The organism is Stenotrophomonas sp. HMSC10F06, from assembly GCF_001807865.1.
GTDB classification, from domain to species: Bacteria; Pseudomonadota; Gammaproteobacteria; order Xanthomonadales; family Xanthomonadaceae; genus Stenotrophomonas; species Stenotrophomonas bentonitica_A.
This window is the reverse complement of record NZ_KV791285.1, coordinates 52,695-167,163: the sequence shown is the minus strand read 5'-3', so window position 1 is coordinate 167,163 and position 114,469 is coordinate 52,695. Positions and strand designations below refer to the sequence as shown.

Genomic DNA, 114,469 nt, shown 5'->3' with positions numbered 1-114,469 from the left:
GGCCATCATGCCGCCGATCAGCAGGCCGGCGACGATGTTCAGGTACTGCACGCCCATGGTCAGCAGGAAGGTGATCGACACCGCGAGGGTCACCACGAACTCGGCGGCATTGACCGTGCCGATAGTGGTGCGGGCCTTTCCGCCGCGGGCGAGCAGGGTGGAGGTGGCCACCGGGCCCCAGCCACCGCCGCCGCTGGCATCCAGCAGGCCGGCCACGAAGCCCAGCAGCGGGACACGCTTCACTTCCTGCGCCGGCAGCATCCGGCCGGCCGCGCGCAGCAGGATGAAGATGGCCAGCACCAGCAGATACATGTAGATGAAGGGGCGAATCACGTCACCGGGCAGCTGGGTCAGCACGTAGGCCCCCACCACACCACCGACCGCGCCGGGAAGGGCCAGGCGCAGGAACAGCCGGCGATCCACGTTGCCGGCGACCAGGTGCGACACCCCGGAGGCGCCGGTGGTGAAGACTTCAGCGGTGTGCACGCTGGCGCTCACGGCTGCCGGCGGCACGCCCATGCTCAGCATCACCGAGGAGGACACCAGCCCGAAGGCCATGCCCAATGCGCCATCGACAAGCTGTGCGCCCAGGCCGATCAGGATGAACCAATAGAATTCGCTGCCAAGTTCCATGCGAACAGCCTAGCGGCAAATGGGCAGGTAGTGCCGGCCGCCGGCCGGCAACCTCGTCCAGGTCGACGGGCAGGGGGGGATCTGCGTGGTTGCCGGCCAGCGGCCGGCACTACGCGGGCAGGATCAACGGGTGCCGTACAGAACGACGGTCTTGCCGCGGGCATGCAGCAGCCCGTCGGTCTGCAGCTTCTTCAACACGCGGCCGGCCATCTCACGCGAGCAGCCGACCAGGCGCGCCAGCTCCTGGCGCGAGACGCGCAGCTGGGTGCCCTGCGGGTGGCTCATGGCCTCCGGCTCGCGGGACAGGTCGTGCAGGGTCCGCACGATGCGGTCGGTCACGTCCAGGAAGGCCAGGCGGCTGGCTTTCCTGCTGGTGTCGAGCAGGCGCTTGGAGAGCTGCTGGCCGATCGAGTAGAGCAGCCGCGGGGCATCGGCGGAGAGCGGGCCGAGGAACAGCTGATGCAGGCGTTCGTAGCTGATCTCGGCCAGTTCGCACGGGGTGCGGGTGCGCAGGATCACCTCGCGGCGGTCCGATTCCACGAACAGCCCCATCTCGCCGACGAACTCTCCCGAGCCGAAGTAGCCCAGCACCAGCTCACGATCGTCATCTTCCTCAGCCATTATTGAGACGGAGCCGCTGATGACGTAGTACAGGGTGCCTGCCGGATCCCCCGGACGGAACACGTCGGTACGGGCGGGATAACGGCGGCGGTGGCTGTGGGCCAGGAAGCGATCGATTGTTGCGATATCCAGGGCCAATGGACTTGTGGCAAGGCGCACAGTTGACACGTTGAGGCGCTCCGATTGCTCATGAAGAATTCACGGCTATGTGCCGGGAGCTTAACGATCCGAATTGTTAAGGGCAAACCGAGCACAGCTACTCGTTTCAATGCAAGTTTCGCCCCCGATCACTTTGCCCCATAATTACTTCTTTCCCACCACACACAGGATCGACCGCCGTGGTCAAGCCGTTGCCTCGCCTGAGGTTGCAGGGTTTCAACAACCTCACCAAGGCGCTGAGCTTCAACATCTATGACGTCTGTTACGCCCGCACCGAAGAGGAGCGTCAGCGTTACATCGAATATATTGATGAAGAGTACAACGCCGATAGGCTGACTCAGATCCTGACCGACGTTGCCGAGATCATCGGCGCGAACATCCTGAACGTGGCCCGCCAGGACTACGACCCCCAGGGTGCCTCGGTGACGATCCTGATCTCGGAAGAGCCGGTGATCGACAAGAAGCAGGCCGGCAAGGAGCTGATCTCCGACGCCGTGGTCGCCCACATGGACAAGAGCCACATCACTGTCCATACCTACCCGGAAACCCACCCGCAGGAGGGCATCGCCACGTTCCGCGCGGACATCGATGTGGCCACCTGTGGCGTGATTTCCCCGCTGAAAGCGCTGAACTACCTGATCGAGAGTCTGGAATCGGACATCGTGATCATGGACTACCGCGTGCGTGGCTTCACCCGTGACGTGAAGGGCAAGAAGCACTACATCGATCACAAGATCAACTCGATCCAGAACTTCCTGGCCAAGAACATCAAGTCGCGCTACGAGATGTTCGACGTCAATGTCTATCAGGAAAACATCTTCCACACGAAGATGCACCTGAAGGACTTCGACCTGGACCAGTACCTGTTCGAAGAGAAGGCCAAGAACCTGTCGTTCAAGGAACGCATGAAGATCGAGGCGCTGCTGCGTCGTGAGATCGAAGAGCTGTTCCACGGGCGCAACCTGGCCGAGTAAGGCACACCCTGCGATGTCGTCCGGGCCTGGCCCCGGCCGGCGTCGTCCAGGCGGGACGGCCCGCCCTGTGGAACCGGTGTTTGCGCAAAATCGGGTTCCACGGCAGCTACCGACGACGGTCCGGTGTGAAAACACCGGGCCGTTTTGTTTTTGTTAACCCAAGGAATCCCCCATGCCCTGGATCTATCTTCTTGTGGCCGGTCTGTTCGAGATCGGCTTCGCCATCGGAATGAAGTACTCCGAAGGCTTCAGCAAGCCCCTTCCCACGCTGGCCACCGTCGCCGCCGCCCTGGTCAGCCTGTACCTGATGAGCCAGGCCATGAAATCCATTCCGGTCGGCACCGCCTATGCGATCTGGACCGGGATCGGCGCACTGGGCGTGGCGATGCTGGGCATCTTCCTGTTCGGCGACAGCGCTTCGCCGTCGCGGCTGGCCTGCATCGCGTTGATCGTGGCCGGGGTGATCGGGCTGAAGCTGGTCTCGGGGTAACGCCCTCGCATTCGCGCTGGCGCTCCCACGGTTCGCTGTGCGAACCGTGGGCCCCCGGCTCACTGAACACCCATACCCCCGCCGCTTCGCGGCGCCCCCCTGACTCAGGGGGGCTTTTCACCCGATGCACGCGGCGCGGTGGAGGCTTAAAGGCGGTACGCGATGGTCTTCATGACCTTGGAGGCCAGCGCCATCACCGATGGGATCGGGGCGGGCAGCCTGCGCGCGCCGGCATGCTCGGCGTGGTCGGCATGGCGGGCCTCGTCGATCTTCATCACCTTGATCACCTTGCGGCTGCGCAGGTCGGCCGGCGGCAGGGTGTCCAGGTGTTCGTCCAGATGGGCTTCCACCTGGCGCTCGGTTTCGACCACGAAGCCCAGGTTCCAGCCGTCCCCGCGCAGGCCGGCCAGGGTGCCGATGGTGTAGCTGCCGGCATACCAGATCGGGTTGAACAGGCTGGGACGGCTGTCCAGTTCGCGCAGGCGCTGGGCGCACCAGGCCAGATGGTCGGTCTCTTCCTGGGCCGCATCGAGCAGGTGGGCGCGGGTTTCCGGCTCGCGGGCGACCGCGGCCTGGCCGAAGTACAGGCCCTGGGCGCAGACCTCGCCGACGTGGTTGATGCGCATCAGGCCGGCGGCGTGGCGGCGCTCGGGTGCGGCCATCTGCACGTCCGGGGTGCCCTCGGCGGGGTAGGGGCGGCTGGCCGGCGGATTGCCGAACACCGTATCCAGGGCCCGCTGGGCTTCGGTCAGCAGGTGGTCGAGCGGGGTGATCTGGCGGAGCGCGGTCATGGCAGGCGGTGTCGCGGCGGGGGACCGTCGATTCTCGCCCCATGGGGCCGGTGTGCCAAGCCGGGATCGGGGTCAACTTGCATTTGGTGGGGATGGCCAGTACAATCCCGCCTCTTCACAACGCGTGGCAGAGTTCCGGCCGTACTGCGCCGTAATGAGCCCGACCTACTTGAGTTCTTTCATGAGCACTTTCACTGCAAAGTCCGAGACCGTCCAGCGCGACTGGTATCTCGTCGACGCTTCCGGCAAGACGCTGGGCCGTCTGTCCACCGAGCTGGCCCGCCGTCTGCGCGGCAAGCACAAGCCGGTCTACACCCCCCACGTTGATACCGGTGATTACCTGGTTGTCATCAATGCAGAAAAGATTGCCGTCACCGGCAACAAGCTGCAGGACAAGCTGTACCACCGCTTCACTGGCTACATCGGCAACCTGAAGACCGAAACTCTGGCCCAGGCGCTTGAGCGCCACCCGGAGCGCGTCATCGAGACCGCCGTCAAGGGCATGCTGCCGAAGGGCCCGCTGGGCCGCGCCATGTACCGCAAGCTCAAGGTGTACTCGGGTTCCGAGCACCCGCACGCCGCTCAGCAGCCCCAGGTTCTGGATATCTAATCATGGCTATCACGCAAAACTACGGCACCGGCCGCCGCAAGTCCTCCACCGCCCGCGTGTTCCTGCGCAAGGGCGCCGGCAACATCACCGTCAATGGCCGTCCGCTGGACGAGTTCTTTGGCCGTGAGACTGCACGCATGATCGTGCGTCAGCCGCTGGAACTGACCAAGAACACCGAAACCTTCGACATCATGGTCACCGCTGCTGGCGGTGGTACCACCGGTCAGGCCGGTGCGATCCGTCTGGGCATCGCCCGCGCGCTGATCGAGTACGACGAAACCCTGAAGTCCGAGCTGCGCAAGGCTGGCTTCATGACCCGTGACGCCCGTGAAGTCGAGCGTAAGAAGGTCGGCCTGCACAAGGCACGTCGCGCCACCCAGTTCTCCAAGCGCTGATCCATCGCGCCTGGCGTGGGATCCTTCGGGATCCCCCTGGGAGGTACGCAAAAGCCCGGCTTCGGCCGGGCTTTTGTCGTTTTCGGGGGTGGGTTTCGTCCCTGCAGATCGCTTGGTCGTCAGGTGGATGCAGCGAGGGATGGCGACGCTTCCGGCGGCACTGCTGCGCTCGCCGCTGTTTCATAGGGGCGGCGGTGGCGGTAGTGCCGACCGCTGGTCGGCTGCTTTCGCGGCCCGGCATGGGCAGGGTGTCGGCCGTCCACCCTCTTTCTGGTGAAACAGCCCCCTTGGAGTGCAAGGGGGCGCGCCGCCAGGCGCGGGGATGTGGAGGCAAAGAAGGCTGGCCCCAACCTTGCTCCGCAAGGTTGGGGCACTGGGCGCCATGCGCCCAGTCAGCCGCCCAAACAAAATAAAAGGCCTGATCTTTCGATCAGGCCTTTTGTTTTGTTTGGCTGCCCCGGATGGATTCGAACCACCGAATGCCTGAGTCAGAGTCAGGTGCCTTACCGCTTGGCGACGGGGCAAAATGTGCGTGCAATTATTGCACTTTCTCCCTGAAAAACCAAGCGAACTTGGTGGCTATGGGTGGACTCGAACCACCGACCCCAGCATTATGAGTGCTGTGCTCTAACCGGCTGAGCTACATAGCCTCAGGGAGCCGGTAATTCTGGAGATGTATTTGGAATCTGTCAACACTTTTTCACCGCGCTTGTGAGTGGGCAGCGGGCGTGGCACAGTCCCGATCAGTAGATTTTTCTAGGAGTCCGCATCGTGATCGATCCGGACGGCTATCGACCGAACGTCGGTATTGTGCTGATGCGGCAGGATGGGCAGGTTTTCTGGGCACGACGCGTGCGCCGGGATGGCTGGCAGTTCCCGCAGGGCGGCATGAACACCGACGAGACGCCTGTCGAAGCCATGTATCGCGAGTTGCAGGAAGAGACCGGGCTGTTGCCGGAGCACGTTGAAGTGCTCGGGGCGACGCCGGGTTGGCTTCGCTATCGGCTGCCGGCACGGGCCATCCGCCGCAATGAACGGCAGGTCTGCATCGGCCAGAAGCAGGTGTGGTTCCTGCTGCGGCTGGCCGGGGACGAATCCCACGTCACCCTGGACCATACCGACAGCCCCGAATTCGACCAGTGGCGTTGGGTCGACTTCTGGTACCCGGTGGAGCACGTGGTGATGTTCAAGCGGGGCGTCTACGCACGCGCCCTGCGCCATCTGGCGCCGCTGGCCCGGGGAGTGGCCGGGACGGGGGTGGAATCGATGCCGAAATCCGCCCAGGAAGCCTGGATGCCCGGCAATGCGGCCGGCCACGACCGGCCACGCAAGCGCACCACGCCCAAGCGGGGCGGCGGCTACTGGCCGCGCAAGACCAAGGGCGAGCCGGGCGCGGTCTGAGTGATCCCGGCGGCCGTGAACCGTATCGAGAATGATTCAGGTTCGAAATTGACAACCATTCTCGTTTCGATTGGAATAGCAGCAGGCCGATCCGGGCCTGCCTGCCGAGTCCGCACGTGTACGTCTGCATCTGCAACGGGGTTACCGACCATCAGATCCGTGAAGCCGCCCAGAGCGGTGTCGCGAGCGTGTCCGAGTTGACGATGCGCACCGGCTGCGGCGCCACCTGCGGGTCCTGCCTGGACATGGCGGCGGACCTGCTGGCCAAGTTCAGCGCCACCCACGATCTGCCCCTGCCGGTATTGGGCCTCCAGGCCGCCTGACCGGGCGGTGCGCCCGCGAGCCGCCGGCCGCCCAGGGTGGGCTTGCCAGCCTTCTGCCGGGTCGCAACTGAGCACGATTCGCGTTCCTTCATGCTCCCGCGCGACGCGCTACAGTGCCCGCGATTCCACGCAGCAGGAGCACGCTCATGAAGGGCGACGCGAAAGTCATCGAATTCCTCAACAAGGTCCTCTACAACGAGCTGACCGCCATCAACCAGTACTTCCTGCACGCCAAGATGCTGAAGAACTGGGGCCTGAAGGAGCTCGCCGATCACGAGTACAAGGAATCGATCGAAGAGATGAAGCATGCGGACATCCTGTCCGACCGCATCCTCTTCCTCGAAGGCCTGCCGAACTTCCAGGCACTGGGCAAGCTGCGCATCGGCGAGAACCCGGCCGAGATCCTGCAGTGCGACCTCAGCCTGGAACGCGATGGCGTGGTGACCCTGCGCGAAGCGGTGGCCTATGCCGATTCGATCGGTGACTACGTCAGCCGCCAGCTGTTCGTGAAGATCCTCGAGTCCGAGGAAGAGCATATCGACTGGCTGGAAACCCAGCTGGATCTGATCGAGCGCATCGGCGAACCGAACTACCTGCTGACCAAGATCGAAGACTGAGTCAGCCCTGCAACGGGGCGCGCAGGCGGGCGTGATAGCCGCCCAGCGCGATCCGTGTACGCGCGAACTCGGCGATCAACAGCGCCACCGCGACCGCGGGGCGCTCCAGCGTGCCGGCGCGGGCATCGTGCTCGATCCGCCAGGCCGCTGCCGACAAGGCCATCGCACCCACATTCGCACTGGCGGATTTGAGGCTGTGCGCCAACGCGCGCAGCTGGTCCAGATCCGCGGCGACCGAGGCGTCCTGCAGCTGCCGGATCAACGGTGGCGTGTCATCCAGGAACACGCCGATGATGCGCGCGGTGTCGGCGCCGATCACCTCCAGCAGTTCATCCAGCACCTCCTGATCGAGCACCGGGGCCGGTGACTCGTCGCGGGTTGGCGAAGCGGCGGGCGGAGCCGGCGCGTGCTGAGGCAGGGACGGTGGCTGCACTGCCGGGTCATCGGCCATCGCACTGCCCCAGCGCGCCAGTACGGCCTGCAGCGTTTCGCGGTTGATCGGCTTAGACAGGTAGTCATCCATGCCGGCCTGCAGGCAGCGCTCGCGGTCGCCGGCCATCGCGTTGGCGGTCATCGCCACGATCGGCAGGCGCGCCGTGCCCAGTGCAGCCTCGTGCGCGCGCCAGCGGCGGGTGGTGTCGTAGCCATCCAGCACCGGCATCTGGCAATCCATCAACACCACATCGAATGGTCGCGCGTGCAGCGCCGCGAGCGCCTGCTCGCCCTGCGTGGCGGGCTCCACCTCGCAGCCCAATACCTGCAGCAGGCGTTGGGCGACCAGCAGGTTCACGCTGTTGTCCTCCACCAGCAGCACGCGCAATGGGAACTGCGGCAGGGCCATGGGCGAGCCGGCGTACTCCACCTCGGCCAGCAGCGCGGCCGGCCGGGCGCTGGCGACCACCGGCCTCAGCAGTGCATGCAGCTCGCTGTCTGCAACCTGCCGCGGCAGCGCCGGTCCCGGGCCGAGGGCCTCCGGCGCGGGTGCCTCCTCGCCGTACAGCCACAACAGCTGCGCTCCGGCATGCCGCTCGTTGCCGACCAGCGCCTTCTGCAGCGCCTGGGTGCCGTGACGCAGGCCGTCAGTGTCGGCGATGACCCAGGCCAGCACCGGGTCGATGCCGGGGCGCTGCGGCGCGCGCAGGGCGTCGATCGCTTCGGCGGCGGTCTCCACCGTGTGCAGGCGCAGGTCATGGTGCTGGGCCACGCGCTCGATGCGCTGGGCCAGCAACGCATCGCGCGTGATCAGCAGGGCGCGGCGCACGGTGCCGATGGCGGGCAGGTCGCCGATCACCTTGAGCAGCGGGATCTCGAACCAGAACGTGGCGCCCCGCCCGGGCGTGGAATGCACGCCGATGCGGCCGTGCATGAGATCGATGATGCGCTTGCAGATCGCCAGCCCCAGGCCGGTGCCGCCATACAGGCGCGTGGTCGAGGCATCGGCCTGGCTGAAGGACTGGAACAGGCGCGCCTGCAGGGCGTCATCGATGCCGATGCCGCTGTCGGCGATCTCGAACCGCAGCTGGTGCTGTGCGTTGGTCTCGCCCTGGCGCTGCACGCGCAGCCGGATCTGGCCGCGCTCGGTGAACTTGATCGCGTTGACCAGCAGGTTGCTGAGCACCTGGCGCAGCCGCACCGGATCGCCGCGAACCGACAGCCGCACCGCCGGGTCCAGCTCGAGCGACAGCTGCAGGCCCTTGGGATCGGCGGCACGCTGCATGAGCTGCACCAGTCCTTCCAGCAGCTCGCGCAGGTTGAACGTGGTGATCTCCAGGTTCAGGCCCCTGGCTTCGAGCCGCGAGTAATCGAGGATGTCATCGACGATGCGAAGCAGCTGCTGCGAGCTGGTTGCGGCGGTCTGCAGCATCTGCCGCTGGTCGCTGCCGAGCTGGCCGCGCGCGATCAGGTCCAGCATCGGCAGGATGCCGTTGAGCGGCGTGCGGATCTCATGGCTCATCGTGGCCAGGAACTCACCCTTGGCCAGCGCCGCGGCTTCGGCGGCCTGCTTGGCGCTGAGCAGTTCCTGTTCGAGCTGGTTCTGCTGCTGCCGGCGTTGTTGAAGGTGATCGCGCTCCAGCAGCAGCGACTCGCTGCGCTGCTGCAGGGTGTGGAGCTGATCCTGCGTCTCCCGCCAGCGGCGCACCACCTGCAGCGCAGCCAGCAGCGCCAGCACGGCGGTGCCCGCGGCGATGTCGATCCAGGGGCCATTGGCGCCGATCCGTGCCATCACGCCGGCGGTCGCGCAGGCCGCGGCCGACCCGGCGGCGATCCACAGCGAGGCCGGGGTGGGCGAGGGGGCTGGCCGTCCGTGGCGTCCCATGCTCAGAGCACCGAGTTCTGGAAGTCGAAGTTCAGTTCGCTGCCGGCGGACTGGACCATGTTGCCCTGGATGAAATCAACGCCGCTGATCCACATCGCGGCCGCGGCCTGCGGATCTTCGATCTGCTGGCCGATGATGCGCAGCCCGGCGCGGTGCGCCCGGTCGATCGCTGCGCGCAGTTCGTCGCGGGTCTGCTGGTTGGCATGGCTGTTGGAGAAGCGCGCGGCCATGCGCACATACGCCAGCGGCAGCTGCGCCATCAAGGCGTTGGCCTCATCGCCCGGCTCGAACTGGCTCAGGCAGAAGCGCACGCCGGCTGCATGCATGCGCGTGCAGAACTGCTGCAGGGTGACGGTGTGGATCAGGGCATCAGGCAGGCGCACGTCGATGACCAGCGCGCTGCCGTCGATCTGGCGGCTGGCCAGCGACTCCAGCAGCCAATCGCCGAACGCATCGCGGGCCAGCGTGCGCAGCGACTGCGAGACGAACAGGTGCAGCGGTTGTGCGGCGTGGCGATACAGATCCAGCAGGCCCAGTGCGTGGTCGAGCACCTGCTGGTCAAGATCGGCGATGCGCCCGGCCGCTTCGGCCGCCGGAATCACCTGGCCGGCGGCCAGCACGCTGCCATCGGCCTGGCGCAGCCGCAGCAGCACCTGGTACTGCGCGGTGTTGCCGCCGGCGACGGCGACGATGGGTTGATAGGCCAGTTCCAGTTGCCCTTCCAGCAACGCAAGATGTTCCTGTGCGGCCACATCTTCGCGACGCACATAGGCGGCCACGCCGGCGGTCAGCAGGCGCGCCTGCAGCGTCGTGCGTTCGACCGCTTCCAGCGCGCTGCCCGCATCGGAGAAGCCCGGGGAGAGCTGGGCATGGCCGACCACGCCGCGCAGGTGCACCGATTCGTCATCGCGGATCACGAACGCGCGCGTGGACAACTGTTCGCGTAGCGCGTGCGCCATCGTATCCAGCGTGTCCTCGTCGGCATCGCGGGCCAGGACCAGGAAGCTGTTGTCGTTCAAGCGCGCCAGCAGGTGCGGTTGCGCTGCATCGGCCAGGCGTTGGCCGGCCTGGGTCATCAGCCGTTCGAAGGCGGCATAGCCATAGCGTTCGCGCAGGCCGAGCGCACTGGCGATCTCGATGAAGAACAGGCCGCCGCGATCGCGGTGCGCGAGCGAGGTGCCCAGCTCCTGCATCACGTGATGGCGGGTGGGCAGGCCGGTCTCGGGATTGTTCATCGCCGGCGCACCCGCGTTGCCCGCCTGCGAGGCGGCCTGCGCACGGGCGCGGCGGATCCGGTTGGAGACGGCCGCGATCAGGTGGCGTGGGCGGATCGGCTTGCTGAGGAAATCATCGGCACCGCTGTCGAGTACCTCGAACTGGCGCTCCGGATCCGGGTCGCCACTGAGGAACACGATCGGCAGCAGCTGCTGGCCAGGCTGCTGGCGGATCAACGCGGTCAGGCGCATGCCGTCCAGGCCGGGCAGGTGCAGGTCCATCAGGATCAGGTCGGGGCGATGCTCGGCGATGGCCTGCTGCACGCCTTCGGCATCGCCGTGCACCAGCGCCTGCATGCCGGCGCCGTGCAGCACGCTCTGTGCGAACAGCGCCTGCGAGCGGTCGTCTTCGACGATCAGGACGCGGTACGGCGAATCGATGCCTGGCGGCACCAGGTCGCTGGCATCGGTGGTCATTGGCGGCAGCAACGGCGGCGGGCTGGCCGGCACGGGATTGAGCGCGACGACATTGCTGTGCGGCAACGCGGCGGGCGTGGCCTGGCGTTGCCAGCGCTGCCAGTGCTCGGCCGGCGGCGTTTCAGCGCGCACGGCGCGGGCGGGTGCAACAACGTTGTCGTGAACGGCCATCCGTACTCCCAGTCTGCGCCGCAATTATGCGATGAACGCCCGGAGGCAGGGCGCGCCTTACCGGGGCAGGGTGCCCGGTTTCACCTGCGTCTGCCCACTGTCGGCCTGGCGCATCAGCCAGCGCATCCCCTTCCACAGCGTCCGCCAGATCATCCACACGATCAACGCGCCGATCAGGCTGCACGCCACCACCAGGATCAGCGCCAGCCACGGGTGCGCCAGTGCGAGCGCCAGCCCGCCGACCACCACGGTGTCTTCGGCCGCCGAGGCGACCCAGTTGCTGGCCGGTTCGGGCGAGGTGTTGAGCAGGGCACGGGTGCCGGACTTCAGCCCGTGGCTGGCCAGCGCCACGCCGGCCCCGGCCACCAGGGCGGTACCGCTGAGTTCACCGCTGGGCGAGAGCGTGGCCGCGGCCAGGAACGCACCCGCCGGTACCCGGGCGAGGGTCTGGATCAGGTCCCAGACCGAATCGACCCCGGGGATCTTGTCGGCGAAGAACTCGGCGATGGCCAGCGCGGCCGAGGTGCCCAGCACCCACCACGATTCGGTGGCCTGCAGCGCGGGCGGCAGGTCGACCCAGCCGAGCAGGCCGGCCAGCCCCACGCCGAACACGGTCAGGTACACGCGGATACCGGCCAGCCAGGCCAGCAGGATGCCGATCACGAACAGGTGGGCTTCGGTCATGGCACGCGCTCCGGTGGCAGAATGTGCACAGGCGCACACTATCGTGGATGACGTCCATGAACGCTACTGCCCGGATCCCGAGCCTGCGCGGACAAGGCCTTTTCCCTGACTTACACTAGCCCGTCGTTCCAGACAGGGGCCGTTGCGACAGCGCCGGCAGGCGCGGTCGCCCAGGACTGCCATGAATAAGCCCACACCTTCCCGCATCCAGATCCGTCGGCCGGGCACGCCGCCCGTGCAGGACCGCAAGCGCCTGCTGGTGCTGGGCGGTGCCTGGCTGCTGTCGCTGATCCTGGCCGCGCTGCTCGGCGCCTGGCTGGGCTCACCCGGCGGCGACGTCGGCACCCAGCTCAAGGCCGCCGAGACCCGCAACGAGCGCCTCCAGCAGCAGCTCATCGAACTGCAGCAGCGCCAAGCGACCCTGCAGGCCTCCGACCGCATCAGCCGTGCTGCCAATACCGAGGTCCAGGCCTCGCTGGGTGAGCGCGATGAAGAGATCGCCGGCCTGCGCGCCGACGTGGCCTTCTACGAGCGCCTGGTCGGGGCGACCAGCCAGCGCAAGGGCCTGAACACCCATTCGGTGGAGTTTTCGCCGGAAACCGGCGGCACCTGGCAATACGCCGTGGTGCTGACCCAGAACCTGAACCGGGGGGCGATCAGCCAGGGGCAGATGCGCTTCACCGTGGAAGGCGTCAAGGACGGCAAGCTGACCTCGGTCAGCTGGGACGAGCTGCACCAGCGCACCAAGGTACCGGGCCAGGACTATTCCTTCCGGTACTTCCAGCAGCTCACCGGCAGCGTGATGCTGCCCCAAGGCTTCACCCCGCAACGTGTGCGGGTCACGCTGGGATCGGGCGCGGGGGGCGCCACCCAGGTATTCGATTGGAAACAGGCCGGGGCACCGGCGGCATCGGCAAAAGAAGGGGAGTAAGCCCATGTTTGGCAGCAACAAGTCCAACCGCGACGGACATCTGGTCGTGGACGCGCTGATCGGCGCGCAGGTGGTGATCCGCGGGGACGTGGAATTCAGCGGTGGCCTGTATGTGGAAGGCACCATCCTGGGCAAGGTGATTGCCCAGGACGGCGCCAGCAACGCCACCCTGACGGTGGCCGAGCACGGCGCCATCGAGGGCGAGATCCGCGCCCAGGTGGTGGTCATCAGCGGCCGCCTGGATGGGGATGTACATGCCACCGAGCGGGTCGAACTGACCCCCAGCGCCCGGGTCACCGGCAACATCCACTACCAGGTGGTGGAAATGCACGCCGGTGCCCAGCTGACCGGCCGCCTGATCCACACCTCGGCGCAGATGGCCCTGCCGCCGCCGTCCGGGGATGCGGACGAGGGCAAGGGCAAGGACACCGCCGCCCGCAGGAAGCTGGCCGAGGCGATGGCCTGAATCGCGCCGGCGCCACACCTTGAAACCGTGCTCATGCAGCCCCATGCTGGGGGCATGAGCACGCTTGTTTCCCTGCCCGGCGCACCCGCCGCCGCGCCGAACTACCAGTCCCTGGACCGTCCGCTGAACTTCACCGAGGCCGCTGCGGCCAAGGTCAAGGAGCTGATCCAGGATGAGGGCAACGCTGCCCTCGCCCTGCGCGTCTACATCGAAGGCGGTGGCTGTTCCGGCTTCCAGTACGGGTTCGAGTTCGATGAGAACCGGGCCGAGGACGATCTGGCGGTGGATACCGCCGGCGTCACCCTGCTGGTGGATCCGCTGAGCCTGCAGTACCTGATGGGCGCCGAGGTGGATTACACCGAGAGCCTGACCGGCGCGCAGTTCGTGATCCGCAATCCGAACGCGAAGACCACCTGCGGCTGCGGCAGCAGTTTCAGCATGTGATGCGCGCGCAACCGGCCTGAGGGTCGGTTGCCGCTTGCCAGTCCCGCCGAATGTGGGCAGGCTCTTGCGATGTCCAAATTCTCTTCGCAGCTTTCCGGTTTCGCCTTCGTCAGCGAGCCGTTGGAGCGCGCCGATACCCTGCGCGATGACGCCGATGCGTTGTTGCGGCTGTGGCCGGACGCGCGCGTATTGGTGCTCGACCAGGACGGTACCGCACTGGCGGGCAACGACGGCCAGCCCCTGCCACTGACCGGCGCCGAGCTGGGCGGTGGCCCGGGTACCGCGATCTTCCTCGGCCTGCGCGGCGAGCAGGCGTGGTTCTCGATGGAGGCCGCCGGCCTGTCGGTGACGGCCCCGCAGCGGGTCGACCTGCGGCAGTCCGCCGCGACCTGGTCCATCGCCGATTCCACCGCCTTCTGTTACGCACGCGGCATGTCCTACTGGCAGTCGCGCACCCGTTTCTGCGGCGTGTGTGGCGGCGCGGTGACCTTCAGCCGTGGCGGCTTCGTCGGACGCTGCGGCCAGTGCGCAACCGAACATTACCCGCGGGTGGATCCGGCCGTGATCGTGGCCGTGGAAAACCAGGGCCGGCTGCTGCTGGGCCGGCAGGCCAACTGGGCCCCGCGTCGCTATTCGGTGCTGGCCGGCTTCGTCGAGCCCGGTGAATCGCTGGAGCAGACCGTGGTCCGTGAGGTGTTCGAGGAAAGCCGGGTGCGCGTGCGCGAGTGCCGCTACCTGGGGACCCAGCCATGGCCGTTCCCCGGCGCGCTGATGCTCGGCTTCGCCGCCACGGCCGAAGACGACGTGCCGACCGTGAACGGCGAGCTGGAAGATGCCCGCTGGTTCACCGCCCAGGACGTGGGCGCTGCCCTGGCCCGGGATGTCGAGGACGACGGCGAAGGCATCCGCCTGTCCCCGCCGATCTCGATCTCGCGCAGCCTGATCGAGCACTGGTACCGCCAGCAGGTCGCCTGACCGTCGCCTGCCGTTGCCGCAGGCTGAACACGCGGCGCGTTACATTACCTACGGCCCGGGGAATTGCCGGGCCGCAAGGCATAGTAGCGGCGCGTTCCACGTCCCGAGCCGGAGGCTTACATGTTCACCACCCTGGTCGCCGTGCTGGTTGCCTTGGCCCTGGGCCATGTCGCGCCGGGCGCGGCCGTCGCGCTGCGGCGTTTCGGCCTCTACCGGCGCTGGCTGCAGTGGCTGGACCGGCATGCCGCCGAAGACGGCGCCTGGCGCGGACGCAAGGGTGCCTGGCTGGCGGTGCTGCCGTTCGTCGTGGTGCTGGGCCTGATCCAGTGGCTCTTCGATGATCGGGTGTACGGCCTGCCGTCACTGCTGCTGGGCGTGCTGGTGCTGGTGATGTGCTGGGGCCCGCGCGACCTGGACCGTGATGTCGAGGCGGTGATCGATGCCGATGACGCCCATGCGCGTCATCTGGCGATCGCGCAGCTGCAGTCCGCCGGTGGCAGCCTGCACGAAGACGTCCCCTCGCTCGTCGAAGCAACGGTGCTCAACGCGCTGCGGCGCTGGTTCGCGGTGCTGTTCTGGTTCCTGCTGCTGGGTCCGGTCGGCGCGCTGCTGTATCGCCTGCTGGCGTTGCTGGCGGTCGGCCCGATGCGCTCGCTGGCCAGCGTGGAAGCGGTCGCCGGTGCACGCGTGGTGCTGTCCTGGCTGGAATGGCCGGTGGCGCAGCTGATGTCGCTGTCGATGGCGCTGGTCGGCAACTTCGATACGGCGTTCAAGGCGTGGCGCGAGGCGCATGGCAACCAGTGGGCCACCTCCACGCACTTCCTTGGCGCGGTCGCGCGGGCAAGCGTCAGTGCCGAGCTGCGCGAGGATGCGCACGATTACAGCGATGCGGGCATGGTGCCGGTATGGCGTCGGCTGCCGGAACTGCGCGATGCGATGAGCCTGGTGTGGCGCATGCTGCTGTTGTGGATGGCAGTACTGGCGTTGCTGGTCATCGCCGGCTGGGTGACCTAGCGGTTCAGCTCAGCCCGGCGCCAACCAGGTGAACGGCACCCACGGCAGGTTGCGTGCGATCCAGTAGGCCGGCAGCAGGATCAGCCAGAACGCCGGTTTCATCAACAGCGTGATCAGCGGCTGCAGCACGCGTGGGCGCCAGCCCAGTGCCCAGCCGATCACCAGCGGGGCGATGGCCAGCATCAGCATCGCCAGGGGATTCATCGAGAACGCGGCGACCACATCGCCGTGGGCCAGCGCGTGCAGTGCACGCGTCAGCCCGCAGCCGATGCAGTAGTACCCGGTAACGGCCAGGAAGCTGCACGGCGGGAACGGACTGCTGGCGCTGTTGGGGTCGTAGTGCCGCAGCACCCAGAACCCCGCGCCGGCGGCCAAGGCGGCCGGCGGCAGGGCCGCCAGCAACCAGCGCTTGCCGTGCAGCGCGATCATCAGCTGGCGCTTTCGATCTGCTGCTGGAACTGCTGCATCTGCTGCATGTAACCGTCAACGCCCATGAAGGCCAGCGAGATCACGAACAGCACGACGCCGGCGATCAGGAAACCGGTGGTGACCCACGCCCAGATCTTGGCGTTCTTGGAGGCACGACGTGCGCCTTCCAGGTCGCCCTGGTTGAGCAGGCCGTTGACCTTGCTGGCGAACACGATCGCGACCACGCCGGTGACGATGCCCGGGAAGCTCAGGCACGACAGGCAGCACACGAAGAACGCCAGGATGGTGACGACGATCGACCAGATCAGGTGGTTCGGAATGCTGCCCGGGGCGGGCGGCAGGGGGGCGGTGGCATTCATCAGCGAAGCTCCATTTGCTTGGGTGGGTGTGTACGGGATGGATCCGGGGCGAACAACACACGCGATGAGGCACGATCGGCAACAGGTGACACGACGGCAATGTCCGGCATCGAGCGTCCGCCCGCGCCGGCCAGCGCGGGCGAGGTGCCCCGGGCGGTAATCTAACCGATGTACCCGCGTCCATGTATACGGTTACATGCAGGCAGGGCGGGACTCACGCCTGGTCAGCCCGCAGCTGCCGCACCTGTGTCTCCAGCATCGGGGCCGTGGCGACCTCGCCGGCGATCGGTGCGGAGGCGACCACCTCGACATGCGCGCGGAAGCGACGGGGCACGCGCATGCGGCCCAGGCGCGTGTCGCGCCGGCTCCACATGCTCGACCACATGCCGCGCAGAGCCATCGGCACCACCGGCACCGGGCGACGCTCGAGAATCTTCTCCACGCCCGATTTGAATGCCCCCATCTGCCCATCGCGGGTCAACGCGCCCTCGGGGAAGATGCACACCAGCTCGCCCTCGGCCAGCGCTTTGTCCACCTCATCGAACGCGGCCTGCATCAGTGCGGGATCCTCGCGTGCGCCGGCGATCGGGATCGCCTTGGCGGTGCGGAAGATCCAGCGCATCACCGGGATGTTGAAGATCTTGTAGTACATGACGAAGCGCACCGGACGCGGGATCGTGGCCGACAGGATCAGCGCGTCCATGTAGCTCACGTGGTTGCACACGATCAGCGCCGCGCCCTCGTCCGGCACGTTGGCTTCGATGCCGTGCGGGCGCAGCCGGTACAGCGCCCGCACCATCACCCAGCTGAGGAAGCGCATCAGGAATTCGGGGACGATCGTGAAGATGTAGATCGACACCACGGCGTTGGCGATCGCCAGCGCCAGGAACAGCTGCGGAATGGTCCAGTCCAGCACGCGCTGGGTGAGCAGGCCCAGGCCGGCGGCCAGGACGATGAAGCCCGCGTTCTGGATGTTGAGCGCGGCGAACACGCGCGACATCTCCGACTTGGCCGTGCGGCTCTGGATCAGCGCGAACAGCGGCACCACGAAGAAGCCGGTGAACAGGCCGATGCCGATCAGGTCGATGATGATGCGCACGCTGCCGGGCGCCTGTACGAACTGCCAGATCGACAGCCCGGCGGCGGCGGCTTCCCCGGCACGTGCGAAGTACAGGTCGAGCATGAAGGCGGTCATGCCGAACGCGCCCAGCGGCACCAGGCCGATTTCCACGGTGCGCCCGGACAGCTTCTCGCACAGCAGCGAGCCGGTGCCGGTGCCGAGCGAGAACAGCGCCAGCGCGAAGATGTACAGCGTGGAGCCACCGCCTAGATTGATTTCGGCGTAGGTGGGCAGCTGCGAGGTCAGCATGGTGCCGACGAACCAGAACCAGGACACGCCGAGGATCGCGTTGCGCACCGCCTTCTGCTTCTTGGCCATGCGCAGCACCGCCAGCGACTCGGGCAGCGGGTTCCAGTTGATCTTCAGGTCCGGTGCGCCGGCATCGACCTTCGGGATCATCCGCGCGGTGAGGTTGCCGGCCACGGCCAGCACGATCACCGCGGTCGCGGCGACGATCGGGCCATGGCTGCCCGCCAGGGTGAAGATCAGACCGCCAGCGATCATGCCGGTCAGGATCGACAGCGAGGTACCCATCTCGACCAGGCCGTTGCCGCCGGTCAGCTCCTCGGGCTTGAGGATGGAGGGCAACACCGAGTACTTCACCGGCCCGAACAGGGTGGACTGCATGCCGGTGCAGAACAGCGCGACCAGCAGCACCGGCATGCTCTCGGTCAGGAAGCCGACCGCGGCCAGCGACATGATCGCGATCTCCATGGTCGTGGTGATCACGATCAGCCGCGACTTCTCCAGCTTCTCCGCGATCTGCCCGGCCAGCGCCGAGAACAGGAAGTACGGCAGGATGAAGATTGCCGGTGCCAGGTTGGTGTACAGCGAGCGCTCTTCGATCGGCGTGCCGAGGAAGAACAGCAGCGCGATGATCGCCTGGCGGTAGACGTTGTCGTTGAACGCGCCCAGCGACTGGACGATGAAAAACGGCAGGAAACGGCGTTGCCTGAGCAGGGCGAACTGACTATGGCCGGACATGGAGACTCCTTGCGAACCGGCGCAGCCTAGCATTCTCCCTGTTGGCGCAGCATGGCAGCGCCGCGGTACGGTGCAGGCAGCCCCGTTCAACATCCGTATCGACCACCGGTCGATACCTACCGCAGCGTGCGCGCGGCCTCGTTGGCGGCACCGCGCAGCTTGGGCAGCAGGCGCAGCATCAGGCCCATCTGGGTCCGGATCAGCTGCAGCTGGGGCGGCATGTCGTCCGGGATCTGCTCCAGCTGTTCGGCCAGGGCGCGGTCGCCGTCGTTGGCGTCCTCGGCCACCGGCTCGCGCTGCTGCAGCGCGCTGGCGATCTGCTGCATCGCCTGCTCCACGCGTTCCCCGCCGGACAGGGCGAGTGGGTCCTGGCCGTAGCTGTCCAGCTGGGTGCGGTGCGCACCCAGCGCGGAGAGATGGCCGAGCAGCGTGTTGGACAACGCCAGGAAGCGGAACCCCGCATCCAGGTTGCGGCGTACGTGGCCCGGCTCGCGCAGCATGTTCGACAGGGCCGTGGACAGCGCCGCATCGGCGTTGTGCATGTCGCGCCGTGCGATGCGGTAGGCCAGATCGTCCCGCATGCCACTGCCGTACTGGCCGAGCACGGCGTGCAGGTACCTGGCGCAGTTGTCGAGCACCCGCGCCATCACCAGATTCAGGCGGCGGCCCTGCCAGTCGGGCAGGATCAGGAAGGCGGCCGCCGCGGCGATCGCACAGCCCAGCAGCGTATCCACCAGCCGTGGCCAGATCAGCAGGAAGCCATCGCCGATCAGGTTGAAGCAGGTCAGCGCCATCACCGTGATCGCCGCCGAGGCCACCAGGTAGCGATCGCTGCGGGTGAAGAAGAACAGCAGCGCCGAAAGCAGGGCGATCAGCAGCTCGATGCGCAGGTCCTGGAACAACTGCATCAGCGCCCAGGTCAGCACCAGGCCGATCAGGGTGCCGGCGATCCGCTGCGCCAGCCGCTGGCGGGTGGCACCGAAGTGCGGGCGGCAGACGAACACGATGGTCAGCAGCACCCAGGAGCCGTTCTGGGCGTTGAACAGGCGGATCGCCGCGAAGCCGACGATCAGCGCCAGCGCCATGCGCAGGCCATGCCGGAACAGCACCGAGCCGGGGGTGAGCTGCTGGCGGATACGCACGCCCATCTCGCGCAGGGTGTGCGGGTTGGTATCGCGCAGGCGCGTATCGACGTTGTCCAGCGTGGACTCGGACTTCTCGGCTTCGGACAGGCGGCGTTCGATGCTCTGCAGGTTGTGGCCCAGCAGTTCCAGCGAGGCCAGCAGGCGCTGCCACTGGGGATTGTGCTGGGCGCGCAGCCAGCTCAGTGAATCGGTGAGGTCGGCGGTGGCCTGCTTGGTGCGCTCGCCGTACTGGAACGGCTGGCGCAGGCGGATCGCCTGGCCCAGGTTGGCGCAGGCCTCACCCTGCAGCGCGAGCAGGCGCTGGCAGCGGTACAGCACGTCGCTGTGGAAGAACGCTTCGGTCAGCGCGCCATAGGGGTAGTGCGAGGAGCTGGCGCGCTCGTGGAAGTCCTGGGCCATGTAGTACAGGCGCAGGTACAGGCCGGACTGCACGCCGGGCCGACCGGAGCGGCCAAAGCGCGCCAGGATCGCGGTCTTGGCGATGTTGAGGGCTTCAACCACGCGCCGGTTCTGCTCGGCCAGGGCGAGCTGGCGCTTCTGCACGTCGGCATCGCGGACCGGTTCGAACAGATCGGCCTTGAGCTTGAGGTAGCGGCCCAGCTCCAGATACAGGCGTGCCACGCGCTCGCGCACGGGGCGATTGGCGAACAACGCCGTCCACAGAATCGAGAGCAGGGCGTACCAGACCGCGCCGGCCAGCAGGTGGCTCACGGCATTGATCGCCTGGGGCAGATCGGCGGCACCGTGCTGTTCCAGCCCGATCATCGTGTAGATGGCCAGGGTTACCGTGGCCTGCGCGATCGAGGCATAGCGCTCGCCGAGCGCGCCGAGCAGGGTCAGCCCGAAGGTGGCCGCGGCCAGGGCGGTGATGAACCACCACGGATGCGGGAACAGCACCACCACCGCCGCGGCGGCCGCCACGAAGCACAGCAGCGACAGCGCCACCGATTTGATCCGGCCCCACCAGTTGTCGTCGGTCTCGGCGATCGCACTGGCGATGATGCCCAGGAACACGCCGGGCAGGGCGGGCAGCTGGTCCAGGTACCAGCACAGCCCCATGGCCGCCGACAACGCGATGAATACCCGCAGGCCATAGCTGGCCTTTTCATGTGCCCACAGGCGGCTGACGCGGGTTTCGAACGAGGGCATGGCGACTCGGCGGAAGAGAGGCCGCCATTATTGCCGGTGCGGAGTGAAGGGGACACCTCTACCGCCGACGGTAGTGCCGGCCGTTGGCCGGCTCCCGACAATGCCGAGGAGCCGGCCAGCGGTCGGCACTACCTGTGTGCTTCCGGTTACATGTCCCAGCGCACGCTTACCGCGAAGGTGCGCGGCAGGCCGACGCCTGCGTTGGACCAGTACTTCTTGTTGGCCAGGTTCTCCACGCCGGCGCGCCAGGTGACGGGATGGCCGGCGGCCTGCATCCGGTAGCCGACACCGGCGTTGACCAGCGTGTAGTCGGGCAGCTTGAGCGTGTTGTCGGCGTCGTAATAGACGTCACCGTAGTAACGGGCCAGTGCATACACGCTCAGGCCCTCGACCTGCGGGACGCTGTAGTCGGCGTGCAGGACGCCCTGCCAGCGGGCGGCGCCGGCGGTGCGGTTGCCTTCCTGGGCGACGCTGTCGGGGGAGAGCTTGTCGTAGGTGGGGTCCAGCCAGGTCACGCCGCCACCGAGCGTGAAGGCATCGGTCAGGCGTACGTCGCCGCTGACTTCCACGCCTTCGTACAGCGTGATGCCGTCCTGCACCAGCAGCTTGCCGGCGGGCGTGAGCAGGTCGATGTTCGCGCCACGCTCCAGCCGGAAGGCGGCGGCATTGGCGCTCCAGCGCGGGTACTCGATCTTGGCGCCGATCTCGTACTGCTTGCTGATGGTCGGGTCGAGCACGTCACCGGCGTTGATGTAATCGCTGCCCACGCGGCTGCCGGCTTCCAGCGATTCCACGTAGCTGGCATACAGCGTCACTGCGTCGGCCGGCTTGTACATCAGGGCGTAGGTCGGGGTGACCGGATAGGTGTGGTACGCACCCTTGTTCTCGAAGTCGTTGTAGCGCGCGCCGGCCAGCAGCGACCAGCCATCGGCGAAGCTGACGGTATCGCTGACAAACGCCGCCTGCTGCACCGTTTCGCTGCCGCGGCTGAGCACGCGCGAGCCGACCGCGTCATGACGCAGTGTCGGGCGCTGGTAGAGGTTGCCGCGGCCGATGGTGTTCCACTCGTAGGGACGGTCCCAGCCCAGCCCGGTCTGGTGGGAGACGCCGGCGACCACCTGGTGCGACAGCGGGCCGGTCTGGAAGCGGCCCTGCACGATCGCCTGGGCCAGCTTCCACTCACTCTTGCCGCCGAGCTCGTAGGTGTTGACGTTGTAATCGCCGTTGACGTCATCGATATAGGCGAAGATCTTGTTGACGTCGTTCCATGAGGTGGTCACGCCATAGCTCAGGCTGGCCTTCCAGTCATTGTTGATCTGCCAGTTCAACGCCGTGGAGAGCAGGCTGGAACGGGTGTCGTAGTAGCTGCCATCGATGCTGTTGTCGATGTCGCCCGCGAGCGGGCGCGGCAGCTCTGTCAGGCCGATGAAGTAATACTGCGGCGACTCGTTGCTGAGATCGCGCGACTGGAACACGCCATCGAAGGTCCAGGTCAGCCGGTCGGTCAGGCGTGCATCCAGCGACAGGGCGCCGACCTTGCGGTTCACCTCCCCGCCGTTGAAGGTTTCACCTTTCTCCTGGTACGCGTTGAAGCGGTAGCCGAACATGTCCTCGTTGCCGAAGCGTCCGCCCACATCGAGCTGCCCACTGACGATGCCCGCCTCGCGCCAGCCCAGCTGTGCCGACAGCGTGGTGACCTCGGTCGGCTTCTTGGTGACGTAGTTGACGATGCCGCCGGGCTGGCCGAAGCCGTACATGAAGCCGCCGGGACCTTTGAGCAGTTCCACCTGTTCCATCACTTCCAGCGGCCACTCGGTGCCCCACGAGGACACCTGCAGGCCGTTGACGCGGTAGCTGTCGTAGCTGAGATCGATGCCGCGGTTGCGGATCGGCGAACTCCAGCCGCTGGCGTAGGCGCTGACCTGGGTGACCACCGAAGGATCGGTGAGGAAGGCTTCGCCCAGCGAGACCACCTGGCGCTTTTCGATGTCCTCGCGGCCGACGACCGAGATCGCAAACGGGGTATCGCGCACGGCGCGGTCGCCCAGGGCGCCGGTATCGGTGTGGGTACGTTCGGCGGTGACCTTGATCGCATCCAGGTCGGTGGCCGAGCGCGCCCGCGCGGTGCCGTCCGGTACGGACTGGGCATGGGCGGCGCAGGCCAGCGACAGCGCAACGGCCAACGTGGCCAGGCGGGGCAGGGAGGACGACAGCATCGATGGGTTCCTTGGCGGACAGCACAACGCCGTCCGCGATCTACAGAGGGCGGGGGAGGGTCGATGGCTGGATCGCGCAGGCTGGCCGGGAACCGGCAGCGGGGGCATCGCAGTGGGCGACGCAGGACCGTGGCTGGATGAGAATTGTTGTCGTTTTGTTACGTCGCGTCAAACCGGTGCGCACCGGCCGGGGGTACCGACAGGGGCGCACCGACCAACGGTCGGTACCTACCGATGCAATGCCTACCGCGCGGCGGCGGCCCGCTTCAACGCGCGCTTCTCACGGCGCCGCGCCCGGCGGGCCACCCAGCGCTCGCGCAGGCACGAGAAGATCACGTATAGCGCGGGCGTGCTGAGCAGGGTCAGGCTCTGCGAGAACAGCAGGCCGCCGATCATCGCGATGCCGAGCGGGCGGCGCAGTTCGGAGCCTTCGCCCAGACCGATGGCCAGCGGTACCGCAGCCAGGATCGCCACCATGCTGGTCATCATGATCGGGCGGAAGCGCACGATGCTGGCTTCGCGGGCGGCTTCCAGCGGTGTCTTGCCATGCTCGCGCTGCGCCACCACCGCGAAGTCGATCATCATGATCGCGTTCTTCTTGACGATGCCGATCAGCAGCACCAGCGCGATCATCGAGATCACCGACAGTTCGGTGTTGGTGCCGTACAGCGCCAGCAGCGCGCCGACGCCTGCCGCCGGCAGCGTGGAGAGGATGGTGACCGGGGGGATCAGGCTCTCGTACAGCATGCCCAGCACCAGGTACACGGTGATGATCGCCGCCATCACCAGGATCAGCATCGCCATCGGGTCCGAATCGAAGCCGAACCCGGCGTCGTCGGCCAGGCGGATGTCGCCGGGCATGCGCATGCCGTTGACGGTGCTGTCGATGATGGCCTTGGCCTCGCCCATGCTGGTGCCGGGGGCGAGGTTGTAGCTAAGGTCCATCGTGGTGTACTGGTTCTCGTGGGTGATCTGCGACGGTGCCAGCCCCGGTACCTGTTCGGCCACCGCGGTGATCGGCACCATCTCGCCATTGCCGGCGCGTACGTAGATCTGGTCCAGCGCGCCGGGTGTCGCGGTCTGCTCCGGCAGGGCGTTGACCACCACGCTGTACTGGTTGATGTCCGAGTAGATCGTGGAGATCTGGCGCTGGCCGAAGGCGCCGTACAGCGCGCCGTCGATGGCACCGACCGACACGCCCAGGCGGGCGGCCTTGGCCCGGTCGATCACGATGTTCTGGCGCAGGCCGGCGGCGTCCACGTCGGTGCCGACGTCGGCCAGCTTCGGGTTCTTCTTCAGCGCGGCCTGCAGCTTGGGCAGCCACTCCTGCAGCTGGGCCAGGTCGTTGCCCTGCAGCGAGACACGGTACTGCGCGCCCTGGCTGGCACCACCGCCGTCATTGCTGGGCAGATCCTGGATGGCGCGCAGGCGCAGCTGCAGGTCGGGGTAGCGATCGGCCTTGGCGCTGAGGCGGGCCAAGGCCTGGGCGGTGGTCTCGCGGCGGCCGTCCTTGCGCGACTTCAGTTCAACATTGAACTGCGCGCTCGAGCCCTGGCGGCCACTGCCCAGGCGCACGCCCACGGTCTTCACCGCCGGGTCGGCCATCAGCATGTCGGTGATGCGGCGCTGGCGGTTGACCATGTCTTCGAACGAGACCGTGGCGCTGGAATTCGCGCGGCCCCAGATCAGGCCGGTGTCCTGGGGCGGGAACGCGCCCTTCTTGACCGCACCGAACAGGAACACCGTCGCGCCGATCAGCAGCAGCGGGGTCAGCGACAGCAGCAGCGCGTGGCGCAGCGAGAAATCCAGCAGCTTCACGTAGATCCGCAGCATGCGGTCGTGGCCGGCATCGAGCAGGCGGCCGAAACGGCTCGGCGCACCGGCGTCGGCATGTGCGCTCAGGAAGCGGCTGCACAGCGCCGGGGTCAGCGTCAGCGAGATGATCATCGAGACCACGATGGCCGCCACCAGGGTGACGGTGAACTCGCGGAAGAACGCGCCCATCATGCCTTCGGCGAACAGCAGCGGAATGAACACCGCCACCAGTGAGGCGGTGATCGAGACGATGGTGAAGCCGATCTCGCGCGCGCCAGTGAGGGCGGCCTGCATGCGCGGCATGCCTTCGTCGAGGTGGCGCATGATGTTCTCGATCACCACGATCGCATCGTCGACCACGAAGCCGATCGCGATCACCAGCGCCAGCAGGCTCAGGTTGTTCAGGGTGAAGCCCAGCACGTACATCACCAGCGCCGCGCCGGCCAGTGAAAGCGGCACGGTCACCGCCGCGATCAGGGTCGGGGCCAGCCGGCGCAGGAACAGCGCCATGGTCAGCACCACCATGGCCAGCGCGATCAGCAGGGTGATCTGCACTTCATGCAGCGACGAGCGGATGGTCGGGGTGCGGTCGAAATACGGGGTGAGCGTGGTACCCGGTTCGAGGTAGTCGCGCAGGGTCGGGATCTGCGCCTTCACCCGGTCCACGGTTTCCACGATGTTGGCGCCGGCGCGGGTGAACACGTACATCACCACCGCCGGTTTGTGGTTGAACCACGCGGCCTGGTAAGCGTCCTGCTGCCCGTCGTAGACGTTGGCGATGTCCTGCAGGCGGATCACGCGGCCATCGTCGGCGGTCTTGATCACCAGCTGGGCGAAATCAGCGGCGCGCGCCACCGAGTCGTTGGCGATGATCGCGGTGGTGGTGTTGCCATCGGTGAGGAAGCCGGTCGGCGAGGTCACGTTGGCCGCGCGTACCGCATTGCGCAGGTCATCGGCGGTCAGGCCGAGGGCATTCATCAGGCGCAGGTTGACGTCCACCCGCACGGCCGGCGTGGAGGCGCCGGCGATATCCACCGAGGAAACGCCGGTGATCTGGCGCAGGCGCTGGGCCAGCAGTGAATCGGCCACGTTGTAGAGGTCGTCGGCCGACTGCGTTTCGGAGGTCAGTGCGATCGCGATGACCGGGTCGTCGTTCGGGTTCGCCTTCTGGAACATCGGCGTGCCCAGCCCGGCGGGCAGGTCGGACTGGGCGGAGTTGATCGCGGTCTGCACGTCCAGCGCGGCCGAGTCGATGTCGCGGTCGCTCTGGAAGATCATGAAGACCAGCGAGCTGCCTTCGGAGCTGGACGAGCGCATGCGGTCGATGCCGGGCAGCTGGCCGAGGTGGCGCTCCAGCGGCGCGGTCACCGTGGAGGCCATCGTCGTGGCGTCCGCGCCTGCCTGGTTGGCGTGCACGAAGATCACCGGGATCTGGATGTTCGGCAGTGCCGACACGCCCAGCTGCAGGTAGCAGATCACGCCCACCACGAACAGGCCGATGGCCAGCAGGGCGGTGCCGATCGGGCGGCGGATGAACGGGCCGGAGATGTTCATCGAACGCCTCCGCAGCGGTCTGCGGTGCTCATCATCACGCCTGCGGCTCCTGCACCGGGCCATGGCCGTGACGCAGCGCGCGCTGTTCGCGGCGCTGGCGCAGGCGCTCGGAGAAGCGCTCCATGTACAGGTAGATCACCGGGGTGGTGTACAGCGTGACCAGCTGCGAGAGCAGCAGGCCGCCGACGATGGCGATGCCCAGCGGGCGGCGCAGCTCCGAGCCGATGCCGGTGCCCAGCGCCAGCGGCAATGCACCGAGCATCGCCGCAGCGGTGGTCATCATGATCGGGCGGAAGCGCAGCAGGCAGGCGCGGCGGATCGCTTCATGTGCGTTGGCCCCGGTGCGGCGCGCCTCGATCGCGAAGTCGACCATCATGATGCCGTTCTTCTTGACGATGCCGATCAGCAGCACGATGCCGACGATGCCATCCACCGACAGCGGCAACCCGCACACCATCAGTGCCAGCAGTGCGCCGACACCGGCCGGCGGCAGGGTGGAGATGATGGTGAAGGGGTGGATGTAGCTTTCATACAGCACGCCCAGCACGATGTAGATCAGCACCAGCGAGGCCAGCAGCAGCCACACCACGTCGGTCTGGCTGCCGGTGAACTCGGCCGCCTTGCCGATGAACTGCGCATGCACCTGCGAGGGCATGTTCAGGCCGGCCTTGGTTTCCTCGATCGCCTTGACCGCATCGGACAGCGAGTAGCCCGGCGCGATGTTGAACGACACCGTGACCGCCGGCAGCTGTTGCTGGTGGCTGACCACCAGCGGGGTGCTGGTGACCTTGCCTTCGGCCAGCGCGGCCAGCGGAATGATGTTGCCCGCACCGACCGGAATACCGGTGTTCTGCGCGCCGATGCCGGTGGCCGTGGACGAGTTGGACGAGGTGACCTGGCCGAAGTTGGTGGCGTTGCTGCCGGTCAATGCACCGGCCCCGTTGGAGGCCACCGCCAGCTGGTTCATCAGCGCGGTGCTGGTGCGGAATTCCGGCGCCACTTCCAGCACCACGCGGTACTGGTTGAGCTCGGTGAAGATGGTGGAGATCTGGCGCTGGCCGAAGGCGTCGTACAGGGTGTCGTCGATGGTCTGCATCGGCACGCCGAGCACGCTGGCCTTGTCGCGGTCGATGGTCAGTTCCAGCGCGCGGCCCTGGTTGGACAGGTTGTTGTCCACGTCGGCCAGTTCCGGGCGCTGGCGCAGCGCTTCGGTCAGCCGGGTGGCCTGCAGCGCGACCTGCGCGCTGTCCACGTCCGACAGCGAGTACTGGTACTCGGTGGCCGCCACGCGGGTATCCAGGGTGACGTCCTGCACCGGCTTGAGGTACAGCGCCACGCCGGGGATGCCGGCCACGGCCTTCTGCAGGCGCGGCAGGATCTCATCCAGGCCATCGCGGTCGCCGCGCTCCTTGAGCACGATCGACAGCTGGCCCTGGTTGAGCGTGGGGTTCATGGTGCCGGCGCCGATGAAGGCGGACACGCCGGTCACCGCCGGATCGCTGCGCAGGGCTTCGGCCACGGCCTTGGTGCGCTGCTCCATCTGCGGGAAGGCGATGTTCTGGTCGGCCTGGACCACGCCGGTGATCAGGCCGGTGTCCTGTTCGGGCAGCAGGCCCTTGGGGATCACGATGTACAGCACCACGGTCAGCACCAGCGCACCGGCGGCGACGGCCAGGGTCAGCGGCTGGTGATCGAGCACCCAGTCCAGGCTGCGCTCGTACAGGCCGACGGTGCGCGACCACACGGTGGTCTTGCCGGCCGCGGCGGCACGCTCGTGCGCGTCTTCGCCTTCGGGCAGCGCGTCCGGCTTGAGCAGGTAGGCGCACATCATCGGGGTGAGCGTCAGCGAGATCAGCATCGACAGCGTCACCGCGATGCTCAGCACCCAGGCGAACTCATGGAACAGGCGGCCGGTGACGCCGGGCATCAGCAGCAGCGGCAGGAACACCGCCACCAGCGAGATGGTCAGCGAGAGCACCGTGAAGCCGATCTGCTGTGCGCCGATCTCGGCTGCTTCGGGGCCGCTCTTGCCCTGTTCGATGTAACGCACGATGTTCTCGATCATCACGATCGCATCGTCGACCACGAAGCCGGTGGCCACCACCAGCGCCATCAGCGAGAGGTTGTCCAGCGACATGCCGGCGAACGCCATCACCCCGAAGGTGCCGGCCAGCGACAGCGGCACCGCCACCGAGGGAATGATGGTGGCCCACAGGCGGCGCAGGAACACGAAGATCACCGCCACCACCAGGCCGATGGTCAGGATCAGGGTGAACTGCACTTCATGCACCGAGGCGCGGATGGTCTCGGTCCGGTCGTTGAAGATCTCCAGGTGCACGTCGGCCGGCAGCACGTTCTGCAGCTGCGGCAGCAGCGCACGGATGCGCTCGACGGTCTGCACGATGTTGGCACCGGGCTGGCGGCGCACTTCCAGCAGCACCGCCGGCTTGCCATCGGCCCACGCGGCCAGCTGGTCGTTCTCCACGCCATCGACCACGTTGGCGACATCGGACAGGCGCACCGGGCGGCCGTTCTTGTAGCTGATGATGGTGTCGCGGTACTCGGCGGCACTGGTCAGCTGGTCATTGGTGCCGATCGAGTAGGACTGGGTCTTGCCGTTGAGCGAGCCCTTGGGCGCGTTGACGTTGGCCTGGGTCAGCGCGCTGCGCAGGTCTTCCAGGGTCAGGCCCATGTTGGACAGCTGCGCCGGGTTGACCTGGATGCGCACGGCCGGGCGCACGTTGCCGGCGATCGAGACCAGGCCTACGCCCTGCACCTGCGACAGGCGCTGGGCGAGGATGGAGTCGGCGTAATTGTTGACGTCGCGCAGCGGGCGCGTGTCGGAGGTGAGCTTGAGGGTGACGATGGCCGCGTCAGCCGGGTTCACCCGGTTGTAGACCGGCTGGTAGGGCAGCGAGGAGGGCAGGGTGGCCTGGCGGATCGCGGCCTGCACGTCCTGCGCGGCGATGTCGATGTCGCGGTCCATCGAGAACTGCAGGATGATCGTGGACAGCCCCGCCGACGAATCGGAGGTCATGATCTCCAGCCCGGAAATCTGCCCGAACTGGCGCTCCAGCGGCGTGGTCACCAGCGAGGCCATGGTGACCGCGTTGGCGCCGGGGTACTGGGGGGTCACGACCAGGCTGGGCGCATCGATCTCGGGCAGCGCCGACACCGGCAGCTGGCGGTAACCGAGGATGCCGAGCAGCAGCAGGCCTGCCATCAGCAGCGAGGTGGCGATCGGGCGGCGGATGAAAATCGTCGAAAAGCCCACGGGCGGGTCCTTGCTGGTGCGTCGTGCTGCGTTGGATCAGGCGAACGCCGGCGCTTGGGCCGGCGTCAGGTACACAGGGCGGGCGCGATCAGCGCGGACCGCCACCGCGGCGTCCACCGCCACCCTGCTGCTGGGCGGCCTTGAGCTCGGCTTCGGTCGGTGCGGCCGGGGTTTCGCCGGGCTTGAGCGCGGTGACCTTGGCGCCCGGCTTGAGCCGGAACTGGCCTTCGCTCACGACCCGTTCGCCGCCCTTCAGGCCCTCGGTGATCTGCACCTGGCTGTCGCCGACTTCCACGCCGCTCTTGACCGTCTGCATGGCCACGGTGCTGTCCGGCTTGACGATGTAGACGTACTCGCCGTCCGGGCCACGCATCACGGCCTGGGTCGGGATGACGACGCCGCCGGCGATGGTGCGCAGCTGCATGCGGACGTTGACGAACTGGCCCGGCCACAGCGAATTGTCTTCGTTGTCGAACAGGGCGCGCGCGCGGAAGGTGCCGCTGTCGCTGCTGATCTGGTTGTCGACCACGTCCAGCTTGCCGCCATCGGTCAGTACGTGCGCATCGTTGCGGTCCAGCGCGGCGATGGCCACCGCGCCGGCGGCCTGGGCCTGGCGGACGGCGGGCAGCTGACGCTCGGGCAGATTGAACACGACGTGGATCGGGTGGATCTGGGTCAGGGTCACCAGCGCGGTGCCGGCGCTGACGATGTTGCCGGCATCGACCGCACGGATACCGGCGATGCCCGAGATCGGCGCCGTCACGCGGGTGTACTGCAGCTGCACCTGGGCGGCGCGCATGCTGGCTTCGTTGGCCGCCACGGCACTTTCAAACTGGGCCACCTGGTTGCGCTGGGTATCCAGGTCGGTCTTGGCCACGTACTGGCGGTACTCGGCCGAGTTCGAGCGCTGGTAGTTGGAGCGGGCGGTGGCGAGCTGGGCCTGGTTCTGGCGCTTGGCCGCCGCGGCTTCGTCGTAACTGGCCTGCAGGGTGCGCGGATCGATCTGGGCGAGCAGGTCGCCCTTCTTCACTTCCTGGCCTTCCTTGAAGTTCAGGCTGATCAGCTGGCCGCCGACCTGCGGGCTCACGGTGACGGTGTTCATCGCCGCGACCGTGCCCAGTGCGCTTGCATAGACCGGCACGTCCTGGCGCGCTGCCTCGATCACCGTGACCGGCACCGGGCCTGCGTTGGCCGGATCACCGCCCTGCCGCCCTTCGGCTGCCGGACCTGCCGCGTCTCCCTTCTTGCCGCCCATCAGGCGCACACCCACGACGGCAACCACCAGCACTGCGACCACCAGCAGCACGATCTTCCAGAAACGCGACATTCAATAACTCCTGAGGGGGCTGGCGGAGGGCTGGGGCCCCGGTTGGCTAGGCGCAAAGCATACTCGTCGCCCGTGGCCTTTCATGCATGACGGATGGGACGGGCGATCAGACCGGATGTGACGGGTGAGGTTCCCCCATGAACGTTCGCCGGGGCAGAAAGTTACACCGCGGCGGTTCCGGATGCCCTACATTCAGGTTCGACCGTTGTCCTGCCCCGTGGAGACCTGCAATGCCCCGTCTGTCGCTGCTGATGTCCGCCCTGCTGCTGGCCACCCCCGGCCTGGCCGCCGCCGCCGCCGCCGAACGCCCCGAAGTGGCGGCCGCCGCGACCCGCCTCAAGGCCCAGGTGATCGACTGGCGCCGCGATTTCCACCAGCACCCGGAGCTGTCCAACCGCGAGGAACGCACCTCGGCCAAGGTCGCCGAGCGCCTGCGCGCGATGGGCCTGAAGCCGCAGACCGGCATCGCCCACCATGGCGTGGTGGCCATCATCAAGGGTGGCAAGCCCGGCCCGCGGATCGCCCTGCGCGCGGACATGGACGCCCTGCCGGTGACCGAACAGACCGGCCTGCCGTTCGCCTCCAAGGCCACCAGCACCTACCGCGGCGAGACCGTCGGGGTAATGCACGCCTGCGGCCACGATGCCCACACCGCCACCCTGCTGGGCGTGGCCGACGCGCTGGTGAAGATGCGCGCGAACCTGCCCGGCGAAGTGATGCTGATTTTCCAGCCTGCCGAAGAAGGCGCGCCGCCGCCGGAAGAGGGCGGTGCGGCGCTGATGCTCAAGGAAGGCCTGTTCAAGGACTTCAAGCCCGAGGCAGTGTTCGGCCTGCATGTGTTCTCCAGCGTGCCCGCGGGCCAGATCGCGGTGCGCGGCGGCCCGCTGATGGCGGCCTCGGACCGGTTCGGGATCAAGGTGATCGGCCGCCAGACCCATGGCTCGGCCCCGTGGAACGGGGTGGACCCGATCGTGGCCACGGCCGATCTGGTCGGCACCGCGCAGACCATCGTCAGCCGCCGCGCCAACCTGTCCAAGCAGCCGGCGGTGGTGACCTTCGGTGCGATCAAGGGCGGCATCCGCTACAACATCATTCCCGATGAAGTGGAGATGGTCGGCACCATCCGCACCTTCGACGAGGGCATGCGCCAGCAGATCTTCGCCGACCTGCGCAACGTGGCCGAGCACACCGCGGCCGCGCACGGGGCCAAGGCGGAAACCGAGATCTACGAATCCGAAGGCAACCCGGCCACGGTCAACGACCCGGCCCTGACCGCGCGGATGCTGCCGAGCCTGCAGGCCGTGGTGGGCGAAGGCAATGTCTACGAGCCGCCGCTGCAGATGGGCGCCGAGGACTTCTCGCTGTATGCCCAGCAGGTGCCGGGCATGTTCTTCTTCGTCGGCTCGACCGGCGAGGGGATCGATCCGGCCACGGCGCCGGCCAACCATTCGCCGAAGTTCCTGCTCGATGAGAAAGCACTCGATGTGGGCCTGCGCGCGCTGCTGCAGGTGAGCCTGGATTACCTCAACGGGACGCCGGCGGCGCCTGGCGCGGGCTGACGTCAGACGACGGCTGGTAGACGGCAGGTCCCGGCCGCTGGCCGGGGCGAGAACCGGCACGGGCGGGAGGGTTCCGACCCTCCCGTTGGCCGGGAGGCAATCACCCGGTCGCCGGGTCCGTTCGTTTTCGCCGGCGGACGCCGCGCGCCTACCGGCGTAAAATGGCGGCATGAATACCCCCCAGGACTCCAGCCTCGGTCGCGAGGTGGCTTACCCGTCGCAGTACGATCCCGGCCTGCTTTTCCCCATACCGCGCCGCGGCGCCCGCGAAGAGATCGGCCTGGACGAGGCGGCGCTGCCGTTCGTCGGCCATGACCGCTGGCAGGCCTATGAGCTGAGCTGGCTGGACGGGCGCGGCAAGCCGCGCGTGGCGGTGGCCACGGTCAGCGTGCCGTGCACCTCGCCGAACCTGATCGAATCCAAGTCATTCAAGCTGTACCTCAATTCGCTCAACAGCACGCGCTTCGACGATGACGCGGCTGCGCGCCTGTGCATCACGCGCGATCTGTCGGCCTGTGCGGGGGCGGTGGTGACGGTCGTGTTCGGGGTGCCACCGCTGGTGGAAGACGCCGAGGGCGAATCGCTGGACGAGCGCGACGTGGCCATCGAGCGCTACGGCCCACCGGCGCCGGAATTCCTGTTCGCCTATGCCGATGACGTGGTCACCGAGACATTGAGTTCGGCGCTGCTCAAGTCCAACTGCCCGGTCACCGGCCAGCCGGACTGGGCCAGTGTCAGCGTGCGCTACCGCGGCCCGAAGATCGACCGCGACGGCTTGCTGAAGTACCTGATCAGCTACCGCGAACACGCCGAGTTCCATGAGCAGTGCGTTGAGCGGATCTTCAGCGAGATCACCCAGCGCTGCCAGCCACAGTGGCTGGAAGTGGAAGCGCGCTACACCCGGCGCGGCGGGCTGGACATCAACCCGTGGCGGGCCAGCCCGGGCATCGAACTGCCGGCCCGCACCGTCCGCGACCTGCGCCAGTAGAGCGACCCCACGGGTCGCTGCCCCGGAACCCGGCACCACGCGCAGCCACCCATGGGGTGGCTCTACCCCCGGGCAACGTGGCCGCCGGTAGCCGTTCCGCGCGCCTTCACATCCACGCCATGCCCCATTAACAAGGGCTGTGACACCGTGCCTCCCATGTCGTCAATCAAGACGGGAGTGTATGGATGAGTACCGATAAGAAAGTCGACTTTTCCGGTGTCAGCGCCAGCGTTGACACCACCGCGCAGAAAGTCGATCAGGTCGATTTCTCGGGTGTGACCGCCTCGGTGGATACCACCGCGGAGAAGGTAGGAGGCACCTACACGGTGCAGAAGGGCGATTCGCTCTCGAAGATCGCCAAGCAGGAACTGGGCGATGCCAATGCGTGGAAGCGCATCTTCGAGGCCAACCGCGACGTGCTGGACGATCCAGACAAGATCCAGCCCGGCCAGACCCTGAAACTGCCGCCCAAAGCCTGATCCACTTTACTGCCCACCATCACACAGGGAGCAATCTCCATGAAGAAGTCGTCCATCAGTACTGCCGTTCTCGCTGCGCTTCTGGCCACCGTAGCCCTGGCTGGCTGCAAGAAGAAAGAAGACACCGCCGATAACAACGCACAGCCGGCGGCGACCGCGCCTGCCGCGCCGGCTCCGATGACCGAAGCCGCGCCGCAGCCGATGACCGCTGCCACCGGCGTGACCGTTTCGACCGTCACCGTCGGCAAGAGCGCTGCGGCGGACAAGACCGTCACCTCGGCCGCATTGTTCGCGCCGAAGGACGACATCATCGTCTCGATCCGCACGGACGGCAGCGCCAACAACGCCAACGTCGCGGCCAAGCTGACCTTCCAGAACGGGCAGGTTGCCGGTGAGCAGAACCAGGTGGTCAATACCACCGGTGCCGAGACCACCAACATCTCCTTCAAGAATGCCAATGGCTGGCCGGCGGGCAAGTACCGCGCGGAAGTCACGGTAGATGGTAAGGCGGCTGGATCGCCGCAGGAGTTTGAGGTCAAGTAAGCCTAGACGCCGACTCTCTCCCGGCAACAGGCTCACGATGGACGCAGCCGCGAGGCTGCGTCTTTTTTATTGTTCTCTTTCCATCGGCGTGGCAAGCAGAAGTGCTTGATGCCATTGCGCGCACATCCGCCGGTGTGGGTCGAGCGCAGCGCGGCCCGCGTAGCCAGATGATTGCCGCCTCACGGAAGGACTCGGTTTCAGGCTCGCAGCAGGCTCCAGCGGTGGCATCACCCGATCCACACTATCCGCGGATGGCGGAACTCGTATAGTCGGAGGATGGGGCATGGCGCGGCGCTGGGATCCAAGGAGCGGCAATGAGCAAAACGGGGATGTGGTGTTTCTTTGCGCCTGCTATGGCGTTTGTTCCTGGATACGCATGTGGACAGGAAGCAGCAATATGGGGCCACAGTTGCGATCACCTCCTCTATGGCGCGTGCCTGCGGGTCCCCGCCGGGATGTCGATCAGCTACGAATCACCTGCGGATTTCGGGATTCATGACGTTCTGAAAGATCAGCGGAGCGTGTTGCTGGTCTATGAAGGTGACGCACCGCAACCGCCCAGTCCGGGATCGTCTATCGATCTGAAATTAACCCTTCCTGGCTATCAGCTTTCAGGCTACAGAACGGCCGAGGGCGATTCGACCCGATACGACATCTTCGTCAAGCCTGACCGATCGGGTGTCATGCCGCTGCATCTGATCGGCACGGCGACCGGCGCCTCACAGCGAAAAGACCTGGCAGCGGCAGTTGGCGGCTTCCGGGTATGTAGTTTCAAGCGCAACCACAGCAGCCAGACACTCACGTGTCCTCGCCAAAGCGTGTGGGGAAAGCCCCTTGCGGAATGGGTGGACGGTCTCCGGGAGGCCGCAGCAGTTTCCGAATGAGCGGATCTGCACCCGGAGGGCGCCTGAGCTGCCGGTTGGCGCTGATGCATCACACCGTTCCAGTACGTTTGCGTATGGGATGGCTTTGCTCCGGGGGGCTGAAAACGCGACAATGCGGGGGTTTCCCGCCGTGCGCGCCGTTGGTCGGCGCGGTCCCCGGGGAAAGTGCGGGCCCGCTGTGCCAGGCCCTGCACGCGACACGGTTGCACGCGGCCCGGCATTGCCGCCGGCCATCATTCACGAGATCTGCAAGAGAGCCCTGATCCCCCATGTCGAACACGCCCAAGATTCTCTACACGCTCACCGATGAAGCCCCGTTCCTGGCCACGCAGTCGCTGCTGCCGATCGTCGAGGCCTACACCGCCACCGCCGGCATCGCCGTGGAAACCCGCGACATCTCGCTGTCCGGCCGCATCCTGGCCCTGTTCCCGGATTACCTGAAGGATGACCAGAAAGAGGCCGACCACCTGGCCGAACTGGGCCAGCTGGCGACCACCCCGGATGCGAACATCATCAAGCTGCCCAACATCAGCGCCTCGGTGCCGCAGCTCAAGGCCGCGATCAAGGAACTGCAGGACCAGGGCTTCGCGCTGCCGAACTACCCGGACGTGCCGACCGACGACGTCTCGCGCGACATCAAGGCGCGCTACGACAAGGTCAAGGGCAGTGCAGTGAATCCGGTGCTGCGCGAAGGCAACTCCGATCGCCGCGCGCCGCTGTCGGTCAAGAACTACGCCCGCAAGCACCCGCACCGCATGGGCAAGTGGTCCAAGGACTCCAAGTCGCACGTTGCGCACATGGATGGCGGTGACTTCTACGGCAGCGAGAAGTCGGCCACGTTGGCCAACGCCGGCAGCCTGAAGATCGAACTGTTCAAGGCCGACGGCAGCAGCGTCGTGCTCAAGGAAAAGACCGCGGTCAAGGCCGGTGAAATCGTCGATGCCGCCGTGATGAGCCGCAATGCGCTGGCCTCGTTCGTGCAGGCGCAGATCGCCGATGCCAAGGCCAAGGGCGTGCTGTTCTCGCTGCATCTGAAGGCCACCATGATGAAGGTCTCCGACCCGATCATGTTCGGCGTCGTCGTCGAGGAGTTCTACAAGGACGTGCTGGCCAAGCACGCCGACGTGCTCAAGCAGGCCGGTTTCGATCCGAACAACGGCATCGGCGATCTGTCCGCGCGCCTGCCGCAGCTGCCCGAAGCGACCCAGGAAGCGATCAAGGCCGACCTGGCTGCCGAGTACGGCAAGCGCCCGGGCCTGGCCATGGTCAATTCGGACAAGGGCATCACCAACCTGCACGTGCCCAGCGACGTGATCGTCGACGCCTCGATGCCGGCGATGATCCGCGACTCCGGTGGCATGTGGAACGCCGACGGCAAGCTGCAGGACACCAAGGCCGTCATTCCGGACCGTTGCTACGCCGGCGTGTACCAGGCGGTAATCGACGATTGCCGCACCCACGGTGCCTTCGACCCGGCCACCATGGGCTCGGTGCCCAACGTGGGCCTGATGGCGCAGAAGGCCGAGGAATACGGCTCGCACGACAAGACCTTCCAGATCCCGGCTGACGGCACCGTGCGCGTCACCGACGAGGCCGGCAAGGTGGTGTTCGAGCACGCCGTGCAGACCGGTGACATCTGGCGCATGTGCCAGACCAAGGATGCGCCGATCCAGGACTGGGTGAAGCTCGCCGTCAACCGCGCCCGCCTGAGCAACACCCCTGCGGTGTTCTGGCTGGATGCCAACCGCGCGCACGACGCACAGGTGATCGCCAAGGTCGAGACCTATCTGAAGGACCACGACACCAACGGCCTGGACATCCGCATCCTGGCCCCGGTGGAAGCGACCGCCTTCTCGCTGGACCGCATCCGCAAGGGTGAGGACACCATCTCGGTGACCGGCAACGTGCTGCGCGACTACCTGACCGACCTGTTCCCGATCATGGAGCTGGGCACCAGCGCCAAGATGCTCTCCATCGTGCCGCTGATGGCCGGTGGTGGCCTGTTCGAGACCGGTGCCGGTGGTTCGGCCCCCAAGCACGTGCAGCAGTTCGTGGAAGAGGATTACCTGCGCTGGGATTCGCTCGGTGAGTTCCTCGCCCTGGCCGCTTCGCTGGAACACCTGGGCAACCGTTACGACAACGCCGGTGCCACCGTGCTGGCCAAGACCCTGGACCAGGCCAACGGCCAGTTCCTGGACAACGACAAGTCGCCGTCGCGCAAGCTCGGTGGCATCGACAACCGCGGCAGCCACTTCTACATCGCGCTGTACTGGGCCCAGGCCCTGGCCGCGCAGGACGACGATGCCGCGCTGAAGGCCCGTTTCGCGCCACTGGCCAAGGCACTGGCCGACAACGAGCAGGCCATCGTCGGTGAGCTGGCCGCGGTGCAGGGCAAGGCGGTCGATATCGGTGGCTACTACCGCCCGGACGTGGCCAAGGCCAGCGCCGCGATGCGCCCCAGCAGCACCTTCAACAGCGCGCTGGCTGCGCTGTAAGGCAACGGTCCCGCCATTGCGGTGATCGATGAAGAACCCGCGCTCCGGCGCGGGTTTTTTCATGCGCGCCCGCTGGGCAAGCGCCCCGTCGCTGCCGTATGGTGGCAACAGGTTCCCTGGAAGTGGCTGCATGCGCGCTCGCTGTTCCTGCCGGTTCTCTCACTGCGCTGTCCGGGGTGTCGCATGAACACGGCAGCCGATGCGCTGGCGCGGCTGATCCGCGATGGCTTCGAGGACTACCATGCGCGCTTCGCGGCGATCAGCCGGCGCGCGCGGCAGCGTTTCGAACAGAGGGACTGGGCGGGGGCCCGGCAGGACGCCGTGGAGCGCATCGCGCTGTATGACCATTGCATCGCCGGGACCGTCGATGCCCTGCGCCGCGCAGCGGGCGCGGACATCGGTGAGCGCGCGCTGTGGCTGCGCATACGCCCCGCCTACGCTGCGCTGCTGGCCGGGTTGATCGACGCTGAGCTCTACAAGACCTTCTACAACACACTGGCGCGGCGGTTGTTCGCCACCCGCGGTGTGGACGGGGCGATCGAGTTCATGGCGATGGATGTGGAGCCGTCCGATGCCATCACCCATCCGGTCGCGCGACACAGCTACACGCTCTCTCCCACGCGTCCGGCGGACGCGTTCATGCGCGTGCTCGGCGACTATCGGTTCGATGTGCCGTATGCACACCAGCTGCGCTGCGCCGCGGCGGTGGCCGTGCGCCTGCAGGACGATCTGGCACATTGGGGGGATTACCCGGTGCGCAGCATCGAACTGCTCGATACGGTGTTCTATCGTGAGCGCCGCGCCTATCTGGTGGGGCGCGTCTTCGGCGAGCATCGCTTCTCGCCCTGCGTGATCGCACTGGTCCATGACGAGCGCGGCCTGCGCGTCGATGCGGTGCTGAGCCGGCGCCGCGATCTCGCGCATCTGTTCGGTGTCTCGCGCAGCTACTTCCAGGCCGACCTGGCGACCGTTGGCGATGCGGTGGTGTTCCTGCGCAGCCTGCTGCCGGGCAAGCCGGTCGATGAGATCTACACCGTGCTCGGGCGCGCCAAGCAGGGCAAGACCGAGCGCTATCGCACGTTCTTCCGTCACTTCCAGGACCAGCCCGGCGAGCAGCTGGTGCACGCCGATGGCACGCCCGGCATGGTCATGGCGGTGTTCACCCTGCCCAGCTATCCGCTGGTGTTCAAGCTGATCCGCGACCGTTTCGCCTGGCCCAAGACCATGACCCGGCACCAGGTCGAAGAGAAGTATGCGCTGGTATTCAACCTGGACCGTGTCGGCCGGCTGCTCGACGCACAGCCCTATCGGCACCTGCGCTTCCCGCGGTCGCGTTTCTCCGCGGCGCTGCGCGAGGAACTGCTGACCCAGTGCGCCGGCAGCGTGCATGAGGAGGGCGAGGAACTGGTGATCGCGCTGTGCTACGTGCAGCGACGCTTCCGTCCACTCAATCTGTACCTGCGCGAGCAGACCGCCGAGGCGCGTCGCATTGCCGCGCTCGACTACGCGCAGGCGATCACCGACATGGCGCGCAACAACATCTTTCCCGGCGACATGCTGCCGAAGAACTTCGGCGTGTCGCGGCATGGGCGTGCCGTGTTCTACGACTACGATGAGCTGTGCCTGGTCACCGAGTGTGCCTTCCGTGCCTGGCCGGCGCCGCGCAACGAAGAGGAAGCGCTGGCCGACGAGCCATGGTTCCAGATCGGCCCCCAGGACGTGTTTCCCGAGCGCTTCTGGATGTTCATGGGGCTGCCGGCGCCCGAGCTGGCCGCGGTGCGCGAGCACTTCGGGCATCTGTTTGATCCGGCCTGGTGGCAGCGGCTGCAGGCCGGTTTCGCGGCCGGTGATTTTCCGGATACCCCGCCGTACGCCGGGGCGCTGCGGCTGGCCTGATTGTCCACCCGATTCCCACTGCGCTACGCTGTCAGGCATCCACAAGGAGAGAGTGCGATGCGTTGTTCCCCTATTCTTGCCCTGGCATTGGCCTTCAGCGGCGTGGGCATGGTCGTGGTCCCTGATGCGGACGCACAGACCAAGCGCGAGGTGCGCGAGCAGGCCGAAGCCAGCATGGTGCTTACCGGCGAGATCGATATCGGCACCGAAGGGCAGGTCGAGGCGTTCCGTCTGGACAAGCGCGCGCAGGTCGACGAGACCATCGTCACCTTCGTCGAAAATGCAGTCAAGACGTGGCGTTTCGCCCCGGTGCTTGTGAATGGCCAGGCCGTCAAGGCACGTACCCCGGCCACCATCCGCCTGGGTGCGAAGAACAACCCCGATGGCACCGGCCTGATCACGCTGCTGGCAGCGAATTTCGAAACGTACGACGAAACCTCGACCGACAACGTCACCAAGGTGAAGATGACGCCGCCGGTGTATCCCGAGGATGTCTTCAATGCGCGCGGGCGTGGCGATGTATTGCTGCTGATACAGGTCGGGCGCGACGGGAAGGTGCTGGATGTGGCCACCGAGCAGGTCAATCTTCGTGTGATCGCCAACGAGGCGAACATGCGGAAAATGCGCGACAAGCTGGCCCGCGTGTCGATGGGCGCCGCACGTAAGTGGACCTTCAAGGCGCCCTCTACCGGAGATCAGAAGGACGAGGCGAGCTGGACCATCCGGGTGCCGGTGCGATTTTCGTTCAGCGATGAGGTGGAGCGCTACGGCCGCTGGGATGCCTACATTCCCGGCCCGCACCAGCAGGCCCCGTGGCGCAGCGACAAGGCACTGAGCGCCGATGCCAATGCCGACCTGCTGCCCGCCGGCGGCGTGTTCATGGCCGACGCCGCCAGCAAGGCGCCGAAGCTGCTGACGCCGCTCGGCGGCTGAGACTGACAGGAGCGCGGGCGTCGCGCCCGCGGTCCCTCATCCTACGCCCGGACTGCCGGGCTGCGGGTACACCACCGTGCGGTTGCGGCCCTGTTCCTTGGCCATGTACAGGGCCTTGTCGGCCAGCCGCAGCGCCTGCTGCGGATCATCGTGATAGGTCGGGTAGTGGGCCACGCCCAGCGACACGGTGACCGTGCCGACCTGCTCGAACACTTCGGCGGCCACCTGGATACGCAGGCGCTCGGCCACCTGCGCGGCATGGAGGGCATCGATGCCCGGCAACAGGATCAGGAACTCCTCGCCGCCGTTGCGGCAGAGCAGATCGGTGTCGCGTGAGCCATCGCGCATCAATTGCGCGATGCGCAGGATCACGGCGTCGCCGACCGCATGACCGAAGCGGTCGTTGATGCTTTTGAAGCGGTCGATGTCCAGCGCGATGATCCCGAACGGCTGGCCGCGTGCCTGCCAGTCTTCCAGCCCCTGCTGCAGGCCGCGCCGGTTCTGCAGGCCGGTAAGGGGATCGGTCATGCTGGCGCGGTTGAGCTTGCCGATGCGGTCCTGCAGCAGGTTGAAGCTGTACAGCAGGGCGGCTTTGAGCTGGGCGACTTCGTAGTACCAGGCCCGGATACCGGTGACGTGGCGGATCGCGATGCCGGTGTCGCGGTTCTGCACGTTGCGCGCCAGCTGCCATAGCGGCAGCGAGATGCGCCGCGCAAACCACCAGGTGATCAGCAGCGACAGGATGCCCAGCGGAATCGCATTCCAGATCACCGCCGACATCAGCTTGGACAGTGAGGCCAGCGTGGCGGTGGTCGGCCGCTGGGCCACCACCCCCCAGCCAACGCTCGGCACCGGCGCGTACCCGGCCAGCATCTGCACGCCATGGGTATTGCGCACCTGCTGGGCGCCCGAGTGGCCCTGGGTGACTGCCTGCACGGCCGGGTTCTGCAGCGCGAACTGGCCGACCCGGTCCTGCTCGATGTGGTACAGGATGCGGCCATTGCGGTCGACCACGTACAGGTAGGAACCATCGCGGTAGTAGTGCTTGCCCAGCAACGACTGCAGGATGCTGCGCTGGCGCAGGTAGATGGTGCCGCTGACGTAGCCCTGGTACTGGCCCTGCGCGGAGAAGATCGGGTGCGAGATCGCCACCAGCAGCCGGCCGGTGGCCGACTGGTACGGATCGCTGATGAACGGCGCACGCCGGGCGAGGGCGTCGCGGTTGCCAGCACTGTTGAGCAGCACGCCCTGCAGGGCAAGACTCTGCGGTGAGGTGGCCAGCACGGTGCCCCCGGCATCGACGATCAACACCGAGTTGAAGCTGTTGGTCTGCAGTTGCAGGCGGGCGGCCTCGGCCTCCAGCGCCTGGCGATCATGCTGGCGCTGGCCGAGCACGGTGGCGCTGTAGGCCACCTGCTGCTGAGCGGAGAGCACGAAGTTCTGGGTCGATTCGGCGAGCTTGCTGGCGTACACGCGGTTGGCTTCCAGCGTGTTGCCGATCAACTGTTCGCGCTGCACGCGGTAGCTGGCATGCAGGGTGTTGGCCAGGGCGATGATCGCGCTGAGCAGGGCCAGGGCAAGGATCAACGTGCCGAGGTTGAGGCGGGCGGACAACGGGCGCATGCGGTTCACGGGCAGCAGGGTGCAGCACCAACCGGAACACGCGGATGGAACGGCAGCAGCGAAGCAGTCAGGAGCGCACGACACAGTGCCGAACCGGTGCGCGTGCCGCGCCCGCCTTTCGACGACCCCGCCCCCGGGCGGTCAACAACTCTTTGGGCGGCGATTATTGCGGATTACACCCCCACGTGGGTGAAGTGGGCACCGCGGTGGCGGCCTTCAGCGTTCCAGGCGCCTGCGCAGTACGCCGCGCAGGTGATCGGCGCCGGCCTGGTCCAGTGGTCCGAGCACACCGCGTACGGCCTCGGGGATGTGCGCGGTGGTGTGTTCATCGGCCTGGAAGACGTAATGCTGGAACATCGCCTGCCAATGCGCGCGCTGCGCCGGCGGCAGATCGCGGAGCGCCAGCAGCGAGAGCATCAATGCGTTCATCGGCGCATCCATCCACGCCGGCACCGGCCGCCACCAGTAATTGACCAGCACGTTGAACGCCTCCAGCCCTTCCATGTGGTGCCACCACAGCGATGGAATGAACACGGCATCGCTCGGCCCCAGCTCGGCCACCTGTGCGTGCGCCAGTGCCGCGCTGAAGCGTGGAAACCGCACCAGGTCCGGTGCGGCGAAATCGACCAGGCTGACCGCCTGCCCGGCCGGCGTGAAATCCAGTGGCCCGATATACAGATTGCCCACCTGCGATGGGGGGAACAGGGTGACGCGGCGGCGGCCGGCGGCTACGCAGGCCAGGTTGTCCGGCACGTCCTGGTGGGCGGCGATGCGCGAGCGGTTGCCGATCCAGATGCTGGCCAGCGGATCGTCCACCCCCAGTTCCAGCGCATTGGTCTGGCGGAAGCCAGGCAGGAAGCTGTCCAGCGTGGTCGATGCCACATAGATCGACGGCGGTGCCAGTGCCGGCGCGTACTTGAGCAGGGTATCGAGCACGACCTTCAACGGGATCTGCTCGCGGCGGAAATTGAAGCCGCTCATGTCCGCGTTGTAGAACACCCGTCCCCGGGCCTCCGGTGGCGCCGTGGTGGCAGTGACCGGCAGCGCGCCGTGATCGAACTGCTTGAGATGGTCAACCGCCGCCTGCGCGGACCGGGTCGCTGCGGCGACCAGCGGCCACCCGGCCACCAGCCCGCGGATCACCTTCGGCGTGGTCCAGCCGGGCAACTGCGCGCGCAGCTGCGCCGTATCCAGATCATGCAGTTCCTCGATCGGGCCGGGCATGGCGGACATCGGCATCCTGATGGCAGGGGCGGGTGGCGCCCACGGTAGCGCGCAGGTGAGGGAAGCGGAAGGCCGCGGGATGAGCGCGGCCTTCCGGTGCTGCAGCTCGGCAGTGCCGACTCAGAACTTGTAACGGACGCCGAACATGTACCGCGGGCCGGTCTGGGTGGCGTAGCGCAGCATGTTGGTGTGGCGCGAGTAGGTGCGCATGGTCTCGTCGCTCAGGTTGATCGCTTCCAGGCTCAGGGTCAGCTGCTCGCTGACCGCGTAGCTGATGTTGAGATCAAGCTGGCCGTAGGCTTCGGTGTAGTTCGGGTTGGGGCCCTGGCCGCCGATGCCGTTGAGGAACTTGTCGCGCCAGTTGTAGGCCGCACGCACCTGCCAGGCGTTCTTGTCGTAGAACAGCACCGCGTTGGCAGAATCGCTGAGGCCGATCATCGGATACTGGTCGCCCAGGCTGAGGTTGTCGAAGGTCAGGCCGGACTTCACCTTGGTGTAGTTCGCCGCGACGCCAAAGCCGGACTGGCCGAACAGATGCTGCACGGCCACTTCCCAACCCTGGAGGTGGTCCGAACGCTGGTTGGCCGGCAGGGTGACGTCAAACCCGGCAATCGGATCACCCGGCTGGCCGACGATGCTGCCGGTCTGCTGCCCTGCGGAATTGACGCCGGTGGAGGTCACGCCCGGGTCGCCGGCATGGTTGGTGAAGATGTAGTTGCGGATGCACACCGTATCGGTGGCCACGCAGCCCGATGCCAGTGCCTCGTTCCAGTAGGCGCCGCCCACGGGGGTGTGCAGGCTGCCTGCATCCTCACGCGCGATCGTATTGCTGATGAAGTTCTTGATGTTCTTGCGGAAGAAGCCGACCGAGGCGTAGCTGGCCTCTCCGTAGTACCACTCCAGCGAGAGATCGAAGTTGTCCGAGAGCAACGGCTCCAGTGCCGGGTTGCCACGCGAGCCGGTGCCGCCCTGGGTGCGCACGATGTTGTCCAGACGCTGCCCGCTTTCGATCTGCGTCCAGCCTGGACGGCCGAGACTGCGGCTGTAGCTGCCGCGCAGCGCCAACGATTCGCTCAGGTCCAGCTTCAGGTCGAGATTGGGCAGGATGTAGTCGTACTTGCCCTTGCCACCCACGAAGGCGCCTTCGTCGGCGTAGGTGATGTTGAACTCGTTGAGCGAATTCCAGCTGATGGAGGTCGGGACGCGCACCAGCGCCTGCGATTCCACCTCGGTTTCTTCGTAGCGCACACCCGCGGCAATATGCAGCGGCATGTTCCAGTCAAAGGTAGTGCGGTATTGCAGGTAGGCGCTCTTGGACGTTTCCGTGGTGCGGATGTCCTCGGAGTATTCCGTCGGGGCGACATAGCAGGTGGGGCAGGCCGGTTCCACGCCATTGGCCACCTGGGCGGCACGATCGCGCAGGCGGTCGAAATCGAACACCAGGAACTGGCCCGTCAGGCGCGGATCGTTGTGGCCGGAGAACGCCTTGAAGTACTTGGCCATGTCATCGGCGTACCAGATGCTGTCATCGTAGTCCGCAGGCGTACCGACGCCGCCCCAGCTGTCTCGCTGCATGATGGCCGCCGCCGAGCGGTTGTCCACCTTGGTGTGGCCCACGCCGAAATCCAGCGCGGAGTAGTCGGCAAAGCGGAACACGCCCTTGGCCTGCAGCTGCTCCACTTCAGACTTGTTGTAGCTGTTCTGGAAGACCGAGCCGGTCACCAGGGCATCCGATGCCTGGATGCCGCCAGGAGGCAGTGCGATGTTGATGATGGGGAGGTCGCCGCTGTAATCGACCGTGGTCTTGCCACGCACGTAAGCGGCGACGCCAAGCACGCCCGCCGAGCCGTAGGGGCCATCGGGCTGCGATTCGGCACTGGCGCGGTTGTAGTCGAAGGTCATGTCCAGCGCGTCGTTGACCTCCCACTCGACGTTGAAGCCTACCGCTTCCATGTTGTTCTTGGTCGCCAGCTTCATGCCGCCCATGGCCACGTCGCCGTTGACCACGTCTTCGCTGTAGACGATCGGCGCGGCAACCGGGCCGTTGGTCCAGGTGCTGTCGCCGGGGCCGTAGTTGAACCACACCGACAGTTCGCTGCGCTGCTGCTGGACCTTGTTCTCGACATAGGTGTAGTCCAGCGTGGTGGTCACGTTGTCCAGCGGCTTCCACTGGAACGTGGCCTGCCCGTTGGTGCGCTGGCGCTGTACCGCATTGACGTTGTAGGCCGAGTTCTGCGGGCGGCCATAGATATCATCGGGGCCCGGGCGGTTGGTGATCCGGTCGGCATAGCCCGTGCCGGGTTGTGGCAATGCCCGCCAGTCGGTGGTGTCGCTGCCACGAAGCGTCGCCCAGCCTTCGGCAACGGTCGCCTGGTTGAAGCCGGAATCGCGTTCCTGGTGGCTGGCACTGAGTGCAACGCCGAAGCGTCCGTCGGCGTAGGTCTGGCTGAAGATGCCCGACAGCTCACCGGTGATGTTGGACCCTTGCAGCGTGCGCGGCACGTTGTCGTTGGAGGTGTCGTGCACCGCCTTCAGGCCCAGGCTGACGACCGGCGCCGCCTCCAGTGGACGCAGCGTCTTGATGTTGATGGTGGCACCGATGCCGCCGGTCGGATTGTCGGCGCGGGTGGTCTTGTAGACCTCCACGGCCGAAATCGATTCGGAGGCGATGTTCGCAAAGTCGAACGATCGCGAGCCGTTCAGGCCGGCACCGCCGTTGCCGAGGTTGGACGCCGGCATCTGCCGGCCGTTCAGGAGCACCAGGTTGTAGTCCGGGCCGATGCCGCGGACGGTCACCTTGGAGCCCTCGCCGCTGGAGGTACGGTCGATCGACACGCCGCTGATGCGCTGCAGCGATTCGGCCAGGTTGGTATCCGGGAACTTGCCGATGTCCTCGGCAACGATGCCGTCGACCACGCCCTGGCTGTCGCGCTTGAGGTTCATCGACGAGGTGAGGCTGCCACGGATGCCGGTGACCTGCACCGCATCCAGCGTGGTGGGGTCGACGCCATTCGGGGCTGTCGTGGAGGTTTCCCGGGCCGCGGGATCCTGCGCCCAGGCCGGGCCGGCCAGGACAGCGAGAAGTGCGGAGGTGAGCATCGCCTTGCGGGGTACGGCCTTGTACGTCTTCATGATGATCCCTCCCCAGGGAATTCGATCGTGGTGGTTCTGCGTTGTGTCGGCGCGGGTTCCAGTGCGCACGGCCCGGATTGGAGCCATGGTTGACAGCGTTGTCAACAAACGACGTCCCCGCTGCGCTTTGCCTGGCCATCGTCACGCGTTCCACGTTGCCTGCACATCCGGCACCTGCGCGGCGGAAGCACTGCAACGCAGGCGTTGTGGCCCGATTTCACCGGGACGTCGGCCGCCGGAAGGAGGATGCACACGCGTTGTGCAGTGCAGAACGAAACTGCGCGAAGTGAATCGCGTGCACGCACCGCAGCATCGCGGGCCACGGACAGCGGATGGCTGACAGCGCTGGACAATCGCGGTCCAAGCAGGTTCCATGTCTGGCCGCCGACTGGCCGGCTCTCCCAATCTGGAAGGACATGCAATGGACACTCCTGCTGCCGTCCGCGGACAACATGTGCAAAGCAATGGCGTTGCACTGGCCGTGGTCACCGCCATCTTTTTCATGTGGGGTTTCCTCACCTGCCTCAACGACATCCTGATTCCGCACCTGAAGGCGGCGTTCGCGCTCACCTGGGTGCAGGCGATGCTGGTGCAGTTCACCTTCTTCGGCGCGTACTTCCTGATGTCGCTGCCCGCCGGTCGCCTGGTCGCGGCGGTGGGCTACAAGCGCGGCATCGTTGCCGGCCTGGCCATCGCCGGTGTGGGCGCGCTGTTGTTCTGGCCGGCGGCACAGGCGCATGTGTATGGCCTGTTCCTCGGCGCGCTGTTCGTGCTGGCCACCGGCATCACCGTGCTGCAGGTCGCTGCCAATCCCTATGTTGCGCTGCTCGGTCCGGAGCAGACCAGTTCCAGCCGGCTGACCCTGGCGCAGTCGATGAACGCGCTGGGCACCACGATCGCGCCGTTGTTCGGCGGCCTGCTGATTCTCTCGGCCGCGCCGCGCACCGCCGATGAACTGGCCCTGCTGCCGCAGGCCGAGGCACTGGCTTACCGCGCCGCCGAAGCGCAATCGGTGCAGCTGCCGTACTTCGGCCTGGCCGTCGCGCTGTTCGTGCTGGCGGTGGCGATCTGGATGTTCCGCCTGCCGGCCATTCCCGGCGTGGAAGGCGCGGCCGCCACCGGCAGTGGCCGCCTGCGCGATGCGCTGCGCCATCGCCACCTGCGCTATGGCGTGCTGGCCATCTTCTTCTACGTGGGCGCGGAGGTCTCGATCGGCAGCGTGCTGGTCAATTTCCTTTCGATGCCCGGTATCGGTGAGGGGCTGACCGAGCAGGAAGCCACGCGCTACGTGTCGCTGTATTGGGGGGGGGCGCTGGTCGGCCGTCTGCTGGGTGCGGCATTGCTGACCCGGCTGGACCCGCGCCGCATGCTGGGGGTCTTCGCGTTGATCGTGATCGCCCTGCTGACGGTGACGATGCTCGGCAGCGGCAACCTGGCCAAGTGGAGCGTGGTCAGCATCGGCCTGTTCAACTCGATCATGTTCCCGACCATCTTCGCGCTGGCCATCGCCCGCCTGGGCACGTTGACCGGGCAGGCCTCCAGCCTGCTGGTGATGGCGATCGTGGGCGGCGCGGTGATCCCGCTGGCGATGGGCTGGCTGGCCGACCATCACGGGCTGCAGGTGTCCTTCCTGCTGCCGATGCTGTGCTACCTGTTCATTGCCTTCTACGCCTGGCGCGGTTCACGCCACAGCCACTGAGGCAGGCGCTCAGCGGCGACGCGGGGGGTGCGTGGATTCGCGCACCAGCACCGCATGGTCGACGGTGACCATGACCCCGGCCTCCGGGGAGCGGATGCGGTCTATCAACTGCTCGGTGGCCAGCCTGCCCATGGAGGCGGTCGGCTGGCGCACGGTGGTCAGCGCCGGGTAGATGTGCCCGGCGATCGGCGTGTCATCGAAGCCGCAGACCGACAGGTCGCGGGGAATGCGCAGGCCGCGCTGCCCGGCGACGCGGAACACCGCGGCGGCCATGTCATCGTTGGCGGCGAAGATCGCGCTCGGCGGCTCTGGCAGGTCCAGCAGTGCATTGGCCGCCTCGATGCCGGATTCGAACGAGAACTGCCCGTTGACCACCAGCGCCGGATCGTAGGCGATGCCGTACTGGCGCAATGCCTGGCGGTAGCCGGCCAGACGCCACTGGCAGGCCCCGTGCGCGCGCGGGCCCTTGATATGGCCGATGCGGCGATGCCCCTGCGCGACCAGATGACCGATCAGTTCAACCACTGCGGTGGTCTCATCCATGCGCACGCCGATGCAGCCGTCCGGATGCCGCGGTGCGATGGACGCATACGGAATCTCATGCTCTTCCAGGTAGGCCAGCACCACCGCGTCATCGGTCAGCGGCGGGATCAGCACCACCCCGTCCGGGCGCGAATTCTCGAACAGCGCAGCCAGGTCGGGCAGGGTGCGGCGCGCCGTGCCGACCGGGCCCAGGATCAGGTTGTAGTGGTGCGCATGGCACGCCTCCAGCATCCCGTTCTGGATCTCCATCAGGTAGTTGCGCGAGGGATTGTTGTAGACCAGCGCCAGTGCATACGAGCGCTGCCCGGCCAGGCTGCGCGCGGAGAGGTTGGGCTTGTAGCCCAGGCGCGTCACGGCGGCCAGCACCCGCTCCCGGGTTTCCGCGCGAACGTTGGGCTCGTTGTTGAGCACGCGGGAGACCGTCTTGATCGATACACCCGCAACGGCGGCGACATCCTCGATACGACTACGCATGGTGCGGGGGTTCCTCTCGGAGGGGCGGGCGGCCAGGTGCCGATGGTAGTGCGCGTGTGTCACATCGATGTTGCCGATGCAGGCGGATGTTGCCATGCCGGCGACGTGCGTGGCGGGTTCGGTTTTTCCATGCCGCGATGCAGCAGTTCAAGCACGGCCTGGACATCATCTCCGGTGGTGATCCCCGCTGCAGCGGGACGCCGTTCGCAAGCGGGGCCGCGGGCGGTTGACAGCGTTGCCATGGGCTTATATGACAGCGCTGTCAGAGAGGGGCGCTGACCGCTGCCCGGCTGCGGTCCCGCCCGTTCCGTTCGCGCGTATTTCATCAGAGGAAGATGTCCAGTGACCAGCTCCAACAAGACGATTCTCGCTACCTGCCTGCTGGCTGCGCTGGCCTCGACGGCCGGTGCCGCACCGGCCACCGGTGAACGCCTCAAGGACTGGCCCCATGTGACCAGCGCGATCGGGCCGGATGCTGCGCTGGAGGCGCGGGTGCAGGAGATCGTGGCGCAGATGACGCTGGCGCAGAAGGTGGGCCAGATGACCCAGCCCGAGATCAAGATGATCACGCCCGACCAGGTCCGCCAGTACTACATCGGCTCGGTCCTCAATGGCGGCGGCTCCTGGCCGGGCATGGACAAGCACGCCACGGTCGCGCAGTGGCTGCAGTTGGCCGATGCGTATCGGGCGGCCTCGCTGGCCACCGATGCGCGCACGCCGATCCCGGTGATCTGGGGCACCGATGCAGTGCACGGCCACAACAACGTCTACGGTGCCACGCTGTTCCCGCACAACATCGGGCTGGGCGCGGCCGGCGACGCCGCGCTGATCGAGCGGATCGGCCGGGCCACCGCACACGCGGTGCGTGCCACCGGCATCGACTGGGTGTTCGCGCCGACGCTGGCAGTAGCGCACGATCCACGTTGGGGGCGCACCTACGAAAGCTATTCCTCCGACCCGCACGTGGTACGCGAATTCGCCCAGGCCTATGTCAGGGGTGCGCAGGGGCGCTTCGGCGACGACGGCAATGTCGTTGCCACCGCCAAGCACTACATCGGCGATGGCGCGACCGACAGCGGCCGCGACCAGGGCGAAGCGCTGGTCGACAAGGCCACCATGATCAACGTGCACGGGCAGGGCTACTACGGTGCGCTTGGCGAAGGCGTGCAGACGGTGATGGCCTCGTTCAACAGCTGGAACGACCGCAGCGGTGGCGTCGACTACGGCAAGATGCACGGCAACAAAGCGCTGCTGACCGGCGCGCTGAAGGAGAAGATGGGCTTCGACGGTTTCGTCGTCTCCGACTGGAACGGGATCGCCCAGGTGCCGGGCTGCCGCAACGACAGCTGTGCGCAGGCGATCAACGCCGGCATCGACATGGTGATGGTACCCGATGACTGGAAGGCCTTCATCGCCAATACCATCGCCCAGGTGGAGAGCGGGGAGATCCCGATGGCGCGCATCGATGATGCGGTCACCCGCATCCTGCGCGTGAAGCTGCGCGCGGGCCTGTTCGATCACAAGCCGTCCGACAGCCGTCATGCCGGTGACGTCGCCGCCGTGCAGCACCGTGAGCTGGCGCGCCAGGCCGTGCGTGAGTCGCTGGTGCTGCTCAAGAACGAGGCCAAGGTGTTGCCACTGCGCCGCGATGCGCGGGTGATGGTGGTCGGCAAGAGTGCCGACAACCTGTCCGATCAGTCCGGTGGCTGGTCGCTGACCTGGCAGGGCACCGAGAACCGCAATGCCGATTTCCCCACTGCCGATTCGGTGCTGGGGGCGCTGCGTGCCGAACTTGGCGCACAGAAGGTTGCCTACAGCGCCGATGCGACGGCGCTGGATCCCGCGCAGTTCGACGTCGTGGTGGCCGTGATCGGCGAGACGCCATATGCCGAAACCAACGGCGACATCCTCGCGTCCGATCCGGTCAGCCACAGCCGTGCCTATCCGCAGGATCTGGCCGTGCTGCGCGCGGCCCAGGCCAGTGGCAAGCCGGTGGTGACCGTGTACTTCTCCGGGCGCCCGATGTACACCAACGACCTGCTCAACCACTCCCAGGCCTTCGTGGCGGCGTGGCTGCCGGGTACCGAAGGCAAGGGCATCACCGACGTGCTGGTGGCTGGCAAGGACGGCAAGCCCGCGCATGATTTCCGCGGGCGGCTGAGCTTCCCGTGGCCGGGCGTGCCGTGCCCGGCGCCGATCGACCGTCCGGATCCGAAGCAGCCGCCGCTGTTCGCGCTCGGCCACGGCCTGAGTTACCGCACCCCGGGCAAGGTCGACCGCCTGCCCGAGGCCAACCCGGACAACTGCGGCGAGGTCACCACGCTGCCGATCTTCAACCGGGCCGACACGCCGCCGTTCGCGCTGCATGTGGCGGCCGCTGGTGCCACCCAGCCGCTGGGCAACGATCTCAACGCCACGTTGCGCTGGCCGTCCGCCGCGCCGGTAGTGCAGGTACGCACCGTGCAGATCAATACCCAGCAGGATGCCAAGGAAGTGACCTGGCTGGCGCCGGCGCAGTTGATCGCACGCAGTTCCTCGCGGCGCAACCTGGGTGCGCTGGCACGCAACCACGGCGCGCTGCAGTTCGATGTGCAGCTGGTGCAGCGCCCGGTGTCGCCGGTGAAGGTGAGCATGCAGTGCGGTACCGGCTGCGAGGGCGGCGTGGATATCGCGCCGGTCCTGGCCACCCTTTCGCCGGGGCAGAAGCAGACCGTGACCGTACCGCTGGCGTGCTTTGCCAAGCAGGGCGTGGACCTGGGTGCGGTGGAAGCACCGTTCGTGGTGAGCGCCGACACGCCGTTTGCGGCGGCGTTTACCCAGGTGCGCGTGTCGGTGAATGCAGACAAGGCGCCGGGCGTGGTGCGCTGCCCGTAGAGCCGGGCTCTGCCCGGCCGGCGTTCGGCGGAGGATGTGTGGAGCCGGCCAGCGGCCGGCACTACCCGGGCACCCTCTCAACGAAAAAGGCCCCGCAGTGCGGGGCCTCTTTCTGTCCGGATGCTGCGCCGATCAGCGCTTCATCGAACCGAAGAACTCGTCGTTGGACTTGGTGTTCTTCATCTTGTCGAGCAGGAATTCCATTGCGGCCATTTCATCCATCGGATGCAGCAGCTTGCGCAGGATCCAGATCTTCTGCAGCAGTTCCGGTTCGATCAGCAGATCTTCGCGGCGGGTACCCGAGCGGTTGATGTCGATCGCCGGGAACACGCGCTTTTCGGAGATGCGACGGCTCAGGTGCACTTCGCTGTTGCCGGTGCCCTTGAACTCTTCGTAGATCACCTCGTCCATCTTGCTGCCGGTATCGACCAGCGCGGTAGCGATGATGGTCAGGCTGCCGCCTTCCTCCACGTTACGCGCCGCGCCGAAGAAGCGCTTCGGACGGTGCAGGGCGTTGGCGTCCACACCACCGGTGAGCACCTTGCCGGAGCTGGGCACCACGTTGTTGTAGGCACGCGCCAGGCGGGTGATCGAGTCGAGCAGGATCACCACGTCCTTCTTGTGCTCGACCAGGCGCTTGGCCCGCTCGATCACCATTTCGGCGACCTGCACGTGGCGCGCAGCCGGTTCGTCGAAGGTGGAGCTGATGACTTCGCCGCGCACGGTGCGCTGCATTTCCGTCACTTCTTCCGGGCGCTCATCGATCAGCAGCACGATCAGGTGCACGTCCGGATGATTGGTGGTGATCGCCGTGGCCACCTGCTGCATCATCATCGTCTTGCCGGCCTTGGGCTGGGAGACGATCAGCGAACGCTGACCCTTGCCCTGCGGTGCCATCAGATCGAGGATGCGGCCGGTGATGTCTTCGGACGAACCGTTGCCGCGTTCCAGGGTGAAGCGCTTGCGCGGGAACAGCGGGGTGAGGTTCTCGAACAGCACCTTGTTCTTGGACGCTTCCAGTGGCTCACCGTTGATGGTGTCCACGATCGACAGCGCGAAGTAGCGTTCGCCGTCCTTCGGGAAGCGGATGCGGCCGGACAGGTGGTCGCCGGTGCGCAGGTTGAAGCGGCGGATCTGGCTGGGCGAAATGTAGGTATCGTCCGGGCCAGCCAGGTAGCTGGCTTCGGCCGCACGCAGGAAGCCGAAGCCGTCGGGCAGGATTTCCAGCACGCCGTCGGCGGCGACGCCGTCACCATGACGGGTCAGCACCTTGAGCAGGGCGAAGATCACGTCCTGCTTGCGGGCACGGGCCACGCCTTCGGAGATCTGCAGCTGCTCGGCGATTTCCAGCAGCTTCTGCGCCGGCATGCGCTTGAGGTCGCTCAGCGAATAGACCGGGAAGCCCTCGGGCACATTGGCCTGCTGGCTGCGCACGAACGGCTGCTGTTCGCCGTTGTCCTGCGGCATGCCGTCATCGTTGTAGCGATCGCCACCGCGGTTGCGGTCACGGCGATTGCGGAAACGGTCGCGGCGGTTGCCTTGGCCCTGACCCTGGCCTTGGCCTTGGTTCTGGCCCTGACCCTGCTGGTACGGGTTCTGCCCGCCCTGCTGGTTCTGGTTCTGGTGCCGGCCATTCTGGTTGCGCTGGCCACCGTCGCCGGTGTCCTGCTGACCACCGCCCTGCGAGGGCGATGCGTCGCCACCGGCAGGAGCTGCCGGCGCCGATGCCTGCGGGGCTGCCGAAGGAGCAGCAGCCGGCGCCGGCGCGTCAGACGCGGCAGCCAGAGGCAGAGCGGGTTGTGAGGGGGGGGAACCTGCCTCGGCAGCGGTGTTGGCGGCGGCCTTGGCGACGCGCGGCTTGCGCACGCGCTTCTCGGCGGGCGCGTCGGCGCTCCCGGGTTCGGAAGTAGTGATATCGGACAAGTGCTGGATTCCTCGCTAGAAGGTGCGAGCGCCCGGCAGGGCGGCGAACGTTGGGAAAGGATCTGGAAGGAAACTGCGTCCAGAAGATGCGGCGCGCGAATGCGGCCGGATATGCCGACACTAACACCGGCTCGCGGCAGCGCGCAAGCCGGGTGGGGCAGGGTCATTCATGCGGGCGATGGGCCCGCGTGGCAGCCGGACGGGGCCGGCTGCCTGCAGCGATCAGGCCAGGGCCTTGTCGAGCATGCCGGCCAGCTGGGCCTTGCCGACGGCACCGATCTGCTGGGCCTGGACTTCGCCGTCCTTGAACACCAGCAGCATCGGGATCGAGCGCACGTGGTACTTGGCGGCCAGGGCACGGTTCTGGTCCACGTTGACCTTGGCGATCTTGGCGCGGCCGTTGTAGGCGTCAGCCAGTTCGTCCAGGGCCGGGGCGATCATCTTGCAGGGACCACACCATTCGGCCCAGAAATCGACCAGCACCGGTTCCTTGGAATTCAGCACTGCGCTATCAAAGTCGGCGTCGCCGACATGTACAACCTTGTCGCTCATCTTGGTTTCTCGTCTGGTAATGCACCCGGCAGGGCCGGAGGAAGTTGAATTTGGGCAACGCCAACCGGGCGTCACCCTCGTCTGGTGCCTCGTGGCCGCGGGCGGCCAGCGGTGCGTTCGGCGGATGCCTGGACGCTCACGGGGCGCAGTGTACCGCTATCGCCGTGACCGGACAGACGCTGGTTGGAAAGAAGCGTCCCGTGATCGCCCCCCTGTCCAAGCGGGGCGGTCACGTCAGATATGTGGCACCACCGGCTTGGGTTCCAGTCCAACGGACGCGGCTGTTCAACCGGCGGCAGGGCCGGTGAACGCGGGGTCCAGGGGCCAAGCCGACGCCGACAGGGCCACCCAGAGGTCCTGATGCCGGGAATTCTCAGAGGATGGTGCGACCGCCGGTCCCGGTTTGGGGCCGACATTGCGCTAAACTGGGGCATTGCGCGGCGCCCTGGACCCAAGTCCGGCCCCGCCAATCCCGGCGCAGGGGCCGTTTGCGACGGTGCCCCCCAAGATGATGCAAGCCACCCGCACCTCTGCCGGCTGGCCTTACCAAGACGGACTCATGAGCGACAAACCGCTGACCGATTTGACCTTCTCCTCCTTCGAGCTGCACCCGGCCCTGCAGGCCGGCCTTGAAGGAGCCGGATTCACCCGCTGCACGCCCATCCAGGCGCTGACCCTGCCGGTCGCGCTGCCCGGCGGCGACGTCGCCGGCCAGGCCCAGACGGGTACCGGCAAGACCCTGGCCTTCCTGGTCGCCGTGGTCAACCGCCTGCTGACCCGTCCGGCGCTGGCCGACCGCAAGCCGGAAGACCCGCGCGCGCTGATCCTGGCCCCGACCCGTGAGCTGGCCATCCAGATCCACAAGGACGCTGTGAAGTTCGGCTCCGACCTTGGCCTGCGCTTCGCGCTGGTCTACGGTGGCGTGGACTACGACAAGCAGCGCGAGATCCTGCAGCAGGGCGTGGACGTGATCATCGCCACCCCGGGCCGCCTGATCGACTACGTCAAGCAGCACAAGGTGGTCTCGCTGCACGCCTGCGAGATCTGCGTGCTCGACGAAGCCGACCGCATGTTCGACCTGGGCTTCATCAAGGACATCCGCTTCCTGCTGCGCCGCATGCCCGAGCGCACCACGCGCCAGACGCTGCTGTTCAGCGCCACGCTCAGCCACCGCGTGCTGGAGCTGGCCTATGAGCACATGAACGAGCCGCAGAAGCTGGTGGTGGAGAGCGAATCGATCACCGCCGCCCGCGTGCGCCAGCGCATCTACTTCCCGGCCGACGAAGAGAAGATCCCGCTGCTGCTGGGCCTGCTCTCGCGCAGCGAAGGCGCCCGCACCATGGTGTTCGTCAATACCAAGGTGTTCGTCGAGCGCGTCGCGCGTTCGCTGGAGAAGGCCGGCTACCGCGTCGGCGTGCTGTCCGGCGATGTGCCGCAGAAGAAGCGCGAAAGCCTGCTCAACCGCTTCCAGAAGGGCCAGCTGGAAATCCTGGTGGCCACCGATGTGGCCGCCCGCGGCCTGCACATCGACGGCATCAAGTACGTCTACAACTACGACCTGCCGTTCGATGCGGAAGACTACGTGCACCGCATCGGCCGCACCGCGCGGCTGGGTGAAGAGGGTGATGCGATCAGCTTCGCCTGCGAGCGCTACGCGATGGGCCTGCCGGATATCGAGGCCTACATCGACCAGAAGATTCCGGTCGAGCCGGTCACCAGCGAAATCCTGACCCCGATCCCGCGCGCGCCGCGTGCACCGTCGCCCGAAGGCGAGGGTGATGCCGAGGGCGACGAGAACGAGAGCGTCGGCCAGATCTTCCGTGAAGCGCGCGAAGCGCGTGCGGCGGAAGAGCAGCGTCGTGGCGGTGGCAGCAGCCGCGGCGGCAAGCCGTCCGGTGGCCGCGGCGAGCGCCGCGCCCCGGGTGAGCGCAGTGCCGATGGCAAGCCGCGCCGTGAGCGCAAGCCGCGCGTGGAAGGCGAGCAGCCGGTGGCTGCCGCCGCCGATGCCGTGGCCAAGCCGCAGCTCACACCGACCGCCGCCCCGTCCGCCGAGGGCAGCCCCGCCGTGGAAGGCGAGCGCGCCCCGCGCAAGCGTCGTCGTCGCCGCCACGGCCGTCCGGTCGAAGGTGCCGAAGGCGCGGCAGCCACCGGCCCGGTGACCCCGGTGCAGGTGACCGCCAAGCCGATGCGCGGCACGCCGGCCGCCGATCCGGGCGCCTCGTTCCTGACCCGCCTGGGCCGCAAGATCCGCCGGATGCTCTCCGGTTCGTAAGACCTGACGGCTGAGGTAGTGCCGGCCGCTGGCCGGCGCTACCGATCAGCCCCCCCATCAGGTTGCCGTTACCTACGCGCCACGCTCGTCCTGCATAATCAGGGGATGAGCGTCCTGCGTTTTGACAATGTCAGCAAACAATATGCCGGCGGCCACCAGGCACTGGTGGACGTCAGCTTCGATGTCGCCCCCGGGGAGATGCTGTTCGTTACCGGTCATTCCGGTGCGGGCAAGAGCACCCTGCTCAAGTTGATCCATCTCGACGAGCGGCCCAGCCGCGGCGCGGTGATCTTCGATGAGCGCAACCTGCTGAAGGTGCGCGGCGGCAGTATTCCACGGCATCGGCGCGAGGTCGGTGCGGTCTACCAGGACCACCGCCTGCTGATGGACCGCAGCATCGCCGAGAATGTCGCCCTGCCGCTGATCCTGCGTGGCACCCGTCGCAACGAGATCGGCAAGCGCGTGCGCTCGGTGCTCGAACGGATGGGCCTGGGCCATCGCGAAAAAGCGCTGCCCTCGCAGTTGTCGGCCGGCGAGCAGCAGCGCGTCGGCATCGCCCGTGCGATTGTCGGCGAGCCCAAGCTGCTGGTCGCCGATGAACCCACCGGCAATCTCGATCCCACGTTGGCGGCGGAAATCATGGCGTTGTTTGCCGAGTTGCCCGATCGCGGCACCAGCGTGCTGGTGGTCAGCCACGATCTGGCCCTGCTGCGACGCATGCGCAAGCGCGTGCTGATCCTGGATCACGGCCGCCTGGTCGATGACATCTCGCCGCAGGACCTGGCCGAATGAATACTCCGGTGACCAAGGAAACCGCCGCGCCCTCGCGCCTGGGCGTGTGGCTGCACCATCACGGCCACAGCGTGGTCTTCAGCCTCGGCCGCGCCTGGCGCAAGCCGTGGGCGACCCTGCTCACGGTGATGGTCATGGCGCTGGCGCTGGCCCTGCCGCTGGGCCTGTCGATCGCGCTGGACAACCTCAAGCACTTCGCCGGCAGCGTGCAGCAGTCGCGCGACATCAACCTGTTCCTCAAGACCGATGCCGGTACCGATGCGGCCCGCCAAGTCGCCGAGACCCTGCGCGGCCGCGCCGATGTGGCCAACGTCACCGTGCAGACCCCGGAGCAGGGCCTGGCCGAGCTGCGCGAAAGCGCCGGGCTCGGCGAAGCGATCGATGCGCTGCACGACAACCCGCTGCCGACGCTGCTGATCGTGACCCCGGGCGAGGGCGCCGATGACGCGCGCCTGGCGCAGTCGCTGGAAGCCCTGCCGCAGGCCGACCTGGTGCAGCACGATGCACTGTGGCGCAAGCGGCTGGATGGCTGGCTGGGTTTCGGCACGCGCCTGGTGCAGGTGTTGTCGGTGCTGCTCGGGCTCGGTGCCGCGCTGGTGGTCGGCAACACGGTGCGCCTGGATATCCAGGCCCGCCGCGATGAGATCGGCGTGCTGCAGCTGCTCGGTGCCAGCGATGGCTTCATCCGTCGCCCGTTCCTGTACCTGGGCGCGTGGTACGGCCTGGGCGCCGGCGCGGTGGCGCTGGCCCTGATCGGTGCCGCCGGGCTGGCGCTGCGCCCGCCGCTGGCCGCGCTCTCGCAGAGTTATGGCAGCCCGTTCGTGCTGCATGGTCTGGACCTGCTGCATTCCTCGTTCGTGCTGCTCGGCACCGTGGTGCTGGGCTGGCTGGGCGCCTGGCTGGTGACGGGACATTTCCTGCGCCAGACCCGTCCCACCGAAACCTGAGCCCCGCATGCGTCCGCAAGCCCTCAAGCACCTCGTCGACGACGCACCGCGCGTGATGGTCGTCGATGGCTCCCGGCTGGTCCGCAAGTTGATCGCCGATGTGCTGCAACGCGAACTGCCGGCGGTGGAGGTGGTGGGCTGTGCGAGCATCGCCGAGGCGCGGGCGGCGCTGGATGCCGGCCCGGTCAGCCTGGTCACCACCTCGCTCACGCTGAGCGATGGCGACGGGCTCGACCTGGCGCGCATCGTGCGCGACGCCGCGGGGCAGGCCTACGTACCGGTGATCGTGGTCTCCGGCGATGCGCAGCAGCATCTGGAGCAGCGTCGCTTCACTGAGTACGTCACCGACTATTTCGACAAGGCGCTCGGTCACGAAGCGCTGGCCACCTTCATCCGCGGCTATGTGCAGCCGGAGACGATTCCCGGCGCGACGATCCTGTACGTTGAAGACAGCCGCGTCGTCGCCGAGGCGACCAAGCGCATGCTCGAACGGCAGGGCCTGAACGTGCTGCACGTGCTGACCGCCGAAGATGCGTTCGCGCTGCTCACCGCCGAGTCGCTTGGCCGCAGCAGCCATCGCATCGACCTGGTGCTGACCGATGTCACGCTCAAGGGCGAGCTCAGTGGTCGCGACGTGGTGCAGCGCGTGCGCGTGGATTTCGGCTACGGCAAACGCCGCCTGCCGGTGCTGGTGATGACCGGCGACGGCAACCCGCACAATCAATCCGGTCTGCTCCAGGCCGGTGCCAACGATCTGGTGCAGAAGCCGATCGAAGAGCGGCTGCTCATCACCAAGGTGCTGTTCCAGCTGCGTCTGTCCCGCCTCAACGACAAGCCTGCAGTGCGATGAATGACGATGTAGTACCCAGCATCCAGCTCGAACCGAGCTGGAAGACGCGTATCGGTGATTACCTGCTGCGGCCGGACATGCGGGAGTTGTCCGCTTTTCTGCGCCAGCGCAAAGCGGCCGGAGCCCAGGTGTTCCCACCGGGCCCGCAGATCTTTGCCGCCTTCGATGCCACGCCCTTCGACCAGGTCAAGGTGGTCATCCTCGGCCAGGATCCGTATCACGGGTACGGCCAGGCGCACGGCCTGAGCTTCTCGGTGATGCCGGGCGTGCCGGTACCGCCGTCGCTGCTCAACATCTACAAAGAGATCGAGGCCGATCTGGGCATTCCGCGCCCCGACCACGGGTGCCTGCTGCCGTGGGCGCATCGCGGCGTGCTGCTGCTCAACGCGGTGCTGACCGTGGAAGCGGGCAGCGCCGGTGCGCACCAGCGGCGCGGCTGGGAGGGCTTCACCGACCACGTGGTCGATACCCTCAACCGCGAGCGTGAGGGCGTGGTGTTCCTGCTGTGGGGCAGCTACGCCCAGCAGAAGGGCAAGGTCATCGATACCGGCCGGCACCGCGTGCTCAAGGCACCGCATCCGTCACCGTTGTCGGCGCATCGCGGCTTCCTGGGGTGCCGGCATTTCTCGATGACCAACGAGTACCTGCAGCGCCGCGGCCACGGCCGCATCGACTGGTCGCTGCCGCCGCGCGCTGCGCTGGAGCCGGCGGCGTAATCACTGGCGGTCGTCATCTAGACGGCCAGCATCTCGATGATGGATTGCCCCACCTGCCGCTTGCGGGTTGAACATGGCGGGGTATTGCCAGGCGTCGGTGAGTTCGGGCTGCCACGCATGGCGTGGATTACGGCTTCGGTGGGTTCGGGCTGCCACGCATGGCGTGGCACTACAGGGGATGGCGGTGTTGGCGGTCGGCTTCGTGGGGGCATGGGGGGTAGAGCCAAGCCATGCCTGGCTGAACTGCCGGCAACCTTTCCGGGATGAATGGGCGCTTCTGGCGGGCTGTTCAGCCAGAAAACACGTGATATCACCCAATTCATCACCCTATCCTATTGATTTCATGGGGGTTGATGCCTCGTTTCCAGGCTCTCGCCACTGTCATCATTTCGCGGTACGTTAGACGGGCAATCTGTACCAGCATCCCATCCACAGAACGCTGGAACTTCTTTCCCCTTTAGCAGTCCAATTCCGGGACTGCTAAGATGAGTGCTATGAGCCAGAACACCTCTACTGCCCTTGTGGCAAACAATCTCCCGATTCCCAGTGCGCTCGGTTCGCTGGACGCCTACATCGGTGCCGTGCACCAGATCCCGGTGCTGTCGGTCGATGACGAGCAGGATCTGGCCCGCCGCTTCCGCGACGAGCTGGATCTGGACGCCGCGCGCGAGCTGGTCCATTCCCACCTGCGCTTCGTGGTGCACGTCGCCCGTGGCTACAACGGCTACGGCCTGGCGCTGGGCGACCTGATCCAGGAAGGCAACATCGGCCTGATGAAGGCGGTGAAGCGCTTCGACCCGGACATGGGCGTTCGCCTGGTGTCGTTCGCGGTGCACTGGATCCGTGCGGAAATGCACGAGTTCATCCTCAAGAACTGGCGCATCGTCAAGGTCGCCACGACCAAGGCGCAGCGCAAGCTGTTCTTCAACCTGCGCAAGTCCAAGACCCGCCTGGGCTGGATGAACGCGGCCGAAGTCAGCGCGGTGGCCAAGGACCTGAACGTGTCCGAGCGTGAAGTGCTCGAGATGGAGTCGCGCCTGTCGGGTCGCGATATCGGTTTCGATCTCTCCAGCGATGACGATGACGATCATGCGCCGCCGTCGCCGGCTGCCTACCTGCGCGCCAACGAAGAAGATCCTTCGATGGCGTATGAGCGGATGGACAGCGAAGACAATCAGCTGCAGCTGCTGCGCGAAGGCATGGCCGAACTGGATGCGCGTTCGCGCGACATCATCCGCCGTCGCTGGTTGGACGCGGACAGCAAGGTGACGCTGCAGGAGCTGGCCGATGAGTACGGCGTGTCGGCCGAACGCATCCGCCAGGTCGAGGCGAATGCCCTGAAGAAGATGAAGGCGCTGTTTACTGCGTGATGCAGTGACTGGCGTGGTCACGCGAAAAGGCCCGGCGTGATGCCGGGCCTTTTCTGTTCTGGCAGCGCTGTACCTGTGTTTGCCCACTGATCTTTCCGACAGCCGGGCACGCCACGTGCTGATGTTCACGCCGTACCACTCAGTGGCACGGTATGATCATGCAACGTGTCTTCCGCACCCGGAGCTTCAACCGCAGCCTGCGCAGGTCTGCGCTCACCGCCGAGGCCCTGTGCCGCGCGGTCGATGAGATGCGTCGAGGCCTGGTGGATGCTGACCTGGGCGGTGGCATCTTCAAGAAGCGGGTGCGGTTGCCTGGTCGTGGTAAGCGCGGGAGTGTCCGGACCATCATCGCGGCCCCGGTGGGCACCAGTTGGTTCTTCCTGTTTGGCTATGAGAAGAACGAGCGCGCGACAATCAGTGCTACGGAACGGGATGCGCTCCAATTGTATGCCTCGGAATTTCTTGGAATGAGCTCGACACAGTTGGACCACGCCGTGAAATGCGGCGACCTGCAGGAGATCTGTCATGACAAAGACCTCTGAACGCGGGCGCGCGAAGAGCCGACTTCTGGAGGCCGTGCACGATGCTGCGGTCCACCTGCATGCGCATGGCGTCATCGATAAGCGTCGATTGATCTGCTACGACGCCCTGTGCCTGGAGCCGGTGCCCACGTACAGCAGCGCCCAGATCCGTGCACTTCGCACGTCGCTTGCGCTCAGCCAGCCGGTATTCGCAGGCGTTCTCAACACCAGCGTTTCAACGGTGCGCAGTTGGGAGCAGGGCGACAAGAAGCCCAGTGGGCCATCGCTGAAACTGTTGAACCTGATCGACCGGAAAGGCCTCGACGCCGTCCTCTAGAACAACGGCCCGGCAATGCCGGGCCGTTGCGCTGTACGGCAGCCGTCGCTGCCCTTGACCCGCCTCAGCCCTGCTCGCGCGCGATCGCCCGCCAGCCGATATCACCGCGGTGGAACTCATGCGCCCAGTGGATCGCACCGACGCCGGCGTAGGCGTTGCGCTGTGCTTCGCCCACCGTGCCGCCCAGTGCAGCCACGCACAGCACACGGCCGCCGGCGCTGAGCACCTGGCCCTGCGCGTCCAGCGTGGTGCCGGCATGGAACACCTTGGCCGTCGCGGCGACAGCGTCCAGGCCGTGGATCACGTCACCGGTGATCGGGGTCTCCGGATACGGCGAGGCCGCCATCACCACGCCCAGCGACGGGCGCGGGTCCCACTGCGCCTCCACGGTATCCAGGCGCTCGTCGATCGCCGCTTCGACCAGATCCACCAGGTCCGACTGCAGGCGCAGCATCACCGGCTGGGTTTCCGGATCGCCAAAGCGCACGTTGAATTCGATCACCTTCGGCGCGCCGCTGGCATCGATCATCAGGCCGGCATAGAGGAAGCCGGTGAACGGAATGCCGTCGGCGATCATGCCCTGCACGGTCGGGTTGACCACCTCGCGCATCACGCGCGCATGCACTTCATCGGTCACCACCGGGGCCGGCGAGTACGCGCCCATGCCGCCGGTGTTCGGGCCGGTGTCGCCGTCGCCGACGCGCTTGTGGTCCTGCGAGGTCGCCATCGGCAGCGCGGTCCTGCCGTCCACCATCGAGATGAAGCTGGCTTCTTCGCCGTCCAGGAATTCTTCGATCACCACGCGTGCGCCAGCATCGCCGAAGGCATTGCCGGAGAGCATGTCGCGCACCGCGTCCTCGGCCTCGGCCAGGGTCATCGCCACGATCACGCCCTTGCCGGCGGCCAGGCCATCGGCCTTGACCACGATCGGTGCGCCCTTCTCGCGCAGGTAGGCCAGCGCCGGCTCGACCTCGGTGTGCACGGCGTAGAACGCGGTCGGGATCTTGTGGCGGGCCAGGAAGTCCTTCGCATACGCCTTGCTGCCTTCCAGCTGCGCGGCGGCGGCGGTGGGCCCGAAGATGCGGTGCCCGGCGGCGCGGAAGCGATCGACCACACCGGCCACCAGCGGCACTTCCGGGCCGACCACGGTCAGGCCGATGCCTTCGGTGCCGACCAGTGCCAGCAGGCCGTCCAGGTCGGTGACCTTGACGGCCACGTTGCGGCACTTGGGTTCGGTCGCGGTGCCTGCATTGCCGGGGGCGACGATGACCTCGCGGACCTTCGCGGACTGGGCCAGCTTCCAGGCCAGGGCGTGTTCACGGCCGCCAGCGCCGATGACCAGGATCTTCAATGCAGTTCTCGCGTAAGAGGGCAGGAACGTGATTTTACGCGGTGCGGGCGGCGGGCGCATTCGGGCGGTCGGCTGCCGTGGCAACCCACGGCCTCAGCTGTCGGCGCAGCCGTCGCGCTGCAGGTCGTCCGGCACCGGATACGCGCGCTGCCGGGCATCGAAGATGAGGTGGTAGAACGCGGTCGCAGGTCCCGTGCAGTCGTGGCCGCTGGCACGCACCGTCAGCGGCCAGTAGCCCTCCACGGCGTTGCTGTCGCCCACGGTCGTGTTGAAGTCGACCGCGAACACGCCCTCGCCGCAGTCGGCCGGATTGCCGTCACAGCCGTGCAGGGCAAGGTTGTCGAGGTGATCGCGGTACCGGGCGACATCGCGCAGGCGATGGTTGTGTTCGGCGATGTAGCTGCGCCAGACGCGCCGATGGCCGCGCCGGTGTTCCTCGTGGGAGATCTGGAACGCGCGGCGCTGCGGGCCGAGCTGCGCGATCTGAACCGTGCCGGGTGAACCGTGGCGCCCGTACTGCCCCTGCAGGCGCTGGGCCATGACCAGCAGCGGATCATCGGCGGGCAGCTGCGCGAAGAAGCCGCCCCGGTTGGTTTTTTCCTCGTCCGTACCCACGCGCAGCACGTACAGATCGACCCGGCCCGGCTCGACCGTGGCGGCATCGTCCAGGGTCTGGCACACCGCCAGCAGGGTCTGTTCCTGACCGTCGGCCGTGGCCGTGTCACGCGCGCACACACGGCGGGTGACCGGGCGAAGTGCCTCCACCTCGGTGTCCTCCCACGCATCCTTCCACGGCGCATCCAGTGCGGCCTTGTCGCCATAGCGCAGGCGCAGGAAGGCCTGCAGGCGCTCGGTGTGATCGCCCCTGACGCGGATCGTGTCTTCTGGCTGCGCCGTGGTGTTGAGCACACGGTGCGGTTTGGCGGGCTCGGAAGACGCCCCCGGTTCACTGGCAGGCGTGCAGCCCAGCAGCCCCGCAGCAACGGCCATGACCACCGCTGCGAGGCGATTGCGGAGCGAGGACGACATCCGTGTCGATGCCAGCATCAGTGACGGAAGTGACGGACGCCGGTGAACACCATCGCCAGGCCATGCTCATCGGCGGCGGCGATCACTTCGTTGTCGCGCATCGAGCCACCCGGCTGGATCACCGCCTTGATGCCGGCGGCAGCGGCGGCATCGATGCCATCGCGGAACGGGAAGAACGCATCGGAGGCCATCACCGAGCCTTCCACCACCAGGTTCGCATCGGCGGCCTTGATGCCGGCGATGCGCGCCGAGTACACGCGGCTCATCTGGCCGGCGCCGACACCGATGGTGCGGTTGTCCTTGGCGTAGACGATCGCGTTGGACTTGACGAACTTGGCGACCTTCCAGGCGAACAGCAGATCGGCGAACTGCTTCTCGGTCGGCGCCAGCTTGCTCACCACGGTCAGTTCGTCGCGGCGCATGCCGCGGTTGTCGGCACTCTGCATCAGCAGGCCGGAACCAATCCGCTTGGTGTCGTAGTTGTTGAGGCCTTCGCCATGCGGAATGCGCAGCACGCGCACGTTGGCCTTTTTGGTCGCGTATTCCAGCGCGGCCGGCTCGTAATCCGGAGCGATCAGCACTTCAACGAACTGGCGGTCCAGGATCACCTTGGCGGTGGCCGCGTCCAGCGGCTGGTTGAAGGCGATGATGCCGCCGAAGGCACTGGTCGGGTCGGTCGCATAGGCCAGCTCGTAGGCATCGCCGTTGCCGGCGCCCACGGCCACGCCGCACGGGTTGGCGTGCTTGACGATCACGCAGGCCGGCACGTCGAACTGACGCACGCATTCCCACGCGGCATCGGCGTCGGCGAGGTTGTTGTAGCTCAGTTCCTTGCCCTGCAGCTGCTGGAAGGTGGCCAGCGTGCCCGGCACCGGGTACAGGTCGCGATAGAACGCGCCGCTCTGGTGCGGGTTCTCGCCGTAGCGCAGATCCATCACCTTCACGAAGTTCGAATTCATCTGGGCCGGAAACTCCGCGCGCACCGGCACGGCGGTGTCGGTGGTGGTCACGGCCGAGAGGTAATTGCTGATCGCCGCGTCGTACTGGGCCACGCGGTTGAACGCGGCGACCGAAAAGGCGAAGCGCTTGGCCGCCGACAGCTTGCCGTCATTGGCGTCCAGTTCGGCCAGCAGTTCGTCGTACTGCGACGGATCGGTCGCCACCGCCACGCGGGCGAAATTCTTTGCGGCCGAACGCAGCATCGCCGGGCCACCGATGTCGATGTTCTCCACGGCGTCTTCGAGGGTGCAGTCCGCCTTGGCGGTGACCGATTCGAACGGATACAGGTTCAGCACCAGCAGATCGATCGCGCCGATGCCGTGTTCGGCCATGACGGCGTCATCCAGCCCGGCGCGGCCGAGCAGGCCGCCGTGCACCATCGGGTGCAGGGTCTTGACCCGGCCATCCATCATTTCCGGGAAGCCGGTGACGTCGGCGACATCTTTCACTGCCAGGCCAGCCTCGCGGATCGCCTTGGCGGTCCCGCCGGTGGAGAGCAGCTCCACGTTGCGCGCAGCGAGGGCGCGGGCCAGGTCGATCAGACCGGTTTTGTCGGAAACGGACAGCAGGGCCCGGCGCACGGGCAGCAGATCGGAACTCATGGGGGCAGGAGATCGAAGCGGAGCGGGGCCATATTGTAGGCCAGTGGCGCTGGCATGGCCGCGTTGGTGGTCACCACGACGGCCTGCGGGCCCCTGAAACGACGAAGGCCGGTACCGAGGCGTGCTCGATCCGGCCTTCTTTTCCTCGGGAACGATGCGCGCGCCCGGCCCGGCATCAGGTGGTGATGCCGTATTCCTTCAGCTTCTTGCGCAGGGTGGCGCGGTGGATGCCGAGCATCGAAGCGGCGCGGCTCTGGTTGCCTTCGCAATGGTTGAGCACTTCCACGAACAGCGGGATTTCCATCTCGCGCAGCACGATCTCGTAGACATCGTCCGCATCGCAGCCATCCAGGTCCCGCAGGTAGCGCCTGACCGACTGGGCCACGTGTTCGCGCAGGGGTGGCTTGGGCGCGCCACGACTGTTGTCAGGACGAGAAAGGACAGCGTTCAAGGAGTTTCCCGGTGCAAGAGCCGGGGCGGACAACAGCCCACGGCGGAATGATGATGGGGTCAGTCTAGCGCGTGCGTGGGCCGCCTGCCACGCTCTGGCAGCCCGGCGGTGCCTCAGAGGAACTCAAAGGTGAATGCGACCGTAGACGCCGCAGGCTCCCGCACGCGGAAGGCGATCTGTGCGCTCTGGCCCGGTTCCAGCGTGGCGGCCGGGTCCGTCGCGCGATCCAGATAGTCGGCCGGCGCGAACACATTGGTGCCGATCACGCGGCCATCGGCATCGGACAGGGACAGCCGCAGCGACGGCCAGGCCTGGGCCCAGCGTGCATCGTTGCGGATGCTCGCCTGCACCTGCAGCGCGCCGGCCACGCCGGCAACGGGGCGTACATCGCGGCTGAGCATGCTGAAAGCGGTCGGTTCGCGCCAGGCCGGCAAGGCGCAGCGCAGCACGCTGCACAGCCCGGCAATCCACGGCCGCGTGCCGGCATCGGCAGCCAGCCGGGCGCGGTCGGCCACCGCGATCTGCACCAGCAGCAGCGCGGCCAGCCCGGCAACCATGCCCCACTGCCAGCGCGGCGTGCGCAGGCGCGCACCGGGCAGGCGCAGGAAGCTCGGCGTGGTGATCGCGTCGGCTGGCGGCAGGGCAGCCGTGGGCGGGGTGGGTGCGTTCCCGCCCAGGGCGCGCCCGTCATCGGGCAGCGCTGTCGAAGGCGATGGCGCTGGCGCTGGCGCCTGCCCGACCGGCGCGGCTGCGGGCGCCGCGTCGGCGACGAACCGGTATGCGGCATCAGCGTCGGAGTCGACCCCGATGCCAGGTGCCAGCGCGGACCGCTGCGGCGCATGCAGCGGCTGTGCATCGATCACCTGTTCCACCGCCAGCGGCGCGATGCGATCGCCCACGGATGTCATCGACGGCGCAGGCGGCGTGTCATCGGGTACGGCCGGACGATCCGCCGGTTCGGCCGGGGCCGGCGCAGACGGACGCAGGAACGTGGCGAGCGGGCGTCGCGGCGGCATCGGAGGCTCGGACATGGGCACGGGACCGGGCAGGGGACGGGCTATTCAAGCACGGCGGACGCCGGTGATGCGCATCCAGTCGCCATCCTGTGCCACGGCCAGCTGCTCGAAGGCCGGGGCATAGCGCTCCAGCAGTTCACCTTCCTGCCCGTGCAGGATGCCCGACAGCGCGATGCGACCGCCCGGCGCGACGCGCGCGGCCAGCACATCGGCCAGTGCATCCAGCGCCGAGGCGAGGATGTTCGCCACCACCACCGGGTACGTGGCCTGCGGTTCGTCCTCCGGCAGATAGACCTGCACCCGGTCCTGAAGACCATTGCGCTCGGCGTTGTCACGGGTGGCGATCACCGCCTGCGGGTCGTTGTCCACGCCCACCGCGCGGGCAGCCCCCAGCTTCAGCGCCGCCAGGGCGAGGATGCCCGAGCCGCAGCCGAAATCGAGCACGGTGTTGCCGGCCAGCGCACCTTCGGTGGCCAGCCCGTCCAGCCAACGCAGGCACAGCGCGGTGGTGGGGTGGGTGCCCGAACCGAACGCCAGGCCCGGGTCCAGGCGGACCACGGCGGCATCCTCGGCCTGCGCGGCCTCCGGCAGGTCGTGGTTCCACGGCACGATCCAGGTGCGGTCGCCGAAGGCCATCGGCTGGAACTGGTCGATCCAGGCGCGTTCCCAGTCTTCGTCGGCCACGGCGCGGAAGCTGGCATTTGCCCAGTCCAGGCCCGGATCGAAGGCGTCCAGCGCGGCCAGCAGGGCCAGCGCATTGGTGTCGCCCGGGAACAGCGCGGTCAGCACCAGGTCGTTCCACAGTGGCGTCTCGCCCACGCCCGGCTCCAGGATCGCGCGCTCGTTGCTGGTGTCGGCATCGGCATCGAGCAGGGTCACCGCCAGCGCGCCCACGTCGTCCAGCGCATTCTCATAGCGCGGCTGGGTGGCTTCGGTGCAGTGCAAGGTCAGTTCCAGGAAGGGCATGGGGGCAGGGGACCGGCGGAAAACCGTGCATGTTAGACCAGTGCGGGCCGATGGTCCCGGCGGCCGCGCGGCGCGGGCGTCTCGCCGGCCGGTAAGATTGGCCTGACAGCCGGTTCAGACAGCCTCGCGGGCGCTTGCTAAACTGGGCGTTCTGCTGTCAACCGCTGACAGCCTGTGACGTCCTGCCCATGGCGCTCGTGCCGACCCTGAAAACCTGGTTGCTGGTCGTACCGGCCCTGGCGTTGCTGGGGGTGGTGGGCTATCGCGCGGGCGATCGGGTGCTGCACGCCGAACCGGCCACCTCGCAGGTGGATGGGCCCCAGGCCGGCGAGGCCACCAGCGCGGTTCCGGCCGAAGCGCGGCAGCTGGCCCGGCGTCTGCTCGGCAGCGAGCGCGGCACCGCGGTGGCCTCGGGCCTTCCGCTGGACCTGCGCGCGGATATCGAAGGCGACACCGACTTGTTCGCCTACGCGCAGCGGCTGCAGTTCCAGGCCGCCAATGGCAACGCCGAGGCCGGGTGGATGGTGAGCCGGGTGTACGACTACTGCGCCATGTACGCGATGGACCCGGGCGGTTACCAGCTCGACAACACCCTGCTCACCGGCATGGGCATGAGCGCGTCGGCACCGATGGTCGCCGCGCGCGAGCGCGTGTCGCGCCGCTGCGCGGGTTTCGTCAGCAGCGATAATCTCGGCCGCCCGTTGATCCTGACCCAGCGTCTGGAGGCGGCCAAGGCCGGCAACCTGGCTGCGGAGGCGTCGCTGTTCGCCGAAGGTCATCCGCTGGAAACCGCCCCGGCCTATCGTCGCGGCCTGGTCGAGCGCGTGATGGATTCGCGCGATCCGGAAGCCTTCATGGCGCTCGCGCCAGGCATGGGTCAGCGCGCCAGCGGGGACAGCGCGATGAGCGGCCTGGTGGCCGGCGATCAGTTCAGCGAACTGGCCTGGCGGCTGGCGGCCTGCGAACTGGGTATGGCGTGCGGCCCGGACAGTGTGCTGATGAACAATTTCTGCGCGAACGGAGGGATCTGTTCGCAGAACGGTGGGCAGGACTTTGCCACTTTTGTGTATGACGCCGCGGTATCGCGGCAAGGTGCGGGGAAAATGAACGTGTTGGTCGAAGAGCTGGTCAAGCAGAGGAATGGGCGATGAATTACCGTCGAATCCTGCACGGTGCGAAATTCTGGTTCTGGGTCGCGTTGTTCGTCGCGTACTCGGCCGGAGCAGTGGGCCTGGTGATGATCGATACCTACGATGATCGTTACCGAAGCCTGTCCAAGGTGCAGTTGACCTCGGTCAAGGCCGATGCCGAAGTGCGTCGTGCCGGTGCCAGTCAGGTCGCTGCGGTGTATCGCGCGCAGAGTGGCATGCCGTTCGCTTCGTTGCCGACCGGTAGCACCTTCCAGGTGGTGTGGCCGGATGGTTCCACCGAGACGATGGTGATCGTCGATCCGACCTCGTCGCTGGGCGTGGAGCCGGTGAAGAATTCGCAGGTCACCGCGGCCGATACCGCCAAGCGGTAAGCACGCGCGGCATGCCCCGCCCTGCGGGGCCGCGGCGTGCCTTCGCCATGGCTCGGGTCAACCAACCCCGGGTTGGCGCCACCGGCATCGCGGGCCATGGCAGCTCGGTTCGCGCAAACAAAAAGGCGGGGAAATCCCCGCCTTTCTGCTGTCCAGCGTCCCGCGCAAGCGATCAGGTCAACGCGATCGACTTGTTCTTGCGTTCGGCCAGGCGCTTTTCCAGGTAGTGGATGTTCTGTCCACCGGCCTGGAAGCCCTTGTCGCGCATGATGCGCTGCTGCAGCGCGACGTTGGTCTTGATGCCGTCCACGACCAGTTCGCTCAGCGCCACGCGCATGCGCGCGATCGCGGTCTCGCGATCCGGGCCGTGCACGATCAGCTTGCCGATCATCGAGTCGTAGTTCGGCGGCACGCGGTAACCACTGTAGATGTGGGTATCCACGCGCACACCGGGGCCACCCGGCGGATGGAACGCGGTGATCTGGCCCGGGCTCGGCACGAAGGTTTCGGCATCTTCGGCGTTGATGCGGCATTCGATCGCGTGGCCGGTCAGCACCACGTCGCTCTGCTTGATGCTCAGCTTCTGGCCGGCGGCGATGCGCAGCTGCTCGCAGACCAGGTCGATGCCGGTCACCATCTCCGTCACCGGATGTTCCACCTGCACGCGGGTGTTCATTTCGATGAAGTAGAAGCGACCGTCTTCGAACAGGAACTCGAAGGTACCCGCGCCGCGGTAGCCGATGCGGATGCAGGCTTCCACGCAGACCTTGCCGATCTCGTCGCGCAGCTCGGCGGTGATGCCCGGTGCCGGCGCTTCTTCCACCACTTTCTGGTGGCGGCGCTGCATGGAGCAGTCGCGTTCACCGAGGTGGATGGCGTTGCCCTGGCCGTCGGCAAGCACCTGGATCTCCACGTGGCGCGGATTCTCCAGGAACTTCTCCATGTAGACCTGATCGTTGCTGAAAGCGGCCTTGGCTTCGGACTTGGTGGTCTCGATCGCCGCCTTCAGCGAGGCCTCGGCATGCACCACGCGCATGCCACGACCGCCACCGCCACCGGAGGCCTTGATGATGACCGGGTAGCCGATCTCACGGGCGATCTTGGTGTTGGCCACGATGTCGTCGGTCAGCGGGCCGCCCGAGCCGGGCACGCACGGCACGCCGGCCGCCTTCATCGCGCGGATCGCTTCCACCTTGTCGCCCATCAGGCGGATGGTGTCGGCCTTGGGGCCGATGAAGATGAAACCGGATTCTTCCACGCGCTCGGCGAAGTCGGCGTTCTCCGAGAGGAAGCCGTACCCCGGGTGGATGGCCTGCGCGTCGGTGACTTCCGCCGCAGCGATCAGGGCCGGGATGTTGAGGTAGCTCTCCGAGGACGGTGCCGGACCGATGCAGACCGACTCGTCGGCCATGGCCACGTGCTTGAGGTTGCGGTCGACCGTGGAATGCACAGCCACCGTGCGGATGCCCAGGGTATGGCACGCGCGCAGGATGCGCAGCGCGATCTCCCCTCGGTTGGCAATAACGACTTTGTCGAGCATGGACTAATCCTTAGCCGATCACGAACAGCGGCTGGTCGAATTCGACCGGCTGGCCGTTTTCGCTCAGGATGGCGACGATGGTGCCGGAAACATCGGCTTCGATCGGGTTGAACATTTTCATCGCTTCGATGATCGCCAGCGTTTCACCGGCCTTGACGGCCTGGCCGACCGACACGAAGGCCGGCTTGTCCGGCGAGGACGAGGCATAGAAGGTGCCGACCATCGGCGCGCGCAGCACGTGGCCATCGGGCAGGGCGTTGCCGGCCTTGGCGGTGCCACCGGTGGAGGCTTCGGTCGGCGACTGCATCGGCATCGCCGGGGCAGCGGCCTGGGCCGGTGCCGGGGCCATCATCATCTGCGGCTGGGCCTGGACCATGCCGTAGCCGGAGACGGGCGCGCGCGACAGGCGCACGGACTCTTCGCCTTCCTTGATTTCGATTTCGGCGAGGTTCGACTCTTCCAGCAGGTCGATCAGCTTCTTGATTTTGCGGAGATCCATAGGGGCCTCTGTGGTCTTGATGTCAGTGGAGAGGGGAAAGCGCGGTGCGCTCGGGTCAAAGCAGTTCGTAGAAATCGCGCAGCTGCCGCGTACGGTCGCGCGCGAGGGTGGTCAGGCAATGCATCTGCGCGCCATTGCGCGAGGTGCCATCGGCGTTGAAGGCGTAGACCGCGTCGCAGTCGTGGTCGCGCAGCTGCATCCACGCGCGCTGGGCCAGGACCAGCTGCTTCTCGGCATCGGCGCAGTGCGTGCAGGCGCCTTCGGCAGCCTGGCTGCGCAACTGCTGGCGCGCCTGGGCATACACCGTGTTCAATTCGGTATCGGCCTCGCTGGCCACATCCGAGGCGCACAGGTCTGATTCCATGGTGCCGCTCGGCTGCGCGCAGTCGATGCCTTCCGCGCTGCGATCAGCGGCGATGGCGGCGCCAAACAGGCAGCCCCACAGCGCGACGCTGGCGAGGACACGCGGCAGCGTCATCACGCGGAGGTGGCCGCCAGCCGGGTCAGCGCTGCATCCATCGCATAGCGATAGCTGTCCGCCCCGAACCCACAGATCACCCCGACCGCCTTGTCGCTGAAATAGCTGTGCTGGCGGAAGGGCTCGCGCGCATGCGGGTTGGACAGGTGGATCTCGATGAACGGCACGTCCACCGCGGCCAGCGCATCGCGCAGGGCCACCGAGGTGTGGGTGAACGCTGCCGGGTTGATCAGGATGAAGGCGGTGCCGTCTTCACGGGCGGCCTGCACCCGATCCACCAGTACGTGCTCGGCGTTGGACTGCAGGTTCTCCAGGGCATGGCCGGCGGCCTGCGCCTGGGCCAGCAGGGCCTGGTCGATCTGCGCCAGCGTGGTGTGCCCATAGACCCCCGGCTCGCGCGTGCCGAGCAGGTTGAGGTTGGGGCCATGCAGGACCAGCAGTTTCGCCATGGGTGCCGAACAACAGGAAAGGGCGGAGTCTGGCGGAACTGGTGGATCGTGTCCAGTTCGGCGAAGTTACGCGTGTTTCAATCGTTTGTTTGAAATTCGCGTGCGATCCCTGTCCCAGCACGGCATGCCGGCGTCGGGATCACCGCACCTCCGCCAGCACCGCGCGCACCCGCAGCGCCAGATCTTCCAGCGTGAAGGGCTTGCCGATCACGTGGACTGCGGGGTCCAGCACCCCATCGTGTTCCAGCGCATTGCGGCTGTAGCCGGTGGTGAACAGCACTTTCAGGTCGGGCCGCCGTTTGAGGGCTTCGTCGGCCAGTTGCCGGCCGTTGACCTCCGGCATCACCACATCGGTGAACAGCAGCGCGATGTCCGGATGCTGCTCGAGCAGCGCCAGCGCGCCGGCCGCACCGTCGGCGGCAAGGACCGGGTAGCCCAGTTCGCTCAGCGCCTCGATGGAAAACTGTCGCACGCCCGGTTCGTCTTCCACGACCAGGACCAGCTCGCGGCCACCGCTCAGCGGGCGACTGTCCGCGGGTGCTGTCGAAGGACCCGGGTCGATCTCCCCCTCCCGGCGCGGGAGATACAGCGCCACCGTCGTTCCCTTGCCGAGCGAGGAATGGATCTTCACGTGCCCGGCCGATTGGCGGACGAAGCCGTACACCTGTGACAGGCCCAGCCCGGTGCCCTGGCCGACCTTCTTGGTGGTGAAGAACGGATCGAAGGCCTTGGCGATCACCTCCGGTGGCATGCCGCCCCCGTTGTCGGCCACCGTGATCAGCACGTACTCACCGGTGGGCACGTCGGCACGCATGGCGTCTGCGGCAGAGGCGATCCGGCAGTTGGCCGTTTCCACCACCAGCCGCCCGCCGCCCGGCAGCGCGTCGCGCGCGTTGACGGCCAGGTTGAGGATCACGTTCTCCAGCTGATTGGCATCGGCGAAGGTGCACCACACCTGCGCGGCCAGCACGGTCTCCAGGCGGATGTTGCTGCCCAGCGAATGCACCAGCAGGTCCGACATCCCGGCGATCAACCGGTTCACGTCCAAGGGCACCGGCTGCAGGGGCTGTTGCCGGGAAAACGCCAGCAGGCGCTGGGTCAGCTGCGCGGCCCGGGTCGCGCCGTCGATGGCCATGTCGATGTAGCGCTTGGCGCGCGGATCGCTGTCGCCCATGCGCATCGCAAGCAGGTCCAGCGGGCCGATCACGGTGGCGAGCATGTTGTTGAAGTCGTGCGCGATGCCGCCGGTCAACTGGCCCACCGCCTCCATCTTCTGGCTTTGGCGCAGGGCATCTTCCACGCGCGTGCGCTCGGCGACCTCTTCGAGCACGCGGCTCTCGAGGTGTTCGTTCAATTCCTGCAGGCGTGCGTCGGCGAGCTTGCGCGCCGTGATCTCGATCGCCACGCCGACCACCCGCACGCAGCGGTCGCCTTCGAAATGGCCACGCCCCTTTGCCGCCACCCAGCGCACGACACCGTCTTCCTTGCCGACGGTGCGGTACTCCACGTCGTAGAGCGCGCGCCGGGCCGGGTCGGCGGCGGCGGCGAAGGCCGCGAACGTTGCCTCGCTGTCATCGGGATGGATGCCGTCGTAGAAGTCGCGCAACGTCACTGCCACCCCGGGCGAGATGCCGAACATCGCCTTGGTCCGTGCCGGCCAGATCAGTTCATCGCGGACCAGGTCGACATCCCAGAAGCCCATGTCACCGGCCTCGGTGGCAAAGCGCAGGCGTTCCTCGCTCTTGGCCAGCGCAGCTTCGGCGGTATTGCGGACGGTCAGGTCGAGCATCGCGCCGATCATCCGCAGCGGCTCAGCCACGCCGCCACGCAATACGGTGCCGCGGTCGAGCACCGGCGCAAAGCTGCCATCGGCGCGCCGGAACCGGTATTCGCTGTTCCAGCTCGTCCCGCCGCCTTCGATCACCGCATGGATGTCGGCATCGACGCGCGCACGGTCATCGGGATGGATGTGGTCCAGCCACCACTGCGCCGTGGTCTCGGCCAGGGGATGACCGAACAGGGTGGTGAGCGCCTCGTTCCAGATCACATAGCCATCGGAGATCCGCCAGTCCCAGATCGCATCGTTGGTGGCCTGGGCGGCCAGCCGATAGCGCTCCTCCACTTCCAGGTGGCGCGCCTCGGCGGCCTTGCGGTCGGTGATGTCCAGCGAGGTGCCGACCAGGCCGACCACGGTGCCGTCGGCGTCACGCAACGGTGACTTGGTCGACAGCCAGTAGGCGCGCCGGCCATCGGGGAAGCTCACTTCCTCTTCGAGCTGCTCGGTCTGCCCGCTGGCCATGACCCGCTCGTCGGTGGCCATGACCGTGGCGGCCTGGGCTGGGTCGTTCAGCAGTTCGGCATCGGTGCGGCCCACGTACACCTCCGGCGGCAGGCCGATGAGGTCGGTGGTGCCGCGGTTGCCGATCAGGATTCGGCCCTGGCGGTCCTTGGCATACACCACGCCGGGCGCTGCCTCGACGAAGGAGCGCAGCAGGGTCTGTGCCTGGTCCCGCTCGGCTTCGATTCGGCGGCGTTCGTCGATATCGATGAGCACGCCGGGGAAGCCGATGGCCTCTCCCTGCGCATCGAGATCCACCCGGCCGATCGCTTCGATCCAGCGGTACGCGCCGTCCGGGCCGCGGGTACGGTACTGGTGCGCATAGCGACCGCCCCGGCGGACCGCCTCGGCGATCGCATCGGCCAGGCCGGCGCGGTCGTCGGGATGAACGGCGGCGACCACCTGTTCCAGCCGCAGTTCCGTGCGCGCCAGGGCAGGGTCCAGGCCATGGGCCAGGGCGAGGGCATCATCCACCGTGAGGTTGTCCCGGGCCACGTCCCAGAACCAGGTGCCGATGATCGCGCCGGCGGCCAGCGCCATCTTGACGCGCTCGGAATCCCGCTCGCGGTGGGAGCCGGGGGAAGGTGAAGAACTCAAGCGGTACCTGCGATCGGCGGGGGGCGGCTCCGGAACCCGGTGGCCCGTACTGCAGGCGACACGGGGCGGCAACGATAGGGTATCGCTGCCGGGCGCCGCTTTGGAACACCCCCCGTTCGCCCCCGCTGCCCGGGCTGGATCCCGTCGGTCGCCCGTGGCTCCGGCTCGATCAGGGGATCAGGCGCGCCGCCCGCAGGCGGGCGAACAGGTCGAAGAACGCATCGTCGCTGGGCTGGTAGTCCAGGAAGCCCATCCGGCGGCTTTTGGACATGTCCGTGATCACCTCCAGCGGGCGCCCGAGATCGGCATCGGTGTGCCAGGGCGAGATCAGCCGATGGATATCCGGCTCTGCCAGACCGTGCGTGGCGGCCAGTGCGGACCAGGGCGCGGCATCGTCGGCCATCTGCGCCGCCAGCGGCCGCACGTGGCCACTGAAGGGTACGGCCTCGATATCGAACCACGCCGCGATCCGGCCCCACATCCAGCGCCACCGGAACACGTCGCCGTTGACCACGTTGAAGGCCTGGTTGGCGGCGGCCGGTGTCTGCGTGGCCCACAGCAGATGACGCGCCAGCAGCCCGGCATCGGTCATGTCGGTCAGCCCCTCCCATTGGGCGAGCGAACCGGGGAACTGGAACGGGCGCCCGGTGTGCCTGCACAGGCTCGCGTGCACGGCCAGGGTCGTGCCCATGTTCATGGCATTGCCCACCGCCGCGCCGATCACCGTGTGCGGACGGTGCACGCTCCAGTGGAAGCCATCGCGGGCGGCGGCGGCAAACACCTCGTCTTCCTGTGCGTAGTAGAAGTTGTCCACGGGCAGGCGCGGTTGTTCTTCACGGAAGGGCGTCTGCGGCAGGTTGCCCTGCGCGTACGCCTCGAACGGGCCGAGGTAGTGTTTCAGGCCCGTCACCAGCGCTACGTGCTGCACCGTGCCAGCCGGCGCCAGGGCCTGCAGCAGGTGACGCACCATCGCGCCGTTCACCCGGATGTTCTCGGCCTCGTTGGCCTGCCGGGACCAGGTGGTGATGAACACGTGCGTGGGTGCCAGTCCGGACAGCGCGGCGCGCGTGGCCTGCGCATCGTGCAGGTCGGCGCAGACGCCGTGGGCGCCGGCGGGCAGCGAATCGGGCCGACGGGCCAGGCCGTGAACTTCCCAGCCCTCCTGAAGCAGCCGTTGTATCAGTGCACTGCCCACGATGCCGGTTGCACCGACCACCAACGCTTTCTGCCTCACGATGTCGCCTCTTTCATTGCTTTACAGGCGCACACCTTAGGATATCGAGGTACGCCTCGAAAGAAGGCACCAAACGGTAACCACACATGAAAACGGGTACTCCCGAAGAGCACTGGCGAGAGGATTGCGCCCCCCGGCGGGTGCTGGAGCTGTTCAGCACCAAGTGGACCTCGATGGTGCTGCACACCCTGGCCGTGCGGCATGACGGTACCGCCCGCAGCAACGCGCTGCACCGCAGCCTGCCGGCCGTCTCCAGGAAGATGCTGATCCAGACACTGCGTGACATGGAGCATGCGGGGATCGTGCTGCGCACCGAGTACCCCACCGTGCCGCCCTCGGTGGAGTACACATTGACCCCGCTGGGGCGGCAACTGGTCGAACCGATCGAACTGATCTACGACTGGGCGCGCCGCAATGCTGGCGCCCTGGACGCGTTGCAGCCGCGCGCGACCTCACGTCGGCGCTGAGCGGGACGTGCCTGCCGGATCGGGTAGGGTACGGCTCCCCTCCAGCGGATCGATGCCGTGGCGGCCTGACAGGATCAGCGGTCAGTGCGGTGTGGTACCGGCAATCCCTCAGGCGCACGGTGACAGTGCGGACCGACCCTGCCAGGCCTCACTTTTGTCCTGTCGTCTCCAGCGCCGCCTTTTCAGCCACGGTCAACGCGCGATGGCCGTAGCTCAGCACCCGGGTCATCTGCCATTGCCCGTCCTTGTGCTGCCAGACCATCACGAACTTCGCGCTGCCTTCGCACTTGCCGGTGGCCACCTCGCAGAAGCGGTGCTCGCCTTCCTCGATCGCGCCGAAGTTCTTGATCGGGTAGACCTTGAGCGTCCCGGGAACCCGTTCGCGGCGGACCTTGTGGCAAATGTACTTGCGCGTGTTGGAGACCACCGTGTCGCGATCGAACGTGGCCCCGCCGCTGTCGTGATAGAACTCGACGGTAGGCGAAAAGTAGCGGGTAAAGGTCTCCAGGTCGCAGCGGTTGTAAGCGTCGAAGACCTGGTCATCCAATCCGGTGATGGTGCGCGTGAGGGCAGCGGCATCTTCGGCCTCCTCGCCAGCGGATGCCGCCAGGGGCGCGAGCATGCCGGCGGCTAGGAGCACGGCGGCGACAACAGCGGGGAAGCGTTTCATCGGCAGTGCCTGCTTCAATCGGACCAGAGCGGGCGTCACTTTTCGCACGGGCCGGGACGCCCTTCAAGTGTCATTCGGACGGATGACCTCCGGCGCACGGAATGACGGGCGAGGGCAGTGGCCCCCTACAGCGTGCTGGAGTCCACCCGCTGGCGACCGGCCTGGGTGAGGTCGATGTCACCATCTTCGGCCTGCGCGGCGTAGCCGGCCTTGACGGCCCAGTTGGCCGCCTCATCGCTGACCGGACGCGTAGCGTTGATATCGCGAAGGATCTGCCGCTGTTCTTCAGTGAGGGGCGCCCGGGTGCTTTCGCTTCCGCTCATGGCGCGCGGACCTCGACGCTGATCGCGCCCTGGGCCAGCCGTGCGCGCTTGGCCCGCCGATGGTTCACCCACCACACCAGCCCCGGCAGGCCGTACAGCAGTGCACCGGCGAGCAGAAAGATCTTGAAGGCGGCATTCATGGCGGTCTCTCTCCGTGCGGTATGGCGTTGGTGCGTCGTGATCGGCCCGAGGTGTGGTGGCGCGCACCGGCGCCTGCAGCGGCCCCGGCCGCGACCCCAGCGCTAGTTCAGCGCAATCGCCGTGAAGGCGCTGTCCCTGCGAGGGATACCCCGAGCCGCAGGGCGCTCGTCGCCGGACCGTCATCACTTCGTCGTCTGGCTCGCTTACAACGGGAGCCGCTGGCGACGCCATGGCCGCTGGTTGAGATGGGCCCTAAAGTTCATCCAAAACCCGCCGATATCGATGCGTCCTTCCGCCTGGAGTACGTGATGTCGGCCGTCCCCCGCCGCCTGTCGTTGTTCGTCGCCCGCCTGGGCGACCGGTTCCGCTTCCGTCTGGCCCCGCCGTCCCGGCTGGCCGGGCTCGGTCGTCTCAGCGTGGCACAAAAACTCAGGGCCAGCCTGCTGATCTGCGGCCTGGGCCTGTTCGCGGTGGCCGTCGTGTACGGCTGGACGCGCCATGATAACGAGCGCGCCGCCGAGGCGTTCGCGGCGCATCAGCAGGAGGCGGCACGGGCCGCCACGCTGGCGACCGAGATCGCCGATGCACGGCGGCTGCAGACGCGGTATGCCAGCACCTTCGAAGATGCTGACCGGGAGGCCCTGCAGGCCGCGCAGCAGCGCCTGCAGACAACGTTGGCGCACCTGCAGCGCGATCCGCACGATGCCGGCAGTGCCGGGGCACTGCGCGAGCTGGCGGTGCGTGCGGGTGACTTCGCCGAGGGCATCACCGCATTGAATGCCCGGGTGGATGAGATGGGGCGCGGTGATGCCGGCCTGCGTGCGCAGCTGGAGGCCGCGGCCGCCACGCTGGAGGCCAGCGTCGAGGCCAGCGCGAGCCCGGTGCTGATGGCCCTGCTGCAGAAGATGCGGCGCGAGGAAAGCCTGCTGCTGCTCACCGGTGATTCGGCGCACACCGATCGTGCCAGCGAACAGAAGCTGCCGTTCGATCTGGCGCTGGCGCAGGCGCGGCTGGGCGCAGACACGCAGGACGCGCTGCGCACGCAGATGGACGACTACCAGGGCGCGCTGTTGGCCTACACCGCTGCCCGCATCGGGCTGGACGTGGAAGCGCAGTCACTGGCCGAGACCGCGGCCCAGATCGGCCCGGGGCTGCAGGCGCTGCAACAGGCGCAGACGCTGGCCTTGGCGGCGGCACGCGAGCGACAGGCCGCGCGGGCCAGCACCATGGGGGTCGTGTTCGCGCTGACCCTGCTGCTGGTGGCGGTGGTGCTGATCGCCACGCTGCTGCTGGTGCTGCGCGCGGTGCGCCACCCGATCACCGATACGTTGCGCTTTGCCGAGGACATCGCCGAGGATCGGCTCGACACGGTGCTGACCATCCACAATCCATACGACGAGATCGGCCAGCTGGCCGCGCGCCTGCGCCACATGCAGCACCGCCTGCGTGAGCGGATCGACGCCGAGCGTGCGGTCGCGCGCGACAACACCCGTGCCCGCCAGGCGCTGGACTGCGCACAGACCGGGGTGATGGTGCTCGACGGCGAGGGGCAGATCGGTTTCCTCAACCAGGCGCTGCTGGCCGAACTGCAGCTCACGCACGCGGACTGGAGCGGCCAACCGGCTGCCGCCCTGCATCCGGCCTTCGCCACCCTGGTGCCGACGCTGCAGGCCGGCCAGCGCGCCAGCCGCGAGATCGAGCACGCGGGCATCCGCTACCAGCTGGTGATCACCCCGATCGTGGACCACGGCCAGCTGCTGGGCGCAGCGGTGGAGTGGCGCAGCCGCGCGCTGGAAACCACGGTGGAAAACGAAGTCGCCGCACTGGTGGACGCCGCCGCACGGGGGGAACTGCACGGGCGCATCTCGGTGGACGACAAGCAGGGCTTCGTCAAAACCCTGGCCCTGAGCATCAACCACCTGCTCGATACCTTCCAGAGCAATCTGTCCGGGCTGCAGGGGCTGCTCTCGGCGCTGTCGCAGGGCGATCTGCGCGTCCGCATGCACGGTGACTTCCACGGCGTGTTCGCCCGCCTGCGCGACGATGCCAATGCCACGGTGATGCAGCTGACCGACATCGTCGCGCGCATCCAGCAGGCCTCGCTGGCGATCAACCATGCCGCCGGTGAGATCGTCGCCGGCAACCACGACCTCTCCGGCCGCACCGAGCGCCAGGCGGCGCATCTGGAAGAGACCGCCTCCTCGATGGAGGAGCTCTCGGCCACCGTGCGGCAGAACGCGGATTCAGCGCAGCAGGCCAACCAGCTGGCGATACGCGCGGCCGAAGTTGCGGCCCGCGGTGGCGAATCGGTGGCGCAGGTGGTCACCACCATGGCCGATATCGCCCTGTCCTCGCGGCGGATCGGGGAGATCACCGGGGTGATCGACGGGATCGCGTTCCAGACCAACATCCTGGCCCTGAACGCCGCCGTGGAAGCGGCGCGGGCCGGCGAGCAGGGGCGCAGCTTCGCGGTGGTGGCCAGCGAAGTACGCCTGTTGGCACAGCGCAGTGCCGACGCTGCGCGCCAGATCAAGCAGCTGATCGACGCCTCGGTAGAGAAGGTCGATGCCGGCACGCGCCAGGTCGATGACGCGGGTGCGACCATGGGTGAGATCGTCGGCAGCGTGCAGCGGGTGACATCGATCATGGCCAGCATTTCAGCCGCGTCGCAGCAGCAGACCGCGGGCATCGAGCAGGTGAGCCAGACGTTGCTGCAGATGGATGGCAGCACGCAGCAGAATGCGGCGCTGGTGGAAGAGGCTTCGGCCTCGGCGCGCGCCCTGGACCGCCAGGCCTCGCTGCTGGGCGAAGCGGTGGATGCCTTCGTCGTGACGCCACCGCCGCCGGCGCGTGTGCGGGCGACGGCCTGAGGCTGCGTCAAGGCCGCGCTCACCGTTCTTCACCGGCGGTGAGCCGGCGCTGTGGTTCGCTATTGTCCACGTATGAAGAAATCCACGCGCCGGCCGTCGCCTCCCACTGCCCCGGATGCCTTCGTGCGCGTCCGGGGTGCACGCGAACACAACCTGAAGAATGTGGATGTCGAGATCCCGCGCGATGCGCTGGTGGTGTTCTCCGGCATCTCCGGCTCGGGCAAGTCGTCGCTGGCGTTCGGCACGCTCTACGCCGAGGCACAGCGCCGCTACCTGGAATCACTGTCGCCGTATGCGCGCCGGCTGATCGACCAGGTCGGCGTGCCGGATGTGGATGCGATCGAAGGGCTGCCACCGGCCGTGGCCCTGCAGCAGCAGCGCGGCACCGCCAGCGTGCGCTCCAGCGTCGGCAGCGTGACCACGTTGTCGAGTCTGCTGCGGATGCTGTACTCGCGCGCCGGTACCTATCCGGCCAGGCAACCCATGCTGTACGCCGAAGACTTCTCGCCGAACACGCCGCAGGGCGCCTGCCCGAACTGCCACGGCCTGGGCTACGTGTATGAGGTGACCGAGCAATCGATGGTGCCCGATCCGTCGCTGAGCATCCGCGAGCGCGCCATCGCCGCGTGGCCGCCGGCGTGGCACGGGCAGAACCAACGCGACATCCTGGTCACGCTCGGCTACGACGTGGACATTCCCTGGCGCGATCTGCCCAAGAAGCAGCGGGATTGGATCCTGTTCACCGAAGAACAGCCGGTGGTGCCGGTCTACGCCGGCTTTACCCCGGCCGAAACCCGCGCCGCGCTGCGGCGCAAGGAAGAACCCAGTTACATGGGCACCTTCAGCGGTGCGCGCCGCTATGTGCTGCACACCTTTGCGACCACGCAGAGTGCGATGATGAAAAAGCGCGTGGCGCGCTACATGATCGGCGCGCAGTGCCCGGTCTGTGATGGCCGCCGGCTGAAGCGCGAGGCGCTCTCGGTGACGTTCGCCGGCATGGATATCGGCACCCTGTCGCAGCTGCCGCTCAGTGCGATGGCGCAGGCGCTGCGTCCCGCAGCGGAAGGGCATTTCGACGCACCTACCGCCACCGCCACGCGCAGCCGCAGTGCAGGCCGCAAGGCGACCGCCAAGCGCGTCGCCGCCGGTGGCAATGCGCATGCCGGCGGCAGTGACGTACGCCGCACGCCGGATCTGTCCGAAGAGAAACGCATCGCGGCACAGCGCATCGCGCACGATCTGGTCGAGCGGATCGGCACGCTGCAGTCGCTGGGCCTGGGTTATCTGTCGATGGACCGCGCGACCCCGACGCTGTCGCCGGGCGAACTGCAGCGCCTGCGCCTGGCGACGCAGATCCGTTCCAGCCTGTTCGGCGTGGTGTACGTGCTGGATGAACCCACCGCCGGCCTGCATCCGGCCGATGGCGAGGCCCTGTACGACGCGCTGGCCCAGCTCAAGGCCGGCGGCAATACCTTGTTCGTGGTCGAGCATGATCTGGAGATGCTGCGCCGCGCGGACTGGCTGGTGGATGTCGGCCCCGGCGCAGGGCAGCATGGCGGCCAGGTGCTCTACAGCGGGCCGCCGGACGGCCTGCGCACGGTCAAAGCCTCGGTCACTGCGCCGTATCTGTTCCAGGACACCACCGGCACGCGCCGCACGCCGCGCGCGCCGTCCGGCTGGCTGGGCCTGCAGGGCGTCCACCGCAACAATCTGCATGGCGTGGAGGCGCGCTTTCCGCTTGGTGCGTTCACCGCAGTCACCGGCGTCTCCGGCTCGGGAAAGTCCAGTCTGGTCAGCCAGGCACTGGTGGAGCTGGTGGGCGAACACCTGGGCCAGGAGCCGCTGACCGAGGAAACCGACAGCGAGTTGCCGCAGCCCAGCCGCATCGAACGCACGCGTGGCCGCTTGAACGGGGCCAAGGCGATCAAGCGGCTGGTCAATGTGGATCAGAAGCCGATCGGGCGCACGCCGCGCTCCAACCTGGCCACCTATACCGGCCTGTTCGATCATGTGCGCCGGCTGTTCGCCGGCACGCGCTCGGCCAAGGCGCGCCGCTACAGCGTCGGCCGCTTCTCCTTCAACGTCGCCGCCGGGCGCTGCGAGACCTGCGAAGGTGAGGGTTTCGTCCACGTCGAACTGCTGTTCATGCCCAGCGTCTATGCGCCGTGCCCTACCTGCCACGGGCAGCGTTACAACGCCAAGACGCTGGAGGTGCAGTGGAACGGGCGCAACATCGCGCAGGTGCTGGCGATGACGGTGGAGGAGGCGTTGGCGTTCTTCGCCGACGAGCCACCGGTGCAGCGGCCGCTGCAGCTGCTGCGGGATATCGGCCTGGGCTATCTGCGCCTGGGCCAGCCCGCCACGGAGCTGTCCGGCGGCGAAGCGCAGCGGATCAAGCTGGCCACCGAGCTGCAGCGCAGCCAGCACGGCAGCAGCCTGTACGTGCTGGACGAGCCGACCACGGGTCTGCATCCGGCCGACGTGGACAAGCTGATGGCGCAGCTGCACGGTCTGGTGGATGCCGGCAACACGGTGTTGGTCGTCGAGCACGACCTGCGCGTGGTGGCCGATGCGGACTGGGTGATCGATGTGGGGCCGGGGGCTGGCGAAGAGGGCGGGCGGATCGTGGCCGAGGGCACGCCGGCACAGGTCAGCCGGGCCACGCAGGGGGCGACGGCGCGCTATCTGCGCCGCTGGTTCCCCTGAGCGGCCAGGCGTTGCTCAGTACACATCGCGACGGTAGCGTCCGTCGTTGAGCAGGGCATCGACCGGATCGTTGCCCAGTACCTCGCGCAGCACCGCATCGACGCCTTCGGCCATGCCGTGCAGCGAGCCGCACACATAGATGCTGCCACCCAGATCCACCCATGCGCGCAGTGCCTCCGGTGCGGCGCGCAGACGATCCTGCACATAGCCGCCACCCTCGGCATCGCGCGAGAACGCCAGGTCCACGCGGCTTAGATGGCCCTTCGCCTGCCAGGCCTCGATCTCCTCGCGATAGAGGAAATCGTGCGCGCGGGTGCGCTCGCCGAACACCAGCCAGTGCCCGCGGTCGCCCTGTGCGTCCGCTTCGCGCAGCAGGCTGCGCAGGCCGGCGATACCGGTGCCGTTGCCGATCAGCAGCATCGGGGCATGCTCGGGATGGCGATGGAAGCCGGTGTTGCGACGTACCCGGGCCGCGATGCTCTCCGCCTCGGTGGCATGCACGCACAGCCAGCCAGAGCCCAGCCCATGGCGGCCGTCGGGCAGCGCGGTCAGGCGGATCACCAGCTGCACGGCCCCATCGGCCGGTACCGAGGCGATCGAGTACTCGCGATGGGGCAGCGCCGGCAGCCGCGCCAGCCAGCGCGCGGCATCGGCTGCGGCGGCGGGATCACGTGGCTCCACAGCCTCCGGCAGCACGCGCGCGGCAGCCGCTTCGAGCAGCGTCGTGATCCGTCCATCGACCGTCACCGGTGCCTGCGGATCCAGGCCGTTGCGGGCCAGTGCCGCCAGCACGTGGGCACGCGCGTGGCGGGGCGCCATCTCCAGGATGTCACCGGCCTGCCAGTGCGCGTGGGCCGGCGGGTGCAGTGCCACCTGCCAGATCGCCCCGGCGGCGCTGCCCGAATTGAGCACGGTTCGCGCACCGAGTGCCCACGGCTGCAGCGCGACCGGCGCCGGCAGCGGCGTGTGGTCCTCAACGCCGGTCAGCAGGGCCAGCTGCTGCTGCCACTGCGCCAGTGGCACCGCATCGGTGCGATCCACCTCGATGCTGGCGAACAGCCGCTGCGCGCCCTGCGCCGCCAGCCAGCCGTCCACCTGGCGCGAGAAACCACAGAAGCGGGCGTACTCGCGATCACCGAGCCCAAGCACGGCATACCTCATTCCCTGCAGCGCAGCGGCGTGCGCCAGCACCCGACGCTCGAAGGCACGCGCGGCGTCCGGTGCTTCGCCATCGCCGAAGGTGCTGATGACGAACAACGCGGTGTCCGTGCCTGCCAGGACTGCGGCATCCACCTGCGCCAGCGGGCGGACGTGCACCGGCAGGCCGGCCGCCTGCAGCTGTGCAGCCGTGCGCCAGGCCAGCTGTTCGGCAAAGCCACTCTGGCTGGCGAATGCCACCAGCCACGGCTGCCCGGTGCCGATGGCGGTCGCCAGTGGCAGGCGCGAGGCGCGCACGTCGCGTTTCTTGCGGCGGCGGTCCAGGTAGAGCATCCAGCCGGTGATGAAGAACACCAGCATGCCCAGGCTGGAGAGCATCACGATGATCCGCCCCGGCAGCCCGAAGAAGCTGCCCGAGTGCAGCGCGAACACACTGACGATGATCTTGCCGCCAACGGTCTTGCTGCGGTAAGGCTCGTAGGAGAGCAGGGCACCCGTGGACGGATCGAGCTGGAGGATGTCCTGCGCGCGGTCGTGCGCGGTGTTGCTTCCCTGCACGCGGCTGGTGAGCGCACGGCCTGGCTTGGCCGGGAAACGAAGATCGATGTACCCGCGCCGCACGCCTTCCAAGGCGTACAGCGTGGTCTGCACCTTGTGCAGGTCCAGTGGGCCGCCACGGGTGCGCGGCGCGGTCTGCTCGGCCGCGGGGCCGCCCAGCAATGCGGTTGCGCCCTTGCGGTACCAGTCAAACGACCACCACAGCCCGGTCAGCGCGATCATCAGGTAGACCAGCAGCACCCAGGTGCCGACCACCGAGTGCAGGCTCCACAGGAAACTGCGCCCGCTGCGCGCCCACTCCACCGCCAGCCAGGTGCGCCAGTGCCACCAGCGCCGCGGCCAGCGCAGGTACAGGCCGGACAGGCAGAAGAACACCAGCGCGATCGCGCAGCTGCCGGTGATCAGGCTGCCGCGCTCACCGCTGACCAGGTGGCGATGCAGATCCTCGACGAAGGCGAAGAAGTCCAGCCCCTTCAGCTCGGTGAGCACGGTGCCGGTGTACGGATCGAAATAGCGCCAATTCGCCTGGCCGCCTTCGAAACGCGCCACCGACAGGCGCTGCCCGGTGGCGTCCACGCGCAGCCGCTGCAGCGGCTGTGGCATGCCCTGCTGCAGCCGTGGCAGCAGCTCTGTCAGGGCCAATGGCTGCTCGCCCGCCGCGTGCCGCTGCACCACCTGCGCCAGGGCCGGGTTGGCCGCGCGCATGATCTCGTCTTCAAAGGCCAGCGTGGCCCCGCTCAGGCCCATCACCGCCAACACGGTGCCGGCGGTAATGCCCAGCAGCCAGTGCAGCTGGAAAATGATGGTCTTCAACATGGGGGCGGTCCGGCGGCAAGGCGAAGCGCGCCCGGCGGTGGATGAGAATGGATCTCGTCATTGTTGGGCGCAGGCCGGAGGCGGTCAATAGCCCAGGTCGGGCCCGTAGGGCCCCCGATCAAACAGCCACTTCGCCCAAGCGCGTCAGGGCGTTGCCCAGGCCTCGATTTCGCCGGCCGCAAACGGCCCCAGCTTCTGTTTCACGATGCGCCCCTGCGCGTCGATCAGCACGGAATACGGCAGCAGCCCCTGCGCATTGCCCAGCCGCACGCTGGCATCGGCCGGCCCGGGGGTATCGAGCACGATCGGATATGCGACCGGTACGCGGGTCAGGAAATCGCGCACGCCCTCGGGCGTATCCAGCGCCAGCCCGAGCACCTGCACGCCGGTAGCGCCCTGGGCATCGGCAAAGGCGGTCAGCGCGGGCATTTCCTCCACGCAGGGGCCGCACCAGCTGGCCCAGACATTGATCAGCAGCGGACGCCCGTGGAAGCTGGCCAGGTCCTGCGGTTTCCCTTGGAGGTCCGGCAGGGTGATCGCCGGCATCGGATCCCCCGGTTGGGCCGCGACCACCGCCGGCCGTGGCGGTGGCGGGGCAGTGGCCGGGCGCTCGTCATGCCCGGCGAACCAGACGCCGGCGCCGATGCCCAGCACGGCCGCGATCACGACCACCACGACCGTCCGCCGTGGTGGCCGCAGGCTCATCGCGCGGTCCGCAGCAGCGCTTCTTCCACCAGCGCCTGGGTCAGCACGGTCGGCAGCACGGTGGGCGGGGCGCCCGGGCCGTAGACCACGTACAGCGGCACGCCGACGGCCTTGTGCTCATCCAGGAAGGCGGTGATCTGCGGGTCGACATTGGTGTAGTCGCCGCGCATGTAGACCGCGTTGGTCCGCCGCAACGTATCGCGGAAGGCGTCGGTGCCCAGCACCGCGCGCTCGTTGGCCTTGCAGGTCACGCACCAGTCGGCGGTCATGTTGACGAACACCACGCGGTTGTCCTGGCGCAGGCGGTCCAGCATCTGCGGCGAGTACTCCACCACGTTGTCGCTGGCCGACTGTGCGGCCTTGGCCGGCGGATCCAGGCGGGTCACGCCCCAGATCGGGTACAGCGCGCCGAGCACCAACAGCAGGGCCAGCAGGCCGCCCACGCGCTGGCTGCGCCAGCGGCTGCGTTCGAACCACCACAGGGCCAGCGACAGGATCACCAGGCCGCCCAGCACCAGCGCCATGGCGTCCACGCCGCGCTGCTTGCCCAGCACCCACAGCAGCCAGATCGCGGTGCCGTACATCGGGAAGGCCAGCACCAGCTTGAGGGTTTCCATCCACGCACCGGGGCGCGGCAGGCGGCGCGCCAGCGAGGGCACGAAGCCGATCAGCAGGAATGGCAGCGCCAGACCCAGGCCGAGCGCCAGGAACACCAGCATCGCCTGCAGGCCGGGTGCCGCGAAGGCGTAGGCCAGGGCCGGCCCCATGAACGGAGCCACGCACGGGCTGGCCACCACGCAGGCGAGCACGCCGGTGAAGAAATCGCCGACCGGACCGCTGCGCGAGGCCAGCGACTGGCCCATGCCACCCAGGCTGCCGCCGAGGGTGAACACGCCCGACAGGCTCAGGCCCACGGCGAACATCAGGTACACCAGCGCGGCGATGAACCACGGGTGCTGCAACTGGAAGCCCCATCCCGCGGCCTGGCCGGCCGCCCGCAGCGCGATCACCAGGGCGCCGATGGCAGCGAAGGCCACCAGCACGCCGGCGGTGTACCAGAGCGCATGGCTGCGCGCGCGCTGGCGGCTCTCGCCACTCTGCGCCACGCCCAGCACCTTCAGCGACAGGATCGGCAGCACGCACGGCATCAGGTTGAGGATCAGGCCACCGGCCACGGCGAACAGCAGCAGCACCAGCAGGTTGCCGGGCGCGGCGGCCGGTGCCACCGGCGGCGGGGTGCGCTGCGCGTTGTCGGCACTGGCATCGGGCGGGGTGGCGGTATCGCCGGGCACGGCCAGCGCCGGTTCGTTCGGGCGGATCAGCATCGGCTGGCTGCCGGCGTCGCTGCGGGCCTGGTCGCGCTTGTCGCGATTGGGCAGTGGGGCGATGACCTCGGTCTTCTGCGCGACCTCATCGGCCTTGGCGTTGATCGTGCCTGCCGGCAGCGCCAGCTTCACCCGGCGCGTCATCGGCGGGTAGCAGATGCCATCGGTCTGGCAGCCTTGGAAGGTGATCACCAGCGTGGCGTCGGTCGCACCGGCGGTGCTGCGGCGCAGGGGCAGCGGTACATCGATCTGGTCGAAATACACCGCGACATCGCCGAAGTGTTCATCGCGGTGCGATTTGGCAGCCGGCCACTTGGGCTTGTCCGCGCGGATGCCCGGGGCGCCTTCCAGCGCCAGCGAGGTGCGGTCGCGATACAGGTAGTAGCCCGGCGCCGGGGTGAAACGCAGCAGCACGGTATTGCCATCGCCGACGATCGCATCGAAGCCGAACGCGCGCTCGGAGGGTAGCGGCAGCGCCTGGGTGGTGCTGGTGCCGGGCAGGCGCAGGCCGGTGCCGGTGTTGCCGGCCAGCGGGTTGTTGAACGGGGAGGCAGCAGCGCTGGCGGCAGCCGGGGCGGTGCTGGCCGCGCCGCTGCCACCGCCCGGCAGTTTCACCTGCAGCGTGCGCTTCTGCGGCGGGTAGCACACGCCAGCATCGGCGCAGCCCTGGTAGCGCACTTCCAGCGTGACGGTGTCGGCGCCGTCGGCGGCCTTGCCGGGCAGGACACCGGTCAGGCGCTCGCGGTAGGTCTCCACCTCGCCGAAGAAGTCATCGTGGTGCTTCTTGCCGGCCGGCAGCTGCAGCGCCTCGGCATCGAAGCCGGCCTCGGCCTTGACCGTGGTGCGGTGGCGATACAGGTAATAGCCCGGGGCGATCTTCCAGCTGATCTCCACGCGATCGCGGTCACGCGCCTGCGCAGTAAGCCCGAAGGCCTCATCGACCGGGAGCAGGTCTTTTTCACTGACGGCCCAGGCCGGCAGGGAGACCACGAGCAACGCGCACAGCGCGGCAACACGACGAAACAGCGTCATCAATCACTTTCCTCACGGGTCTGCGCCCGAATCCAATCCAGGTACGCCGGCAGGCCGGCGCGGGTTTCGACCGCGATGCACTCGGGGAGTTCATACGGATGCAGGGCCTGCACGCGCGCGATCGCGGCATCCAGGCGGCTGCCGGTGGTCTTGATCACCAGTTGGACCTCATGGTCCTCGGTGACCTCGGCCTGCCAACGGTAGGTCGAGTGCGCCCCGTCCAGGCGCGTCACGCACGCGGCCAGGCGTTCGTCCACCAGCGCATGTGCCAGCCGCGTGGCGCAGGCCACGTCGGGGCAGGTGGTGAACAGCAGGAAGACGGGATCGGCAATCGACATGACCGCCGAGTATAGGACCGCTGGAGGCCAATGGTCCGACCGGCGCCGCGAGGGGGCGCCGGTCGGCCGGGCTCAGTTGGCCAGCTGGCAGGTGGCCGGCCTGGCCGAGGTGAACAGCGCCGGGGTGGCCCATTCGGGGTGGTCGATGAACGGATTGCGGTTGCCCTGGAAACTGAAGATCACCTCGTTGCGAGCGCGTTCTGCCGCGTCCGGCGGGTCGGCAAGGTGCCAGTCGATCAGGGTTGAGAGCAGGCCCATGTAGGCCGGCGAGGCCGACGTTTTGACGATCTTGCTGCGGTCGTCGGTCAGCTCCAGATCGGGCTCGGACTGGCCGGTTTTCGCATCTTTACCGCCTTCATAACGGATCGCCATGTACATCACCGCACGCGCCATATCGCCCTTGCGGTGGCCCCACACTTCGAACGAGCCGCCATTGCCATCGGGCGTGCGCACCCAGTTGGAGGTGCCCGGGTAGCCGCCGCTGCCGCCGCCGGACCCGTTGTTGGATTCGGTCTCACGCTCACCGCAGTTGCTGTCGCATTTGGCATAGGGCTTGTTGCCGCGGTCCGCATTCCACTGCGCATCGGTCAGGTACAGCATGTGGGTGTCGGTATACGGCGCGTAGGGCAGGCCCTTGTCGCCGGTGGTGCTGGCAAAGCCCAGCGAGTTGGGCCAGGTGTGCTCGCGGTTGTAGGTCAGCCCACTGCCGGTGCCGGCCCGCCCGCTGACCTTGGCGTAGCTGCGGTTGCGGTAGGCATCGAGGATGTTGCCGCTGTTGTTGGGATCTTCGTCGGCGATCTCCAGGATCGTCCAGGTGCTGGTGCCCGAGCCGCTGTACGGGTAGGCGGTGTGGCCCTTGATGGTCTCGTGCAGCGAGCAGCGCAGCTGGCTGGGGCTGGAGGTGTTCACCTTCGCGTAGTACTCGCCGGGGTTGCCCGGATTGCCCGGGTCGGGCGTGGTGGCGGTGGCCACGGTGAACGCAATGCGGGTATCGGCGGCCGGGCGCGCGCCCTGGGCATCCTTCACGCGGGTGGCGCGGATATCGAAGCGGCAGGCTTCCCCCGCCACCAGCGCGGTGTTGGTGGCCAGCGTGAAGCGGGTACCGGTGGTCGGATGGCTCAGCGCGACCGTGCCGGACTGGCCGCAGCTCAGCGCGAACGCGCCGCTGGAGAGGGTGACCGGCTCACTGAAGGTGACGCTCAGGTCGGCCGCGGCCGGGAAAGTGCTGGCGCCCTGTTCGGGGGTGGTGGCCGTGACCGAGGGCGCGGTATTCGGGCCGGTCGGGCCGCCGCCGCTGAAGGTCTGACCGTGGTTGCAGGCGCCGAAGGTCTGCCCGGCCGATTCGGCCCAGGTGAAATGCGCGTACTGGCTGCCGGTGCCGGTCAGCTGCAGGGAGGTGCCCGGGGCGGTGCTGTTGGTCTCGCTGACCGGGATGTTCTGGCTGGTCAGGCCCGCGGCGGGTCCCCCGGCCGCGGTGATGGTGCCCTCGTAGCTGAGGAACTGGACCACCTTGCCGCTGGCATCGACCAGGGCGATGCCATCGTTGGGACCGTTCTGGAGGCCGTTGGTCGGGTAGCTGACCGTGGCCAGCCGCGCGCTGCCGCAGCTGGCGGTGCCGGCCGGGACCGCGTTGTCGGCGTAGACCGCGGCGGCCGAGGGATTGCTGCCGTTGTAGAGGTAGAGCCGGTAGCCGGACAGGTCCTCACCGGCGGTGGCGACCACCTCGATCGCCTCGCCGACATCCCCGGCCGGGGTGCTGTCGTCGTAATGCAGTTCATTGATGAATACATCGGCCCGGGCCGGGCTGGTGGCCAGTACCAGCAGGCAGGCCAGGGACAGCGGCGTCAGCAACCTCATCTACGGCTCCTTGTGATTGGTCAGTGCCGCTCGAATCTACGCAATCCAGATGACACATCCGCCACCCTGTCGGATTCGACCTTTCGCACTGAGAACTGCGTCAAACATTCACGTCCGACGACCGGCCGGCAAAAAAATCCGATCGGCTGCCCTTGAAAGGGCAGGGGCCAGCACCATCTCTGCTCTGTCCCGCACCGTCGGGTTTTTTCGTGAGCGTGGCTGGCAGTCGCCCTGTGCGAGTGCTAACATCGCCAGACTTTCCTAGACCAATCAACAACTTAAAAGGGTCTCACATGAGCATCAAGCCGCTTCATGACCGCGTCGTAGTCAAGCCGATCGAAGCCGACGAAATCTCGTCCGGCGGCATCGTGATCCCGGATTCCGCCAAGGAAAAGTCGACCAAGGGTGAAGTCGTGGCCGTCGGCCCGGGCAAGCCCCTGGACAACGGCAGCGTGCGCGCGCCGTCGCTGAAGGTCGGTGACAAGGTCATCTACGGCCAGTACGCCGGCAGCAGCTACAAGTCCGAAGGCGTCGAGTTCAAGGTCCTGCGCGAAGACGACATCCTCGCCATCGTCGGCTGAGTGATGCGGCCGGCCCCGTGCCGGCGCTTCCGCACTTCCTCCCGTTCAAGCAGCCGGGCATTGCCCGGCTCTACATAAAAAGGTAATCGCAATGGCTGCCAAAGATATTCGTTTCGGTGAAGACGCTCGCGCCCGCATGGTTCGCGGCGTCAACGTTCTCGCCAATGCCGTCAAGGCTACCCTGGGCCCGAAGGGCCGCAACGTCGTGCTCGAAAAGAGCTTCGGCGCGCCGACCATCACCAAGGACGGCGTCTCTGTCGCCAAGGAAATCGAACTGGCTGACAAGTTCGAGAACATGGGCGCGCAGATGGTGAAGGAAGTCGCGTCGCGCACCAACGATGACGCCGGCGACGGCACCACCACTGCCACCGTGCTGGCCCAGGCCCTGATCCGCGAAGGCGCCAAGGCCGTTGCTGCCGGCATGAACCCGATGGACCTCAAGCGCGGTATCGACAAGGCCGTGATCGCCGCCGTCGCCGAGCTGAAGAACATCTCCAAGCCGACCGCTGACGACAAGGCCATTGCCCAGGTCGGCACGATCTCGGCCAACTCGGACGAGTCGATCGGCAACATCATCGCCGAAGCGATGCGCCGCGTGACCAAGGAAGGCGTCATCACCGTTGAAGAAGGCTCGGGCCTGGACAACGAGCTGGACGTCGTCGAAGGCATGCAGTTCGACCGTGGCTACCTGTCCCCGTACTTCATCAACAACCAGCAGTCGCAGACCGCTGACCTGGATGATCCGTACGTGCTGCTGCACGACAAGAAGATCTCCAACGTGCGCGACCTGCTGCCCGTGCTGGAAGGCGTCGCCAAGGCCGGCAAGCCGCTGCTGATCATCGCCGAAGACATCGAAGGCGAAGCGCTGGCGACCCTGGTGGTCAACACCATCCGTGGCATCGTCAAGGTCGTGGCCGTCAAGGCACCGGGCTTCGGCGATCGTCGCAAGGCGATGCTGGAAGACATGGCCGTGCTGACCGGCGGCACCGTGATCTCCGAGGAAATCGGTCTGTCGCTGGAAAAGGCGACGATCAAGGACCTGGGCCGCGCCAAGAAGGTGCAGGTCTCCAAGGAAAACACCACGATCATCGATGGCGCCGGCGAGAAGGCCAACATCGAAGCGCGTGTCACCCAGATCAAGACCCAGATCGAAGACACCTCGTCCGATTACGACCGTGAAAAGCTGCAGGAACGCGTGGCCAAGCTGGCCGGCGGCGTTGCCGTGATCAAGGTCGGTGCCTCGACCGAAATCGAAATGAAGGAAAAGAAGGATCGCGTCGACGACGCCCTGCACGCGACCCGTGCAGCCGTTGAAGAAGGCGTGGTCCCGGGCGGCGGCGTTGCCCTGGTCCGTGCGGTCACCGCGCTGAGCGGCCTGAAGGGTGCCAACGAAGACCAGAACCACGGCATCCAGATCGCCCTGCGCGCGATGGAAGCCCCGCTGCGCGAAATCGTGGCCAATGCCGGCGAAGAGCCGTCCGTGATCGTCAACAAGGTCAAGGAAGGCACCGGCAGCTTCGGCTACAACGCCGCCACCGGCGAGTTCGGCGACATGCTGGAATTCGGCATCCTGGACCCGACCAAGGTCACCCGTTCGGCGCTGCAGAATGCTGCCTCGATCGCTGGCCTGATGATCACCACCGAAGCGATGGTTGCCGAAGCCCCGAAGAAGGATGACGGCGCTGGCGCAGCTGGCGGCGGCATGGGCGGTATGGGTGGCATGGGCGGCATGGACTTCTGATGTAGAGGCCGGCCATCGGTCGGCACCTGCCATCCGCCACCGCAGTACGAAAAACCCCGCCGGAAGGCGGGGTTTTTTTGTGCGCGCATCACGGGCTCACAGCGCGCTGGTCGGCGCCTGGATCTCATCCTCCAGCCAGCGCAGGAATGCCGCGATGGCCGGGGTCTCCTCGGCGCCGGGCAGGGTGACGGCGTAGTACGCAAACCGCGTCGGCCACGGCTGATCCAGTACGACGGCCAGCCGTCCGCTGGCGACTTCGGATTCCACATACAGGTCACGCACCAGCGCGATGCCCTGGCCCGCTTCTGCGGCGCGGATCAGCAACACGTCATCATCGAACGCCGGGCCACGTTCGATGCGCGGATCGGATGGCAGGCCGAGCGCGCGGAGCCACAGCGACCAGTCACTGCGGTCTGAATCCTGCAGCAGCGGGTACTGCAGGCAGTCCACCGCCGAGTGGATGGGTGGACCGTCGGCGAGCAGTGCCGGGCAGGCCACCGGCAACAGCACCGGCGCCGCCAGCGGGCGTGAGACCAGGCCGGGATACTCGCCGAGACCGTGGCGGATGGCGATGTCGATGCGATCGCGACGCAGATTCGCCAGCGCCGATGAGGCCTCCACACGCACTTCGATCGCCGGGTGGCGTTCGGTGAACCGGCCCAGCCGTGGCACCAGCCAAGAGGCGGCGAAGCTGGGCACGGTGCTGAGGGTGAGGGTCTGCCGCGCGTGGATGGCGTCCAGCGTGGCCATGCTGTCCTGGATCTGATCGAACGCGCGCAGCAGGGCAGGGTGCACCTGTGTGCCGGCCGGGGTCAGTGCGACCCCGTGAGGGGTGCGGGTGAACAGCACAACGCCGGTGCGTGCCTGCAGCAGTTTGAGCTGCTGGCTGATCGCCCCCGGCGTGACCCCCATGACCGCAGCAGCGGCCTTGAGGCTGCCATGACGACCGGTTTCGACGAAGGCGCGCAGTGCGAGCAGGGGAAGGACGGCGCTCATGACCTTAGATTTTCTCTCTTGGCAGTGCAGGAAGAATCGTTCTACAGAGCGCGTTGGCCTGCGTAGCATCGTGATCATGTTGAATCGATGTCGTTTAGTCCAGCTGCATTGATCCAGCCCTGCTACGCGACCCCCGCCCGCTGTTCCGCCTGCCAAGGAGACCGCTGTGTCCCCCGTTTCGCTGCACCTGTACACCGACAGCTCGCCCAACGGCTTCAAGATCACCATCGCGCTGGAAGAACTCGGCCTCCCTTACGTACTGCATCACGTGCGCATCGACGAAGGTGAGCACCGCCATCCCGATTTCCTGCAACTGCATCCGCATGGCCGCATTCCGGTGCTGGTCGACGAGGCGACGGGTATCACCGTGTTCGAATCCGCCGCCATCCTGCTGTATCTGGCCGAGCAGAGCGGACGGCTGTTGCCCGACGCGCCACGCTCGCGCTCGGAGGCCATCACCTGGTTGATGTTCCACTCGGCCAGCGTCGGGCCGATCCTTGGGCAGCGCGTGCACTTCGAGATGTTCGCCGACGCGCCCTACGCACCCGCCATCGAACGCTACCGGCGCCTGAGCGCCGAGTTCTTCGCCACCCTGGACCAGCGCCTCACAGGCCGCTCATGGCTGGCAGGCGAGGCGTACTCCATCGCCGATATCGCCGGCTATGGCTGGACCCATATCGCCCGGCTCATCGGCTTCGATTTCAGCGCCTACCCGCACCTGAGTGCGTGGCACGCGCGCATGTCGCAGCGGCCCGCCGTACAGCGTGGGGTGCTGCTCCCCGAACCGGCCACCGGCCCCTGACCCAGGAACGACCACGATGACCCTGTTGACTGATATCACCCCGATGCAGGCGCCACTGACCGGCGCATCCGCACCGACGTTCGCCCGCCATGCCGGTTACCAGCGCATGTTCCGCGAGGGGGCGCTGACGCTGGGTGTGTTCCTGCCCCTGCGCTTCTATCAAGGCGACATGCAGGTGCTGGCCGGGCAGGCGGATCTGGTGAGCCAGCTCGACCGTGACGGCTTCGCTGCGGCCTGGGTGCGCGATGTGCCGCTGTTCGATCCTCTGTTCGGCGATGCCGGGCAGGTGTTCGATCCGTTTACCTATCTGGCCTTCCTGGCGGCACGCACGAAGCGGCTGGCGCTGGCCACGGGCAGTGCGATCTTCTCGCTGCGCCACCCGATCGATCTGGCCAAGTCGGCCACCACCATCGACCAGCTGTCCGGTGGGCGCCTGGTGCTGGGCATCGCCTCCGGCGATCGTCCGGTCGAGTTCCCCGCGTACGGTCTGGAGCATGCCGACCGCGGCCACCGCTTCGCCGATTCGGTGCTGTACGTCAGGCAGCTGATGCAGCACGGTCCCTTGCATATCGACTCGCCACTGGGCGCGCTGCAGGGCGTAGAGCTGTTGCCCAAGCCGGTGGCCGGGGCGATTCCCCTGCTGGTGACCGGCACCTCGCGCCAGACACTGGACTGGGTCGGGCAGCATGCCGATGGTTGGCTGACCTATCCCGAGGCAACCCATCACGCGGGCGGACCGCGGCGCCTGGCCGACAAGATCCAGGCATGGCGCCGTCTCATCCCCGACGGTGGCTTCCGCCCGCATGTCACCAACGAATGGCTGGATCTGGTCGAGGACCCGAACCATCCCCGCACGCCGCTCAATAGCGGCTACACGCTGAGAACCGGCCGCAACGGATTGATCGATCTGCTGGGCGAGTGGCAGCGTGCCGGCGTGAACCATGCTGCGCTGGGCATCCAGTTCTCGCAGCGCCCGGCGGGCGAGGTGCTGCAGGAACTGGCCGAGTACGTACTGCCGTTGTTTCCTTCGCATGACGGGGCGCTGCCGGCCGGCACGCGCTGGTAGGCATGCCCTCCGCTCCGCCATGCGGGGCGGCGCGGCATGTGTCAGGCCGGAGAACGCCCCGCGCGCCGACGCTCGCGCCAAGCGAGGCCGAGATGCGCAAGCAGGAAGGACAGTGCGCCGCCCACCAATATTCCCTGCGCGTACGCCATGGGCAGCCATATCGCTGCCGCCGCGCCGAGCGCCATGCCGACCAGGCTGACGGCGGCGGCAACGCGTTGCCGCGCCAGGTGCTGCGCCTGCGCACGCTGACGTTGCTGGACGGCCTCGCGCTTGTCGTCCGGCCGCAGGATGGCCTCGGCGATCGCGTCAGCTTGGGAAGGGGTCATCTACGCATCCTTGTGGTTGATCCTGGCCCGGATCTTCGCCTGTCATCGGGGCGAGGTAAAGCGCGGCGGGGTGTCAGACAAGTCGCAGGAGCGGTATAATTAGCCGCCGTACTATTCCGGATCCGCCTGCATGCTGGAAATCAAACACCAGGCTTTCCTGACCGAACTGGCGCGACGTGGCCAGCCGGATACGGGGGAATTGGCGCTGTGTTTCCAGGTGCTGTCGCTGGCCAGCGCGATCGACCAGGACTGCGCGAGTCGTCTGGCACCGCTGGGCCTGAGCGAAGGGCGTTTCGTGCTCCTGTTCCTGCTGCGCGGTGCGGATACGGCCTTGTCGCCCCACCAATTGGCCGAGCGCGCCGGCGTCACCCGTGCCACCGTTACCGGCCTGCTGGATGGCCTGGAGCGCGAACACCTGGTGAGCCGCCACAGTGATCCGGATGACAAACGCCGCATCCATGTACGGCTGACCCCGGCGGGTCAGGCACTCGCTGCGCAACTGTTCGACCAGCAGACCGACTGGATCGCCTCGCTGTTCGCCGACATCAGCCCCAGGGAACGGCGCACGCTTAGCACGCTGTTGCAACGCGTGTGGTCGCGCACTGACGCAGGACGTGCCGCATGAAACCGCCCGTCACCCGCGAGCGACGCGGACAGCTGGACCGCGGTGAAGCCGAAGCCACGCATCTGACCGAAGTGCTGGCCGTCGATTTCGCCAAGCTGATGGCCAATGTCGCCCCTGATTTGCCCGCGTCGGCGATCACCCCGATGCGCAACGCTGCCAAGCGCGGCATCACCCTGCGCATGCAGGGCGCCGCCACGCTGCTGCGCGTGCACGGACACGGCGATCACGCGCGGTGGTCGCGCCATGCCAGTGACACGGTACGTGGCTGGGCCTGCTATCTGATTGGTAGCGACCCGGGGTTGTCACTGGAGCACAAGCTGGATGCGCTGCGCGCGCTGGCCGATGACGCACACTTCGGCGTGCGCGAGTGGGCGTGGCTGGCCGTGCGTCCGCATATCGTGTCCGAACCGCTGCGGGTGCTCACGCACGTGCACGGCTGGACCACCGACGCCTCGCCCAACGTGCGCCGCTTCGCCTGCGAAGCGCTGCGACCGCGGGGTGTTTGGGCAGCCCACATCGCGCTGTTCAAGCAGGAACCACAGCACGCCCTGCCGCTGCTGCAGGCGCTGTGCTGCGATGCCTCGCGCTACGTGCAGGATTCGGTCGGCAACTGGCTGAACGATGCGGGCAAAAGCCAGCCTGACTGGGTCCGCGCGCTGTGCAGCGAATGGCAGCAGCACCACGCCGATGATCCGGCCAACACCTATATCCGCAAGCGCGCACTGCGCTCGCTCTGACCTCAAGGAATGCCATGTCGCACATGTTGATCGAGCTCTACACCGCCACCCCCGCCTGGACCGCGCTGGACCCGGTGTCGCGCGGGGCGTTCTTCGCCCGCATCGGCGCCGGCATGCAGCACGTGGATCCGGCCCGCATCACGCCGGTGGCGATGGGCCGCATCGAACAGGACGTTCCGCACACCACGGCCGAGCAGTTCTATGCGGTGTGGCAGTGCGCCGAACGGCTCGATGCCGATGCCTTGCTGGCCGCGATCGGCGCTACCGGGTGGCACGAGTACTTCACCACGACGCACGCGGTGGGGGCAGCAGGCACGCTGCAGCAGCACCTGGCCGAGCTGGCGGCGTTGCCGCGGGGGTGAGCGCACCGCTCGCGGGGAGGGGCCTGAACCGATGCCGCAGTTGCGAATGAAACAGTTGGCACCTCCAAACCCCTGTGTTATCAATACTCCCCAATGAACGCACGCCCCGCCAATTCCTACTTTTGGTATTACTTTCCGAAGCCACCGGCGGAGGAAGGCATGCGCTCACCCTGAAGAAACCTTCAGACGCATTCCCGAAAGCCGCCAGCGCACCTGGCGGCTTTTTTGTTGCCGCCGCGCTGGGGACCCCCACTTCCAAGGAGTTTTCCCCCATGCCCCCGCACACCGATGACCTGCGCATCCGCAAGATCGAACCGTTGACCCCGCCGGCCCAGCTGCTGGCCATGCTGCCCTGCGACGATGAAGCCTCCGATACGGTCAGCGCCTCGCGCACGGCCCTGCACGAGATCCTGCACGGCCGCGATGACCGCCTGGCGGTAGTGATCGGCCCGTGCTCGATCCATGACCCGGTGGCCGCCATCGAATACGCTCAGCGCCTCAAGCCGCTGCGCGATGCCTACGCCGACGAGCTGGAAATCGTCATGCGCGTGTACTTCGAGAAGCCCCGCACCACGGTGGGCTGGAAGGGCCTGATCAACGATCCGGACCTGGACGGCAGCTTCAACATCAACAAGGGCCTGCGCGTGGCGCGCGGTCTGCTGCGCGACATCAACAAGCTCGGCCTGCCGGCCGGCGTTGAATTCCTCGACGTGATCTCGCCGCAGTACATCGCCGACCTGGTCGCCTGGGGCGCGATCGGCGCGCGGACCACCGAAAGCCAGGTGCATCGCGAACTGGCATCGGGATTGTCGTGCCCGGTCGGGTTCAAGAACGGCACCGACGGCAACATCAAGATCGCTGCCGATGCGATTGGTGCGGCCTCCAACCCGCATCACTTCCTGTCGGTGACCAAGGAAGGCGGCACCGCCATCGTGGCCACCGCCGGCAACCCGGACTGTCACGTGATCCTGCGCGGCGGCAAGACGCCGAACTACGATGCCGACCACGTGGAAGCGACCAGCCAGACGCTGGCCAAGTCGCACCTGGCCGCACGCATCATGATCGATGCCAGCCACGCCAACAGCAGCAAGAATCCGGAGAACCAGCCCAAGGTCATCGCCGACATCAACGCGCAGCTGGCCAATGGCGAAGAGCGCATCGTCGGCGTCATGGTGGAGAGTCATCTGGTGGCCGGCCGGCAGGACCTGGTGGACGGCCAGCCGCTGACCTACGGCCAGAGCATCACCGATGGCTGCATCGGCTGGGACAGCTCGCTGGCGGTGCTGGAGAGCCTTGCCGAGGCAGTGCGGGCACGGCGGGCGGCGCGGATCAGCGAGGCGGCGTAACGGGTGGGGGCGCCCCCATTCGCGGGGCGCTCAGGCCTACGGTTTTCCGGGGAAACTCCCGATTTTCCATGGAGAGCCAACGGATTACCCTTGCCTTACGATCTGAGAAGAGGGGGGAGCCGTTGAGCGATCATCCAGGTGTGTGTACATTGTATGCACAGACCTCCGGAGCGCCTCCCGTGGCCCTCGCCAGCAAAGTCATCAACTTCCGGGCGCCCGCCGACAAGCAGGCGCTGATCGACCGCGCCGTTGAGGTTACCGGGGTGAGCCGAACCGAGTTCATTCTGGATGCTGCCTGTGAGAAGGCGCGGGAGGTACTCGCGGACCAGACACAGTTCTCCCTGGATCCTCAGCAGCTGCGACGCTTTAATGCGTTGCTGGATGCACCGCTGGAAAACAACGCGGCCATCAGGAAACTGTTGAGCACGCCTGCACCCTGGGAGCGCTGAGCGTTGCGGTTGTCTGTGCCGCATGCGCTGGCTCAAGCGCATCGGTTGGAGCAGTTTCGATGCAGCGCGGCGGAGCTGACCTCGTGGTTGATGGAGCGTGCCCACCAGAACCAGGCATCGGGGGCATCGCGGTGTTTTGTTGTATGTGATGCGCAACACAATGTGGTGGGCTATTACGCGCTCGCTGCCGGCGGCGTTTCGCACCAGCTGGTTCCCGGTCGCCTTCGCCGGAACATGCCGCACCCCATTCCGGTCATCGTGCTGTGCAGGTTGGCCGTCCATGCCGACTGGGTCGGCCAGGGTGTCGGCGCGGGACTGCTGAAAGACGCTGTGCAACGCACGATGCAGGTCTGCGGGCACATCGGCGCGCGCGCCTTGTTGTGTCATGCGTTCGACGACACTGCCAAAGCGTTCTATCTCAAGCATGGCTTCATCGCGTCGCCGATGGATGGCAGGACGATGATGTTGCCTGTTGCATAGCGCGCCCGTTGATGATCACGCGGCGCGCCGCAGCTTCGCCAACGCCAGATAGATCGCCGGCGTGGTGTACAGGGTCAGCCACTGGCTGACCAGCAGGCCGCCCACGATCGCGATGCCCAGCGGCTGGCGCATCTCCCAGCCTTCGCCGGTGGCCAGCATCAGCGGCAGCGTGCCCAGCAACGCGGCAACGCTGGTCATCAGGATCGGGCGGAACCGCAGTCGTGCCGCCTCGCAGATCGCCTCGTAGGACGACAGGCCGCGCTCGCGTTCGGCCGACAGCGCGAAGTCGATGATCAGGATGGTGTTCTTCATCACCACGCCCACCAGCAGGAACAGGCCGAGCAGCGAGATCAGGTTCAGCTCGTTGCCGAAGGCCATCAGCGCCAGCAACGCGCCTACGCCGGCCGAGGGCAGGGTGGAGAGGATCGCCAGCGGCTGCACGAAACTTTCGTACAGCACGCCCAGCACCAGATACACCGCCAGCATCGCGCCGAGGATCAGCCACAGCTGGCGCTCGCGCAGTTTCTCGAAGCCACCGGCCTCGCCGCTGAGCCGCGCCTGCACATGGGTGGGCAGCATGATCCTGGCCATGGCCTGGTCCACCGCTTTCACCGCCTGGTCCAGAGTGACGCCGGGCGCCAGCGCGAACTCGATCCAGACCGAGGCGAACTGCTGGCTGTGATAGATCCGGTCCGGCGCCATGCCGTACTCCCACCGCGCGATGGACGACAACGGCAGGCGCTGGCCGTCCTTGCCGATCACATGGATCTGCTCCAGCGTGGAAGGATCCTGGGTGTAGCGCGGGTCCAGCTCCATCACCACGCGGTACTGGTTGAGCGTGTCGTACAGCGTGGCAACCTGGCGTTGGCTGAAGGCATTGTTGAGCACGGAAGCGATCATGCGCATGTCCACGCCCAGGCGGGCGGCGGCATCGCGGTCGATGTCGAGCACCACCTGCCGCATGCCTTCATCGCCCTTGGATTCCACGTCGACCAGCTCGGGCAGGGCGCGCAGCGCATCGGCCACCCTGGGCGTCCACTGCCGCAGCGGTTCCAGCTCGCCGGAGAGCAGCTGGAACTCGTACTGGCCGCTGTCGCCGCTGCCTTCCAGCTTGATGTCCTGGTCCACCCACAGGAACATGCCGCCGCCCGGAATCTTCGGCATGTTGGCGCGCAGGCGGTCGATCACCTGCTGGCTGGAGACCTTGCGCTCGGCCAGCGGCTTCATCTTGATCATGATGAAGGCGTTGTTGACCCCGCTGCGGCCGCCGATGTACCCGATGATGTCGCTGATCGCCGGGTCGGCCAGCAGCAGCTTGCGGTAGGCCTCGATCTTGGGCTGCATCACCTGGAACGAGAGGCCGTCGTCGCCGCGCGCGAAGCCACGCAGCTGCGCGGTGTCCTGCTTGGGCACGATGCCCTTGGGCACCTGTTGGAACAGCCACACGTTCAGTGCGATCACACCGGCGAGCAGCAGCAGCGGCAGCGCGAGCCAGCGCAGCATTGTCTGCAGGCTGCCCACATAGGCGCCGCGCAGACGCTCGAACAGCGCGGTGCCGGCGCGCTGCAGGCCATTGCCGGGGCCGGGCCGTGCCTGCCCGAGCAGGCGCGCGCACAGCATCGGGGTCAGGCTCAGCGAAACCAGCAGCGAGACACCCATCGCCGCCACCAGGGTCAGCGAGAACTCGCGGAACAGCTTCTCGACGAAGTCATCCAGGAACAGGATCGAGATGAACACCACGGCCAGCGCGATGTTCATCGACAGCAGCGTGGCACCGACTTCCCCCGCGCCCCGCAGCGCGGCGGTCATCGGTGAGGCGCCTTCTTCGCGATGGCGGGCGATGTTCTCCAGCACCACGATGGCATCGTCCACCACCAGCACCGCGGCCACGATCAGCGCCATCAGCGAGAGCGTGTTGAGCGAGAACCCGAGCAGGGCGATGATCGCCAGCGCGCCCAGCAGCGAGACCGGGATGGCAACGGTCGGCACCAGCGCCGCGCGCCAGTGGCCGAGGAAGGCCAGCACCACCAGCACCACCAGGGCGATCGCCAGCAGCAACGTCAGCTCGGCCTCGCGCAGGGTGGCGCGGATCACCGGCGAACGGTCCATCACCACCTGCATGTCGATGTTGGCCGGCAGCAGCGCCTGCAGCGTGTCCATCTGTGCCTGGATGGCGTCGACGGTCTCGATGATGTTGGCCTCCGGCTGGCGGCTGACGATCAGCAGCACCGCCGGGCGCTCGTTGTGGAAGCCGCTGGCGTAGCGGTCTTCAACCCCTTCGCTGATCCCGGCCACGTCCTCCAGGTACACCGGGCGGCCATCGCGCATCGCCACGATCAGGCGGCGGTACTCGGCGGCGGTGCGCAGCTGCAGCGTCGCTTCCAGCTGCCACTGCTGGGCCTGGCTGGCGACGGTGCCCAGTGGCTTGAGTGCGTTGGCATTGCGGATCGCCGCGGCGATGTCGTCCAGCGCGATGCGGTGATGGTTGAGTGCATTGGGATCCAGCGAGACGCGCACCGCGGGCAGTGAGCTGCCGCCCACCTGCACCTCGCCGACGCCGGGAATCTGCGCCAGCTTCTGTGCGATCACGGTGGAGGCCACGTCGTAGATCTGGCCCGGCGCGAGGCTGTCCGAGCTCAGCGCCAGCGCCATGATCGGCGCCTGCGAGGGATTCACCTTGCGGTACTGGGGCATGCCCGGCATGCCGCTGGGCAGCTGCGCGCGCGCGGCATTGATCGCCGCCTGCACGTCGCGCGCGGCATCGTCCACGTTGCGGCCGAGCGCGAACTTGAGCTCGACCTGGGTCGAGCCCTGGGTGCTGGCCGAGTCGATCCCGGTCAATCCCGGGATGGTGCCCAGGGCACGCTCCAGCGGCGTGGCGACGTTGGCCGCCATCGATTCCGGACTCGCGCCCGGCAGGCTGGCACTGACGTTGATGGCCGGGTAGTCGACCTGCGGCAACGGCGCGACCGGCAGCAGGCGCAGCCCGAGCAGGCCGGCCAGCACCACCGCGACCGCGAGCAGCACGGTGGCGACGGGATGCCGGACGAACCAGCCGATCGCCCGCGACAGCGGACTCACGCCAGCGCCTCGTCAGCCCCGTCGGTCACCGGCGCCGGGCGCTGGCGGAAGCGGTCGAAGAACAGGTAGATCACCGGCGTGGTGAACAGGGTCAGCACCTGGCTGACGATCAGCCCACCGACCATCACCAGGCCCAGCGGCTGGCGCAGCTCCGCGCCCGAGCCACTGGCGAACATCAGCGGGATCGCGCCGAACAGCGCGGCCAGCGTGGTCATCAGGATCGGCCGGAAGCGCAGCAGCGCGGCCTGGTGGATCGCCTGGCGCGGCGCCATGCCGTGCTCGCGCTCGGCCTCCAGCGCGAAGTCGATCATCATGATCGCGTTCTTCTTGACCAGCCCGATCAGCAGCACGATGCCGATCACCGCGATCAGGTCCAGGCTGCGCCCGCTGACCAGCAACGCCAGCAACGCACCCACGGTGGCCGAGGGCAGGGTGGAGAGGATGGTGATCGGATGGATGAAGCTCTCATAGAGCACGCCCAGCACCAGGTACATCACCACCCCCGCGGCCAGCACCAGCCACAAGGTGCTCGACAGCGACGCGCGGAACGCATCGGCCGCGCCCTGCAGGCGCAGTTCGACGCTGGCCGGCAGGCCGATCGCGGCGCGGGCGCCTTCGATGGCCTCCACCGCTTCGCCCAGCGATGCCTCCGGGGCGAGGTTGAAGGAGAACGTCACCGCCGGGAACTGGCCGACATGGTTGATCAGCAGCTGCGCGGGGCGCTGTTCGATCCGTGCGATGCCGCCCAGCGGCACCTGCCGTCCGTCCGGACCGGTGACGTGCAGGCGCGCGATCGCATCCGGGCCGAAGGCCACGTCCGGGCGCGCTTCCAGCACCACGCGGTACTGGTTGGCCTGGGTGAAGATGGTCGAGATCTGGCGCTGCCCGAACGCGTCGTACAGCGCGTCGGCGATGGCCTCCACGCTGATCCCCAGGCGCGCGGCGGCGACCCGGTCGATCACCACGTGTGCCTGCAGCCCTTGGTTCTGCAGATCGCTCGCGACGTCGGCCAGTGCCGGTGCCTGCTGCAGATGCTCGAGCAGGCGCGGCGTCCACGTCTCCAGCTGCGCGATATCCGGGCTGGTCAGGGTGAACTGGTACTGGGTCCGGCTGATCCGGTCTTCGATGCCCAGCTCCTGCACCGGCTGCAGGTACAGCCTGATGCCCGGGACATGCGCCACGCGCTGCTGCAGCCGCGCGATGATCGCCTGCGCATCGGCAGCGCGCTGTGCGTGCGGTTTCAATTCGATCAGCAGGCGCCCGCTGTTGAGCGTGGCGTTGTTGCCGTCCACGCCGATGAACGAGGACAGGCTGGCCACGTCCTCATCCTCCAGCAACGCCGCCGACAACGCCTGCTGGCGCTGCGCCATCGCCTGGAAGGAGATCGACTGTGGCGCCTCGCTGATGCCCTGGATCAGCCCGGCATCCTGCACCGGGAAGAAGCCTTTGGGCACCCACACGTACAGCAGTGCCGTCAGTACGAGGGTGGCGACGGTGGCGGCCAGCATCAGCGGCTGGCGCTGCAGCACCCAGTGCAGCTGGCGATCGTAGACCGCCACGACGCGATCGAACGGGTCACCCTGCTGCGCCGATTCCTGCCCACCCGCGTCGCGGCGGGTGGCATGACCGGCCTTGAGCAGGCGCGCGCACATCATCGGCGTCAGCGTCAGCGAGACCAGCAGCGAGATGCCGATCGCCACCGCGAGCGTGATCGCAAACTCGTGGAACAGCTTGCCGACCACATCGGCCATGAACAGCAGCGGGATCAACACCGCGATCAACGACAGCGTCAGCGAGATCAGGGTGAAGCCGATCTGCCTGGCGCCCTTCAGTGCTGCCTGCATCGGCGTGGCACCGCGCTCCAGGTGGCGGGCGATGTTCTCCAGCATGACAATCGCATCGTCCACCACGAAGCCGGTGGCGATGGTCAGCGCCATCAGGGTGAGATTGTTGAGCGAGAAGCCGGCCAGCAGCATCACCCCGAAGGTGCCCACCAGCGACAGCGGGACCGCGATGCTGGGAATGATCGTGGCCGGGATGTTGCGCAGGAACACGAAGGTGACCATCACCACCAGCGCGATCGCGATGAGCAGCTCGTGCTGCACGCCGCGGATGGACGCGCGGATCGATTCGGTGCGATCGCTCAGGATGGTCACATCCACCCCGGCCGGCAGCGAGGCCTGCAGCTGCGGCAGCAGCGCCCGCACCTGGTCGACCACGGCGATCACGTTCGCGCCGGGCTGACGCTGGATGTTGATCAGCACCGCCGGGGTGGTGCCCGACCACGCGGCCAGCTGGCGGTTCTCGGCGCCATCCTCGATGGTGGCCACGTCGCCCAGGCGCAGCGGTGCGCCGTCCTTCCAGGCCAGGATCAGGGCGCGATACTCGGCCACCGAGCGCATCTGATCGTTGGCATCGAGCATGATCGCGCGGGTCGGCCCGTCGAAGCTGCCCTTGGGCATGTTGACGTTGGCCGTGCCGATCGCGGTGCGGATGCTGGCCATGCTCAGCCCGTTGGCGGCCAGCGCGGACGGATTGACCTGGATGCGGACCGCCGGGCGCTGCCCACCAGCGAGGCTGACCAGCCCGACCCCAGGCAGCTGCGAGAGCCGCTGCGCCATGCGGGTATCGACCAGATCGTGCACCTGCGGGAGCGAGAGGCCCTGCGAGGTCACTGCCAGGGTCAGGATCGGGGTGTCAGCCGGGTTGACCTTGCGGTACACCGGCGGCACCGGCAGATCGTCGGGCAGGAAGCTGTCGGCGGCGTTGATCGCGGCCTGCACTTCCTGCTCGGCCACGCCGAGCGCGACCTCCAGCGAGAACTGCAGGGTGATCACCGACGCGCCGCCGGAGCTGGTCGAGGACATCTGCTTCAGGCCGGGAATCTGCCCGAGTTGCCGTTCCAGCGGCGCGGTGACCGCGCTGGTGGTGACGTCCGGGCTGGCGCCGGGATACAGCGTGGTGATCTGGATGATCGGGTAATCGACCTGCGGCAGTGCCGCGACCGGCAGCAGGCGATAGGCCATCACGCCGGACAGCAGCAGCGCCACCATCAGCAGCGTGGTCGCGACCGGGCGCTCGATGAAGGGGCGCGAGAGGTTCATGCGCCGGTCCGCGGCGGGTCCTGCTCCACCACCTCGACCTTGGCGCCTTCGCGCAGGCCGTCGATGCCTTCCACCACCACGCGCTCGCCCGCCTTGAGGCCTTCGCGCACCGAGACGCGTTCGCCATCGGCCGGGCCGAGCACCACGGTGCGCAGCGACGAGGTGTCATCGGCCGCGATCACGTAGACGTAGCTGCCCTTGCTGCCGAACTGCACGGCGGCATTGGGAATCACCACCGCATCACTGCTGCTGACCTGCAGGCGCACGTTGACGAACTGGTTGGGGAACAACGATTCATCCGCGTTGGCGAACTGCGCGCGCAGTTTGAGCGTGCCGGTGGCGGTATCGATGCGGTTGTCCAGGCTGGAGAGCACGCCATCGCCCAGCGCGGTGCGCTCCTCGCGGTCCCAGGCTTCCACGGTGAGCTGTGGATTGGCACGGGCGGCGGCGACCACCGCCGGCAGGTCCGGCTCGGGCACGGTGAACAGCACGCTGATCGGCGTGGTCTGGGTGATCGTGGCCAGCGGTTCGGTATCGCCACTGCGCACCAGGTTGCCGACATCCACATTGCGCAGGCCCATGCGTCCGGCCACCGGCGCGGTAATGCGGGTGTACTGCAGCTGCAGGCGCGCTTCATCCACGGCCGCCTGGTCGGTCTGGCGACGGCCCTGCAGCTGGCGCACCTTGCTCTGCTGATCACTCAGGTCCTGCGCGGAGACGAAGTGCTTGGTCTGCAGTTCGGTGAAGCGCCTGAGCTGGCTCTCGGCGTTGTCCAGCTCGGCCAGGTTCTGCTGCTGGGTGCCCAGCGCACGCGACAGCTGTACCTGGAACGGGCGCGGGTCGATCTCGGCCAGCAGCTCGCCGGCGGTGACGTGCTGGCCTTCCGAGAACGCCAGCCGCAGCAGTTCGCCATCCACGCGGCTGCGCAGGCTCACCGTATGCAGCGGGGTCACCGTGCCGAGCGCCTTCAGGCGCACCACCAGGTCTTCCTGCGTCGCAGTGGCCACGCGCACCGGGGTCGGCTGTGGGCCACCGGCGGGGCTGGCGGCAGGCGCGGGCGAGAGCAGCTTCCCTGCGGCGATCGCGGCCAGGCCGACGGCGGCAGCGATCAACAGCGGTTTGGCGAAACGACGGCGAGACGAGGCGGGCGTTGAAGCGGACATACGCATCCTGCGCACCCTCCACCGGAGCAGTGCGTCCATGGGGACCGGCCGAGTGCGGCAGGTCAACGGGGGAGAGGGTGTCTGGCGGGGCAGCGGGTGGAACACCGCCGCGTGGCTGGATGCCGTTCGATTGGAACGGGAGCGCCATGATACAGGGCCAGGCCGCTCAAGCTCCCGTGACCTTGGTCATGCCTGCGCGTGCGTCAATGTACCTCGTCGCGGTACACGAACTTCGGCATTTCCCATTTGAAGTGGATCGCCAGCAGGCGGAACAGGAAGCCGCCGCCCAGGCACCACAGCGTGGCCGCGTTGAGCGACACGCCGAGTTCCAGCAGGGTCAGGTAGGCCGCGCCGGTGAGCAGGGTGATCACGGCATACAGTTCTTTCTGGAAGATCAGCGGCACCTCGTTGCACAGCACGTCGCGCAGCACGCCACCGAACGCACCGGTCAGCATGCCGGCGATCAGGATGATCGGCACGGTGTGCCCGCTCTCGCGTGCGACCGCGCAACCGATCAGGGTGAACGCGATCAGGCCCAGGCCATCGAGCACCAGGAAGGTACGCCGGAAGTGGTGCATCCAGCGCGCCACCCAGGTCGCGATCAGTGCCGCGCAGATGGTGAAGCCCAGGTACTCCGGGTGCTTCACCCAGCCCAGCGGGTAATGCCCGAGCACGATGTCGCGCAGTGAGCCGCCGCCGAGCGCGGTGACGCAGGCGATGATGACCACGCCGAACAGGTCCATGCGGCGGCGGCCGGCCGACAGCGCGCCGGTCATGGCTTCGGCCGAGATGGCGATGAGGTAGATCAGGGAGAGCAGCATGGGGGTGGCTCCGGAAAACACGTCAGGCGGGGACGGAAACGCACACGCATCACGCCAGCGCCGCTGCACTGTCGTGGGGGTGGGATTCCGTTGCCGCTCCCGCTGTCCTTTTGCCTGAGAGTTCGGTGGCCAAGGCCACGTGCCCCTTCGGCGGGTCATTGAAGACCTCTCTCCAGATCGGCGTGTCGGATGCATGGTTGGTGGCGTATCGAGCCACCGGCCTGAGCGATTATGGGAGCCTGCGCCTTCGGCGGGCGCCAGCGCGGCGCCTCTCTCCTGCATCCGGGGCGGATTCTAGCAGCCGCCGGGCCCGCGCCGGGGGATAATCCCGGTATGCCCGCTGAACCCGCCCTCTGGTACCTGTACCTGCTTGAATGCCGCAACGGCAGCTATTACGCCGGCATCAGCAACGACGTGGAGGCGCGCTTCCAGGCCCACCTCGCCGGCAAAGGGGCCAAATACACCCGTGCCCACCCACCGGTGAGAGTGCTGGCGATGCGCGCCTACCCGGACCGGGCCGCGGCGTCGAAGGCCGAGTGGCAGCTCAAGCGGCAACCGCGCGAGCGAAAGCTGGCGTGGTTGGCGCTGCCCGATCCCATGTAGCCCCGCGTGCTGGTTGTTCGGGTCTTCGTTGGCGGCATACCATCGACCCTCGTTCGTTGATCCGCTTGCCCAAGCCCTGGAGTGCCATGTCCCGCGATCTGTCGTTGTACCCGGAAGATGAGAATGGCGATGTGCTCTGGAACATGCTGCAGGATGGCGACGATCTGTCGATTCCGCGCGAGGTGGATTTCGCGCTGATCTTTCCGACCCAGGATGTGGCGATCGCCTTCGCCGTGCACCTGCTCAAGAACGACCAGAAGGTGTCCTTCGCCGCCTACGAGGGCAACGACGACTACCCCTGGCAGGTGGTGGTGCATCCGCTGATGCTGCCGACCCACCAGAACATCGCCGGCTTCGAAGGTCTGCTGGCCAGCGAGGCGGTCTCCTACAGCGGCCAGGTGGATGGCTGGGGATGTCTGTCGCAGGGATGATCAGGGCGTGGGCGGTCGTTTCGGCCAGCGATCGTCCTGTGCATCACCGAAGATGATCCGTGCGCTGCGCTGGTAGCTCCAGTACGCCACCGCCCAGTTCAACAGCACCACCACGCGGTTGCGGAAGCCGATCAGGAAGAACACGTGCGCGGCCAGCCAGAACCACCAGGCCAGCACGCCGGAGAGCTGCAGCCGGCCGAGGTGGACGATCGCCGCCATGCGGCCGATGGTCGCCAGGTTGCCGAAGTCCTGGTATTTGAACGCACCCGGCGCGGGCTTGCCGGCCAGGCGTGCCTGGACGGTGGTGGCCACGTGCTTGCCCATCTGCTTGGCCGCCGGCGCGACGCCGGGCACCGGCTTGCCGTCGGCCTGGGTCAGTGCCGCCAGGTCACCGGCAACGAAGATCTCCGGGTGGCCCTCCAGGGTGAGGTCAGGCTGCACCGGCACGCGGCCGGCGCGGTCCAGTGGCACGTCCAACGTACGTGCCAGCGGTGAGGCGGCGACACCGGCGGCCCAGACCACGGTGCGGGCCTCGACGAAGCGCTCGCCGAGCTGGAAGCCTTCGGCAGTGATGTCGCTGACGGGGGTGCCGGTGAGCACTTCCACGCCCAGCTTTTCCAGCTGCCGCCGTGCCTTGAGCGAGAGCACCTCGGGGAAGGTCGACAGCACGCGCGGGCCGGCTTCGACCAGGCGGACCTTGGCCGAGGCGGGATCGATATGGCGGAACTCATTGCGCAGCGTGTGCCGCGCGATCTCGGCCAGGGTGCCGGCCAGTTCCACGCCGGTGGGGCCCCCACCGACCACGGCGAAACTCAGCCACGCCGCTTTGCGCGCGGGATCGGGTTCGGCCTCGGCACGCTCGAAGGCGAGCAGCAGCTTGCGGCGCAGCGCGATGGCATCGTCCAGCGTCTTCAGGCCCGGCGCATCGGCGGCCCATTCGTCGTGGCCGAAATACGCATGGGTGGCGCCGGTGCACAGCATCAGGGTGTCGTACGTAATCTGCGTGCCATCGGCCAGCGTCGCGGTGCGCGCTGCCTTGTCGATGTCGGTCACTTCGCCCAGCCGCACTTCAACGTTGCGCTGGTCGCCGAGGATGTGGCGCAGCGGTGCGGCGATATCCGGCGCGGACAGGCCGGCGGTGGCCACCTGGTAGAGCAGCGGCTGGAACAGATGGTGGTTGCGACGGTCCACCAGGGTGATGCGCACGTGCGCCGAGGCGAGGGCACGGGTGGCCCAGAGGCCGGCAAAACCGCCACCGATGATGAGCAGGTGGGGCGTGGGATCGCGGGTCATGCTTCACTCCTTGGCGGGCGCCGGCGGGGGGCGGCGCAGGTCGTCTCGTGATGCGGCCCATGGTCGCACGTGAAGCGCGATGTTCACGTCGATGGCCGATACTGGGTTCAGGGGCCATCGCACTTGCCCGATGGCCGATCCGATCCCGCCCAGGAGACCGAGATGTCCGAACCGGAAAAGCGCATCGCCCTGTTAATCGATGCCGACAACGCGCCCTCGTCCAAGATCGATGCGGTGCTGGCCGAAGTCGCCCGCTATGGCGTGGCCAATGTCCGCCGCGCCTACGGCAACTGGAAGAGTCCGCGCTTGAAAGGGTGGGAATCGGTGCTGCACGAATACGCGATCCGCCCGATCCAGCAGTTCGCCTACAGCCGCGGCAAGAACGCCTCGGACATGGCCATGGTGATCGACGCGATGGACATGCTGTACGCCCGCAATCTGGACGGTTTTGCGATCGTCTCCAGCGACGCGGATTTCACCCCGCTGGTGATGCGCCTGCTGACCGACGGGGTGAAGGTGTACGGCTTCGGCGAAAAGAAAACGCCCGAGCCGTTCGTCAACGCCTGCTCTAAGTTCACCTACATCGAAGCCCTGGGTCAGCCGCATGCGGCCGATCAGGAGGTGGAACAGGACAACGAAGAAACGCGCCCGCGCAAGAGCGGGCCCGAACTGCGCAACGACACCCGCCTGGTGCAGATGCTGCGCCGTGCAGTGACCTCGGCCGAAGCCGAGGATGGCTGGTCGCACCTGGGGCCGGTGGGCAGCCAGATCGGCAACCAGGCCTCGTTCGATTCGCGCAATTACGGGTACAGCAAACTCAGCGATCTGCTGGCCGCGACCGGCCTGTTCGAGATGAAGAAGGACGGCAAATCGACGTATGTGCGCGCGCTGCCGAAGAAGAGTGCGGCGAAGGCGACGAAGTAACAGCCCGCCGTTGGGCGTATCGTATCCGCACCGCGCGCCCCGTGCCGCGCATCGCCCGATACGAGAGTCCGATCATGCTGAAAATCTGGGGCCGTCGCAATTCCAGCAACGTGCGCAAAGTGCTGTGGTGTGCCGAGGAGATCGGTGCGCCCTACGAGTCGATCGAAGTCGGCGGTGCATTCGGTGGCACGCAGTCGCCGGCGTACCGCGCGATGAATCCGAACGGGCTGGTGCCGGTGATCGAGGACCAGGGCCTGCCGCTGTGGGAATCCAACACGATCGTGCGCTATCTCTGCGCGCGCTACGCGCTGGGCACGCTGTACCCGGAGGACGTGGTGGCGCGCGCGCAGTCGGAGAAGTGGATGGACTGGACCACCTCGACCTTCGCCGGCGTGTTCCGCGATCTGTTCTGGGGCACGTTGCGGACCGCGCCCGCTGATCGGGATGAGGCGCGCATCGCTGCCGCACTGGTGCGCTCGGGCGAGTTGCTGGCCATGGCCGATGAGGCCTTGTCGCGGCAGCCGTATCTGTCCGGTGAGCAGTTCGCGATGGGCGATATCCCGCTGGGCGCCTTCATCTATGCCTGGTTCGAGATGCCGATCCAGCGGCCGGACCTGCCGCATCTGGCCGCCTGGTACGAACGGCTGAAGCAGCGGCCGGCGTACCAGCGTGGGGTCATGACGGCGTTGACCTGATCGGGGTGCCGGCCAGCGGCCGGCACTACCTCGTGCCGACAAACGGTCAGCACATGCCGGCCTAGTACAGATCCATCGGATCCACATCCAGCGACCAGCGC

The 114,469-nt window shown here is 67.3% G+C and carries 96 protein-coding genes, 2 tRNA genes, 1 pseudogene and 2 riboswitches (2 of these 101 only partly in view); of the genes and pseudogenes, 49 read left to right on the top strand and 50 right to left on the bottom strand.

All coding sequences use genetic code 11. The features are described 5' to 3' along the window. Both HMPREF3113_RS10990 and crp read right to left on the bottom strand, forming a co-directional pair. Positions 1-633, bottom strand: the 5' portion of a protein-coding gene (locus HMPREF3113_RS10990; protein WP_019185313.1) for a sulfite exporter TauE/SafE family protein. It extends 129 nt beyond the left edge of the window; only the first 633 of its 762 coding nucleotides appear in the window; it begins with the start codon at positions 631-633; the stop codon falls past the left edge of the window. Positions 634-756: 123 nt separating this feature from the next. After that, on the bottom strand, positions 757-1,422 hold the full coding sequence (gene crp, locus HMPREF3113_RS10985) for a cAMP-activated global transcriptional regulator CRP (protein WP_019185314.1): 666 nt from the start codon (positions 1,420-1,422) through the stop codon (positions 757-759). Between the two features lie 170 nt (positions 1,423-1,592). Here crp and speD point away from each other — a divergent pair, with 170 nt between their 5' ends. Then, positions 1,593-2,387, top strand: coding sequence for an adenosylmethionine decarboxylase (speD, locus tag HMPREF3113_RS10980; protein WP_019185315.1), 795 nt, complete (start codon positions 1,593-1,595; stop codon positions 2,385-2,387). 172 nt (positions 2,388-2,559) lie between these two features. Next, positions 2,560-2,877, top strand: coding sequence for a quaternary ammonium compound efflux SMR transporter SugE (gene sugE, locus HMPREF3113_RS10975; protein ID WP_070472306.1), 318 nt, complete (start codon positions 2,560-2,562; stop codon positions 2,875-2,877). A gap of 146 nt (positions 2,878-3,023) precedes the next feature. Here the strand turns inward: sugE and coq7 are convergent, their stop codons facing one another. After that, entirely contained in the window at positions 3,024-3,668 is a 645-nt protein-coding gene (coq7, locus tag HMPREF3113_RS10970) for a 2-polyprenyl-3-methyl-6-methoxy-1,4-benzoquinone monooxygenase (RefSeq protein WP_070472303.1), read from the bottom strand. Between the two features lie 181 nt (positions 3,669-3,849). On the opposite strand from coq7, the gene rplM reads away from it, so the two are divergent. Beyond that, positions 3,850-4,278, top strand: coding sequence for a 50S ribosomal protein L13 (gene rplM, locus HMPREF3113_RS10965; protein ID WP_017354548.1), 429 nt, complete (start codon positions 3,850-3,852; stop codon positions 4,276-4,278). A 2-nt stretch (positions 4,279-4,280) separates the two neighbouring features. Next, complete coding sequence (gene rpsI, locus HMPREF3113_RS10960) at positions 4,281-4,673, top strand: 30S ribosomal protein S9 (protein ID WP_019185318.1); 393 nt, start codon at positions 4,281-4,283, stop codon at positions 4,671-4,673. A 449-nt stretch (positions 4,674-5,122) separates the two neighbouring features. Here rpsI and HMPREF3113_RS10955 read toward each other — a convergent pair. Both HMPREF3113_RS10955 and HMPREF3113_RS10950 read right to left on the bottom strand, forming a co-directional pair. Further along, positions 5,123-5,197: transfer RNA gene (locus HMPREF3113_RS10955), tRNA-Gln, on the bottom strand. Between the two features lie 49 nt (positions 5,198-5,246). After that, positions 5,247-5,323, bottom strand: a tRNA-Met gene (locus HMPREF3113_RS10950). Between the two features lie 121 nt (positions 5,324-5,444). Here HMPREF3113_RS10950 and HMPREF3113_RS10945 point away from each other — a divergent pair. The 3 genes from HMPREF3113_RS10945 to bfr all read left to right on the top strand — a co-directional run bounded on the left by HMPREF3113_RS10945 (position 5,445) and on the right by bfr (position 7,014). Next, positions 5,445-6,074, top strand: a complete 630-nt coding sequence (locus HMPREF3113_RS10945; protein ID WP_019185319.1) for an RNA pyrophosphohydrolase — start codon at positions 5,445-5,447, stop codon at positions 6,072-6,074. A 116-nt stretch (positions 6,075-6,190) separates the two neighbouring features. Beyond that, positions 6,191-6,397 carry a (2Fe-2S)-binding protein gene (locus tag HMPREF3113_RS10940; protein WP_019185320.1) on the top strand — a complete coding sequence of 69 codons (207 nt, stop codon included), beginning with the start codon at positions 6,191-6,193 and terminating at the stop codon, positions 6,395-6,397. Positions 6,398-6,543: 146 nt separating this feature from the next. After that, positions 6,544-7,014 (top strand): bacterioferritin, encoded by a 471-nt coding sequence (bfr, locus tag HMPREF3113_RS10935; RefSeq protein ID WP_019185321.1) that lies wholly within the window; start codon positions 6,544-6,546, stop codon positions 7,012-7,014. Position 7,015: 1 nt separating this feature from the next. On the opposite strand, the gene HMPREF3113_RS10930 is transcribed toward bfr, so the two are convergent. From HMPREF3113_RS10930 to HMPREF3113_RS10920, 3 genes are read right to left on the bottom strand one after another with little or no spacing between them, the layout of a single operon-like run. After that, positions 7,016-9,331 (bottom strand): ATP-binding protein, encoded by a 2,316-nt coding sequence (locus HMPREF3113_RS10930; RefSeq protein WP_083298772.1) that lies wholly within the window; start codon positions 9,329-9,331, stop codon positions 7,016-7,018. Between the two features lie 2 nt (positions 9,332-9,333). Continuing rightward, positions 9,334-11,193, bottom strand: a complete 1,860-nt coding sequence (locus HMPREF3113_RS10925; RefSeq protein WP_070426107.1) for an EAL domain-containing protein — start codon at positions 11,191-11,193, stop codon at positions 9,334-9,336. A gap of 57 nt (positions 11,194-11,250) precedes the next feature. Then, positions 11,251-11,877: a DUF4126 domain-containing protein gene (locus HMPREF3113_RS10920; protein WP_070472299.1), complete on the bottom strand. Its 627-nt coding sequence runs from the start codon at positions 11,875-11,877 to the stop codon at positions 11,251-11,253. 181 nt (positions 11,878-12,058) lie between these two features. Here HMPREF3113_RS10920 and HMPREF3113_RS10915 point away from each other — a divergent pair, with 181 nt between their 5' ends. The 5 genes and pseudogenes from HMPREF3113_RS10915 (at position 12,059) to ampE (ending at position 15,707) form a co-directional block, all read left to right on the top strand. Next, positions 12,059-12,808, top strand: a complete 750-nt coding sequence (locus HMPREF3113_RS10915; RefSeq protein WP_019185325.1) for a DUF6776 family protein — start codon at positions 12,059-12,061, stop codon at positions 12,806-12,808. Positions 12,809-12,812: 4 nt separating this feature from the next. After that, positions 12,813-13,178: pseudogene (locus HMPREF3113_RS10910) on the top strand (polymer-forming cytoskeletal protein); the annotation flags it as partial. 150 nt (positions 13,179-13,328) lie between these two features. Further along, a complete protein-coding gene (gene erpA / locus HMPREF3113_RS10905) occupies positions 13,329-13,718 on the top strand; it encodes an iron-sulfur cluster insertion protein ErpA (protein ID WP_019185327.1) in 390 nt (129 codons plus the stop codon). 69 nt (positions 13,719-13,787) lie between these two features. Continuing rightward, the gene (gene nudC / locus HMPREF3113_RS10900; protein ID WP_070472296.1) at positions 13,788-14,693 is read left to right on the top strand and encodes an NAD(+) diphosphatase; all 906 of its coding nucleotides are present in this window, start codon (positions 13,788-13,790) and stop codon (positions 14,691-14,693) included. A 120-nt stretch (positions 14,694-14,813) separates the two neighbouring features. After that, on the top strand, positions 14,814-15,707 hold the full coding sequence (gene ampE, locus HMPREF3113_RS10895; RefSeq protein ID WP_070472292.1) for a regulatory signaling modulator protein AmpE: 894 nt from the start codon (positions 14,814-14,816) through the stop codon (positions 15,705-15,707). A gap of 9 nt (positions 15,708-15,716) precedes the next feature. Here the strand turns inward: ampE and HMPREF3113_RS10890 are convergent, their stop codons facing one another. From HMPREF3113_RS10890 to HMPREF3113_RS10855, 8 genes are all read right to left on the bottom strand, one after another. Continuing rightward, complete coding sequence (locus HMPREF3113_RS10890; protein WP_070472290.1) at positions 15,717-16,136, bottom strand: DUF2752 domain-containing protein; 420 nt, start codon at positions 16,134-16,136, stop codon at positions 15,717-15,719. Next, on the bottom strand, positions 16,136-16,495 hold the full coding sequence (locus tag HMPREF3113_RS10885) for a CD225/dispanin family protein (protein ID WP_019185331.1): 360 nt from the start codon (positions 16,493-16,495) through the stop codon (positions 16,136-16,138). The genes HMPREF3113_RS10890 and HMPREF3113_RS10885 overlap by 1 nt, the downstream gene beginning before the upstream one ends. 214 nt (positions 16,496-16,709) lie before the next feature. Further along, the gene (locus HMPREF3113_RS10880) at positions 16,710-18,599 is read right to left on the bottom strand and encodes an MFS transporter (protein ID WP_070472287.1); all 1,890 of its coding nucleotides are present in this window, start codon (positions 18,597-18,599) and stop codon (positions 16,710-16,712) included. A gap of 116 nt (positions 18,600-18,715) precedes the next feature. Then, positions 18,716-20,893 carry a YccS family putative transporter gene (gene yccS, locus HMPREF3113_RS10875; protein ID WP_070426101.1) on the bottom strand — a complete coding sequence of 726 codons (2,178 nt, stop codon included), beginning with the start codon at positions 20,891-20,893 and terminating at the stop codon, positions 18,716-18,718. A 146-nt stretch (positions 20,894-21,039) separates the two neighbouring features. Continuing rightward, complete coding sequence (locus HMPREF3113_RS10870; RefSeq protein WP_070472276.1) at positions 21,040-23,109, bottom strand: TonB-dependent siderophore receptor; 2,070 nt, start codon at positions 23,107-23,109, stop codon at positions 21,040-21,042. 243 nt (positions 23,110-23,352) lie between these two features. Beyond that, positions 23,353-26,478 (bottom strand): efflux RND transporter permease subunit, encoded by a 3,126-nt coding sequence (locus HMPREF3113_RS10865; protein WP_070472273.1) that lies wholly within the window; start codon positions 26,476-26,478, stop codon positions 23,353-23,355. A gap of 34 nt (positions 26,479-26,512) precedes the next feature. Continuing rightward, positions 26,513-29,752 carry an efflux RND transporter permease subunit gene (locus tag HMPREF3113_RS10860; protein WP_070472270.1) on the bottom strand — a complete coding sequence of 1,080 codons (3,240 nt, stop codon included), beginning with the start codon at positions 29,750-29,752 and terminating at the stop codon, positions 26,513-26,515. 88 nt (positions 29,753-29,840) lie between these two features. Then, positions 29,841-31,079, bottom strand: coding sequence for an efflux RND transporter periplasmic adaptor subunit (locus HMPREF3113_RS10855; RefSeq protein ID WP_070472267.1), 1,239 nt, complete (start codon positions 31,077-31,079; stop codon positions 29,841-29,843). A 230-nt stretch (positions 31,080-31,309) separates the two neighbouring features. Here HMPREF3113_RS10855 and HMPREF3113_RS10850 point away from each other — a divergent pair, with 230 nt between their 5' ends. The 8 genes from HMPREF3113_RS10850 to HMPREF3113_RS10820 all read left to right on the top strand — a co-directional run bounded on the left by HMPREF3113_RS10850 (position 31,310) and on the right by HMPREF3113_RS10820 (position 40,856). Further along, positions 31,310-32,638 carry a M20 family metallopeptidase gene (locus tag HMPREF3113_RS10850; RefSeq protein WP_070472264.1) on the top strand — a complete coding sequence of 443 codons (1,329 nt, stop codon included), beginning with the start codon at positions 31,310-31,312 and terminating at the stop codon, positions 32,636-32,638. Between the two features lie 169 nt (positions 32,639-32,807). Next, complete coding sequence (gene queF / locus HMPREF3113_RS10845) at positions 32,808-33,626, top strand: NADPH-dependent 7-cyano-7-deazaguanine reductase QueF (protein WP_070472261.1); 819 nt, start codon at positions 32,808-32,810, stop codon at positions 33,624-33,626. Positions 33,627-33,811: 185 nt separating this feature from the next. Next, on the top strand, positions 33,812-34,105 hold the full coding sequence (locus tag HMPREF3113_RS10840) for a LysM peptidoglycan-binding domain-containing protein (protein WP_070426094.1): 294 nt from the start codon (positions 33,812-33,814) through the stop codon (positions 34,103-34,105). 39 nt (positions 34,106-34,144) lie between these two features. Further along, positions 34,145-34,648, top strand: coding sequence for a hypothetical protein (locus HMPREF3113_RS10835; RefSeq protein ID WP_070472258.1), 504 nt, complete (start codon positions 34,145-34,147; stop codon positions 34,646-34,648). Positions 34,649-35,103: 455 nt separating this feature from the next. Continuing rightward, positions 35,104-35,532, top strand: a complete 429-nt coding sequence (locus tag HMPREF3113_RS18380; RefSeq protein WP_254665282.1) for a hypothetical protein — start codon at positions 35,104-35,106, stop codon at positions 35,530-35,532. Positions 35,533-35,801: 269 nt separating this feature from the next. Then, positions 35,802-38,027, top strand: a complete 2,226-nt coding sequence (locus HMPREF3113_RS10830) for an NADP-dependent isocitrate dehydrogenase (protein ID WP_070472255.1) — start codon at positions 35,802-35,804, stop codon at positions 38,025-38,027. Positions 38,028-38,210: 183 nt separating this feature from the next. Beyond that, positions 38,211-39,923 (top strand): bifunctional isocitrate dehydrogenase kinase/phosphatase, encoded by a 1,713-nt coding sequence (aceK, locus tag HMPREF3113_RS10825; RefSeq protein ID WP_070472252.1) that lies wholly within the window; start codon positions 38,211-38,213, stop codon positions 39,921-39,923. 57 nt (positions 39,924-39,980) lie between these two features. After that, a complete protein-coding gene (locus HMPREF3113_RS10820) occupies positions 39,981-40,856 on the top strand; it encodes an energy transducer TonB (RefSeq protein ID WP_139146346.1) in 876 nt (291 codons plus the stop codon). A 36-nt stretch (positions 40,857-40,892) separates the two neighbouring features. On the opposite strand, the gene HMPREF3113_RS10815 is transcribed toward HMPREF3113_RS10820, so the two are convergent. From HMPREF3113_RS10815 to HMPREF3113_RS10805, 3 genes are all read right to left on the bottom strand, one after another. Next, positions 40,893-42,479: a sensor domain-containing diguanylate cyclase gene (locus HMPREF3113_RS10815; RefSeq protein WP_070472249.1), complete on the bottom strand. Its 1,587-nt coding sequence runs from the start codon at positions 42,477-42,479 to the stop codon at positions 40,893-40,895. A 216-nt stretch (positions 42,480-42,695) separates the two neighbouring features. Continuing rightward, complete coding sequence (locus tag HMPREF3113_RS10810; protein ID WP_070472246.1) at positions 42,696-43,712, bottom strand: cupin-like domain-containing protein; 1,017 nt, start codon at positions 43,710-43,712, stop codon at positions 42,696-42,698. A gap of 111 nt (positions 43,713-43,823) precedes the next feature. Beyond that, a complete protein-coding gene (locus HMPREF3113_RS10805; RefSeq protein WP_070472243.1) occupies positions 43,824-46,835 on the bottom strand; it encodes a TonB-dependent receptor in 3,012 nt (1,003 codons plus the stop codon). Between the two features lie 421 nt (positions 46,836-47,256). Here HMPREF3113_RS10805 and HMPREF3113_RS10800 point away from each other — a divergent pair, with 421 nt between their 5' ends. Further along, entirely contained in the window at positions 47,257-48,534 is a 1,278-nt protein-coding gene (locus HMPREF3113_RS10800) for a sugar MFS transporter (RefSeq protein WP_046273074.1), read from the top strand. A 9-nt stretch (positions 48,535-48,543) separates the two neighbouring features. Here HMPREF3113_RS10800 and HMPREF3113_RS10795 read toward each other — a convergent pair whose 3' ends face one another. After that, entirely contained in the window at positions 48,544-49,551 is a 1,008-nt protein-coding gene (locus HMPREF3113_RS10795) for a LacI family DNA-binding transcriptional regulator (RefSeq protein ID WP_046273075.1), read from the bottom strand. Between the two features lie 342 nt (positions 49,552-49,893). Between HMPREF3113_RS10795 and HMPREF3113_RS10790 the strand changes: the two genes are divergently transcribed. Next, positions 49,894-52,425 carry a glycoside hydrolase family 3 protein gene (locus HMPREF3113_RS10790; protein ID WP_070472240.1) on the top strand — a complete coding sequence of 844 codons (2,532 nt, stop codon included), beginning with the start codon at positions 49,894-49,896 and terminating at the stop codon, positions 52,423-52,425. Positions 52,426-52,557: 132 nt separating this feature from the next. Here the strand turns inward: HMPREF3113_RS10790 and rho are convergent, their stop codons facing one another. Both rho and trxA read right to left on the bottom strand, forming a co-directional pair. Then, positions 52,558-54,348 (bottom strand): transcription termination factor Rho, encoded by a 1,791-nt coding sequence (rho, locus tag HMPREF3113_RS10785; RefSeq protein WP_019183508.1) that lies wholly within the window; start codon positions 54,346-54,348, stop codon positions 52,558-52,560. Positions 54,349-54,570: 222 nt separating this feature from the next. Beyond that, positions 54,571-54,900 carry a thioredoxin TrxA gene (gene trxA / locus HMPREF3113_RS10780; RefSeq protein ID WP_019183509.1) on the bottom strand — a complete coding sequence of 110 codons (330 nt, stop codon included), beginning with the start codon at positions 54,898-54,900 and terminating at the stop codon, positions 54,571-54,573. A 559-nt stretch (positions 54,901-55,459) separates the two neighbouring features. Between trxA and rhlB the strand changes: the two genes are divergently transcribed. The 8 genes from rhlB (at position 55,460) to HMPREF3113_RS10740 (ending at position 62,705) form a co-directional block, all read left to right on the top strand. Beyond that, positions 55,460-57,172, top strand: a complete 1,713-nt coding sequence (gene rhlB, locus HMPREF3113_RS10775) for an ATP-dependent RNA helicase RhlB (RefSeq protein WP_070472235.1) — start codon at positions 55,460-55,462, stop codon at positions 57,170-57,172. Positions 57,173-57,277: 105 nt separating this feature from the next. Further along, positions 57,278-57,964, top strand: a complete 687-nt coding sequence (gene ftsE / locus HMPREF3113_RS10770) for a cell division ATP-binding protein FtsE (RefSeq protein WP_019183511.1) — start codon at positions 57,278-57,280, stop codon at positions 57,962-57,964. Beyond that, on the top strand, positions 57,961-58,911 hold the full coding sequence (gene ftsX / locus HMPREF3113_RS10765; protein ID WP_070472232.1) for a permease-like cell division protein FtsX: 951 nt from the start codon (positions 57,961-57,963) through the stop codon (positions 58,909-58,911). Before ftsE ends, ftsX begins: the two co-directional genes overlap by 4 nt. A 7-nt stretch (positions 58,912-58,918) precedes the next feature. Continuing rightward, a complete protein-coding gene (locus HMPREF3113_RS10760; protein WP_019183513.1) occupies positions 58,919-59,761 on the top strand; it encodes a response regulator in 843 nt (280 codons plus the stop codon). Then, positions 59,758-60,477, top strand: a complete 720-nt coding sequence (gene ung / locus HMPREF3113_RS10755; RefSeq protein WP_070472228.1) for a uracil-DNA glycosylase — start codon at positions 59,758-59,760, stop codon at positions 60,475-60,477. The genes HMPREF3113_RS10760 and ung overlap by 4 nt, the downstream gene beginning before the upstream one ends. A gap of 494 nt (positions 60,478-60,971) precedes the next feature. Then, positions 60,972-61,847: an RNA polymerase sigma factor RpoH gene (gene rpoH, locus HMPREF3113_RS10750; protein WP_019183519.1), complete on the top strand. Its 876-nt coding sequence runs from the start codon at positions 60,972-60,974 to the stop codon at positions 61,845-61,847. Between the two features lie 158 nt (positions 61,848-62,005). Continuing rightward, positions 62,006-62,389 carry a type II toxin-antitoxin system RelE/ParE family toxin gene (locus HMPREF3113_RS10745; RefSeq protein WP_070472598.1) on the top strand — a complete coding sequence of 128 codons (384 nt, stop codon included), beginning with the start codon at positions 62,006-62,008 and terminating at the stop codon, positions 62,387-62,389. Further along, positions 62,373-62,705 (top strand): helix-turn-helix domain-containing protein, encoded by a 333-nt coding sequence (locus tag HMPREF3113_RS10740; protein ID WP_070472225.1) that lies wholly within the window; start codon positions 62,373-62,375, stop codon positions 62,703-62,705. Before HMPREF3113_RS10745 ends, HMPREF3113_RS10740 begins: the two co-directional genes overlap by 17 nt. A gap of 64 nt (positions 62,706-62,769) precedes the next feature. Here HMPREF3113_RS10740 and purD read toward each other — a convergent pair whose 3' ends face one another. The 6 genes from purD to prmA all read right to left on the bottom strand — a co-directional run bounded on the left by purD (position 62,770) and on the right by prmA (position 69,119). Further along, positions 62,770-64,056, bottom strand: a complete 1,287-nt coding sequence (gene purD, locus HMPREF3113_RS10735; protein WP_070472222.1) for a phosphoribosylamine--glycine ligase — start codon at positions 64,054-64,056, stop codon at positions 62,770-62,772. Between the two features lie 93 nt (positions 64,057-64,149). After that, positions 64,150-65,085 carry a hypothetical protein gene (locus HMPREF3113_RS10730; RefSeq protein WP_070472220.1) on the bottom strand — a complete coding sequence of 312 codons (936 nt, stop codon included), beginning with the start codon at positions 65,083-65,085 and terminating at the stop codon, positions 64,150-64,152. Positions 65,086-65,102: 17 nt separating this feature from the next. Then, positions 65,103-66,686 carry a bifunctional phosphoribosylaminoimidazolecarboxamide formyltransferase/IMP cyclohydrolase gene (gene purH / locus HMPREF3113_RS10725; protein ID WP_070472217.1) on the bottom strand — a complete coding sequence of 528 codons (1,584 nt, stop codon included), beginning with the start codon at positions 66,684-66,686 and terminating at the stop codon, positions 65,103-65,105. Positions 66,687-66,861: 175 nt separating this feature from the next. Then, on the bottom strand, positions 66,862-67,137 hold the full coding sequence (gene fis, locus HMPREF3113_RS10720) for a DNA-binding transcriptional regulator Fis (protein ID WP_026069829.1): 276 nt from the start codon (positions 67,135-67,137) through the stop codon (positions 66,862-66,864). A 113-nt stretch (positions 67,138-67,250) separates the two neighbouring features. Then, a complete protein-coding gene (locus HMPREF3113_RS10715; RefSeq protein ID WP_070472215.1) occupies positions 67,251-68,168 on the bottom strand; it encodes a DUF3426 domain-containing protein in 918 nt (305 codons plus the stop codon). Positions 68,169-68,198: 30 nt separating this feature from the next. Continuing rightward, on the bottom strand, positions 68,199-69,119 hold the full coding sequence (gene prmA, locus HMPREF3113_RS10710; RefSeq protein ID WP_070472212.1) for a 50S ribosomal protein L11 methyltransferase: 921 nt from the start codon (positions 69,117-69,119) through the stop codon (positions 68,199-68,201). 188 nt (positions 69,120-69,307) lie between these two features. On the opposite strand from prmA, the gene HMPREF3113_RS10705 reads away from it, so the two are divergent. Then, positions 69,308-70,270, top strand: a complete 963-nt coding sequence (locus HMPREF3113_RS10705) for a hypothetical protein (RefSeq protein ID WP_019183528.1) — start codon at positions 69,308-69,310, stop codon at positions 70,268-70,270. Continuing rightward, complete coding sequence (locus HMPREF3113_RS10700; RefSeq protein WP_019183529.1) at positions 70,267-70,641, top strand: hypothetical protein; 375 nt, start codon at positions 70,267-70,269, stop codon at positions 70,639-70,641. Before HMPREF3113_RS10705 ends, HMPREF3113_RS10700 begins: the two co-directional genes overlap by 4 nt. A 172-nt stretch (positions 70,642-70,813) precedes the next feature. On the opposite strand, the gene accC is transcribed toward HMPREF3113_RS10700, so the two are convergent. The 6 genes from accC to HMPREF3113_RS10670 all read right to left on the bottom strand — a co-directional run bounded on the left by accC (position 70,814) and on the right by HMPREF3113_RS10670 (position 77,779). Further along, positions 70,814-72,181 (bottom strand): acetyl-CoA carboxylase biotin carboxylase subunit, encoded by a 1,368-nt coding sequence (accC, locus tag HMPREF3113_RS10695; RefSeq protein ID WP_019183530.1) that lies wholly within the window; start codon positions 72,179-72,181, stop codon positions 70,814-70,816. Between the two features lie 10 nt (positions 72,182-72,191). Then, positions 72,192-72,680 (bottom strand): acetyl-CoA carboxylase biotin carboxyl carrier protein, encoded by a 489-nt coding sequence (accB, locus tag HMPREF3113_RS10690; protein ID WP_070472209.1) that lies wholly within the window; start codon positions 72,678-72,680, stop codon positions 72,192-72,194. Positions 72,681-72,735: 55 nt separating this feature from the next. Continuing rightward, positions 72,736-73,158 carry a lysozyme inhibitor LprI family protein gene (locus HMPREF3113_RS10685; protein WP_070472205.1) on the bottom strand — a complete coding sequence of 141 codons (423 nt, stop codon included), beginning with the start codon at positions 73,156-73,158 and terminating at the stop codon, positions 72,736-72,738. Further along, positions 73,158-73,607: a type II 3-dehydroquinate dehydratase gene (aroQ, locus tag HMPREF3113_RS10680; RefSeq protein WP_070472202.1), complete on the bottom strand. Its 450-nt coding sequence runs from the start codon at positions 73,605-73,607 to the stop codon at positions 73,158-73,160. The genes HMPREF3113_RS10685 and aroQ overlap by 1 nt, the downstream gene beginning before the upstream one ends. Before the next feature lie 139 nt (positions 73,608-73,746). Beyond that, positions 73,747-76,542, bottom strand: a complete 2,796-nt coding sequence (locus tag HMPREF3113_RS10675; protein WP_254665281.1) for a PAS domain-containing hybrid sensor histidine kinase/response regulator — start codon at positions 76,540-76,542, stop codon at positions 73,747-73,749. Positions 76,543-76,711: 169 nt separating this feature from the next. Next, positions 76,712-77,779, bottom strand: a complete 1,068-nt coding sequence (locus HMPREF3113_RS10670) for an SDR family oxidoreductase (protein WP_217628706.1) — start codon at positions 77,777-77,779, stop codon at positions 76,712-76,714. A gap of 83 nt (positions 77,780-77,862) precedes the next feature. On the opposite strand from HMPREF3113_RS10670, the gene HMPREF3113_RS10665 reads away from it, so the two are divergent. Further along, entirely contained in the window at positions 77,863-78,243 is a 381-nt protein-coding gene (locus tag HMPREF3113_RS10665) for a winged helix-turn-helix transcriptional regulator (protein ID WP_070472191.1), read from the top strand. A 148-nt stretch (positions 78,244-78,391) separates the two neighbouring features. Here HMPREF3113_RS10665 and HMPREF3113_RS10660 read toward each other — a convergent pair whose 3' ends face one another. The 3 genes from HMPREF3113_RS10660 to HMPREF3113_RS18800 form a co-directional block, all read right to left on the bottom strand. Next, positions 78,392-78,913, bottom strand: coding sequence for a nuclear transport factor 2 family protein (locus tag HMPREF3113_RS10660; protein ID WP_102788600.1), 522 nt, complete (start codon positions 78,911-78,913; stop codon positions 78,392-78,394). A 125-nt stretch (positions 78,914-79,038) separates the two neighbouring features. Then, positions 79,039-79,236 carry a hypothetical protein gene (locus tag HMPREF3113_RS10655; protein ID WP_070426068.1) on the bottom strand — a complete coding sequence of 66 codons (198 nt, stop codon included), beginning with the start codon at positions 79,234-79,236 and terminating at the stop codon, positions 79,039-79,041. Further along, positions 79,233-79,376 carry a hypothetical protein gene (locus tag HMPREF3113_RS18800; RefSeq protein ID WP_019183543.1) on the bottom strand — a complete coding sequence of 48 codons (144 nt, stop codon included), beginning with the start codon at positions 79,374-79,376 and terminating at the stop codon, positions 79,233-79,235. Before HMPREF3113_RS18800 ends, HMPREF3113_RS10655 begins: the two co-directional genes overlap by 4 nt. Positions 79,377-79,685: 309 nt before the next feature. Here HMPREF3113_RS18800 and HMPREF3113_RS10650 point away from each other — a divergent pair, with 309 nt between their 5' ends. After that, entirely contained in the window at positions 79,686-82,247 is a 2,562-nt protein-coding gene (locus HMPREF3113_RS10650; RefSeq protein ID WP_070472188.1) for a methyl-accepting chemotaxis protein, read from the top strand. A 123-nt stretch (positions 82,248-82,370) separates the two neighbouring features. Beyond that, complete coding sequence (locus HMPREF3113_RS10645; protein ID WP_254665280.1) at positions 82,371-84,953, top strand: excinuclease ABC subunit UvrA; 2,583 nt, start codon at positions 82,371-82,373, stop codon at positions 84,951-84,953. Between the two features lie 15 nt (positions 84,954-84,968). On the opposite strand, the gene HMPREF3113_RS10640 is transcribed toward HMPREF3113_RS10645, so the two are convergent. The 5 genes from HMPREF3113_RS10640 to HMPREF3113_RS10620 form a co-directional block, all read right to left on the bottom strand. Further along, on the bottom strand, positions 84,969-87,485 hold the full coding sequence (locus HMPREF3113_RS10640; RefSeq protein ID WP_070472183.1) for a PepSY domain-containing protein: 2,517 nt from the start codon (positions 87,483-87,485) through the stop codon (positions 84,969-84,971). Between the two features lie 144 nt (positions 87,486-87,629). After that, complete coding sequence (locus HMPREF3113_RS10635; RefSeq protein ID WP_070426064.1) at positions 87,630-88,190, bottom strand: TlpA family protein disulfide reductase; 561 nt, start codon at positions 88,188-88,190, stop codon at positions 87,630-87,632. Next, a complete protein-coding gene (locus HMPREF3113_RS10630) occupies positions 88,187-90,547 on the bottom strand; it encodes a protein-disulfide reductase DsbD domain-containing protein (RefSeq protein ID WP_174704348.1) in 2,361 nt (786 codons plus the stop codon). The genes HMPREF3113_RS10635 and HMPREF3113_RS10630 overlap by 4 nt, the downstream gene beginning before the upstream one ends. Next, positions 90,547-90,885, bottom strand: coding sequence for a divalent-cation tolerance protein CutA (cutA, locus tag HMPREF3113_RS10625; RefSeq protein ID WP_070472173.1), 339 nt, complete (start codon positions 90,883-90,885; stop codon positions 90,547-90,549). Before cutA ends, HMPREF3113_RS10630 begins: the two co-directional genes overlap by 1 nt. Before the next feature lie 72 nt (positions 90,886-90,957). Beyond that, the gene (locus HMPREF3113_RS10620) at positions 90,958-92,742 is read right to left on the bottom strand and encodes an endonuclease (protein ID WP_070472170.1); all 1,785 of its coding nucleotides are present in this window, start codon (positions 92,740-92,742) and stop codon (positions 90,958-90,960) included. A gap of 293 nt (positions 92,743-93,035) precedes the next feature. On the opposite strand from HMPREF3113_RS10620, the gene HMPREF3113_RS10615 reads away from it, so the two are divergent. Continuing rightward, a complete protein-coding gene (locus HMPREF3113_RS10615; protein WP_019183551.1) occupies positions 93,036-93,323 on the top strand; it encodes a co-chaperone GroES in 288 nt (95 codons plus the stop codon). Positions 93,324-93,414: 91 nt separating this feature from the next. Further along, entirely contained in the window at positions 93,415-95,064 is a 1,650-nt protein-coding gene (gene groL / locus HMPREF3113_RS10610) for a chaperonin GroEL (protein WP_019183552.1), read from the top strand. A 96-nt stretch (positions 95,065-95,160) separates the two neighbouring features. Here the strand turns inward: groL and HMPREF3113_RS10605 are convergent, their stop codons facing one another. Then, entirely contained in the window at positions 95,161-96,060 is a 900-nt protein-coding gene (locus HMPREF3113_RS10605) for a LysR substrate-binding domain-containing protein (protein WP_070472167.1), read from the bottom strand. Between the two features lie 166 nt (positions 96,061-96,226). On the opposite strand from HMPREF3113_RS10605, the gene HMPREF3113_RS10600 reads away from it, so the two are divergent. Both HMPREF3113_RS10600 and HMPREF3113_RS10595 read left to right on the top strand, forming a co-directional pair. Beyond that, complete coding sequence (locus tag HMPREF3113_RS10600) at positions 96,227-96,862, top strand: glutathione S-transferase family protein (RefSeq protein ID WP_070472164.1); 636 nt, start codon at positions 96,227-96,229, stop codon at positions 96,860-96,862. 16 nt (positions 96,863-96,878) lie between these two features. Next, the gene (locus HMPREF3113_RS10595) at positions 96,879-97,928 is read left to right on the top strand and encodes an LLM class oxidoreductase (protein WP_217628704.1); all 1,050 of its coding nucleotides are present in this window, start codon (positions 96,879-96,881) and stop codon (positions 97,926-97,928) included. A gap of 41 nt (positions 97,929-97,969) precedes the next feature. On the opposite strand, the gene HMPREF3113_RS10590 is transcribed toward HMPREF3113_RS10595, so the two are convergent. Then, a complete protein-coding gene (locus tag HMPREF3113_RS10590; RefSeq protein ID WP_070472161.1) occupies positions 97,970-98,254 on the bottom strand; it encodes a hypothetical protein in 285 nt (94 codons plus the stop codon). Positions 98,255-98,384: 130 nt separating this feature from the next. Between HMPREF3113_RS10590 and HMPREF3113_RS10585 the strand changes: the two genes are divergently transcribed. From HMPREF3113_RS10585 to HMPREF3113_RS10560, 6 genes are all read left to right on the top strand, one after another. After that, positions 98,385-98,879, top strand: a complete 495-nt coding sequence (locus HMPREF3113_RS10585; RefSeq protein WP_070472158.1) for a MarR family winged helix-turn-helix transcriptional regulator — start codon at positions 98,385-98,387, stop codon at positions 98,877-98,879. Then, positions 98,876-99,616 carry a DNA alkylation repair protein gene (locus HMPREF3113_RS10580; protein WP_070472155.1) on the top strand — a complete coding sequence of 247 codons (741 nt, stop codon included), beginning with the start codon at positions 98,876-98,878 and terminating at the stop codon, positions 99,614-99,616. Before HMPREF3113_RS10585 ends, HMPREF3113_RS10580 begins: the two co-directional genes overlap by 4 nt. Before the next feature lie 14 nt (positions 99,617-99,630). Continuing rightward, positions 99,631-99,978 carry a DUF6616 family protein gene (locus HMPREF3113_RS10575; protein ID WP_019183559.1) on the top strand — a complete coding sequence of 116 codons (348 nt, stop codon included), beginning with the start codon at positions 99,631-99,633 and terminating at the stop codon, positions 99,976-99,978. Positions 99,979-100,250: 272 nt separating this feature from the next. After that, entirely contained in the window at positions 100,251-101,324 is a 1,074-nt protein-coding gene (aroG, locus tag HMPREF3113_RS10570; RefSeq protein ID WP_070472152.1) for a 3-deoxy-7-phosphoheptulonate synthase AroG, read from the top strand. Positions 101,325-101,503: 179 nt separating this feature from the next. Then, positions 101,504-101,773, top strand: a complete 270-nt coding sequence (locus HMPREF3113_RS10565) for a type II toxin-antitoxin system TacA family antitoxin (protein ID WP_070426052.1) — start codon at positions 101,504-101,506, stop codon at positions 101,771-101,773. A gap of 3 nt (positions 101,774-101,776) precedes the next feature. Beyond that, complete coding sequence (locus HMPREF3113_RS10560) at positions 101,777-102,253, top strand: GNAT family N-acetyltransferase (RefSeq protein WP_070472148.1); 477 nt, start codon at positions 101,777-101,779, stop codon at positions 102,251-102,253. Between the two features lie 15 nt (positions 102,254-102,268). On the opposite strand, the gene HMPREF3113_RS10555 is transcribed toward HMPREF3113_RS10560, so the two are convergent. From HMPREF3113_RS10555 to HMPREF3113_RS10540, 4 genes are all read right to left on the bottom strand, one after another. Beyond that, on the bottom strand, positions 102,269-105,334 hold the full coding sequence (locus HMPREF3113_RS10555; RefSeq protein WP_070472146.1) for an efflux RND transporter permease subunit: 3,066 nt from the start codon (positions 105,332-105,334) through the stop codon (positions 102,269-102,271). Next, on the bottom strand, positions 105,331-108,438 hold the full coding sequence (locus HMPREF3113_RS10550; RefSeq protein ID WP_070472143.1) for an MdtB/MuxB family multidrug efflux RND transporter permease subunit: 3,108 nt from the start codon (positions 108,436-108,438) through the stop codon (positions 105,331-105,333). Before HMPREF3113_RS10550 ends, HMPREF3113_RS10555 begins: the two co-directional genes overlap by 4 nt. Continuing rightward, entirely contained in the window at positions 108,435-109,601 is a 1,167-nt protein-coding gene (locus tag HMPREF3113_RS10545) for an MdtA/MuxA family multidrug efflux RND transporter periplasmic adaptor subunit (protein WP_070472140.1), read from the bottom strand. Before HMPREF3113_RS10545 ends, HMPREF3113_RS10550 begins: the two co-directional genes overlap by 4 nt. A gap of 203 nt (positions 109,602-109,804) precedes the next feature. Next, positions 109,805-110,422: a trimeric intracellular cation channel family protein gene (locus HMPREF3113_RS10540; protein ID WP_070472135.1), complete on the bottom strand. Its 618-nt coding sequence runs from the start codon at positions 110,420-110,422 to the stop codon at positions 109,805-109,807. A 94-nt stretch (positions 110,423-110,516) separates the two neighbouring features. Further along, positions 110,517-110,608: riboswitch (glycine riboswitch) on the bottom strand. Between the two features lie 20 nt (positions 110,609-110,628). Then, a riboswitch (glycine riboswitch) is annotated at positions 110,629-110,711 on the bottom strand. Positions 110,712-110,755: 44 nt separating this feature from the next. Between HMPREF3113_RS10540 and HMPREF3113_RS10535 the strand changes: the two genes are divergently transcribed. Beyond that, the gene (locus HMPREF3113_RS10535; RefSeq protein WP_070426048.1) at positions 110,756-111,025 is read left to right on the top strand and encodes a GIY-YIG nuclease family protein; all 270 of its coding nucleotides are present in this window, start codon (positions 110,756-110,758) and stop codon (positions 111,023-111,025) included. Between the two features lie 86 nt (positions 111,026-111,111). Further along, positions 111,112-111,456: a ribonuclease E inhibitor RraB gene (locus HMPREF3113_RS10530; protein ID WP_070472132.1), complete on the top strand. Its 345-nt coding sequence runs from the start codon at positions 111,112-111,114 to the stop codon at positions 111,454-111,456. Here the strand turns inward: HMPREF3113_RS10530 and HMPREF3113_RS10525 are convergent, their stop codons facing one another. Continuing rightward, a complete protein-coding gene (locus tag HMPREF3113_RS10525; protein WP_070472129.1) occupies positions 111,457-112,749 on the bottom strand; it encodes an NAD(P)/FAD-dependent oxidoreductase in 1,293 nt (430 codons plus the stop codon). A 162-nt stretch (positions 112,750-112,911) separates the two neighbouring features. Here HMPREF3113_RS10525 and HMPREF3113_RS10520 point away from each other — a divergent pair, with 162 nt between their 5' ends. Then, positions 112,912-113,673, top strand: coding sequence for an NYN domain-containing protein (locus HMPREF3113_RS10520; RefSeq protein WP_070472126.1), 762 nt, complete (start codon positions 112,912-112,914; stop codon positions 113,671-113,673). A gap of 74 nt (positions 113,674-113,747) precedes the next feature. Further along, positions 113,748-114,368: a glutathione S-transferase family protein gene (locus HMPREF3113_RS10515; RefSeq protein ID WP_070472123.1), complete on the top strand. Its 621-nt coding sequence runs from the start codon at positions 113,748-113,750 to the stop codon at positions 114,366-114,368. Positions 114,369-114,429: 61 nt separating this feature from the next. On the opposite strand, the gene HMPREF3113_RS10510 is transcribed toward HMPREF3113_RS10515, so the two are convergent. Continuing rightward, positions 114,430-114,469, bottom strand: partial view of a primosomal protein N' gene (locus HMPREF3113_RS10510; RefSeq protein ID WP_070472590.1) — the end only. 2,141 nt of this gene lie beyond the right edge of the window; the window shows 40 of its 2,181 coding nt (coding positions 2,142-2,181); its start codon lies beyond the right edge, outside the window — the gene reads right to left on this strand; the stop codon is at positions 114,430-114,432.

What these genes read in the sequence shown, in the direction of transcription:
- sugE (WP_070472306.1), top strand. Translation starts at nt 2,560, where the DNA reads ATGCCCTGGATCTATCTTCTTGTGGCCGGTCTGTTCGAGATCGGCTTC.
- coq7 (WP_070472303.1), bottom strand. Translation starts at nt 3,668, where the DNA reads ATGACCGCGCTCCGCCAGATCACCCCGCTCGACCACCTGCTGACCGAA.
- rplM (WP_017354548.1), top strand. Translation starts at nt 3,850, where the DNA reads ATGAGCACTTTCACTGCAAAGTCCGAGACCGTCCAGCGCGACTGGTAT.
- rpsI (WP_019185318.1), top strand. Translation starts at nt 4,281, where the DNA reads ATGGCTATCACGCAAAACTACGGCACCGGCCGCCGCAAGTCCTCCACC.
- bfr (WP_019185321.1), top strand. Translation starts at nt 6,544, where the DNA reads ATGAAGGGCGACGCGAAAGTCATCGAATTCCTCAACAAGGTCCTCTAC.
- HMPREF3113_RS10930 (WP_083298772.1), bottom strand. Translation starts at nt 9,331, where the DNA reads ATGGGACGCCACGGACGGCCAGCCCCCTCGCCCACCCCGGCCTCGCTG.
- HMPREF3113_RS10925 (WP_070426107.1), bottom strand. Translation starts at nt 11,193, where the DNA reads ATGGCCGTTCACGACAACGTTGTTGCACCCGCCCGCGCCGTGCGCGCT.
- HMPREF3113_RS10920 (WP_070472299.1), bottom strand. Translation starts at nt 11,877, where the DNA reads ATGACCGAAGCCCACCTGTTCGTGATCGGCATCCTGCTGGCCTGGCTG.
- HMPREF3113_RS10915 (WP_019185325.1), top strand. Translation starts at nt 12,059, where the DNA reads ATGAATAAGCCCACACCTTCCCGCATCCAGATCCGTCGGCCGGGCACG.
- erpA (WP_019185327.1), top strand. Translation starts at nt 13,329, where the DNA reads ATGAGCACGCTTGTTTCCCTGCCCGGCGCACCCGCCGCCGCGCCGAAC.
- nudC (WP_070472296.1), top strand. Translation starts at nt 13,788, where the DNA reads ATGTCCAAATTCTCTTCGCAGCTTTCCGGTTTCGCCTTCGTCAGCGAG.
- ampE (WP_070472292.1), top strand. Translation starts at nt 14,814, where the DNA reads ATGTTCACCACCCTGGTCGCCGTGCTGGTTGCCTTGGCCCTGGGCCAT.
- HMPREF3113_RS10890 (WP_070472290.1), bottom strand. Translation starts at nt 16,136, where the DNA reads ATGATCGCGCTGCACGGCAAGCGCTGGTTGCTGGCGGCCCTGCCGCCG.
- HMPREF3113_RS10885 (WP_019185331.1), bottom strand. Translation starts at nt 16,495, where the DNA reads ATGAATGCCACCGCCCCCCTGCCGCCCGCCCCGGGCAGCATTCCGAAC.
- HMPREF3113_RS10880 (WP_070472287.1), bottom strand. Translation starts at nt 18,599, where the DNA reads ATGTCCGGCCATAGTCAGTTCGCCCTGCTCAGGCAACGCCGTTTCCTG.
- yccS (WP_070426101.1), bottom strand. Translation starts at nt 20,893, where the DNA reads ATGCCCTCGTTCGAAACCCGCGTCAGCCGCCTGTGGGCACATGAAAAG.
- HMPREF3113_RS10870 (WP_070472276.1), bottom strand. Translation starts at nt 23,109, where the DNA reads ATGCTGTCGTCCTCCCTGCCCCGCCTGGCCACGTTGGCCGTTGCGCTG.
- HMPREF3113_RS10865 (WP_070472273.1), bottom strand. Translation starts at nt 26,478, where the DNA reads ATGAACATCTCCGGCCCGTTCATCCGCCGCCCGATCGGCACCGCCCTG.
- HMPREF3113_RS10855 (WP_070472267.1), bottom strand. Translation starts at nt 31,079, where the DNA reads ATGTCGCGTTTCTGGAAGATCGTGCTGCTGGTGGTCGCAGTGCTGGTG.
- HMPREF3113_RS10850 (WP_070472264.1), top strand. Translation starts at nt 31,310, where the DNA reads ATGCCCCGTCTGTCGCTGCTGATGTCCGCCCTGCTGCTGGCCACCCCC.
- queF (WP_070472261.1), top strand. Translation starts at nt 32,808, where the DNA reads ATGAATACCCCCCAGGACTCCAGCCTCGGTCGCGAGGTGGCTTACCCG.
- HMPREF3113_RS10840 (WP_070426094.1), top strand. Translation starts at nt 33,812, where the DNA reads ATGAGTACCGATAAGAAAGTCGACTTTTCCGGTGTCAGCGCCAGCGTT.
- HMPREF3113_RS10835 (WP_070472258.1), top strand. Translation starts at nt 34,145, where the DNA reads ATGAAGAAGTCGTCCATCAGTACTGCCGTTCTCGCTGCGCTTCTGGCC.
- HMPREF3113_RS18380 (WP_254665282.1), top strand. Translation starts at nt 35,104, where the DNA reads ATGTCGATCAGCTACGAATCACCTGCGGATTTCGGGATTCATGACGTT.
- HMPREF3113_RS10830 (WP_070472255.1), top strand. Translation starts at nt 35,802, where the DNA reads ATGTCGAACACGCCCAAGATTCTCTACACGCTCACCGATGAAGCCCCG.
- aceK (WP_070472252.1), top strand. Translation starts at nt 38,211, where the DNA reads ATGAACACGGCAGCCGATGCGCTGGCGCGGCTGATCCGCGATGGCTTC.
- HMPREF3113_RS10820 (WP_139146346.1), top strand. Translation starts at nt 39,981, where the DNA reads ATGCGTTGTTCCCCTATTCTTGCCCTGGCATTGGCCTTCAGCGGCGTG.
- HMPREF3113_RS10815 (WP_070472249.1), bottom strand. Translation starts at nt 42,479, where the DNA reads ATGCGCCCGTTGTCCGCCCGCCTCAACCTCGGCACGTTGATCCTTGCC.
- HMPREF3113_RS10810 (WP_070472246.1), bottom strand. Translation starts at nt 43,712, where the DNA reads ATGTCCGCCATGCCCGGCCCGATCGAGGAACTGCATGATCTGGATACG.
- HMPREF3113_RS10805 (WP_070472243.1), bottom strand. Translation starts at nt 46,835, where the DNA reads ATGAAGACGTACAAGGCCGTACCCCGCAAGGCGATGCTCACCTCCGCA.
- HMPREF3113_RS10800 (WP_046273074.1), top strand. Translation starts at nt 47,257, where the DNA reads ATGGACACTCCTGCTGCCGTCCGCGGACAACATGTGCAAAGCAATGGC.
- HMPREF3113_RS10795 (WP_046273075.1), bottom strand. Translation starts at nt 49,551, where the DNA reads ATGCGTAGTCGTATCGAGGATGTCGCCGCCGTTGCGGGTGTATCGATC.
- trxA (WP_019183509.1), bottom strand. Translation starts at nt 54,900, where the DNA reads ATGAGCGACAAGGTTGTACATGTCGGCGACGCCGACTTTGATAGCGCA.
- rhlB (WP_070472235.1), top strand. Translation starts at nt 55,460, where the DNA reads ATGAGCGACAAACCGCTGACCGATTTGACCTTCTCCTCCTTCGAGCTG.
- ftsE (WP_019183511.1), top strand. Translation starts at nt 57,278, where the DNA reads ATGAGCGTCCTGCGTTTTGACAATGTCAGCAAACAATATGCCGGCGGC.
- ftsX (WP_070472232.1), top strand. Translation starts at nt 57,961, where the DNA reads ATGAATACTCCGGTGACCAAGGAAACCGCCGCGCCCTCGCGCCTGGGC.
- HMPREF3113_RS10760 (WP_019183513.1), top strand. Translation starts at nt 58,919, where the DNA reads ATGCGTCCGCAAGCCCTCAAGCACCTCGTCGACGACGCACCGCGCGTG.
- ung (WP_070472228.1), top strand. Translation starts at nt 59,758, where the DNA reads ATGAATGACGATGTAGTACCCAGCATCCAGCTCGAACCGAGCTGGAAG.
- rpoH (WP_019183519.1), top strand. Translation starts at nt 60,972, where the DNA reads ATGAGCCAGAACACCTCTACTGCCCTTGTGGCAAACAATCTCCCGATT.
- HMPREF3113_RS10745 (WP_070472598.1), top strand. Translation starts at nt 62,006, where the DNA reads ATGCAACGTGTCTTCCGCACCCGGAGCTTCAACCGCAGCCTGCGCAGG.
- HMPREF3113_RS10740 (WP_070472225.1), top strand. Translation starts at nt 62,373, where the DNA reads ATGACAAAGACCTCTGAACGCGGGCGCGCGAAGAGCCGACTTCTGGAG.
- HMPREF3113_RS10730 (WP_070472220.1), bottom strand. Translation starts at nt 65,085, where the DNA reads ATGTCGTCCTCGCTCCGCAATCGCCTCGCAGCGGTGGTCATGGCCGTT.
- purH (WP_070472217.1), bottom strand. Translation starts at nt 66,686, where the DNA reads ATGAGTTCCGATCTGCTGCCCGTGCGCCGGGCCCTGCTGTCCGTTTCC.
- HMPREF3113_RS10715 (WP_070472215.1), bottom strand. Translation starts at nt 68,168, where the DNA reads ATGTCCGAGCCTCCGATGCCGCCGCGACGCCCGCTCGCCACGTTCCTG.
- prmA (WP_070472212.1), bottom strand. Translation starts at nt 69,119, where the DNA reads ATGCCCTTCCTGGAACTGACCTTGCACTGCACCGAAGCCACCCAGCCG.
- HMPREF3113_RS10705 (WP_019183528.1), top strand. Translation starts at nt 69,308, where the DNA reads ATGGCGCTCGTGCCGACCCTGAAAACCTGGTTGCTGGTCGTACCGGCC.
- HMPREF3113_RS10700 (WP_019183529.1), top strand. Translation starts at nt 70,267, where the DNA reads ATGAATTACCGTCGAATCCTGCACGGTGCGAAATTCTGGTTCTGGGTC.
- accC (WP_019183530.1), bottom strand. Translation starts at nt 72,181, where the DNA reads ATGCTCGACAAAGTCGTTATTGCCAACCGAGGGGAGATCGCGCTGCGC.
- accB (WP_070472209.1), bottom strand. Translation starts at nt 72,680, where the DNA reads ATGGATCTCCGCAAAATCAAGAAGCTGATCGACCTGCTGGAAGAGTCG.
- HMPREF3113_RS10685 (WP_070472205.1), bottom strand. Translation starts at nt 73,158, where the DNA reads ATGACGCTGCCGCGTGTCCTCGCCAGCGTCGCGCTGTGGGGCTGCCTG.
- aroQ (WP_070472202.1), bottom strand. Translation starts at nt 73,607, where the DNA reads ATGGCGAAACTGCTGGTCCTGCATGGCCCCAACCTCAACCTGCTCGGC.
- HMPREF3113_RS10665 (WP_070472191.1), top strand. Translation starts at nt 77,863, where the DNA reads ATGAAAACGGGTACTCCCGAAGAGCACTGGCGAGAGGATTGCGCCCCC.
- HMPREF3113_RS10660 (WP_102788600.1), bottom strand. Translation starts at nt 78,913, where the DNA reads ATGAAACGCTTCCCCGCTGTTGTCGCCGCCGTGCTCCTAGCCGCCGGC.
- HMPREF3113_RS10655 (WP_070426068.1), bottom strand. Translation starts at nt 79,236, where the DNA reads ATGAGCGGAAGCGAAAGCACCCGGGCGCCCCTCACTGAAGAACAGCGG.
- HMPREF3113_RS18800 (WP_019183543.1), bottom strand. Translation starts at nt 79,376, where the DNA reads ATGAATGCCGCCTTCAAGATCTTTCTGCTCGCCGGTGCACTGCTGTAC.
- HMPREF3113_RS10650 (WP_070472188.1), top strand. Translation starts at nt 79,686, where the DNA reads ATGTCGGCCGTCCCCCGCCGCCTGTCGTTGTTCGTCGCCCGCCTGGGC.
- HMPREF3113_RS10640 (WP_070472183.1), bottom strand. Translation starts at nt 87,485, where the DNA reads ATGTTGAAGACCATCATTTTCCAGCTGCACTGGCTGCTGGGCATTACC.
- HMPREF3113_RS10635 (WP_070426064.1), bottom strand. Translation starts at nt 88,190, where the DNA reads ATGAGCCTGCGGCCACCACGGCGGACGGTCGTGGTGGTCGTGATCGCG.
- HMPREF3113_RS10630 (WP_174704348.1), bottom strand. Translation starts at nt 90,547, where the DNA reads ATGACGCTGTTTCGTCGTGTTGCCGCGCTGTGCGCGTTGCTCGTGGTC.
- cutA (WP_070472173.1), bottom strand. Translation starts at nt 90,885, where the DNA reads ATGTCGATTGCCGATCCCGTCTTCCTGCTGTTCACCACCTGCCCCGAC.
- HMPREF3113_RS10620 (WP_070472170.1), bottom strand. Translation starts at nt 92,742, where the DNA reads ATGAGGTTGCTGACGCCGCTGTCCCTGGCCTGCCTGCTGGTACTGGCC.
- HMPREF3113_RS10615 (WP_019183551.1), top strand. Translation starts at nt 93,036, where the DNA reads ATGAGCATCAAGCCGCTTCATGACCGCGTCGTAGTCAAGCCGATCGAA.
- groL (WP_019183552.1), top strand. Translation starts at nt 93,415, where the DNA reads ATGGCTGCCAAAGATATTCGTTTCGGTGAAGACGCTCGCGCCCGCATG.
- HMPREF3113_RS10605 (WP_070472167.1), bottom strand. Translation starts at nt 96,060, where the DNA reads ATGAGCGCCGTCCTTCCCCTGCTCGCACTGCGCGCCTTCGTCGAAACC.
- HMPREF3113_RS10595 (WP_217628704.1), top strand. Translation starts at nt 96,879, where the DNA reads ATGACCCTGTTGACTGATATCACCCCGATGCAGGCGCCACTGACCGGC.
- HMPREF3113_RS10590 (WP_070472161.1), bottom strand. Translation starts at nt 98,254, where the DNA reads ATGACCCCTTCCCAAGCTGACGCGATCGCCGAGGCCATCCTGCGGCCG.
- HMPREF3113_RS10585 (WP_070472158.1), top strand. Translation starts at nt 98,385, where the DNA reads ATGCTGGAAATCAAACACCAGGCTTTCCTGACCGAACTGGCGCGACGT.
- HMPREF3113_RS10580 (WP_070472155.1), top strand. Translation starts at nt 98,876, where the DNA reads ATGAAACCGCCCGTCACCCGCGAGCGACGCGGACAGCTGGACCGCGGT.
- HMPREF3113_RS10575 (WP_019183559.1), top strand. Translation starts at nt 99,631, where the DNA reads ATGTCGCACATGTTGATCGAGCTCTACACCGCCACCCCCGCCTGGACC.
- aroG (WP_070472152.1), top strand. Translation starts at nt 100,251, where the DNA reads ATGCCCCCGCACACCGATGACCTGCGCATCCGCAAGATCGAACCGTTG.
- HMPREF3113_RS10550 (WP_070472143.1), bottom strand. Translation starts at nt 108,438, where the DNA reads ATGAACCTCTCGCGCCCCTTCATCGAGCGCCCGGTCGCGACCACGCTG.
- HMPREF3113_RS10545 (WP_070472140.1), bottom strand. Translation starts at nt 109,601, where the DNA reads ATGTCCGCTTCAACGCCCGCCTCGTCTCGCCGTCGTTTCGCCAAACCG.
- HMPREF3113_RS10540 (WP_070472135.1), bottom strand. Translation starts at nt 110,422, where the DNA reads ATGCTGCTCTCCCTGATCTACCTCATCGCCATCTCGGCCGAAGCCATG.
- HMPREF3113_RS10535 (WP_070426048.1), top strand. Translation starts at nt 110,756, where the DNA reads ATGCCCGCTGAACCCGCCCTCTGGTACCTGTACCTGCTTGAATGCCGC.
- HMPREF3113_RS10530 (WP_070472132.1), top strand. Translation starts at nt 111,112, where the DNA reads ATGTCCCGCGATCTGTCGTTGTACCCGGAAGATGAGAATGGCGATGTG.
- HMPREF3113_RS10525 (WP_070472129.1), bottom strand. Translation starts at nt 112,749, where the DNA reads ATGACCCGCGATCCCACGCCCCACCTGCTCATCATCGGTGGCGGTTTT.
- HMPREF3113_RS10520 (WP_070472126.1), top strand. Translation starts at nt 112,912, where the DNA reads ATGTCCGAACCGGAAAAGCGCATCGCCCTGTTAATCGATGCCGACAAC.
- HMPREF3113_RS10515 (WP_070472123.1), top strand. Translation starts at nt 113,748, where the DNA reads ATGCTGAAAATCTGGGGCCGTCGCAATTCCAGCAACGTGCGCAAAGTG.